Origin of the sequence: Lactobacillus kimbladii (genome assembly GCF_014323605.1) — a bacterium.
GTDB classification, from domain to species: Bacteria; Bacillota; Bacilli; order Lactobacillales; family Lactobacillaceae; genus Lactobacillus; species Lactobacillus kimbladii_B.
Genome location: NZ_SCMB01000001.1, coordinates 458,484 through 573,826, shown reverse-complemented (window position 1 = coordinate 573,826; position 115,343 = coordinate 458,484). Strand labels below are relative to the sequence as shown.

Below are 115,343 nucleotides of genomic sequence, written 5' to 3'. Positions count from 1 at the left end.
TTCCATTTGTGGTCGCGAATTTTCTGATATTGACTCGTTTTTTGGCTTAGGTGTTACCAGTCGTTCACTGCTTTTTTCACCTTCAATTTGAAAAACAGGCATGACCTCAATATTAGCGTAGCCGTAGGCAGATTGAATTAATTGTGAAGCCAAGTTTTTTTCCCAATATCCTTTGGTTACAGGATTTTGCACGGCAATTTTCAGTTCGTGCGTATCTTTATTGTAGGAAATTGGTCTGGTATTTTTAAACCATGCATTATAAGCAACTTCATTAAAATGTTCACGCATCTCGCTATTGAAATGATGCCAAAATTTATTAATGTCAAACAAAATAATTCCCTCCGCGTACGTTAAGCAAAACTTATTTTACCATCTATTAAAAATGTTTTCCACAAGTGCACAAAAAGAATTCAGAATTAACAAGCTGTGGATATAATTTACAGGAAAATACACAAAAAAGTGAGTAATTTTGAACTATTTTTGCTTATTTACAATTTTAACTGTGGAAATCTTTTGCTTTAATAGCAGTAAATTTCACGGAGTGTGAAACATATTATCCACATAGTGTGCAAAACTTTTTTAACAAGCTGTAGATTGTGGATAAATTTGTGCAAAATGCTGTGAGTTAGGAACATGTGGATAAGTTATTTAGTAAAAACTTTAAACAAAAAAAGCAAGTCTTACGATAAGATTTTTGGTGTTCAGTTTTTCCAGTGCAAATTTGATTTTTCTTTGTTCTTCCTGAGATGAATACAAATTTATAACATTAAATCAGAGGGTGATATTCTTGGATCCAAAAAGACTCTTAAATAGTAAAGAACGTAAATTTTATATTTTAGCCCGAATGATCAATGGAGAACATGTTAGTTATCAAAAATTGTCTGATGATTATTTTGTTTCCCGCAGCAGTATTGCAAATGACATTATTAGTATCAAAAAGAGACTATCTAAGGATAATATCCCTCTGCTTTTTAATAATTCTGGATCATACATTGGCGGAGGTGAAATAGATAAACAAAAAATAATAAAACGAGTCGTAATTGATTTGTTAGGTAATAAGGAAGGAAAGCAATTAATTAGTTTATTTATTGATAGTAGATTGCTGAAAACCATTTTTAAATTATTTCATCAAAAATTACAAGCTTGGAAACTTGAAGTTCCAGAAAATAATATAGGCGATATTTCTATTTCTACAGCAATATTAGTTTTCAGAGGTATGAATGGATATCAAATTAGTTGGAAAAAGAAGGATCAGCTTGACAGCGTATTGATGCAATTTGATAAGTATCCTTTAGTTTACCAATTGTTGAAAACTGTGGAAGAAAGCGAAATATATCATTTTAATGATACGGAAATGCAGTACCTTTATTACATAATAATTGGCAATGGCTTTAACTTTTTCATGAACAATGGACAAATTCCTGCTGAATTTAAGTCAGAAGTGAAGCATTTAATAGCTAATGTTAGTGACAGCTTAAATATAGATTTAACAAGAGATTCATCATTATTAGAAAAATTATTAGTGCATCTTTATCAGATGAAACTGCGGCTTGAATCAAAAACTACGGTTATTAATCCTTTATTACAAGAAATTAAAAATAACTATCCTGATTTATATGGGGTAGTTTGGTATGCATTGAGTGAATTTAGTGAAAATAATCATTTAGCTGTTTCTGATGATGAAGTTGGTTTTGTGACATTGCATTTTCAGGCGGCCGTTGAACGTAATAAAGAAATAAACAGAATTCTTTTCGTTTGTCCAAATGGTATAGGAATGAGTTCCTTAATTTGTGCAAAAATGAAAAGAATATTACCAGCCGCAGCTTTGACTGAGGTTACTTCTAAGCATGATTTGGTAAAAAAAGATTTATCGAATGTTTCATTGATTATTTCAACTGTTAAATTAAGTGAACAACAAGTACCTGTAGTGAATATTTCGCCTATTATGACAATTTCAGATATGAAGAAAATTGCCAGCTCTTATATTGATGTGGTGACAAAACAAAGTGTTGAAAAAAAAGACGAGCATATAGTTATTAATGATGTCGGACCTTTCTTAAAAGGAAATATATTTTTTATGGATGAAAAAGTGACTGATAACATCATTGATGTCTTATTAAAAAGTGGTACTTGGAATGATGAAAAAAGTTTTGAAAGTTATAAAAAATCACTAAAAAAACGTGAAGAATTACAGTCTACCTATATCAGTAACGGTTTTGCCATACCTCATGGCGATCCTAAATTTATTACCAAGAGTTCTATTGCTGTCGCGATTTTAGATAAACCTGTCAACTGGGGAAATAATCGTGTTGATATTATAGCAATGTTAATGATTAAAAGAACTGATAAAAAAATAGTTGAACCATTTATGAATCTAATTATGCATGGAATAAAAAATAAAGAATGGTTTATTTCAAAAATGATGGAGGTCAAATAATAGTGACATGTTCTTTGTTTAATGAAGATAACGTTCAAATAATAGATAGTGCTATGAATTGGAAGATTGCATTACAAAAAGCTAGTGAGCCTCTATTAAAAGCAAATATTATTACGCCAAAATATGTTGCGAGCATGATTGAGAGCATTAAAAAAAATGGACCCTATATGGTCCTAACTGATTATTTTGCTCTGATGCATGCTAGACCAGGTGATGGTGTTAATAAAATGGGTATGAGTTTACTGGTTTCACGTAACCCAATTGATCTTGAAGGTAAACCAGTCAAAATCTTTTTGGTAATGGCTGCAATTGATAATACTAGTCATTTACAAAGTTTGCAGAAAGTTATTTCGATTTTTATGGATACAGAATCTTATAAAACTATTTTGAGTGCAAATAAGTCGGCAATTGTTTCAATGTTTAAGAAAGTAAAGTGTTAAGTATGAAAATTTTAGCAGTATGTGGTTTTGGTGTTGGCAGTTCAATGGTTTTGAAAATGACATTGGAAAAAGCAGTTAAAGAATTGGGACTAGATGCTGAAGTAAAGAATACAGATATTGCATCAGCTAAAGCAGAACAAGCAGATGTTTACTTTACCAGTGCTGAATTAAAGCCAGATCTTGAATCATCGACAGACAAACCAGTTTATGCAATTAAACGATACATGGATAAAGATGAAGTCCTTAAGGCAATGAATGCATTTTTAGCAAATAAGAAAGGTAACTAACTATGGACATTCTAAAATTTATTTCAAATAATATTCTGCAAGATCCACCTGTTTTGCTTGGGCTAATTGCAATGCTAGGGTTAATTGTTCAGAAAAAGCCCATTGCAGAAATAGTGAAAGGCAGTATGTCAGCTGCCTTTGGTATGATAATTCTTACTGAAGGTGTAAATATGTTAACTGGTGTGGTATCAGCAATTAATACTGCTATTCAAACCAAAATGGGTATTACAGTTGCAAAAGGCATGACAGATATTACCTTCACAGCTCAATATGGCGGAGATGTTGGTATGGCTATGTTTTTAGCACTTGTGATTCATATTTTGATTGCCAGATTCACTCCAATAAAAACCATTTTCTTAACTGGTCATATGCTTTGGTGGGTTCCTTTTGTTATTGTAGCCGGTGGCGTAGAAGGTGGATTAAGAGGCATTAATTTAATTGTTATGAGTGCTATCCTTTCTGCACTATACTTTTCGATCGCTCCGTGGATTATGCGGAAGTATGTTTGGGCGGCTACTGGTGATGACTCTTTCTTAATTGGTCATCCGACAACAATACTTTCATTAATTTCAGGTTTTGTAGCAAAACATGTTGGTAATAAGAAACATTCTACAGAAGACTTGAATGTTCCAAAGGGGTTATCTTTTTTCCGTGATATTTCAATTACGGGTGGCATAGTAATGTTTACGGTAGATATTATCGTGGGCATAATTGCCCCTACATTGGTTCCAAAAGGCAGCAATTTGTTTACTGTTGCATTAAATGCTGGTTTAACTTTCGGCGGCGGATTATTGATTCTGCTTTATGGAGTACGCTTGCTGGTCAACCAGATTATTCCAGCCTTTCAAGGAATTTCTGAAAAGCTGGTACCAGGAGCAAAGCCCGCTTTTGATGTGCCGATTTTGTTCAACTACAAGCCTAATGCTGTGATTATAGGATTTCTTTCTGCCTTTATTACTTCAACTATTCTGGTGCTGATTGCCAATGTAACTAATCTTTTTGGAATCTTGATTGTGCCGTTGATGATCACAAGCTTCTTCGAATGTGGGGGAGCAGCCGTAATAGGGGAAGGACAAGGTGGAGTTAAGGGGGCAATTATTGGTACTGCAGTTGCATCTGTTGCCATGGTAGCCCTGGTTGGAGTCTCAGCTATGATGATGGGAAGTACAATTAGAAACTGGATCCTTATTTTTGGAGGAAATGACCTTTCTTTATGGAGCATTATTAGTAAACTTATTGGAAGTTTGTTTGGAGGTATTTAATAATATGTATCGCTATATTGATAAAGTTGAAAGCATTCTTGACGCAGTAAAGAGAGACGAAAGGGATAGTATTGAAAAAGCGATAAAAATAATTACTGAAGCAAACATTAACAAGAACTCTATTTATATATTTGGTGCCAGCCATGCAGGCATATTGGCAGATGAAATGTACTATCGTGCCGGAGGGATGATAACAATTAATGCCATATTTGGCAGAGAGGTAATGCTTGACAGGAAACCTATTACTTTTACTAGTAAAATGGAAAGACTTGAAGGCTATGGCTCTGCACTGGCTAGTACAGTGAATTTTAAACAGAATGATGTTTTAATACTTCATTCTGTTTCTGGAAGAAATCCCGTTATTATTGACCTTGCACTTGCTGCCAAAAAACTGGGCGTAACAATTATTGGGCTGACTAATTTAAAATATTCAAAATCAGTAACAAGCCGGCATTCATCAGGAAAAAGATTATTTGAAATTGCAGATGTAGTAATTGATAATCATGGTGATATAGGGGATGCTGCATGTTCTATAAAAGGTACGGAGCAAAAAGCAGGGCCAACTTCTACTGTGGTAGGTGCAGCTATTTTAGATAATATTGTTGTAGAAGCAAGTCAAAGACTAATAGAACATGGAAATAAAGAGGCTCCAATTTTTTATTCAGCTAATATTGATGGGGGAGATCAAAAGAACAAAAAACTAATTAATGAATATCATGATATGATTCATTATCAATTTTAGGTGAAAAAAAGCATATATTTGAAATAAGTCCCAAAAGGCAGACAACTTTTGGGACTTATTTGTCTCTTTTATTGGTTTATTGGGTGCGCTTTTTATTTAACTATTGTTTTGATTAAAAACACTCAATATTAGAAAAAGTAATTTTAGTTTATTTTTATTATAGTTTGATATTGTTATGACATTGTTAAAGTTAAAAGTCATATGAACATGTTTTCATAACTTGTTTACATATTAATTAAGTTTACAGTCATCTTAAGTAAAATTTTGATTATGTAAAGAAGGTAAATTTAATGAATTTTGAAGAACGAGTTATTAGTCAATCAATAAATTTGACAGATTTAGAAGATAAAATTGTTAAGTATTTTTTTAAAAATAAGGAACATATTAGTGATTTAAAAATTACGTATTTGGCTCGCCAATTTTATACTTACCCTAATACAATTACTAGGCTTTGTCATAAGTTAGGGTATACGGGATTTTCAGACCTAAAGAGTTCAATTAAAAATGAAAATCTGGGAAACATAAAAACGGAAGATTACGAGCAGAAGGAATTACGAATAAACTTAGAATTAATCAATCAGATGAAAAGCGATAAAGTGTTAGATAAGTTGGTAAATGCTAAAAAAATCAATTTTTATTCAATGGGTCAGACCGCTTACGCAACAAGGCTTGTGGTAGGCAATTTCTATGCACTTGATTATAAGTCGTTTTTTTATGATTATCCGAATGACCTGACTCACATCATAGGACGTGAAAATGACGATGTTTTCTTTTTAATTAGTCTTTCCGGTAACAAAAAGCAATTGATTGAATTGGCCAAGGAAATTAAAAGTCATGGCAACTTCCTGATTACATTAACTCATCTTTCAATCAATCCTTTAGCAAAATTGGCTGATGAAAGGCTTTATTGCTATTCTCCCGATAAAAGGGTGGATGATTACAATGTTACTGATAAAACACCGATATTACTTGTGATGAATGATTTATTTAAAAAATACGCTGAAAAATTAAATAAGAAAATAACAAGTGTGTAATATTACACACTTGTTATTTTTTTAAGGGATTACGAGTGTACTTTTCCAAAAAATCGAGGGTAAAAAAATGTAAGCGCTTATAATTGCATTTGAAACAACAAAGGGAGGCGTAAAGATGAGTGATGAGCAAGTAATAATGCAATTAATTTCACAAGGAGGTAGTGCCAGATCTAATAGCATTGAGGCAATTAGAAAAGCCCGTGAGCGAGACTTGAAGGCTAGTGAACTATTAATGCAAAAAGCGCACGATGATCTAGTCAAAGCACATAACTTACAGACTAAGTTGTTACAAAAAGAAGTTAATGGTCAGGGTAAAGCGCCAACTTTATTAATGGTACATGCACAAGATCATTTAATGAATGCAATGACAGTAAATGATTTGGCAAAAGAAATAATTGCAATTTTAAGTTCAAAGGAGATAAAAGATGACTTATAAAATTATGTTAGCCTGTGCAGGTGGTTTTTCTACAAGTATGTTAGTAACACAAATGAAAAAGGCAGCTAAGAAGGAAAACATTGATGTAGAAATTAATGCTGTAGCTGAATCTGCTCTGAATAATTATGATGATTTGGACATCATTTTACTCGGACCGCAAGTTGGACATATCAAGCCTGAACTGGAAAAAGAATTTTCAATTCCAGTCAGAGTAATTGACCAAATGGATTACGGAATGATGAATGGCGAAAAAGTTTTAAATGATGCAATGAAAGTATTGAAAGGAGCGGGGAAAGCTAATGACAGCAGCAAGTAAAACTAATCTAAGTAAATTACGAAATAAGATACAAACAGGAATGGGCAAGTTCCAGCGTAACAAATACGTTTCTGCCATTGCTGGTGGTATGATGGCTATTCTGCCTGTTCTAATGGTAGGGTCATTTGCTTCAATATTTTTCAGTTTAAATATAGGTCCATATCAAGCTTTCATTACGCAAAGCGGTTTGAAAAATATTTTTAATATTATTACAGCAGTTACTACAGATATCTTATCAATATATGTTGTTATTTCATTGTCTAATAGTTTAGCAGCAGAACTGAAAGTCGATAAGTTTATGTCAATAATCTCTTCTCTTGTTGCTTTTTTATTGGTTACTCCAATGCTAGTTCAAAAAGGTAAATTTATTGGACTTGATATGAATTACATTGGCTCACAAGGGATGCTTGTTGCAATGGTAGTAGCACTAACTGCAACCAGATTATTTGCACTTTTTGCTAATAACAAACATTTGGTAATTAAAATGCCGGATAGTGTTCCAGAGTTTGTTTCAAAGACTTTTGCTTCCATGCTGCCGATTTTTTTGATTACAATAATTTATGCAATCGTTAATTTCTTGTTTGCTTTGACACCGTACCATAACATTGATGATATGATTATGAAATTGATCCAAATACCACTTCAGGGCTTAGGTTCAAGTCCGTTTGCAGCTTTGGTTTTAGTTTTCTTCGCTGAATTTTGCTGGTTTTTCGGAATACATGGTACGATGGCAACAACAGCCGTATTATATACATTGTTTTATCCGTTCGATGTGGCTAATTTAAATGCATTTAAGGCAGGAGTAGCCTTGCCTTATATTGTGACAATGACATTCATTACTAACCAAAAGGGTCCTCGTGCACTAGCATATGCGATTTTATGCTTGCGTTCTAAGAGTGAAAGATTACGTTCACTTGGTAAAGTAGGTTTCATTCCAGCCTTCTTTGGTATTAGTGAGCCGTTTAAGTTTGGTATTCCTATGGTTTTAAATCCATTGGCTTTTATTCCTCTGACTATGGGTGGAACTATTAGTGTGGCCGCTACATACTTAGCAACGTATATAGGTTTAATCCCAAGACCTAATGGTATCCCTGTACAAACTGCTGGGACACCAGAATTCTTTAGAGCCTTTCTATTAGGCGGCTGGCGTATGGTCATTTGGCATGTCGTCCAGTTGTTAATTCTACTTGCAGTGTGGTATCCGTTTATGAAGCTGATTGATAAACAATGTTGTAATGAAGAAGCAGCTAAGGCACAAACTGCCGAGTAAAGGGGGAAATAGATGATTTCACAAGTTGAAGTTAAATATCTGAATCAGAATAACTATTCATTAAAATGGAAGAGTGCTAAAAGTGTGGCAATCTATTTATTACCTCGACCTGATGAAGAAGTATCCGAATTTTTAACGGAAACAAAGGCAAATCATGCAGAATTTAAAATAACTAAATATTACCGGCCGTATTTTTTGCTAAAGGATGAGGATAACCAAATAATTTACACTAACAGAGTTTTACCACTTCAAGGAAGTAATAATTTTCGTGATTTAGGTGGTTATATTGGTGCAAATGGCAAACGTATTAAGTGGGGTAAACTTTTTCGTTCAGATCACTTGCATCGTTTAACTGAACACGATAAAAAAGTTTTAGATGATATCGGAATAAAAACAGTGATTGATTATCGCAGTGAAGATGAGTATCAGTCACAGCCGAATCAAACTTGGTCAACTTTGCAACAGACTGTGCATTTAGTACCTGAAGCACAAAGAGCAGTTTTAGCAGCTAAAGCTGGTAGTACTAAAGAAAAGGTACGCCAACTAGTACAACGTGAGGTTGATAAAAATGTTAAGTTTGATAATTCTGGTAAAACAATGATTGATCAGGGGAAAGACTTTGTTCGGTTAGATGAAAATAAAAAGATTTATCGTAAGATGTTGACTGTTGTTTTAGACCAAAAGAATATACCACTTGATCAGCACTGTCGTGGTGGCAAGGATCGGACTGGTTATGGTGTAGCCCTGATTTTGTATCTACTTGGTGTAAATATGGATACTATTCTAGAAGATTACATGTTAACTAAAACTTTGCGTATTCAAAGAAATAAAAGACGAATGGCGCAGTATGCAAACGAAACTAGTGATCAAAATGTGTTAGATTATCTGTTTTCAATGCTTGATACCCGGTCAGAATACTTAGAAGCATCGTTTGCTGAAATGGTTAATATTTCAGGTAGCATTGATTCATATTTAAAGAATGAATTGAAAATAAGTAAAAATGACATTGATAAACTAAGAAAAATGTATTTAGAATAAGTTTTATTATCATATAAAAAATTAAGTCCCGAAATTATCTGATTAATTGCGGGATTTTTTAAAAGTATCAATAAGCGTATAATTATAATAAATTAAAACATTTTTATTTTATTAAGTTTATCTGCTAAGAAGGCATTATATGAATTATCAAGATTATGTTGAGCTAGGCTTAAATGATGATGGCAATTTAAAGCTGATCCTTAAAGGAAATGTAGAAAATAACGGTCAGAATAAGATAGGGGTCGTCAGTGTTGTTTACATTACAAAGGATGTTGCAAAAGCTAAACAAAAGTTAAGTGAATTAAATGCCAGTAAAAAAGAAGGAGACTATTACATGGTTTATAGCTGCCCTTTAGATAAATATTTACCAGATCTCGGGCACTATCCGTCAATTGAAATTACGCAAGATGACTTGTCCTAGGAAATGTTCTAGATATTAAAGGTAAAAAAATAGAAATAAATTGCATCTTTGAAAGAGGAAAATAAAGATTAAAAGGTTGACCAAGCACTTTAATGAAAAAAATCAAAATCTAATAGAACGAGACCGTATATTTAGGTAATAAATTCGCATTTTTTTGTCTTTTTACTTGGTTTTTTACTTTAATCATGGTATTCTAGATATTAAATTGTGCAGTCTGCATACAAAAAATTGGAGGTGTAGTTTAATGACAACTAAAAGAACTTACCAACCTAAAAAGCGTCACCGTTCAAGAGTTCATGGCTTTATGAAACGGATGAGTACATCTAATGGCCGTAAGGTTTTGGCTAGACGCCGTGCAAAGGGTAGAAAAGTCTTATCTGCTTAAACCACTGAAATCCCAGTGGTTTTTTTAATTTATAAGAGTGGAATGAAACGTTTTGAGAAAGTCTTATCGTGTTAAAACAGAAAATGATTTTCAAACAGTTTTTAAATCAGGTAATTCAATAGCAAACCGGGCTTTTGTTATTTATCAACTGGAGAAACCGGAAAACGAACATTTTCGTGTTGGTATTTCTGTTGGTAAAAAGGTCGGACATACTGCTGTAGTTCGTAATCGCCTCAAACGTTATATTCGTGCAGTTCTTACTGAAAATAAACCTTTAATTAAGCCGCATATTGATTTTTTAGTGATTGCTAGGCCATATGCACGTAACTTTAGATGGGATGATGTTCGTAAGAACCTCTTGCATGCACTCTTTTTAGCCAATATAATTGAAGAGATACCGAATAAAGTTGAGGAAGATTAGAGTGAAAGACATTTTAACTAAAAAGAATGTCAAGCGTCTACTTGTGCTGCTTACAGTAGCTGCATTAGCAGTTGTATTAACAGGATGTGCGTCAAATGCTAAGCCGGCGCCTATTTCTCATACAAGTGGCAGCTGGTGGAATCGCTGGGTCATTTATTACATGTCCACGTTTTTGCTGTGGCTGTCTAAACTGGTAGGCAATAACTATGGCTGGGCAATTATTATCTTTACGATCATTGTACGGCTAATTTTGTATCCACTTAGTGCGATTCAGATTAAGAGCACTACTAAGATGCAAAAAATTCAGCCAGAAATAGATGCTTTGCGTAAGAAATATCCTGGCAGCGATACCGAATCTAGAACTTTGTTGTCGCAAGAAACAAACAAACTCTATAAGGAAGCTGGAATTAATCCTTATGCTGGCTGTTTGCCGTTAATTATTCAGTTACCGGTTATGTATGCATTGTATGGCGCAATTTGGCAAACGCCGCAGCTGCAAACTGGCCACTTTATGTGGATGGATTTAGGTAAGCCAGATCCATACTTTATTATGCCAATTTTGTCTATGATTTTGACTTTTATATCAACTTATATCAGTCAGTTATCCACGCCTAAAGAATCACAAACTTTGTCAACCAAGATTATGACTTATGGTATGGCAATTATGGTTGGTGTAATGGGTATATATTTCCAGTCAGCTATTGTAGTTTACTGGGTAATTTCCAACCTGTTCCAGGTAGTTCAGACTTTCATTCTGCAAAACCCAATTAAGTATCGGCGTGAACTGGAAGAAAAAGAACGCCAGGAGCGCGAACGAAAACGGCAGCTAAGAAGAACGTATAAACGATTAAAACGTAGAAAATAATGTTAATCTAAATTAATGATTTAGATAAAGTAGTCAAAGTGCTTTATCCATCGTGATTATTCATGGTGGAGTAATGCGCTTTTTTTATTGAAAAGGAGAAAATCATGGCACAAACTTTAACGGAGTTTGATACGATTGCAGCAATTTCAACGCCAATTGGTGAAGGTGGAATCTCTATTGTCCGCATGTCTGGTGAAGAAGCAGTTAAAATTGCCAATAAGGTTTTCAAGGGTGCTAATTTAATTAAAGTGCCAACACACACTATTCATTATGGTCATATAGTTGATCCAATAAGTGGGCAAGTCATTGATGAAGTTATGGTTTCTGTGATGCTTGCTCCTAAGACATTTACCCGTGAGGACATTGTTGAGATTAATTGTCATGGCGGCATTGTTGTCACTAACCATATTTTGCAGTTATTATTAAAAAATGGTGCGCGTATGGCTGATCCTGGTGAATTTACTAAAAGGGCGTTTGTTAATGGCCGAATTGATTTAACGCAAGCTGAAAGCGTAATGGATATTGTTCGTGCTAAAACTGATAAGGCCAGACAAGTGGCTGAAACTCAGCTGCAGGGTGGTCTGCTTGAGAAAATTAGGGCAATGCGGCAGGAAATTTTAGATACACTAGCCAATGTAGAAGTTAATATTGATTATCCTGAGTATGATGCAGATACTGTCACAGCCAAGCAGATGACCAGTGTTTCCCAGGCAGTTATTGCTAAAATAGATAAATTGCTCAAAACGGCAAGTGAAGGAACGGCGTTACGTAACGGCCTGGCTACTGCAATCATTGGGCAACCTAATGTCGGGAAATCATCTTTACTTAATTATCTGACTCAAAGTGATACGGCAATCGTGACAGATGTTGCCGGCACGACGCGTGACACATTAGAAGAATATGTCTCAGTTAAAGGCGTCCCCTTAAAATTAATTGATACTGCCGGCATCAGACATACTGATAATAAGGTAGAAAAAATTGGGGTTGAACGTTCCAAAAAAGCACTGGCAAAAGCTGATTTGGTTCTACTCTTGTTTGATTCAAGTAAGGAATTATCTCAAGAAGACTATGCCTTAATTGATGCTACTAGTGGGAAAAAGCGAATTGCCATTTTGAACAAAACGGATTTGGGGCAAAAAGTTTCTGCTGCTCAGGTTAAACAGCTGACTGAAAGTCCAGTAATCGCCATTTCAATTTTAAAGGAGCAAAATCTTGCTCAGTTAGAAGATGCAATTAAGGAACTGTTTTTCCAGGGTATTGAGAATTCTAACGATCAAGTAATGGTAACCAACCAGAGACAAGTAGGCCTGCTGGAAAAGGCCAAAAAGCAGCTGCAAGATGTCGTTCAGGCGTTAAAAGATGAAGTACCTTTAGATATTGCCCAAATTGATTTCAACGGTGCTTGGGATACATTAGGCCAGATTACAGGAGAAAGTAGTCCGGATGAGTTGGTTAATGAACTGTTCAGTCAATTTTGTTTAGGAAAATAGGTGGAAGTTAATGATTAAGAGTTATGACTCAAATGATTATGATGTCATTGTAGTTGGGGCTGGTCATGCTGGCAGTGAGGCTGCTTTGGCTAGCGCCAGAATGGGCCAAAAAACACTACTGTTAACGATTAGTCTTGATATGGTAGCATTTATGCCCTGCAATCCATCAGTAGGTGGCCCAGCAAAGGGTACGGTAGTGCGAGAAATTGATGCTTTAGGCGGCCAAATGGGTAAAAATATTGATGCAACCTATATTCAGATGCGCATGTTAAATACGGGTAAAGGACCAGCTGTACGGGCCTTGCGGGCACAAGCTGATAAATGGCAATACCATGAGCAGATGAAAAAAGTGATTGAAGAAACGCCTAATTTGACTTTAAGGCAGGCGACAGTTGATGAACTGATTGTCGAAGATGGGGTCTGCAAAGGCTTAATTACTAATACTGGGGCTAAATATCACGCTAAAAGTGTTGTTTTAACCACTGGTACGTCAGCTCGCGGGCGCATTTTTATTGGTGAATTGAATTATTCATCTGGTCCTAACAATACTGTTCCAGCAATTAAATTATCAGAAAATCTGGAGAAATTAGGATTCAAACTGCGCCGTTTTAAAACGGGTACGCCTCCTCGTGTTAACAGCAACACCATCGATTACTCTAAAACTGAGGAAGAACCTGGTGATAAAGTTCCGCGTCATTTTTCTTATGAAACTAAAGATGAAGACTACCTCAAAAATCAGGTTTCCTGCTGGATGACATATACTAATAAAACTACACATAAAATAATTAACCAAAACCTGACCCGGTCTCCAATGTTTTCAGGAGAAATTAAGGGAGTGGGACCACGTTATTGTCCCTCAATTGAAACCAAAGTAGTTCGTTTTGCGGACAAGCCGCGTCATCAGATTTTTCTAGAGCCAGAAGGTAAAAATACTAAAGAAGTTTATGTCGGCGATTTTTCAACCTCAATGCCGGAAGAAATTCAGTTAAAAATGCTGCATTCGGTTGCCGGCCTTGAAAACGCGGAATTGATGCGGCCAGGCTACGCCATTGAATACGATGTAATCGATCCCTGGCAGTTAAAACATACCTTGGAAACTAAAAATATCAAAAATTTATTCACTGCGGGCCAAATGAATGGCACATCAGGCTATGAAGAAGCGGCAGGACAAGGTTTGATTGCTGGTATTAATGCCGCTTTGCGAGCTGCCGGTCAACCAGGCTTTACCTTAGGCCGTGATGAAGCTTATATCGGTGTTTTAATCGATGATTTAGTAACTAAGGGGACAGAAGAGCCTTATCGTTTACTAACTTCACGTGCTGAGTACCGTTTGATTTTGCGTCATGACAATGCTGATTTGCGTTTAACGGATTACGGTTTTCAACTGGGCTTAATCTCTGAAGAGCGCTATTCCCAGTTTTTAGCAAAGAAAGAACAAATTGCGCAGGCTGCTAATGCTGTTAAAAAGATTACTGTTCACCCCACTAAAGAGGTACAAGACTACCTTGCAAGTATCGGAGAAGACAAGCTTAAAGCTGGTGTTAAAGCAGATGTTTTCTTAAGAAGGCCCAAAGTTAGGGTAGCGGATATTGAACGCTTGACGGGGGTGCCTATTTCGAATGAACGCTATGTCAGAGAGCAGATTGAAATCAACGTTAAGTATGCTGGCTATATCAAAAAGGAGCAGCAGCAAATTAATAAATTACACCGTCAGGAAGCAAAGAAAATTCCTGCAGACATCGACTATAATGCAATTGATGGTTTAGCAACGGAAGCGCGCGAAAAATTTGCCAAAATCAGGCCAGAAACAATTGCGCAGGCTGAACGGATTTCGGGAGTTAATCCGGCAGACATGGCAATTCTAAGCGTTTACGTGCAAAATGGTCGCTACGCTAAAATTCATAAATAAATTTAGTAAAAACTTAAAACTTATAAAAAATATTTTTCTTTAAATAATGCACACAAAAGAATACACAAATTTTGTGGTAATGATCAAGTAATCACAAATATGATTATTGCTATTATCTAAAAGTTATAAAGTAATTGCTTAACTTTGTGAAGATAATATTTTTACAAAGCGCTTACACCTTGTGCTAATCGTTAATTTTGGTCACTTGAAATTGTGAAATTATATGTTTTAATACAATATGTAAGTAAACATGTATTTAAGGAGATGCACTTTAAAATGGCAAAAATTAATGGCGCAAATGCCATGCTCCAAGTTTTATTGGACTGGCATATTGATCATATTTATGGTTTTCCAGGTGGTTCATTTGACTCAACAATGAATGCTATCCATGACTTTAAGGGTAAGATGAAGTATATTGAAGTTCGGCATGAAGAGGCCGGTGCTTTAGCAGCTTCAGCTGAATATAAATTAACTGGCAAGGTCGGTGTATGCTTTGGCTCAGCTGGTCCTGGTGCTGTTCACTTGATGAACGGTTTGTATGACGCAAAATACGACAAGGTTCCTATGGTTGCTATCGTAGCTAACGTTCCAACTGGTCGTCAGGATATGGATTTCTTCCAGGCTTTTGACGAAAAGCCTTGGTTTGATCCAGTCGCTGTTTGGGATCACCAAATCAAGCGCGCAGATCAAATTCCTTCAATGATGGATGAAGCAATCCGTCAAGCATATGCTAAGAAGGGTCCAGCTGTCTTAATTCTTCCTAAGGACTTTGGCTGGGACAAGATTGATGACAATTTCCGTGTAAATTATAATGCATTGCAAGCAATTCCTAATTATGCAGCTCCAAGAAAAGACGAAGTTGAAGCAGCTGTAAAGGTTCTTGAAGAAGCAAAGAACCCAGTTGTTTACTTCGGTTTAGGTATGAAGGGTCATGGCGATGTCTTAGAAAAATTCGCTGAAAAATTCAAGACTCCATTGATGTCTTCAGTTATGGCTAAGGGTGTTGTTGAAGATAAATGCCCAGCTTACATGGGTTCAATTGGTCGTGTTGCTCCTAAGCCAAGTGACGATATTCAAACTCATGCAGATGCTGTTATATGGGTAGGTAATGACTCACCATTCTCATTGTTCTTCTTTGACCCTAAGGCTAAAGTTGTACAAATTGATGTTGACTCAGAAAAATTAGGTAAGCGTCACGCAGTTGATGTTCCAATTTTGGCTGACGGTGCTAAGACTTTACAAGCTATTATTGATGCTGGTCAAGCTCGTGAAGAATCACCACTTTATAAGGCTGCTATTGCAGATCGTCAAAACTGGGAAGAATGGGAGCACAGCTTTGATGATTCAGACGAAATGCCAATTCGCCGTGAGCCAATCTTTGACATCATCAACAAATATGCTGATGATGATGCACAATTTGCTATTGATGTTGGTAACATCAACATTGACTTCCAACGTTTAGTAAACTTGCATGATGACCAAACTTGGGCAACTTCAGGTTTGTACGCAACTATGGGCTTTGGTTCACCAGCTGCACTTGCTGCTGCAACTGCTCACCCAGAACGCGAAGTTTGGAACTTGAGTGGTGATGGTGGTTTTGCCATGATGAGCCAAGAATTGTTGACTGAAGCTCGCTACAACATGCATATCTTAAACGTTGTCTTTACAAATGAAACTTTAGGTTACATTGAAGCTGAGCAAGTTGATGAATCACACCAACCATTATCAGGTGTTATTATGCCTAATAACGACTGGGCTAAGGTTGCTGAAGGTATGAACGTGAAGGGTGTAACTGTACGCACTAAGAAGGAATTCGAAGACGCAGTTAAAGAATTCAAACAAATGGATGGACCAATGTTAGTTGACATTAAGTTCACTCATGACATGCCTTACTCAACTGAATTGAATACTCTTGATGATCCAGAATTCGTTAAGAAGTATCAAGCAGAAGCATTGAAACCATTTAGCTACTTTGCTGACAAGTACGGCGTGGTAGCAGATGTTGCTTCAGGTGCTTCAGAAGCTGAAGAAGAGGAGCCGGAGCCAGAACCAGAGCCTGACACAACTTCAGGTGCTTCAGCTCACTAATAGCCCTATATATTGGTTTGAAAAAAGCGAAACTTTTTGAAAGTTTCGCTTTTTTGCGGTCTTACAAGTATAATGATAGAGTATGAAACTTAAATGATGGAGGACTATAAATGCAACAGTTCGGAATTATAGGCTTATCAGTAATGGGTAAGAACCTTGCTTTGAATGTAAGAAATAATGGCTTTTCCGTTTCTGGTTTTTCTATTGATAAACCAGAAGTAGATGCTTTTGCTAAATATGAAGATGATAAGTTGAAACCAACATATTCATGGGAAGAATTTGTTGATTCTTTGGAAAAACCACGTAAGATTTTAATCCAAATTGCGGCTGGTAAACCAGTTGATGAAACTTTACAAAAATTATTACCACTTTTGGATAAAGGCGATATTTTACTTGACGGTGGAAATTCAAACTTTCATGACACTAACCGGCGCTATCATGAAATGGAACAACATGGTATTCACTTTATTGGCATGGGTGTTTCAGGCGGTGAAGAGGGTGCTTTAAATGGTCCAGCTCTGATGCCAGGTGGAGATGAAGATGCTTATAAGAAAGTCGCTCCGATTTTAGAAGCAATTGCAGCTAAAAACTCTGAAGGTCATCCATGCGTCAGCTTTATTGGGCCTGAAGGCAGCGGTCATTATGTTAAGATGGTACATAATGGGATCGAATATGGCATTATGCAGGAATTTTCTGAAGTTTATGATATCCTACGTAAAGTTGCAGGCAAAACAAATGATGAAATGTCAGCTATTTTTGCTCACTGGAACGAGGGGCTGGTTAAAGCCTACCTAAGTGAGATTACGGCTGAGGTTTTAAAGCAAAAAGATAACCTAACCCCTGACCATGTAATTGATCATATCTTAAACGTGGCTTCTTATAAGGGTACTGGGAACTGGATGTTGGAAGACGGTGTTCATCTGGGAGCTCCAATCAGCGTTATTGCAGAAGCAGTTATTAGTCGCTTCATGTCTAAGGCCACTACTCGTGAAGGTAAAGAAATAAAGTGGAATGGTGAAGTCCCTCAAGATTTGATTGATAATTTGGGTAAAGCACTACAATTATGCCAAGCTGTTGCTTACGCCCAAGGCTTCCAACAACTAAAAATGGCTGCTGATGCATATAACTGGGATTTACGCTATCCTGCAATTGCTCAATCTTGGGAAGCAGGCTGCATTATTCGCTCATCAATGCTAAAAGATATTGAAAAGGCATTTGCTGAAGGTAAAAAACTCGACAACATGTTCCAGGACCCTTATTTCAAGGATTTGATGAATAAAAACATTCCTGCACTCCGCGCTGTGATTGAACTTGCTACTGAAGCTGGTATTCCTACTCCAACATTGAGTGCCTCACTAAATTACTTGGAATCAATATTTAACCCAAGTCTACCAGCAAACTTGATTCAGGGTCAACGTGATTACTTTGGAGCTCATACTTACTTTAGAAATGATCGTGAAGGCGTTTATCATACTGAGTGGTATGAAGAAAAATAAATTGTTACACGTGTAACTACTAAAACCAGTTAAAGCTAAGACTTAACTGGTTTTTTGCTAATGTTAAATCATATTAAAAAGCGGAGGTAAAATGAGAGATAAAAAAGTACAGATAAAACTCTTAGTAGAAGCGATACTAGTAGGGCTTGCTAGTGGCTTTGTCGTGGGAATTTTTCGCTTTGGCATTGCCAAGATGACAAAATTGTGGCTTACTCTGTTTCACGTGGCACATCAAAGTGCATTGTGGTTCATCCCAATTATATTTGGCCTTATTTTAGTTGGATTAATCGCAGGTTATTTTGTTAAGCAATATCCCCATGTTGGCGGCTCTGGTATCCCGGAAGTTAAATTGCAACTTGAAGGAAATTTAACCTTACAATGGTGGCCCACGTTATGGCGTAAAGTTATTGGGGGCATTTTAGTGATCAGTACAGGCCTGTTTTTAGGTCCTGAGGGACCTTCTTTACAAATAGGCTCAACTATCGGTCAAGGTGTTGGCGAAGGCACTAAGGAGTCGAAAACTAATGCTCGAGTACTATTAGCTACCGGAGCGGCCAGTGGATTAGCTGCAGCTTTTGGAGCACCATTAAGTGGTGCGTTGTTTGTACTTGAAGAAGTTTTTCATAATTTCTCTCCCCGCGTTTGGCTGAATGCACTGGCGGGAGCATTAGTATCAGATTTTGTTGTATCAAATATTTTTGGTCAAAAGCCATCTTTGTCTCTCATTTATCGTCATACTTTTCCTGTAAAGCTCTATGGTTACTTGTTACTTTTAGGCTTAATTTTAGGTTTACTAGGTCACCTTTATAAAGTTGGTTTATTAAAGGGAAAAAAGTTATATGCTAAAATTACTTTCTTACCTAGTTGGCTATATGGATTAATACCTCTTATTTTATTGATACCAATTGCCTATTTTTGGCCCTTAATTACTGGTCCGGGAAATAGATTGATTTTAGCCTTACCACAAATTATTAAACAAAGTAGCTGGAAAATAGTTGGTATGTTACTGTTTTTCTTTATTGTGAGAATTATTTTTTCTATTATTTCTTATGATTCAGGCTTGCCTAGTGGTATTTTCTTACCCATATTGACAATGGGAGCTGTGATTGGTGCCAGCTACGGCCTTATTTTGGTTCAATTACATTTATTGCCTGCAAAATTGGTAATTAACTTGATTATTTTTGCAATGGCCGGGTTCTTTGCTGCTGTAATTCGAGCTCCATTTACAGCTATTATCTTAATTACGGAAATGGTGGGGTCGCTTCTGCATTTAATGCCTTTGGCTGTGGTAGCTTTTGTTGCCCTGCTGGTTGATGAATTGCTTAATGGAGACCCAATTTATGGCACACTGGCGCGAGCAATGGTTGCAAACAATAAGAAACATACCCCCGCGATATCAGGCAAAACTGACCAACTAACGGTACCAATTTATGAGGATAGTCAGCTCGCAGGCAAAAAGATCATGCAGATTAAGTGGCCTAAACATACATTGGTTAAGGCGGTGTATCATGATGGCCAGTATCTAATTCCCAACGGACAAACATTAATTAAAGCCGGTGATTCATTAGTTTTAACACTAGATGCTGGACGACGCGGAGAAGTATTTTGCCAGATAAAACAAATGCAAAGAATAAAATATGATGGCTAAAAAGAAGCCTTAGTTACAATAATACCCCCGAATTTGCTCTAAATTTGGGGGGTATTTCATAATGTTTTTTGACTGGCTTTAAATTTTATTTTTTTAGATATTTAGGTGAAGTTTCTGGTGCCCAGATTAAACAAATGACAAAAGCAACCAAGAGAACGCAGGCGCAAACAAGCATTGCCAAGTTTGGCCCGCCTATTTCTGTTAGAATTGGCAATAAAATGTCCCCGCAGCCGCACCAATACGACTGATTGTAATATAGGTTCCCACACCACCGGCTCCAATTAATCCAGTCCACATGTTACTAATTTGAATGTATTTAGCAGTACTGTTCATAGCTACGCCAGAAATTCCTAGTGAAAACCACTAGCAAGCCCTAACGCAATGGCAGTCATTACGCGTAAATGAACTTTTGCAAGAGGTGCCTTTTTATAATCTTTTTTAATTGTTTTTGTCTTTTCTTCTTTCATAATAATAGACTAAATACGAGCTACTTAATCTACTTTACAACTTCCCTTTCATTGAATGAATTAAAAGCAAAAGTTCATTTTTTTAAAATTAAAATGAATATAACTAAAATTAAGGCTGCAAGGAGCCAAATACTAAAATTTACCACTGCTTTTGCAGTATTTTTATTATCAAGGTTAGTGTGATTAATCAAATATTCACAAGCAAATATCAAAAAGCTGAATGTGGCCAGCCACAAAATGGCGCAGAGTCTTCCAGCAGTTGAATAAGGGAAAAAGCCAGAATTAAGACTGGCTAGTAAAGCGACAACAAAAAACGTAACAGTGCTAATATAGCGGCTGAACCATTTCTCTTTAGTGTTGGACATGATAATTTACCTTCTTTCATGAATAAAATGTAAATATTTTTATGAATTATAATAGCAAATAAATAAAAATAAAGTGTAATTTATCAATTAAGCATAAACAAAAAGGCCACTTCTAAAAGTGGCCTTTGTAATTAGACAGATATTCTTACATATTTGTGATCAAGAAAAAGATAACAAATACAACTAATAAAATATACATCATTGGTGAAACTTTTTTGGCCTGTTTTGATGCAATCATGGTAATTGGATAGGCAATCATGCCAAGAGCCAAGCCATCAGAAATGCTATACGTTAAAGGCATACCAACTACTGTTAAAAATGCTGGAAAAGCAATCTCAAATTTATCCCAATTGATTTTTTTCAGGTTTCCTGCCATAAGCACCCCAACAATAATCAATGCTGGAGCAGTAACAGTAGTGGGGATAACCGCCAAAAGCGGGCTGAAAATCATTGAAATCAAGAAAAAGATTCCTACAAAGATTGCAGTTAAACCTGTGCGACCACCCATAGCGATGCCGGCACTAGATTCAACAGATGTACCAAGTGGTGCAGTTCCTAAGACTGCTCCTTCAACCATGGCTAACGAATCCGATAGGAACGCTCTACCAATTCGTGGTATTTTACCATTTTGATCAACCATTCCTGCTTGTTCAGTCATGCCAATCAGCGTTCCTGCAGTGTCGAAGAAAGTAACCAGCAAAAAGGTTAAAACTACCATGAATAGTTGGGGAGTATTAATATCTTTTAAATGAAATACGGCTTGACCAAAGGTAGGAGCAATGCTTGGTGCGCTGGCGATAATACCTTTAGGAACAGCTACTTGGCCAATAATAACCCCAAAGACAGCTGTTACTACCATACCGATAAAAATGGAACCTGGCACATTCATTGCCATTAAAATCACAGTTAAAACTAAACCGAAGAGGGTAATCCAAACGGCTGGTGAATTAAATTTGCCCAAAGTAACTAAATTTGAATCACTATTGACAATTAATTTGCCGTTTTGCAGGCCAATAAAGGCAATAAATAAGCCAATACCAGCCGAAATAGCATATTTCAAATCCTGTGGAATGGCATCGACTACTATTTCACGAAGTTTCAAAACTGTTATTAAAATAAACAAAACAGATGCAACTAAAACAGCAGCTAAGGCAGTTTGCCAGTTAATGTGCATTCCGCCACAAACGTTGTAAGCAAAAAATGCAGCACTGCCAAGTGTGGGAGCTAAGGCTACAGGATAGTTAGCAACCAGACCCATAATAAAACAGCCTATTGCAATTGAAACTGCGGTTACTGTAAAAGCCGCTCCCTTGTTAATACCTGCTGCGTGTAAAATGTTAGGGTTAACAAAAAGGATGTAGGAGAGACTGACAAACGTGGTTAATGCAGCTATTAACTCGCGCTTAACAGTGGTATGAGCATCGTTTAAATGAAAGACTTTATCTAATGTCGTCATTTTTCCTCCAAAAAATATTAAAATTATAAAGAACTAATATAACTAGTATATAACTTATTTAGTATAAAAATCCATTTTATTCAAAATTATTTCCCAGGTAATAAAAAAAGCAAATCTGTATAGATTTGCTTTAACAGCTTACCACATACCAATTAGTTTCATCCAGGCTAATCCGATTATGCCATAAACTAAGATATAGAAGATACCGAATATAAAACTAAGTTTCCACCATTCATTTTGCTTAACATATCCTGAAGAAGCTAAAACAGAAGCGGCAGGACTGGAATAGTGAGTTGTGGAGCCCATAATTGCTGAAAATAGCGCTAAAAACTGTGCTGCCAGTAATTTTGGTGCTCCTGCTGAGATTGCTACGGTTAAAAGAGGCAGATACATTGCTGAATTATGAGCCGTAGCACTGGCAAATAGATAATGAGTATAGAATAGAACTAGTGCTAATACTACTAAAACTACTAGCCAGTTGAGACCCTTCATTGCACTAGAAATACTTGTTGATATCCACCCAATTAAACCAAACTGAGTTAGTTTTTCAGCCATAAATACTAAAATAGACAACCAAATCAGAATGTTCCAAGCTCCGGTTTCGCTTAACAGGTCTTTAGGTGTTAATACACCTGTAAGCAGTAAAAGTGAAACAGAAATGAATGCAATCAATGTAGCATCTATTCCTAAAGTACTGGAAAGCATCCATAAAACTAAAGTAATTGCAAAAATAACTGCCATTAATTTTTCAGGCAAAGTAAGTTTACCCATTTTTGCCAGTTCACCGTCAGCCCATTCTTTAGCGTTAGGAGTTTCCTTGATTTCTGGTGGGTAAAGCTTATAAACAAAATATGGTACAACAAGTAAGCAAATTGCTGCAGGCACAATGCTGGCCGTTAACCATGGCATCCAGCTGAGAGTCACACCTGCTTTACCAGCAAGTGCAACAGCGATTAAGTTAGGTGCGCAAGCAGTCATAAATAATGATGAAGTAATAATGTTAACTTGAAATTCTGTAAAAGTTAGATATGCTCCCATCTTTTTACGAGATGGGTCATTGGGCTTAGAGTCAAATGTATTTGCTAATGATTGAATTAATGGATATACCACGCCACCTGCTCTCGCACCATTTGAAGGAGTTGCAGGAGAAACTATTAAATCAATGGCACCAATAGCATAGCCTAAGCCTAAGGATTTATGACCAAACCATTTAACAAAATATAAAGCAATTCTCTGGCCTAAGCCCGTTTTTACAATACCACGTGAAATCATAAAAGCCATAACGATTAGCCAAGCAGATGAATTGGCGAACGCGTCAATTGCTCCTTTTGCGACGACCTTCCCGTTAACAATTTTGTCAGCAAGGGGTGCAAGCCCGAGGCAAATAGTAAGAGTAAAGCCTATTAAAGTAACACCGCTAATAGCTATAGGTAACGTAATACAACCAATGATTGTTCCAATAAATATTGCCAGCATATGCCAGGCTTGGACTGATACTCCGGCAGGACGAATTGGGGTCGTAAACCAGAATATCAAGCCAAACAATAGTGGCAATATAAATTTTTTATAATCTATCGTCTTCATAAAAGACTCCCTTCTAAATAAAAAAGCAAATATATTAGGCGAATAAACACCCTTATATTTGCTTAGTTTAACATATTATTCTTTTAAAACAATTAGTAAGTTTAAAAATTCAATACCCATAAGAACACGATGAATACGAAGAAAAGTATCCACATCATTGGTGTAACTTCTTTTATTCGCTTAGCAGCAACCATACATATAGGATATGTTATTAGTCCTAGGGCTAAACCGTCTGAAATTGAATAAGTTAAAGGCATACCAATTAAAATTAAGAAGGCAGGAACGGCAATTTCCATTTTATCCCACTGAATATGAGCGGTGTTTTGAGCCATCAAGACACCAACAATAATTAGTGCTGGAGCCGTTACGTGAGTTGTAAATAAGCCTAAGAGGGGACTAAAGATCATTGATATTAAAAAGAAAATTGCTACAAAGACGGCTGTTAAACCTGTTCTGCCGCCAACAGCAATACCAGCACTAGATTCGACAAATGCACCAACTGGTGAAGTTCCTAAGACTGAGCCAACCATCATGGCCGTGGAGTCTGAAGCCAGCGCTTTACCTACCCGGGGCATCTTATTGTCTTTCATAAAACCGGCTTGCTGGGCTAAGCCAATTAAAGTACCTGCAGTATCAAAGAAGGTTACTAAAAGAAAAGTAAGAACAACAACCCACATTTGTAAAGTATTGATGTCTTTAACATGAAAAATTGCTTGACCAAATGATGGAGCGATGCTTGGTGCAACAGAAATTATTTTAGTTGGTAAAGAAATTTGCCCTGTGACTACACCGAAGATGGCTGCTAAAACCATTCCAATAAAGATAGCACCTGGCACGTTTAAGATCATTAAAATAACAGTAACAATTAAGCCAAAAATGGTAATCCAAACAGCTGGATCATGAAGTGATCCCAAACCAACTAAAGTTGATTTGTTTGCTACGATTAAGCCACCGTCTTGCATTCCTAAGAAAGCGATGAACAAACCAATTCCAGAAGAAATGGCAAATTTTAGATCGGAAGGAATAGCGTTAATTATCATCTCTCGCAACTTAAACATAGTAATTAAAATAAAGATGATAGATGCTACGAAAACAGCAGCTAAAGCTGTTTCCCATGAAACATGCATGCCTATGCAAACTGTATAAGCAAAAAAAGCATTGATGCCCAACGCAGGAGCTTCCCCAATCGGGTAATTAGCAACAATTCCCATAATTGCAGTACCCAGAGCACTAGCTAAAGCAGTTGCTGTAAAAACCGCACCTTTATTCATGCCACTGGCTCCCAGAACGCTAGGATTAACGAATAAAATGTATGACATACTGATAAAAGTGGTTAATCCAGCTAGAAATTCGATTTTAACACTGGTTTTATATTTATCGAGTTGAAAATAACTCTTTATGAAGTTCATCTAACCTCTCCCAAAATTATTGTTCGCGTTTTATATCAAAATCAACGCCTACAATAGTTTATCATTCATTTAAAACAATGTAAACCCGAATTATATTAGCAAAAAAGCCATAGAACAACTATAATCTTTAACTAAGTGCTTTCGGCTAAGAATTGACCAACTAACAGTTTGATCGGTAAAATGAACATAGGTAAGTAGTAGATTATGCATACTGTTAGGAGAAAAAATGGGAATACTAATTTTTTCGGATATAGATGGCACATTAATTAATTCAAAGCAAGAAGTTACACCGAAGACTAAACTTGCCATTCGTAAACAAATTATTAAAGGCAATGTATTTGTACCAGTTTCTGCACGTATGCCTAAGGCAATTATGTCTGTTGTGGGAGAAATTACCAAATCATGTCCAATGGTAGCCTATAATGGTGCTTTGGTTTTAGATGAAATGGGTCATATCCTTGATTCTCTTTTTATGTCTTCTTCAAAAGCTGTCAAAATATGTTCTTATATTGAAGGTAAAAATAATGGCGTTGTGTGGAATGTCTATAGTGACGACAACTGGTATTATTTCCCAAGTAATAATAATGGTTTGGTTGAAAATGAGGAGAAAATTGTTAAATTTAAAGCTCAACCTAGTTCGATTACTGAAATAGCGCAACTCAAAAATGTACATAAAATTTTGCTCATGGGGACGCCAGACTTATTAGATACTACTCAAAAAGAATTAAGGCGGCTCTATCCAGAACTCTATATAGTGAAATCTGCCGCAAATTTATTGGAGGTCGTTGTTAAACGAGTTTCTAAAGGTCAAGGGGTAAAAGTAATAGCCCAGGCTTTCGGTATAGAACTAAAAAGTTGTTGGGCTTTTGGGGATAATTATAATGATGAGAAAATGCTTCAATCAGTAGGTCATCCTGTAATAATGGGAAATGCACCGCAAGATTTAAAAAAGAAATTTAAAACTACTTTAGATAACAATCACGATGGAATAGCTGCAATACTTGACAATTTAAATTAATCCTTTTTTGTTTGAAGCAAAGGAGATTCGGCTTTGTTGCCAAACCATTTGTGGTTAATCTTTGTTAAGGTACCATTTTTTGCCAGCTTTTCTAAGGCGTAATTAATTTTCTTGTGCAAGGTTAAGTCGCTTTTTCTCATACCTACGCCAAATTCTTCTTTAGGGAATGGACTGTCAATTTCGGTAAAGTTTTCCGGGTGTTTTTGCCGAGAAATATAATAATTCGCATATGTGCTGTCTATCAGCAAACCTTGGATGCGGCCTGCATTTAGATCTATAAAAGCATTAGTAAAGGAATCATAGAGAATCGGGTCCTGATTTTTAATATGATTTTTAAAGACTTTCGGATATTTCATTACGTCATTATAGCCGGAAGAGCCGGTTTGAACGCCCAAAGTCTTATTTTTCATTGCTGCAATGGTATTAATTTTATTCTTTTTAAGACTTACTAATACCTGAGAAGTATATAGGTAAGTTTCACTAAAACTGACCTTGGCTTCACGCTCAGGGTTTTTGCTAAAACCATTCCATATGAGATCAATTGTGCCGTTTTTTAATTCAGTAGTATTCATGGACCAGTCAATTGTTTGAAAACTAACGTTAATACCGTATTGTTTAAATACAGCATTTGCAAGGTCAACGTCGTAACCAATTAACTGACCATTTTTTTGCCTAAAGTCCATGGGCACGAAAGTATCATCTACACCAACTGTAACATAGCCACGTTGCTTTATATGAGACCAGTTGTCAACTGCGTTAGCTTTTCTATTAACTGATATGCCACTGCAGGCAGAGATAAATAAAGTACAGATGAGCGTTATTATGAGGGCTAAGAGGCGCTTGGTTTTCACTTATATTACCTTCTTATCATCTAATGCTTTTACTTTGAATACCTGATCAGCCACTTGACTGGCAAATTCCATGTCATGAGTGACAATAATTTGCGTCATGTTGTTATTATTTTTAAGTTTTAAAATTATTTCTCCGACTTTTGTTCTTAAAGCAGGATCTAAAGCAGAAGTGGGTTCGTCATAACATAGTATATGAGGTTCCATTGCTAGAGCACGTACAATAGCTACTCTTTGTTGCTGACCTCCAGAAAGTTGATAGGGATAGAGCTGCTCTTTACCCGTTAAATCTAGTTGTTCAAGCAATTTTCGCGCACGGGCTTGTGCTTGATCTGCACTTTCTTTTAAAACTAGTGTTGGTGCCAGGGTAATATTTTCGATTACAGTTAAATTGGGAAAAAGCTCATAGCTTTGAAAAACTACTCCGATAATATGACTTTTACTATCAGGAGCGACCGGATCAAACTTTTGCCCATCCCACAAAAAGTCACCGGAATCAATTTTTTCTAAACCGCTTAAACAGCGCAACAAAGTAGTTTTTCCCGCTCCAGATGGTCCTACAATGGCTAAAATTTGCCTGTCAGGAATAGTCAAGTTTAACTTGTTTAAAATCGTACGTGAACCAAATTTTTTGGTAATGTTTTTAAGTTCTAGCATAGTATTTCCCCTAATTTACTTCCACTTTGCAAAATTGTGTTCAATTTTTTTCAGCAAAAATGATGCGATACCTGTCATTAATAGATAAATTATACCAACTATCACTAAAGGAATTAGTGTTACATCCCTTGCTGTAGCAACATTGCCGGCACGTAAGAGCTCACCCAAACCAATGACATAGACTAAAGACGTGTCTTTAACTAAGTTGATCACTTCATTGCCAATTGAGGGTATAACTATTTTGCTAACCTGAGGAATAATAATATGGCTCAATGTTTGCCAGTAATTTAGTCTTAAAACGCGAGCACTTTCGTATTGACCTACAGGGATTGACTGAAAGCCACCGCGGAATATCTCGGCAAAATAGGCTGTATAGTTTAAAATAAAGGCAAAAAGTGCTGCATCGTAGCGCTCAAAAATGATGCCGACTATCGGTAAACCATAGAAAATAAAAATTAATTGTAGCAGAAGAGGAGTACCCCGCATAATCCAAATGTAAAATTTTAAGATTAATCTTAAGGGCTTAAAATGAGAAAGCAAGCCTAGGCTGACTATAATTCCCAAGGGAATAGAAACAATCAAAGTCCAAAAGAATAAAATTAATGTCATCTTTGCACCTGAAATTAAAGAGGGCATAATTGAAAGGATATAGTTCATTTTTTCTCCTTTTTACTGAAATTAATTTGATTAGAGAGGCTAATAGGGCAACTCTTTTGATACTAGCTCAATTATATAAATTGATTAAAAAAATATGTGAAAAAATATATGTTTTAATCATAACATAGTTTTCGAAATTTTATTTAATCAATATGAAAATTTGTAACTTGCTGCTAGTTAGTTTAAAAGGCATAACATGAAAAGAGCCACTAGCTGTAGCTAATGGCTCTTTAAAATAATTGATTTATTGCTCTTCTATTTGAATAGCTGTAGACTTGTCCCAAGATTCAGGTAATTTGCCCATTTCTTTTAGTTTGGCAACGATCTGATCCAATACAACTTCTCTAGCATGGTCATCAGTCATGAAGTCTAGTTTGTCACCATCTATTTCCATTTTAGGAGAGTAATCGTATTTTTCATACCAGGGTTTGTAGTAACGCAGAAGTCTCTTATAGTAATCTTCTAGCGTTGCGTCGTAACTCAGCTGTTCATAAGGACGACCTCTTTTTTGAATTCTTTTAATCATGGTGTCGTATGAAACTTTAATATGAACCAGCAAGTCAGGATTTTTCTTGGGCATATGCTTAAGCTCACTCATCATATTATTAAGCAGTTCGTAATATGTATCAACTTCTTCTTTGGTGGCCCGACCAATGTCGGCGTTCATTTGGAAGAAAAGGGCATCTTCATAAATTGAACGATCAAGAACGTTATTATCATCAGTTAATGCATCCTTGATACTACGAAAACGAGTGTTTAGGAAAAATACCTGAAGTAAGAATGCGTATTTTTTAGGATCAGCATAAAAAAGTGGCAATACAGGATTGTTATCGACACTTTCATAAAAAGGTTTAGTTCCTAAATATTTAGCTAAAATACTGGTTAAACTGGATTTACCGGCTCCAATTGGCCCGCTTAAAACAATAACTGTCATCACGTTCCTTCTCTATTCTAAATTGTCTATTGCGTGCAATTTGTCATCAATCTGATTTAAAACTTCTTTTTTGGCATCTTCATCGCAGATAAAATCGTACTTATCTCCATCAATTTTAATTTTAGGAGAGGCATCGTATTTCTCATACCATGGTTCATAGTACTTAATTAACCGTGCGTAGTAGTCTTTTAAACTGGGATCTGTGCTAATTTGTTCAAATGAACGTCCACGTTTTTTTATGCGCTTAAGCATAGTATCTAGAGAAACGTGAATGTAAATTAGTAAATCTGGCTTTTTGCTGGGATTACCTGGGGTATCTTCCATCATATTTTCGAGTAGACTATCATATATCTTAAACTCAGTTGGATCAGCTACTTTACTATCGGCGTTCATTTTGAAAAAGAGTGCGTCTTCATAAATCGAACGGTCTGAAACACTGTTTTTCTCTCGGATTGCCTGGTTGATTTGTGCTAAACGATGGTTAAGCAGATAGATATTAAGCAAAAAAGTATAGCGTTTCATGTCTTGGTAATATAAAGGAAGAACAGGATTATTATCTACTCCCTCGTAAAAAGCTTGTGTACCTAAGTGCTCAGCTAAAATACTAGTTAAACTGGATTTACCGGCTCCAATTGGCCCACTTAAAACAATAACTTGGATCACGTTCTTTCATAAATACAATATATAGATTCTTATTTAGTTTAATACGAGATATAGTGGTATACAAGCAAAAAGTAAATTAAAATTTTAATCAAAAAGTCAAGTAATTTTGTATAATACAGAATAAAAAATTAAGTATTCAAGTAAATAATTTAATGCCAAAATTAGATGTTACACGTGAAACCAAAAAATCTGACTGATAAATCTTAATTAATTATTTGGCAGAGGATTGATGCCGATATTATTCGGTGTTAAGCCCTTTATGCTGTACTTTGATTCTTTCGATTCTGTGATAAATAAAGTAGTCAATAATTGCTCGTTTTGATTGCATTAAGTATGATAAGCGATTTTGCAATTATAGAACGAATTATTTTGTTTTTTAATGGCTCGAAAAAGTTGCAGTTGATATTTATATACTGTTGCGATGGGAAAATTCTAAGAATAAAAATTAAAAACAAATTGTATTAATGTTAAAAAAGATATAAGATAGCAAGTAAATTATAAAATTATTAGCAAATGATGGAAATAAGAGCGCATAACTGATATCTTGAAAAGATTTTTATCTTTAGATAGTACGACTCATACTGTGAGTAGCAGTGACGAACTTTTTGAAGAAGTAATGCAAATATATATTTATTATTAAGCCAAATTCATTTTAGTATTAGCTTTTAAAACAGGCATTCAATTAGGAGATAGATAATGGAAAATTCTCTAACAAAATTTTCGCTTTGGACCTACATTAAACGTAATTCAGGCATGTATGTGATTCTGGCTATTTTCTATTTTGGCCGGAATTTGGCACAAACTGCTGCCAGCATTTTTAAAGGTAATGCACTTACTGCTTTGACTCAGCATAACCTAAACGGCTTTATTGTTGATACAGGTTTAAACTTGCTTAGCTGGGGCTTTTTTCTGATTTTCTTTTTTTGTAGTTCACGATATTCTGCTGTAATCATCAAGGCTGTCGATAATTCCATTAGGAACGCATTGGCCCATATAATTGGTCGCCAAGAGTATGAAGACTTCAACAAGCACACGGAAGCTGACTATGTTTCCTGGTTTACTAACGATATTAACCAAATTAATCAAGATGGCTTTTTCAGTTTAGAGCAAACATTTAGCAGTGCACTCTTGGGCATTATTGCCAGTGTCATTCTGTTTTCTTACCATCCACTCTTATTTGTAACCACTTTGGTTTTTGCTGTTGTTATGATTTTATTTCCCCGTCTTTTTAAGAAAAAGTTGGAACAACTGTCGCAAAAACAAAGCAGGCAAAATGAAGTATTAACGTCAAAAATAACTGATGTTCTTGAGGGTTTTGTCAATCTGCTCACACTTGGTCAGCAAAAATTGCTCAATAAAATAGTTCTTGCGGCATCAGATAAGACTGGACAGGCTCGGGTTAATTACATTACGGAAATGTCCTTTTCTAATGCACTGATTAACCTGATTAGTGTATCTGCTCAAACTATTTTAACTGTTGAATCCGGATACCTGGCCTTTCACAACCAGATTCCAATTGGAGCTATTTTAATTGTTGGTTCAATGTCCGGGAATGTTTTTGGCAGCTTGACAGAAATCAGTATTGATCTAACTTCAATTCGGGCAGTTCAACCTATTTTTGACAAATATAATAAATTAGCTAATACGCAGGAAAAAACAGGGGATAAGAATGTTGCTCCTTTGACTCAGCAAATTGCATTTAGTGACCTTACGTTCAGCTATCCTAATAGTGACAGACCTATTTTAATGAATGTTGCCGGCAGCATTAAGCGAGGAGAACGGGTAGCTATTGTTGGTCCGTCTGGTTGTGGCAAGTCAACCCTGGTAAAATTAATCGGTGGTTTGTTAACAGGTTACCAAGGTTCACTTACTTGGGATAATGATGAATACAACGAACTCAGTTTAAGCTCACTGCACAAGCAGATTGCTTACATTGACCAGTCTGCCTATATTTTTGACGGCAGTCTACGCTATAACATCACTTTAGATCGTGAGACAACTGAAGAAGAGCTGAAGACTGCGATTAAACGTGCAGGTTTGGAAAAATTTATCACTGACAGCGCTAGCGGGCTTGACACTGTTTTAAAACACGCCGGTAACAATATTTCAGGTGGGCAAAAGCAGCGAATTGCACTGGCAAGGCAGCTGCTGGGTAACCCGCAGGTTATTCTGGCCGATGAAATTACTTCCGCAATTGATGAAAAAGATGGCCAGAAAATTGAACAAAGTCTGCTTGATTTGGACAACGTCACTTTAGTCTATATTTCCCATCACTTGCGACCTGAAATTAAAAAGCAGTTTGATCAAGTAATCGAATTGGGATGATATAATAATACTTCTTTTATCAATCAATTAAATAAGCTGGTGAAGCCTATTTTCGAGATTGGTAAAAGCACCTACTAATAAGTATGGTTAATGAAAACAAATCAAACAGATAATTAGGTTTACCTAAAATTCAGGATAAATAAAAAAAGGGAAACCGTCAAAATTGAGGTTTGCCTTTTTTGTGTAAGTATTATGATCTTTTTCTAGAATCTGCCACATAAATTTGTCGATTGAGATTGAAAATACTATTTAACTCTAGATTCTTTAGATTCCTTTTTCTTTTCTTCGGCTTTATCTTGAACCTTGTCTTTTTGATCGCTAATTTTATCCTTAGTGTCATTAGCAGCACCGGTGATACGGTCCTGTAAGCTGACAGAATCTTTTTCGTGTTGCTCTTTAGTTTTAATGTCAACTACTGTAACATTGACTTCAACTGTATCAAGACCGGTCATTTCTTTAACTTTTTCTTGGATCTTTTCTTTAATTTGATCATATAGCTTGGTAATGTCTACGCCATATTCTGCAACGATCTCAATATCAACGGCTACTTGCTTTTTACCTACTTCAACATTTACGCCTGAAGTGACGTCATCGCTATTAACAATTTTATCGGCAATATTTGAGAAAAAGCCACCGTTAACTGTTAAAAGACCTTTAATATCTGATAAAGCAATACCAACAATTTTTTGAATTACTTTTGAATCGTATTTTAAGTCACCTTTAACTTCTGGTTTTGAACTACTTTGATTTGAACTTGATTGTACCATATTGCATATACTCCTTATATAAATTATTTATTCTGCAGCATTTTTTTGAACACTGGCCAGTAATGTCCAACCAAAAAACCGCAGACTAACATCACGATGACAAAAATAGTTTTGAAAAATCCCAGTACCAAAAAGCATAATGCTAGTAAAACACCAATTACAGCACCGCTTATTTCTGGGAGGTATTTTTTGTATTCTTCTTTCATTTTGACCTCCTTTATTGAACGCGCTTTTCAGGTTTATCACCTTTGTGATAATTGATAAACTTGATTTTGATTTTTGGTTTTTGTTCAATTCCTAGCAATTGCTTTAAATTCTTTTTTAATTCTTCAAGATAATCGTCGAGTAGGGCGGCAATGTTTTCACCAGGACCAAGATCACCACCAATTTTAATTTTAATTCGGCGTCCTGTTAACTTGGAACTAATCTTTGCATTATTTAAATAAGGCAAATCGGCAAGTGAATTCATTACATAGCCATTAATAGCTTTTGAAGTGACCTTAACCTGACCATCACGTTTATGAATTAAATTAAAGTTTCTCTGGACTGGCCAAAATAGGATGACAATTAAACTAACAATTAGTATTATAAAAACAATTATACTGATCCCAATTAAATACCAGGCAAATATTGGATTAAGGGAGCCTAAATGCGGTAGTTTAATCTTTAAATATTTTTGCCAGAAACTACTGGTTTCCCATATTAAGTAACAAGGCACAGGTAATAGTAATAACATGCCTAATACCAATAGCCATTTTTTACTCCTCTTCAACTTATCACCATCCTCTCAGGGTTCATCTTAATAATAATACTGATTATTTTAACAGACTACTAATATGCACCGTATGTATACAATAATAGTTTGTAAAACAGCACACAAAAAAGGCAATGCATTTACGCATCGCCTTTTTGTATATCATTTAAATTAATTAGTTAGAATATTTTGCACTTAATTTATTTGCTGCAGCCTGATCAACAATCAGAGTAACATTATTATGCTTTTGCAAGATTGAAGCTGGGACTTCTTCAGTTACTGGACCTTCAACCATCTTTTGAACAGCTTCAGCTTTATTATCACCAAAAGCCATAATGACGATTTCTTTGGCAGACATAATATTTGCAATACCCATGCAAATTGCTGATTTAGGTACTTCGTCAATATTATTGAAGAAACGAGAATTGGCTTTAATAGTATTCTCTGTTAATTGTACTTCATGAGTAACAGAATCAAATGGTGTACCTGGTTCATTAAAAGCAATGTGACCATTTTGACCCAATCCTAGTAATTGAATATCAATTGGATTTTCAGCGATAATTTTATTATAGTCAGCAGAAGTTCCTTCTGGATCTTTGATGGCTCTAATACCATCAGGAACATATGAATGTTTGAATGGCTTTTTATCAAATAGATTCTTTTGCATAAAATAGTGATAACTTTGATCATTATCAGGAGTTAAACCTACATATTCATCAAGGTTAATACTAATTAAATCGCTGTTATCTAGATTACTCTCGGTCCATTCCTGGTAGAGAGTTACAGGAGTCGATCCAGTTGCTAAACCAATTACTTTGCTGCCGTTTACGATACTATTCTTAAATATTGCAAAACCTTTTTTACTACCGCTAGTCTTGTCACTTGAGATAATAACTTTCATTTTATTTGCCCCTCCATAGTTGTTATCTCAATTATAAATTGGTATATGCCAATTTGTCAATAAACTTAGTAGTAATAGCAGGCACTGATTTTAGTAAATAAAAAGTTCAACTAATGTTTGTTTCACATGTAACATTAATTGGACTTTTTAAAATTGTTTTATTCGCTTCTTAAAGCAATAGCAGCATCCTTTTTAGCAGCCATACGAGCAGGTAAGTGACCACCAACCATTGTCAAAACAGTTGAAATAAGGATTAGTATTAAAGCATGTATTGGATTAAGTTGAGCAACATTAGCTAAATCTGTGATGGAGTACAAAATACTGTTAATAGGGAAGACTAGCAGCCAGGCAACTACTACTCCCAAAATTCCGGAAAAGACACCTAGAATGAATGTTTCAGCATCAAACACTCTGGTGATATCTTTCTTACGAGCACCCAAAGCCTTTAAAATACCAATTTCTTTTGTTCTTTCAAGAACGGAAGTGTAAGTTAAAATACCGATCATGATCATTGAAGTTACTAACGAAATGGCAGCAAATGCAACCAACACAGTAGTAACACCGTTAAGTAAGCCACCAGTCATTGAAGTAACAGCTCTTGACATGTCAGTGTAGATAATCTTATCTTTCTTCTTTTTGCCTTGATTCCATCTATCTAAATAATCAAGGACTTTATCTTTAGCATCAAAATCGTTAGGATAAATCATTATACTCGTTGGAATGGTTGAACCACCAATTGACTGCAGCATCTGTTTCTTTTCTCGGGCATTCATATCCTGTCCGGTCATTACATTTTGCTCTGCCTTCTTCTGGGCGCGCACTATTTCTGATTTTTTATTCTTCTTGATGATTTTTTGAGATAGCTGATCGCTGTACGCAATTCCAGAAGACAGGAGAGCCATAGAATTCTCATCTTTTGGCCTAATGACACCTACAATTTGCATTTGGGTTTTACTGTTGTCATACATAGAATTACTGATTTTTTGCGGAATAAACATTCCTGTTGGCAATTTTTGGTAATAGTCATCGTTGTCAACAACTTTAAATTTTTTCCCAACAAATTTTTGATAATTTAACTTCTCACCGGCCTTAACTTTCAAGCCCAAGTTTTTAATAATATTAATGTTTAATTTGTTTTCATTATCTGTTACTAAGACCAAGTCTGTAGCCTTATGTGGCCATGCACCAGACAAAAGTTGATAATTTTCTTTAAGGAAATTGCTTTTACTGGAATTAAGTGTAGTAGGAAACACTGATGAGCCTAATCCGGTGGCACTAATTGCTTGCATTCGCATTTGTGCAGCTGCTTGAGAGCTATCTGAACTAGTTGAAATAGGAGAGAATTGGACACGCTTAATTTTATTTTTGCTGCGAGTGAGCAAATTCATGTTAATCCCGCGCTGATAGGAAATATTGTTAGCATAATTGGGATTTATTTTTTTGATGTAATTAACGTATTCTGGATTAATCTTATTTTGATGAGTTGATTCCTGCATCTTATCTTTTTCAACGGTTAAATAACCCCGGTTTTTAACATTCTTTTCAGATTCATCTCGGTCTGCAACACTACTGGCATCAGTAGCAGTTTGGTTGATTGTCACAGGATATTTAGCCAAGGCTTTACTCATGGTAGTATCAATTTGCTTTTGAAAACCATTGGATAATGCTAAGACGACAGCAATAGAAATAATACCGATACTTGAAGCAAAGGCAGTTAAAGTTGTTCTGCCTTTTTTAGTCATAATATTGGTAAAGCTTAATTTGATAGCATTCCAATATGACATTTTTGTACGCTTTAATTTAAAAGTATCTTTTTCTTCTTTAGGAATAAAAGGGTTGGAATCATTTAAAATTTTTCCATCCTGAAAGTTAACTATTCTAGTAGCATATTCCTGAGCTAGTTTCGGATTGTGCGTAACCATAACTACCAAGCGGTCTTTTGACAGCTCTTTAATTAACTTCATAATCTGCTCAGAGGTTTCAGTATCAAGGGCGCCAGTGGGCTCGTCGCATAGCAAAATATCGGGATCATTAGCTAAAGCCCGAGCAATAGCTACACGTTGCATTTGACCACCAGATAATTGGTTAGGATTTTTAGAAATATGTTCTTTCAAACCGACTTGAGTTAAAGCATCCATTGCTCTTTTGTGTCGTTCTGTGGCAGAAACTCCTGATAAATTCATTCCTAATTCAACATTGGCAATAATCGACAAGTGTGAGATTAAGTTATAATTTTGAAAAACAAAGCCGACAGAATTATTTCGATATGCATCCCAGTCAGTTTCCTTGAAATTCTTAGTAGATTTGCCATTAATAATGAGATCGCCACTATCATAGCGATCAAGTCCACCGACAACATTTAATAACGTGGTTTTACCGGAACCACTGGGGCCTAAAATTGCAACAAATTCTTGGTTACGAAATGATATAGAAACATCGTCAAGTGCATGAGTAACCGTATCACCAACATGGTATGATTTGCGTAAATCTTTTAATTGCAGCATATCTTTTTCTCTTTCTTTTAATAATTAATTAATAACAGATAGTTTAACATTTATGAAAGAGCAACGCCAAAATATGTTAATCAAAAAATTTAAATTATTTAGTGGATAATGCCAGTAAAATCAAATAGAGCATAAATAGCAAAGAAAAGAATGATTAAAAATATGGCAATTAGATGTCGTTTCTTTTTTAACAGTAAAACTGCAGCAAATTCACGCACAATTGCATTAGGCAGAAAGTAAAGACGAGTATAGCATCCTACACCATTTGCATTTAGACCAGCTGCTTTTGCATAGAGAGAAGCTCTAAAAATATGGTAATTATTGCTAAAAAATTTTGCCTTGTAATTTTTACTGCCGAAATCTTTTGCAGCTACTTCGGCTGAAAATTTCATATTTTGGTAGGTATTTTTGGAATTATCCTCTAATAAAATGTCTTTTGGTTCTATACCACGTGCTATTGCATATTCAGTCATTGCTTGAGCTTCAGAAACTTTCTCATCTCCGCCTTTACCGCCAGACATAATTAATGTGGGCATTTTCCGTCCTTTAGTAACTTGCTTTTGAGCATATTGAATAGCACGATTAATACGACTGGCTAATAGTGGGGTGACTTGTTCACCGTGAGCCAGTCCAGCTCCTAAAACAATTAAATAGTCTTGGTTATATTGCCTAGGAACAATTTGATAAAAAGTTAAATTTACTAAAAAGTTATAGGCTACAAAGAGAAGGTAATCCAAAATAGCTGTCGGTGCATATAATAAAATTCTAACCCAAGAGGGTAAATTTCTAAAAGGTCCAACTAGAGCAACTAGCCAAACAACAATTATGCCAATACCAATAAATAGAGTTAATAAATTTGATAGGGTATGACTTTCACGTTTCCAAACGATATAGGCATTCCATAAGAAAAATAGCCACGAAAAAGCTGCTAACAAAGTAATTGTTGCTATGAATAGCACTATCAGAATTTCATATGTCAGTATGAGTGGTCTTAAACTGGTAGAGAGAATCATCACAGTCAGCCAAACACCAAATGCCAGTAAAAAAATAGTGAAAAGAATGCCATTAAGCAATCTTCTAGGTTCTTTTAGCCAAGAAATTAAAAAAACTGCAAAAGTTGCAAGCATAATAAGTGAAAGAATTATAAACGAACGGTTTTGGTTTAATACTTCAAAAAATCTAATCATAATATCCTACCTTAGGTATAAAACTAAGTCTATTATAATAAAGATGAATAAAAAGTCATAGTAAATTAAAATATGATAGAATAATAAAGTTATTTCCCGGGAAATAGCTGAACAGCATAAGTGAAATATTTGAACTTTAATAGCGAAATCAGATCTGTTCCAGGTTAAGACGATATTTTGTACAAAAAACTAATCAAAGTTGCTTTTACTTACAGTTTGAAAAGGGTGGCATGAATGAAGAAATTTTTCTATTTTTTGGGGAATGTAATTACAATAGTAGTCTCTTTTATAATTTATAGCTTAGTGCAACAGTTTTATTTTTATCCTTACAGGTTAAGTAAAGAACTGCATTTAGAAAATGTTTCCTTTACACTTCTAACTGCGCTAATTACGATAATAGCCTTATCAATAGTGCTTTATTTATATAATCTGCAGTTGCGACATAATAACGAGCGCAATTATAATAGTAGACCGCATTGGCAGCTTAAGAAAATATTGTTTTCCCTTTTAGGCGTAATAGTGTTGATTATAGTCAGTGCAACCATACAACTGGCACTGGGCTTTAATTCGGAGCAGACTTCAACTAATCAGAATCTTTTAGATCAATTTTCTCACCAAGCAGGAAACTTTTTTCCAGTAATGGTGATATTTATAGGTCCAATATTTGAAGAATTTATTTTTCGCGGATTATTCCTTAACACTTTCTTTTATAAAAATACTAATTTAAATAAATGGTTAGGTATTCTTTTTAGTGGACTTATGTTTGGATATGTTCATGATCCTGGATTTACGAAATATATATTGGTTTATTGGGCATTAGGTTGTGTATTAGCCTGGGTCTACACAAGTACCAGAGATTTGCGCTATTCAATTTTATCTCATATGATTTTTAATGCATTAGGATTCGTATAAAAAGCCTGATAAACTGATGCTTAATAGGCAACGCAGTTTATCAGGCTTTTTTAATGTAAGAATATTTTTGAAAGTTAATTTGTAGTGCTAATTCCTGTTTGTTCTGGATTTTTAGGAGTAGTTTTTGCTAAAAGGGCTAGGCTAATCGAAATCATATCAACAACTTCTTGCAAAATGGCACCCCAAAAAGCAGGGATAATACCAGTAAATGCAATCAGTTCAATAATAACTACAATTGTAATAGCGGTTAGCACATCAATATTAGCAACTTTCATGGTATGTTTAGAAATTGCCACGGCATCATTAATTTTAGATAAATCATTAACCATGATAATCGCATCTGCACTTTCACTGGCAGCAGAGGCACCTTTGGCTCCCATAGCAATACCAACATCAGCAGCTGATAAACTAGGAGCGTCATTAATGCCGTCACCAGTCATGACTACGGGTCGCTTTTCTTGAGGTACATTTTTAATAGCGGCTATCTTCTCAGCCGGTAATAAACCGTAACGAATATCGTTGACACCAACAGATTCTCCAATTTTATCAGCTACATCTTTGTGGTCACCAGTCAACATCATAATATGTGCGCCACTTTGACGTTTCAAACGTGCTATTGTCTCAGCACTTTCAGGACGAACTTGATCTTTAAATGTAATGTAACCGGCATACTCATCGTCAATTGAAATATAAACTGCAGTAGCATTGACTGTCGCAGCTTTTTCGTGTGGGTTAACATAGTCTAACTTACCGACTTTCACTAAATGTCCCTCGACAATGCCGCTAATGCCTTGACCAGTTGATTCTTTGATATTTGTAGCCGGTTTTAAAAGGTTCTTATCAGCTACATTGACCAGTGAATTAGCGATAATATGACTAGATTGTTGTTCAACGCTGGTAGCGTAACTTTGCAGGGTTTCTGGACTATAACTACTATTATTGGCAGGTATTATTTCATCGATTACCAACTGATTTTCAGTTAAAGTACCTGTTTTATCAAAAGCAAAAGTTTTTGCTGTAGCCAGTTTTTCTAAAGTGGGACCGGACTTAACTATAATATGATGCTTGGACATGGAACTCATGCCGGATACCAGTGCAACTGGTGCGGCAATTAGTAATGGACAAGGTGAAGCCACAACCATGACTTCTGCAAAGTTCACAGGATTGCCCGAATGGATCCAGGCAGCGATTCCTATTACCAGGGAAATAATGGTAAATGGAACAGCGTAGCGGTCAGCCATTTTTACAAACTTGGCCGGTTTTGCCTGCGATGATTCGACAAGTGAAACAATTGTCTGATATTCAGAATCGCTCGCTTTTTTAGTGACAGCCATTTCTACCGCCACGCTGCCATTAATCGAGCCAGACATTAATTCATCGCCGGTTTTTTTAGCAACCGGCACAGATTCTCCTGTTAATGATGACTGGTCAAAACTTGATTCACCACTAACTACTTTACCATCAACTGGAACTTGTTCACCTGGTTTGATTAAAACGTGATCTCCAATTTTTAGTTGTTCAACGTCAACAGAAACGAGTTCATTGTTCACAATTTTGTTGGCAATAGTAGGTGAATTGCTTAAAAGAGAGCGTAATTCTTTATCTGCTTGTCCAGTAGCATAGTCTTCTAATGTTTGGCCACCAGTCATCATGACTAAAATCATCCATTCAGCCCAAATGTCACCAATCAATATAGTGGAAACAACTGCGATAACAGCTAAAATATCAACACCATAGCGTCCTGATTTAAAATCACTGGCAATTTCGGCAAGTAAGGAAATTGCCATCATTATACCCACAATATCGATTAATACTGCTTGAATAGGGAACTGCAAGTTTCCTATTTGAAAAAGACTTTTGGTCTTTAAGCCGAATTGGCAAAAAAGACCTAATATCCCAATTGCTAATACAAGAATAAATTTCCATTGGCGTTTAAAACTCATTAATAGTAGCCTCCCGTAAGTTAAACTAATTATTATGTTTTCTATTTTAACACTAAATACTCAATTTTATTTAGAATAAGTCTAAATTAGATGCAAATTAATATAAAAAAAGAAGGTAATTTTACCTTCTTTAACTTAGTGATCTTTTAGTTTAATAATCTTGTTGAACTGAGTTTCGGTTTTTACTGGCTTAGCTTTAGACGTAAATTTAGAATTTTTAATTTCAGGGAAATCATTTTCATCCTTAGAGGGTTGAATATGAAAAATTTTAGTCCGTCCTAAAGAATCAATTATATCTGTAGATGACATTGTAATAAAGTTGTCATTGTCACCATGGTCATCAGTTTCTGCAAAATAATGGTTAATTTTTGCAATTCCTTTTTCTGAAAAATGTTCTTCGTGAGCCAAATCTAGAAGAAGGGCATGCAAACGAGTAGCTGATACCAATTCATGCTGCAATATTATAAAGATCCAGGAAAAATTGGAATCCATTGATTTAAAACGTTTTGTAACTTTGTCTTTATAGAACGCATCAGTGATTTTAGCCGCTTCTTCCATATTATTTGCGTTTTGTGCCAGCTCCTTTAGTTGGGACACCAAATCAGATTTCTCTTCAAGTGAAAGCTCTTGATCATTTGGGTAAGTCCAATTTTTTATAATTGCGCGTATCAAAAATGTCAAATGCGCAGAAATTGTTTTACTTGCCATAATAGTGTTCTTCTTTTCTGATTATTTAAGGAGTATCTATTGATTCTTGTTAACTAATTCAGCAAAGCGCTATTTAATTTTAAAAGCAAAATGATTATAATTAATAAATATGTATATATAATAAATATAAAATTGAAATCAATTTTTAACATTGTATTAACCAAATAGCTGGATTACCAAATAAAAGTACCGGTATCTCCCTATTAATTATTATTATAACTTAATTTGTAATAAAGTACACTAAAAAGGAATAAACAAAAATAAATTTTAAGTATATTTTATAACAGCTTATCTTTGGTAATTGGGATCACCTTATATTCTTTCTCAAAATTATGAGAAATGTAATTAAAAGCTTTAATCCATTCACGTCTGGTTAATAGTCCTTGGAAAACACCATCGTCATCAACCACAGGCAAAAAAGCATTGTCAACTAACAAATGAAGTTGAGTTTCCAAGGTAGTCTGAACAAAGTTGATTTTATCAAATTTGGTTTGCATAACATCACGAACTAATAATTTATTTAAAGGTTCAAGTGAAATCCTATCAGTTTCCATCATTTTATCTGTGATCATTGCTAAGCTCAGTAAGCCAACAACACGGCTTTGGCGGTCAAGTACTGGTATTTTTGAGTATTTTACACGAGTTAGAATCATAAAAGCATGGTACAAAGGGTTGTCATCTTCGACAAATGCAATGCGGGAAGCAGGAATAATGAATGAGCCTGACTTTTCTTCCAGTAAATGTTTTATTGTGGGTGAGAACATTAAATATAACCTTTCATAGAGTAATAAGTAGCTAAATTTATACTATAACAAAGAAAAAAGGCCCGCAAGATCTGCGAGCCTGTTAGTTTTCATCTACTTTGAAGGAGTAAGAATGAATGAAATAAAAAAGTGGGAGTATGTAGTAAGTATTGCTTTCGCTTACTACATAAAAAATAATAACTCTAAAATATGAAGTTAAGTTAGAAAATCTCTTATAAAAGGGTAAAGAATTTCTTTAGAACAGTTTAAGACCATAGAAAAACTCACGTAACGCACGTGAGTCGAAAGGGATAGATATGAAAATGACCTGTAAAGTCATTTCGGTTTTTTCATTATTATACTTGGAGGAGTATGAATGAAAAACAAAAAGTTGAGTGTGATATAAGAAAAATGAATATCTTTCCTATATCACAATTATAGTATAACTATAAAATGTGAAAAAAGTATGACGAAAATCTCAAAATGCAAATTTTAAGTAACTACAAAATTGTTTGTTGCAAAACTCCTTGTTATAATTAGTTTTACTTTATTTAAAAAAAGAATTGAAATTTTAAGGAGAAAAATGGGAAAACAAGATTATCGTAAAAAGATCATTTTTTGGCTACGTTTTTCTGGCTGGCTTTGTTTGTTGCCGGCATCTGCTTGGCTTTGGCTGTATCAGATGTTTAGTCAAGGTGCTTCAGGATACACGCTTTTAGGGGAACTCGTTTTTACAGTCTTATTTGCTGTTTATATTTTGACAACCGCACAAAGCGAACGCTGGTTAAAACCAACAAACATTTTTGTCTTATTAATACTTACAGTGCTTTTTGGCTCATTTATAATTCTAATTCCGCTTTGTTTTGCTTATAATGATTGCCGAAAGCTGAATAACGGATAATAAGGAAAATATTTAAATTTGGTAAAAGTTTAAAAGGTTTTTTTTAGTTGCAAATCTTTAGTAGTACTATATTCGATAGTACATTTTATTAATATTGAGAAAGATATGAAATTATGACTAAAAAAGAAAAAACGGATTCACACGCTAAACGTATTGGTAAGTTTATTTTGACGACAATTATCTATTGCGTCATTTTAATGGTACTAATTTATTTGTACCAATATAGTGGCTTAACATCTGTTCACTTTATCTACAATGAATTTTAAAGCTGGTACAATAATATGATTGAAAATGTAATTAAAAAAATTGATGCAGTTGCTCAAGCAGAACCTGAACGCATAGCATATGACTATTTAGGTAAAACTAATACTTATGGTGATTTAAAAAAGCGCTCAGATGAATGGGCTCATAAAATTGTAAGTTTAAATCTTTCTCCTCAGAGTCCAGTAATGATCTGGGGCGGGCAGGATTTTGAAATGATCGCCAGTTTTTTGGGTTGTGTCAAGTCTGGACATGCTTATATTCCCATTGCCAGTTACTCTAATGCTGAAAGAATTGTTATGATCCAGGAAGTTTCTCATGCTGAAGCAATTTTAGCAATTGATGAACTGCCTGAAATTGATTTGCCACCAATTAAAGTAGTGCATCCTGCCGATGTCGAAAAGGGAGATTTTGAACCTGATCCTGCCAGCTTTGTTAAAGGTGATGATAATTTTTACGTCATTTTTACTTCAGGCACCAGTGGCAAACCTAAAGGCGTGCAAATTAGTCATAATAACCTGCTCAGTTTTATTAACTGGGAAATGACGGACTTTGATCTGCCCCAACATCCAGCATTTTTGTCTCAAGCACCGTATTCATTTGACCTCTCAGTCATGAGTCTTTATCCTGCTTTAGTCGGGGCAGGAAAGTTGGTGGCTTTACCGCATGAAGTTACGCAAAACTTTGCTCAATTGTTCCAGACTTTGCCTAAACTACAATTTAATGTCTGGGTCTCAACGCCGTCATTTGCCCAAATGTGTTTTTTAGATAAAACCTTTGACGAAAAGCACCATCCAAACTTGACTCATTTCATGTTTTGCGGTGAAGAACTGCCACATAACGAAGTGGTAATGTTAAAAAAGAAATTCCCCAAGGCGCGAATTTTTAATACTTATGGCCCGACTGAAACCACAGTCGCAGTTACTCAGGTAGAAATTACTGACGCTGTCTTAAAGAAATATGATCGTTTGCCAATCGGCAAGGTTAAAGCAGATACCAAAATTATTATTGATAAAGCTAAAGGTGACCAGCCTGATGAAGGTGAAATTATTATTACTGGGCCAAGTACTTCTAAAGGCTATATGAATAATCCGGAAAAAACGGCCAAGGCTTTCTTTAAAAATCCGGGTGACCAATATCCAAGCCACCGTTCAGGAGATGAGGGATTCTTCGACCAGGATATGCTTTTTTACCGGGGCAGAATCGATTTTCAAATCAAGTTCAACGGTTATCGCATAGAATTAGAAGAAATTAACCATTATATTGGTATGAACAAGTTAGTTGATCACGGCGTAGCCGCACCTAAATACAACCAAGATCATACAGTCAAGCAAATAGTTGCCGAAATTAAACTCAAAGATGGCGTGACAGAAAAGTATTCTGAAGCAGAAATTACTAAGATGATCAGAGCAGATTTAGCTAAAGAATTGATGCCATATATGATTCCACAGCGCTATGTTTACCGTGAAACATTGCCGGTCTCGCAAAATGGTAAAGTTGATATTAAGGCCGTCATTAAGGAGGTCAACGAGTAGTGAACACTAATTTCATTAACTTGCAGCCTTATTCCAATCCGCATTATTTCGTATATTTGATGATTGGCTTAATACCTATTATCATCGGACTGTATTGGGGTCACCGCTTAAAAATATATGAGGTTGTATTCTCACTAGTTTTCTTATTCCTCATTTTTGATGGTGAAAAATGGCAACAGGGCGTTAGTTTAATCATCTATATTTTGTTTCAGCTGCTAGTCACTTATGGCTATCTTTATTATCGTCGCCGCAAGAACAGTCAAAATAGAACATGGGTCTTTTACCTAGCTGTAATTTTGGCAATTGTACCCCTGGTTTTAGTCAAACTGCAGACTGCTTTTCCGCAAGCTAAAATTCCAGGAGTGTTGGCTTTTTTGGGTATTTCTTATCTGACCTTTAAGACAGTTCAGGTCGTGATGGAAGTGCGCGATGGCGCTATTAAAGAACTTAATTTGGGAACATATTTACGCTTTCTCTTATTCTTTCCGACCATTTCTTCGGGACCAATTGATCGTTACCGCAGATTTGCCAAAGAATGCGACATAGTGCCAAAGCGTAAGCAGTACCTAAATGATTTAGAGCTGGCAACCCGCTATTTATTTCAAGGATTCTTATATAAATTTGTTCTTGGCTGGTTCTTTGGTACTTATTGGCTACCTCGAATTACCCGGGCTGCTTTAATTACAGGTACAGCTGTGGGCGGGTTGAAACTTTCCTGGTGGGTAGTAGCCTATATGTACTGCTACAGTATGTATTTATTCTTTGACTTTGCGGGCTATTCCTTGTTTGCAGTGTCGATTTCCTACTTTATGGGTATTCACACCCCAATGAACTTTAACAAGCCGTTTATTTCGCAAAACATCAAAGAATTCTGGAATCGCTGGCACATGACCCTGTCCTTCTGGTTCCGGGACTACATCTACATGCGCTTTACCTTCTTTGCGATGAAGAAAAAGCTGTTCAAGAATCCGGTCAGGCTGTCGCAGGCTGCTTACCTGCTCTTATTCCTAGTGATGGGCTTTTGGCATGGACTAACTTGGTATTATATTGTTTATGGCTTGTTCCATGCTTTTGCCATCATCATCAATGATTGTTGGTTGCGGTTTAAAAAGAAGCACAAAGATAAGCTGCCATCAAATAAATATACGAAATGGCTGGCAATTTTTGTCACTTTTAATGTAGTTTGTTTTAGTTTCCTGATTTTTTCAGGTTTTCTCAGTCAGTTATGGTTTGGCTGGCAATAGGCAATGATTTTATTTAAGGAGTTTTAACATGGATACCAAAAAAGAAGTTTTAGCAATTTTACAAGATTTAACTGGTGAAGATTTAACAGACAGAATGGATGAGAATATTTTTGCCAACGGTCTAATGGATTCAATGGCCAGTGTCCAAATGCTGTTAAATTTGCAGGAAAAATTCCAAATTGATGTACCAGTTTCTGAATTTGACAGAAATGAATGGGATACGCCCAATAAAATTGTGGCAAAGGTGGAAAATTTAGAAAATGAGTAACAAACGCCGACTGTGGCAAATTTTCGGCCCGGTTCTTTGCGCTTTTATCTTGCTGCTGGTCATCTTTCTAATGCCATGGGAGCAGACTTTTTCTAAGGATGCCATTTATCAGGCGGCTAATTCGCAAACTAATACTATTTTTAAGGGCTCTTTAATGAAACAAGATGCTTATAAAGATGGTTATGTGCCTTTTTATGGTTCAAGTGAATTGTCACGGCTTGATCCATTGCATCCCAGTGTAATTGCGCAAAAGTATCATCGCAGTTACCGGCCATTTTTGTTAGGCGGACCGGGCAGTCAATCCTTAGCACATTTTTTGGAAATGCAGGGGACTGCTAAACAGCTCAAAGGCAAAAAAGCCGTAGTCATTGTTTCACCACAGTGGTTTACTAAAAAGGGGCAAAAACCTGATGCCTTCGCGCTGTATTATTCACCGCTGCAAGCCTGTAATTTTCTCTTAGGAATTAAAAAAGACACGGTGACTAACCGCTATGCGGCCAAACGCTTTCAGCAGATGCCGGAAGTGAAGGGCGTTATCAAGCTCGGTATGAGAAGGATTGCCCGAGGGCAAAAATTAACGGGATTTCAGCGCTTTTACCTAGAAAATCAACGGCGCATGTTTACCAATGAGGATAAATTCTTCAGCACTTTCCAATTGCGCGATCGCATTAAAAAGATTAACAAGCAGGCCAAGCTATTGCCGAATACGTATTCAATCAAGGCTTTAGATAAAGTAGCAAGTCAGCAGGCTGCACTTAACACCAATTCTAATAATTTTGGTATTAACAATCGTTTCTTCAAAAAACGCTTGAATAAACGCTTATTAGCCAAATTAAAAGATAGTCAACGTCATTTTAATTACACTAAATCGGTAGAATACAGCGATTTTGAATTGATGTTGAACCAATTTGCCAAGCAGCATACCAATGTGCTGTTCATTATCCCGCCGATTAATGAAAAATGGTCTAATTACACGGGCTTATCACAAACAATGTACCAGAAGGCTGTTTCTAAGATTAAGTATCAACTGGCTAGTCAAGGTTTTGATAACGTTACCGATTTATCCAAGCGCGGTGGTGAAAAGTATTTCATGGAAGATACTATTCACCTGGGCTGGCGCGGCTGGGTAGCTGTTGACAAGGCAGTAAAGCCATTCATGGCGCAAAGTGATCTGCCACGTAATTATAATATTCATAACTATTTTTACAGCAGAAAGTGGCAAAAAAAGCCATATCAGATTAGTTTGACAGATGAAAATCCGCTAAATGGCAATTCAAAAGAATCTTTAAAAGGAAAATAGTGCGCCAGCAAATTGATGCCTTAGGAATCAAGGGTTCAATTTTAGTCATTAAAAATGGCAAAATAATGCTTAACTATGCTTTAGGCAATAATACTGACACTAGTTATTTAATCAATTCTGTACAGAAATCTATGACGGCTGCAATCATTATGCGGCTCGTGCAGGAAGGCAAGTTAAGCCTGCAGGATAAATTGAGTAAATTTTATCCGCAAATTTCTGGGGCACAAAAAGTCAAAATTAAAAATCTGTTAGCTATGACAGCAGGCCTTGATCTTAAGCCAGGAGCAAAATTGGGCAGAAAGCATTTTGTTTCTGACTCTGATAATATTCAGCATGATGCAGCTAAAACTATTTTTGAACCTGATTTATTAAATAAGTGGCACTATAGTTCACTGAATTATGTGTACTTATGCGGCATTATGAGTAAAGTAACTGGACAAAGCTACGAGCAGTTATTCCGTGATACATATATCAAGCCCTTAAAGCTGAGACAAACAGAATTCTTATGGTCAAAACCAGGTAAAATTATTTCCAGTCATTTAGTACCTGGAATGATTTACCGCAAAGGTCGCTATGACGTGGTTAAGCATAAGGTTGCATTAAGGGGGGCTCGTAATGAATTAGGAGCTGGCTCAATAGTGATGTCCAATCATGACCTAGCAAAAGTAATACGATACCTGCTTTCTGGCAGTTTGTTAACCCAAAAGAGCCGTAAATTACTATACCAGTCTGGGCCACCGGCTTATTATAATGGCGGTTTTTATAATAATATAAAATTAAAAACTAAAACGGCTAATGGTGCAGGAGAGGGTTATTATACTTTCATGCGCAGTACTAATGATGCCAAAACGATAGTAATAATACAATCTAATAAAACACGTGAAGGTGAATTTAACCAGTTGAAAAGTCAAATTAATCAAATCATGCTCGAACTGCTTGGCCGTAAGGCTGACAGTGCAAATATAGTTGGTTGAAACTTGTTTTTTGGTTAATTGCATGCTAAAATTCTGTTGTGTCACCATAGGGAAGTAGTCATTTTCTCCGGTAGCGAAAATGTAAAATTTCTATAATGTGGTCAGTAATGGTGGCACAAACACTGTGTGAGCTTAGTTCCGATGTTGGTGGAACTAGGCTTTTTGTATACATGAAAATAATGATAAATACATTTATTAAGTACATTAACATACCCACATTATAGCTGGCATGAATTTGCCTATTATAATGAGCGTAGCTTTAAATAATTCACAGGAATATTTTAGTGAAGAAATAATCAAGAAGTTAGTTAATCAAGCAAAAGATTCTTGGGTTTATGTTAATCTTAGTAATAAAAATCTGGATAAAGAAGACGAATAAATGTAAGTTTCTATAATGTGGTCAGTAGTGGTAGCACAAACACTGTCTCAGCTTAGTTCCGATGTTGATGGAACTATGCTTTTTAGTGTTTTCTTTGCTATCTGCCATTGCTAGGGGGTAAAATATATTTAATATATACTAGATAAGGAGATAAGTTATGAACAGAGCGGAACTAAAACTAGAAGCCAAAAATCAACTGCGTCATAACTGGGGCTGGGCAGTTATTATTGGTATAGTAATGACCTTGTTTGTCGGTTTCTTTTTTGCCAGGCCAGCAATAAACAATTCACTTAAGATTGCAAATAATGTAAATGATGTCATGGGAACCGGCTCAATTGATTCACTGTTTAAACCTGTATTTTGGGCAGGTCAGTTAGGTCCTGATATGGGTTTAACTTTTATTGGCAGCTTTTTTATGTTGAGTATGGTGGTTACTTTCTTACATTTTGCTCGTGGAGAAAGGCTAGGCTTTTTTAAAGGTATTTTTTCTGTTTTTACTGATGGTCGGTTTGTACCGGAATTTCTGAATTATCTTTGTGAGTATATTTTTCAATTTCTGTGGTCTTTATTGTTAGTTATTCCTGGCTTAATTAAGTCTTATTCTTATGCCATGACGCCCTATATTGTTAATGACTTGGTAGCAAGTGGGCAAGAAGTTCACGCAACAACAGCAATTACGCTAAGCCGTCAGTTAATGAATGGGCATAAATGGGAATTATTTGTATTAAATTTAAGTTTTATTGGCTGGTATCTTTTGAGTGTACTAACTTTTGGCATTGGTTATATTTGGCTAGTTCCATACGAACAGACCACCAAAGCTAATTTTTACCGCAGATTAGCTGGCGATCGATATTTAAGAAATTAAATTGATAATAAACTAAAAGAGCAAGATGTTCATTATCCTGCTCTTTTTAAGTGTCTATTTAAAAATTAGTATTTGTTTAAGTCTTCAATACTTTCTTGAAACCATTTGCCAGCATATTTAGAGTTGAAATCATCGGTCTTTTTAAGGGCTTCTTTGATTTGACTGGAATTCAAATGATCCATCAGGTATAGCTTTAGTGCCTTGTTAATTAAGTCATTAAAATCAGTATCGTTAACTTCCAAATATTTTTCTGTTAGCTTTGCTACTTTTTCAGTTAATTCGATTTTCTTTCTGCTCATTTTTAAACCCCTTAAAATATACATTCATTATACCATTTTATTCATAACTAATAAGAAAAAATAATTAAGGGTATAAAAAATAGCTAGCAATAAAAAAATAGAGTATTATTTTATTTTAAATACAATATTCAATGTTAGGGTCTGAATTAATGCAAGAATTTACTATCAATTTGCTAGCTCGTTTGCAGAACTTTTCTTTTTTTCGTGCGACAAGGCGCACCATGGCAGTATTAATGCCAGTTGCTGTCGTCGGCTCATATTTTAAGTTGTTTAATGATCTGATTTTTACGCACAATGGAATGATTTATAATATTTTTAATTTAGATACAGTTTTATCTGATCATATTTGGTATGGTGGATCTTTTGTTTGCCGTGGAATGGTAGAAATTACTTTTGGTGTATTTGGTGTCTATGCCAGTTATTTTATGGCCCGTTATACTGCACGGCTTTACCATAAAGATTCAACTATGGCAGGTTTAACTGCTGTTCTAATTATGCTTTTTTGTTCGTATGCATCTAGTAGTGGCCGTAATGCGCGCATGCCTTTTACTGCCAGTTTGTTACAAATTAATGCGGTTTTTATTGCTTTGATTGTTGGCTACTGTGTAGGTCAAATTTTTCATTGGTTAGGGAAAGATTTTTCTTATGTAAAAGATGAAGGCACAAAAGTAATTCAAAAAAGGACAGGGGATGCTGTTTTACCTAGTGGTATTTCATTAATGCTGGGCATCCTTTTGGGTATTTTGATATATGAACTACAACTTAAGTTGCTTAACTCTGCCAGTTTTAATGAAATTGTCAGCCGGGTTCAGACTACTAATAATTTCGGTGAAGTATTAATACTCTCTGCCGTAATTACTTTTTTAGATTGGCTTGGAATTGGTTATCCGCTGCAGTCTTTATCGGGAACGGTTAACAATGCTTTTACCGCTGAAAACTTAACTTATACATTAAAACACGGTAATTCCTGGAATGTGCCATACAAATACTTGGGTAGTTCACTCATTAACAGTTATGGCATAATGGGTGGTGCTAGCCTTGTTTTAGCTGTGATTGTATTGCTTTTAATAAGACGAGACAATAGGGAAAATGAAATAAATGCTAGACTTAATTTATTGCCGGCTGCTTTTGGTTCTACCTTAGGGTTTATAGTTGGTTTACCTTTAATCCTAAATCCAGTATTTGTTTTACCGAGTGTCTTAATTCCGCTCATTAACATGACGTTAGCAGTATTTGCTGTCAACCTACATATTATTCCTGTTAGTGTTTATCAAATATTAAAAGGAACTCCGGGAATTTTAGTCTCATTTTTCGGTACCAATGGTAACTGGCCAACTTTGATTTTTACACTACTGCTGTTTCTGTTAGATATAGTTTTGCTTTTACCAGTAATTAAAATCAATGAAAAAATCGGAATAAAAATTGCTTACCAGAAGAAGGAATGATCAGATGCGTAAAAATCCTAATTATAAATGGTTAGTTTTAGTCATAATTATTTTAATTATGCTGGCTGTTCCCAGTTTCTTTTGGATGAAAAAGGATAATAAATCAAGAGCTGAGCTTAGCAAATCGCTGCTTTCGCCTGTAATAATGGTACCTGGATCTAGTGCTACAACAGAGCGTTTTAACGATTTAATCGATGAACTGAATAAAACTACTCTCAACAGACACAGCGTAATAAAAATCAAAGTTTCACGTGAAGCAAAATTAACTTACAGTGGTTCTATTGGTAAGAATGACCTCGAGCCCTTTATTATTATTGGCTTTGATAACAATAAAGACGGTTACACTAATATCAAAAAGCAAGCAAAATGGCTAAATGTTGCGTTTGAATCACTAATTCAAAATTATAAGTTTAATAATTTTAAAGCCTTTGGTCATTCTAACGGTGGTTTAATTTGGACCTACTGGCTGGAGCATTATTATTCTGAATATTCTGATAATATTAAGATAAAGAAATTAATGACTTTAGGCACTCCTTATAATTTTACGGAAAGTAATATTAATAACCGGACGCAAATGCTGGCTGATTTTATTAAAAATCGTGCAACACTGCCACCATTTTTAAAAGTTTATTCTCTTTCTGGTGGCAAAAATTATGAATCAGATGGGATCGTACCTGAAACAAGTGTCGCGGCTGGCAAATTTATTTTTCAAAATCAGGTCAAGAACTATACTGCAATAACAGTCACGGGTGAAAAAGCTGATCATTCAGACTTGCCGCAAAATAAGCAGGTAATTCAAGCAATTAGGCAATACTTGTTGAAGAAACCCAATAAGCCATTAAAGCCAATTAAAGGAAAGGATAATCATTAATGAAGTACCAAAAACAACCTAATAAAATTGAAGTTATTGGTGGTAGAGTTAATAATCTCAAAAATATTAACGTTAATATTCCCTTACATAAATTTGTAGCCATCTCTGGCTTAAGCGGTTCTGGAAAATCCAGCTTAGCAATGGGTATTCTGTATTCAGAAGGTGCTAGACGTTATCTTGATTCTCTAGCAGCCTATACTAGGCGGCGCATTAGTCAAGTTGGTCGTGCACAAGTTGATGAGGTCAAACATATTCCTTCAGCTTTGGCATTAAGACAGCGACCGGCTGTTCCGGGAGTGCGCTCGACTGTTGGCACAGTAACGGAAATTTTTAATATCATACGATTAATTTTTTCCCGGTTAGGTTCACCTGTATGTCCCAATGGTCATAGGGTTCCACCAACTATTAAAATTGCGGAAGCAATGGATTTAACTGGGGAAGCAATGGGACGATTGACGTGTCCTACATGTGGAGTACAATTTTATGCTTTCAGTGCTGAAGACTTTGCGTTTAATTCAGATGGTGCGTGTCAAAAATGCCAAGGTCTAGGAACTGTCGAGCAGATTGATGATAGTAAGATTATTGCTGATGAAAATTTATCTCTTGAAAAAGGTGCGGTAGCCACTTGGCAAATTCCTGGTCGAAATTGGATGTGGCGCATTGCCCGTGAATTAGGTGTACGTACTGATATCCCATATAAAAAGTTGAATGCTAAAGAAAAAGATATTGTCCTTCATGGTAAAGAGCGAAAAGTCCCTATTGACTTGCCAACTTCAACTGGTCGGGTTTATCATCTTGATGCGTTATATGAGAATGCCTATAATGCAGTGGCTAACTCCCGTAAAACTACAAAGTCGGAGCGAGGGTTGCAAAGAATTAATTCTTTTTATAAATTTAGTACCTGTCCTCGCTGCCATGGCTATCGGATTGATCCTAGTCGCTGGCAGCAACTAGTTGCCGGCAAAAATATTGTTGAAGCTGAGAAACTGACTTTAGGTGAATTAACTCAATATATGGACGAGATTTTAGCAAGTTTGCCACAAGACATGCAAGACTTAGCAGAAAATTTAACGAGTGAGTTGTTGCATCAAGTCAAACCTCTGTTAAAATTAGGACTAGATTATTTGAGCATAGACAGACAGGCAAGTAGTCTGTCTACAGGTGAACTTCAACGTATCCAGCTTGGCAGAACGTTGCGCACCGAAACCACAGGGGTACTCTATGTATTAGATGAACCATCAGTGGGCTTGCACCCTGATAATGTAGCTGGGTTGATTGATGTATTTCATGAATTGGTCAATCAAGGCAATTCTTTAGTTGTTGTTGATCATGAAACTGCCATTATTAACGCAGCTGATTGGGTGATTGAAATTGGTCCCGGTTCAGGTAGCCAGGGTGGTGAAATTATTTCCCAGGGAATACCCAAAGAGATAGAACATAATGAAAAATCCTTAATTGGACCATATTTAACAGGTAAAGCACCATTATTTGTCAGACCCAGGGCCAATAAAGACCAAATCTTTAAACATGGCAAAATAAAGCTTGATGTTACTAAGCGCTTTAACTTAAAAAACTTGCATGTGCAAATACCTGTCAATCGCTTAACTTCTGTTACCGGATTTTCAGGTGCTGGTAAAACTACTCTCATTCTAGATTCTTTGATTCCGGCATGGAAGGCACAAAAAAATAATAGTGAAAGACCTAAGTGGGTAAAGAACTTAGATAATGACTATATTAAAAACGTGGTTAGTGTTGATTCTACTCCAGTTGGTAAAAATCAGCGCTCAACTGTTGCAACTTATACAGATATTATGGACAACTTGCGTAAACTTTTTGCCAAACAGCCTTTAGCTAAAAAGTTGAAATTCCGTGCGTCTCATTTTTCATATAATAATAAAGAAGGCGCATGCCCTGCATGCGGTGGCACTGGTGTGATTGCACTTGATATCCAATATTTGCCTGACATGGTTGAAACATGTTCAGTATGTGGAGGTCATCGTTTCAATCAAAATGTCTTGCAGGTAAAATGGAACAACCTAAGTATTGCTGACGTTTTGGATTACTCGGTAGATGATGCCTTAAAAGAAGAAATTTTTCAAAAAGAGCCAAAAATTAATAAAACAATTACAACATTACATGAGATGGGGTTAGGTTATCTTCATCTAGAGGAGTCTACTCCGGCTTTGTCAGGAGGGGAAGCACAGAGGTTAAAGTTAACTAGTCATATTCATCAAAGGCAAAAAGGCACTTTATTTGTTTTTGATGAACCGACAGTGGGATTGCATCCACAAGATGTTAGAACCCTCTTACGAGTGTTTCAAAGGCTGCTTGAACAAGAAGGAACTATTATTACTATTACGCATGACGTGGATATTATGGCTAACAGTGATTATATGATTGATATGGGACCTAGAGGAGGGGAACAAGGAGGAAAAATCATTGCAAGCGGAACCCCTGTGGATATTTCTCAAAATTCTGGTAGTTTAACTGGTAAATATTTGGCAAAACAATTTAAATTATATCAAAAATAGAAAATAAAAGCCTTAAAAGTAGCGATTAATGTCACTTTTAGGGCTTTTTAACTTCTTGTGGAAAAATATCAAAATCTGTGGAAAAAGTTAGACAAAACTATTGCTTTCTGTGGATAACCTGCTATAATATTATATGTAAGTAATTAGCAGTCGAACACATCGAGTGCTAATTACAAATTTATAACCTATCAAAGGGGTGTTTACATATGGCATATTTTGATAATGATTTTGACGATTTATTTAACGAATTAAACAATTCTTTCTTTAATAATACTAATGATAATGGTGGTGTTATTCCTATTCACTACTCTAGTAGCATGAATATCTCACCGCAAGACTTAAATCAAAACGGACAAATGGGACAAAAGCAAGGACAAAAGCCAATTGGCGTTGACCTGGTTGAACAAGCTAAAAAGAATAAATACGATCCTGTAATTGGGCGTGACGAGCAAATTCAGGAAGTAATAGAAATTTTAAGCCGGCGTAAAAAGAATAACCCAGTATTAGTTGGACCGGCTGGTGTTGGTAAAACTGCTATAGTTGAAGGATTAGCACAAAAGATCGCTGCAGGAGACGTTCCTGACAAAATGAAAGACAAACATATTATTGCAATCAACATTAATGATATGGTTGCTGGATCAAGTTTGCGTGGTAGCTTTGAAGAGCGCCTGAAAAAAGTGATTGATGAAGCTAAGAAGAACTCAAATATTATTTTGTTTATTGATGAATTGCATAATATTGTCGGAGCAGGGTCAACTGACTCTGAAAATAACAATGGTGACGCTGCTAATATTTTGAAACCGGCTTTGGCTAGTGGCGACTTGAATCTGATTGGTGCAACGACTACGAGTGAGTACCGCAGGATTGAAAATGATGCGGCCCTAGCACGTAGGTTCCAGCCTGTACAAGTTCCTGAGCCATCTGCTGCAGTGACTGTCAAAATTTTGGAAGGTCTAAAAGATAAATATGAAGCTTTCCATCATGTAAAATACAATGACAGTGCTTTAAAGCTGGCTGTTGAATTATCACAGCGTTACATTCAGGGACGGTACTTACCTGACAAAGCCATTGATTTAATGGATGAAGCAGGTGCCAAAAAGGGTCTCGACACTATTCCTGATGATGAAGCAACTTTAAAGAAGCGGATTAAAAAGCTGGAAAGTGAAAAAGAAGCTGCTGCCAAAAAGGAAGATTACAGTAAAGCAAGTGAGCTGAAAAAGAAGATTGAAGAGTTGCACGACAAGGCTGATCATGTAGATAATGAAGCGACTCCACATGTTACTGATGAAGATATCTATGCTTTGATTGAAGCCAAGACAAAGATTCCAATGAGTGAATTGCATGCAAGTGAGGGACAAAAAAATCTTGATTTAGCTGAAAAATTAAAGAAAGTGGTTATTGATCAGGATAATGCAGTTGATGTTATTACTGATGCAATTGCTCGTAAACAAGTTTTTAAAGACAATGATCGTCCTACTGGTACATTCTTATTAACCGGACCTACTGGTGTAGGTAAGACAGAATTAGCTAAACAATTGGCTATTCAATTGTTTGGTGGTGAAAATCATCTGATTAGACTTGATATGTCAGAATATCAAGATCAAATGGCAGTTAACAAGCTAATTGGTTCTGCTCCAGGTTATGTTGGCTACGGTGAAGGCGGTCAGTTGACTGAAAAAGTTCGTCACCAGCCATACAGCTTGATTTTGTTCGATGAAATTGAAAAAGCTAATCCGCAAGTGTTTAATGCTTTACTTCAAATCATGGATGATGGCCGTTTAACTGATGCACAAGGCAGAACAGTCTCCTTCAAGGATACAATTTTAATCATGACTTCTAATGCGGGTTATTCCGACCAATTGCTAAAAGACGGTAAAGTAGATCATGATAAATTAATCAAGGCTTTGGAAGCATACTTCAGACCAGAATTTTTGAACAGACTTGATGCGATTGTGCCATTTAATTCATTAACTAAAGATGATATGAATAAGATCATTGATATTTACTTAAAGAAAATGGCACATGCTTTGGCCAAAAAAAAGGTTAAGGTTGCCGTATCTGATGAAGCTAAAGCTTATTTAGCTGAAAAAGGCTATGATAAGAAATTTGGTGCTAGACCTTTACGTAGGGTTGTTGAGCAGGACTTGGAAACACCGATTGCTAAATTATTGATGAAAGAGCCTGACACCAAAGAAGTCAAATTTACTGCAGATGACAAGCATGTTTACTTAAATGATGCAGCAGTATTAGATATTAAACCAAAAGAAAAAACTGAAAATAACGATAAAACAAAACAAGATTAGTGTTAAAAAGGGATCATTCAATAGAGGATGATTCCTTTTTTGCTTCTAGTTGTTTCATGTGAAACCTTCCATACAGTAACAAAATTGAATTTTTGTTTAATTATCAGAAATTCATATTATTTTATTAAAATTAATGTAAATTCACTATTGACATCAACAAAAATATAGTTTAAATTAGGTAGCAATTAAATTATTATTAAAAAGCTAAAAACTATTTTTTAGCTTTTGTAGTTTTGTTATAGGGGACAATCAAATGAAACAACAAGTAGAAGACCTGGATTGGAAAAATCTGGGATTTAAGTATCGTGATCTGCCTTATCGATATGAGGCGAAATATAAAGATGGAGAATGGCAGGAAGGAAAACTGACCGAAGATTCATCCATGACCTTTTCTGAAGGTGCGGAAGTACTGCACTATGGACAAGAGGTTTTCGAAGGGCTGAAAGCTTATCGTAGAAAAGATGGTAAGATCAATCTCTTTAGACCTGATCAAAATGCACACCGCTTTACTCTTTCAGCAAAGCGATTAGCTATGCCACCATTTCCTGAAGATAGATTTGTTGATGCCGTAAAACAGGTTGTTAAGGCTAACGAGGAATTTGTACCACCATATGATAGTGGCGCAACACTTTACTTACGACCACTTATGGTGGGAACAAGTAAAGTTTTAGGTGTTGAAGCAGCCACTGAATATACTTTCCGCGTTTTTGCGGTTCCAGTTGGCGCATACATTAAAGGATTGAACCCTGCAGATTACGTTGTTAGTGAATACGACCGTGCCGCATATGCTGGTACGGGTCAAGCAAAGACAGCCGGTAACTATGCCAGCAGTTTGCTTCCGACAGTTGAAGCACACAAAAACGGTTTTGCCGATAGTCTTTACTTGGATCCACGTGAACATAAATATATTGACGAATTTGGTGGTGCTAACTTCTACGGCATTACCCAAGAAGGACAGTTTGTCACACCAAAATCAAAATCGATTTTGGTTTCTATTACTAAGCGCTCACTTTTGGAAGTCGCTAAGTGGCAAGGTCTAAACCCAGTTGAACGTCAGATTACCTTGGAAGAAGCGTTCAACATGAAAGAAGCTGGTGCAATGGGTACAGCTGCTGTAATTTCTCCTGTAGGTTCAATTACCTACAAGGGTAAAAAGCATGTCATCTATAGTGAAACAGAAACTGGTCCAGTTACTAAGAAACTTTATAACGAACTGGTTGACATTCAGTATGGTAACAAGAAAGGCCCAGAAGGCTGGGTCCAAACATTGGATTAAGTTACAAATTGGGAACAAAAAAGGCGAGTCTTAGGACTCGCTTTTTCTTGTTAGTTTCAAAACAAAATCAAAGATTTCGATACAATTTAGGCTCAATACTTAAAACCTTTTATTTTGCAATATCACTAAGGTTTCGTTTCAGCAATTTACGAAAACTTTTATCAGCTGGTAACGATTTATCCGCAAACCAACCTGTTCCAACGTTGACAATATCTCCTATTGCTAAATCTCTAATGCATCTGCTTGCCAGTAATTGTTTTTTAGAGTCAGTGAACTCTGTTGCTATCATTTGATTAAAGATAGATTTTAGTTCATTAAAAGCTGCGGTAGTTTCAGGATAGTTATTAGTGCGTGGCATTTTTAAAACAAATTGAGTTAAGAGAAAATGATTCAGTGCTATTTCGCGAAATGTCATTGCAAAATCAATAATCGCTGTCAGGCCAGCTTTGCCAAACAAGTCTTTGCGTAATTGATCTGTTAGCAGGCTAACAGTCCACGCAACTATGGCGTAATTTAGTGCTAATTGATTAGAAAAATAATTATATAGAGCTTGCGATTGAGTGCCAATTTTTTTAGCAATAGACGCAAAATTATTTTCTTTGTTGTCTTCAATTAACTCAATGCTTGTTTTAATAATTATTTCTTTAGACAAAATTTGTCGTGGCATTTTGAACTCCTTACTTAATTTGACTTTTACAATATGTAAACTATAATTACAAATTGTAACTATAACATATAATATTAAAAAAATTAAGAAGGTCAAATAATATGAAAATTTTTTTGCTAGGACTAATAGGGTTGATAATAGGAACCTTCGTTATTCTTTTTGGCGGTGGTGGAGCAGCCATTTACCTGGCAATATTGACCGGCTTATTTGGATTAAATGCGGCAACAGCATCTTCTACTTCCTTAGTGACAGCTTTGCCTTCATTAATTATTGGTGCAATTAGCTATTATCATCAAAGACAAATAAATACTAAAATAGGTAATCAAATGTTAATGACGGCAATTCCTGCTGTGATAATAGGCGCATTACTCTCAAAATATATTCCTGCCAAAATTTATAAATGGCTGATAGGAATCGTTTTGGTAGTTCTTGGCATTAATATGCTACTCAAGAAGAAAACGCAAACTGCCGAAACTGTTAAAAAAACGCAATATGCCAGGCTAGAAGCGGGTATGTATGGTATCTTAGGTGGCTTAATGGTTGGCGTTGCTGGTATGAGTGGTGGCGCTGTTATTATTGGCGGTTTATTTTTGCTGGGATTACAAGATTTTCAGGCTACTGCAACTTCAACTTATGTTCTGGTTTTTATGACTATCACGGGTGCGATCTTTCACATTGCAGACGGGCGAGTAGATTGGACTGCTGGGTTGCCCTTGATGATCGGTGCTATCATTGGCGCTGTTATTGCACCTAGACTTGCCCAAATTCTAGCTAAAACCAAAATCACACGCTACATGAAACCAACAATTGGTGTCTTGCTGATATTATTAGGAGTTAAGTCATTGCTTTGAGTCCTAAAAAAATATGGTTTATTAGAATAAAAACGTGATCCTGTTATAAAAACAGAATCACGTTTTTGATGTATATTAAATTCTTAATTCTATAATTGCACAGACATTATCTCGTCGAAATCTGCGGCAGGTTTATTTGTCAGTGTGTATTTAATATTCTTAACCTTGTCTTTTGAATTTGTGATTACCACGATGACAGTTGGATCTTTGCCACTGTCTTTAACTTGCTTAATATCCATGAATGCAATTTTTTGACCGGAAGCTACTTCATCACCTTTTTTAATAAAAAGCTTAAAAGGATTGCCTTTTAGTTCAACTGTATCAATTCCTAAATGTATTAAAACTTCTAGTCCATTATTTGTGGTGATACCGATACCATGCTTTATTTCTGCCAACATAGTGACTTTACCTGAAACTGGAGCATAAATGCTGCCTTCAGAAGGCTTAATTGCAAAACCTTCACCCATACTTTTGCTAGCAAAAACCGAATCAGCTACATCTCCCAATGGAATTACAACTCCGGCAGCAGGAGTACTAAAAGTCATGCTTTCTGGTGAGCTGGATTTTGTTTCACCTTTTTGAGCAACTTTTCCACCTAAAATAACTGTAACTAGAGCACTAGTTAAGAAAGCTGCTATTACCACTTCTGCCAGCATTTTTATATCTTCTTTATAATGATGATAGAAATCAATACCTCTTCTGAGGGTATAATATTTTGTTCCCTGATCTTTTAATGCTTGATCAAATTCTTCTTGTGAAAAAGGATTATTTTGATGCTTATCTTCAATTTGCTCAGGCGTTCAGCTAGGATCTAGGTAGCGTAAATCTTGCGTAGAAATTCTTTTGCCGCCTTCTTGAAAGCCTCCATCTGCTTGAGAACACGCAATTGCTCCTCCAAGTAAGTAATTTTTACTATAGTTAATGTCTTCCATATTAGATGGCCTTTCTACATAGATAGCAATAAAATTTGATTTGAATTTGATAATAAATGTAATAATTATTTAATAGCCTTATCATGTAGCTTGCAAATATACAATGAGTTTTTAACTAAATGATAAAATACATACGGAGCCAATGATATGCTTGTCATAACTATTTGTAATAAAGGAACCTAATCAAATAGCATTTTAAGTTAAAAGCTTTTTAGAGGATAATAAAGAATTAGGGTTTTTCCCTAGTAATAATACAAAAAATTAAAAATTTCAAAAATACAAAAGAGAAAAGAGATCGGAATGAATATTATCAAAAATCATTTTTTTGAAGGTGAAAGAATTCTTTTTGGACTAAAAGATTCACAGCTGGAAGGAATAACTTTTGGTGAAGGTGAGTCGCCGCTTAAGGAAGCCAGCAAAATTGATATCAAGGATTCTATCTTTAAATGGAAGTATCCATTATGGTACGACAAGGACATTAATGTGGATAATACTGTATTTGAAACTATGGCTCGCAGTGGTATTTGGTATACCAAAAATATTGCTGTTAAAAATTCGGCTTTGCAGGCTCCAAAAATATTTAGAAGAGCAGAAAAAATAGTCCTAGATCATGTTCATTTTGCTAATGCTGCAGAAACAATGTGGACCTGTAAAGATATTAGGATTACCAATAGCCAAGTTAACGGTGACTATTTTGGTAAAGACAGTCAAAACATCTATCTTGATCACGTTAGTATTATTGGTAATTATGCTTTTGATGGTGCCCAAAATGTTGAAGTACATCATTCCACTTTTATTTCTAAAGATGCCTTTTGGAACTGTGAAAATGTTACTGTGTACGATTCAATAATAGATGGTGAATATTTGGCGTGGAACGGACAAAATATCAAATTTATCAATTGTAAAATTGAAAGCGACCAGGGACTTAATTATACCGACCATCTGGAATTGAAAAATACCAGTTTAATTCATACTGACTTAGCCTTTGAATACGTTTCTAATATTAATGCTACGGTTTCCAGCAAAATTGACAGTGTGAAAAATCCCATTTCTGGTAAAATTTCTGCTCCTGCAATTGGTAAATTAATTTTAGATCCTCAAAAAATAACTCCTAGTGAAACTGAAATTGATTGTGCTAAAATTGATGCGAAAGTTAATCATTCAGATGAAAATCAGAAACCGAAGGACTAAATATCATGGATAAGTTTGATTTTGTTAATGCACCAGATAGAAGCAATACAGATTCAGTCAAATGGCATGTCAAAAAGGGCGATTTACCGATGTCAATCGCTGATATGGATTTTAAAACAGCACCGGAAATAATTGCCGCAATGAAAAGGAAAGTTGATCTCGGTGTTTTTGGCTACGAGTGGCCTGAAGATGACTATTTTAAAGCAGTGGCGGACTGGTACGAAAAAGAACATGGTCATCGGCCTCAGCAGGAATGGCTGATTTTTACTACTGGGGTAGTACCCGCAATTTCTGCAATTGTACGGCGGGTTTCCCACATTGGCGATAACGTTTTAGTCCAAGCTCCCGTATATAATGTTTTCTACAATTCAATTGAAAATAATGGTCGACATGTTTTATCCAATGACTTGCAATTTGATGGTGAAAATTATGCAATCAACTGGGATGATCTCGAACAGAAATTAGCTTTACCTTTGACAACACTAATGATTTTTTGTAATCCGCATAATCCTATTGGAAAGGTATGGACTCAAGAAGAGGTACAAAAAGTTGCAGAACTATGTTATCAGCATCATGTCATACTTTTGTCTGATGAAATTCATGGCGACTTGGTACGCAAAGGACCAGATTATACCCCAACTTTTTCAGTAAATGGTCCTGCACGCGAAAATGTCATTTCATTAGTTTCACCTAGTAAAACTTTTAACGTTGCTGCACTACACGCAGCAACAGCGATTGTACCAAATAGTAATTTGCGCGCTATGGTTAATCGCGGCCTTAATAGTGATGAGGTAGCTGAACCAAATTTGCTAGCTATACCTGGAACAATTGCTGCCTATGAACATGGTCATGACTGGCTAGAGGCATTAATTAAGCAGCTAAATGTAAATTTCACTTATGCTGAAGAGTTCATCAATAAGAATCTTCCGCAAGTCAAAGTAGTTACAGGCGCAGCAACATACTTAATTTGGCTTGAGAGCTTTAAAAAGACAACTATGGTAATTATCATAGTCGTTTTTTATTGCCTAAAAATTTTAAGCGTATCAAAAATATTTATAGTATTTTTTAATCCTTACTGATGTTGAAACTATATGTTTCTAAAAATCATATTGTTTCATGTGAAACTGAAAAAGTAACGAGCTAAATAGTTAAAGTAGGCAATTATGTTATATTTCCTGGGAAATATTGCCAAATTGGTTAATACCTGGATAAATCGGTTAAAAGGATTTACTGTTCAGGTATAAAATATATCCTCAAACTCAGTCTATGCAGATATGAATTAACCAGCTTATATTGAAGTAAATTACTGGTGTTTTTAAAATTGAATATAATGCCAACAAAACTAAAAAAGTAGTTAATCAGGCCTAGTTTCTAAGTTACTGCAGTTGTGCCTTTCAAATTGACTGTGTATAGCTAGTCTTTCAATTTTTATAAAAATATATATGTGCACAAAGAAAAAGCCGCTTAAACTAATTGCAGTTATGGCGACTTTTAGCTTTTCAAAAAATACTTTTAACTAAGATTAAGGGCAATTTGTGAGATTAAGGTGTCCATAAAGTACATACCAAAGAAAACAAAAATTGCGACGATTAAAATCTTCCAGGATATTTTAGTCAGTTCTTTCAAACGGTGGGTAACTGATATTCCAGCAAATGCTAGAACAGAGGTTGTTAGTGACAAAAAGTCTACAGCATTGATAACGCGAACGCAGTAGGGACTAAGCAAACAAAAAATTAAAGAAACAATTGAAACCCAACCTATAATAGGAAAGCCCTGAATGATTTTCCAAGGTACTTTTTTCATCAGCATACTAATAACTATGCCTAATAGCGAAAAAAGCCATAACATACCTAAACCAATGAATGTGTCAGTAGTAATTGGTGTGCTTTTGGGATTTCTAATTAATTTAACCCATTGAACAAATAATACTAAGCTAACACTAAGTAAAAGAATGACAGCATCTTTAAATAATTCATATAAATTGTTTTCTTTAGTCATGATCTGGATAAACTTCTTTCTTTTTGTCTAGTAGGCTGGTGATGTGTGTGTACATGAATCTTTGCAGAGGCACTGCCAGGAAGTACATGATATAAGTGCCAATAAAACTAGTTAGTAACTGACTGGCCGCGGCAAAGGACAAAATAGTGTCGCTGTGTTTTGGTACCAAAGCTGCTAAAGACGATGAAGCTGCAGTCATCATTGAACTAGAACCAACACCAGCACTCATTGCAACAGCTTTATAGTTAAAGCCCATTCCTAGAAGAAGTGGAGCAAGGATTGAAAAGATAATTGAACCAAAAATGGTACCAATTAAATAAATTCCGAGCACGCCACGACCCTCAGGGGAATTTAGCGTGTATTTTTCACTAATATATGCTAGTTCACCTTCACGGCCTAAACCTAAGGTTGAACCTATAGCTTCTTCTCTTAAGCCAAGTAATAGCGCTACAGGTAAACCGAAGATAATCGTGCCTAAATTACCTAATTCGTGGACTAGAAAAACCCAACCAACAGAAATAATTTCGTTGATTTTAGGAGCCACATTTGCCCCATACCGTGCCATTAAAGGCAACATGATAAGAATCATGTATTTACCGGCAAATTGTACCCTTTTATCGTTATAGAGTTTTTTGATAGATTTTGCTGGGATTAAATAAACTAAAATGGCAATAATTACCGCAAATACTAGAGGTAAGATAGAGATTTCAATTTTGCCGATTTTAAATACTTGGGTACTAATCATTTCAGAAACTGTATCTATTAACAACACTAAAATGATTAGCGGGCCATATGCTTTTAAATATTTCATTTTATTTTGCCATCTTTTCTAATTCAGTAAGATATTCTTCTTTTGTTTTCTTATAAGTTTTTACCTGATCTAAGTTATTTGAAATCTTAAGAATACTGCTAAAGACAAATTCAGGGAAAATTGCTAGTACAAATTCAGGATCAACTAGAGTAAAGTCATCACCATGAATGGTTCCGTTCCAACCACCATAACCGATTTGAATGGTTGGTATTAAAAAACTGACATCCCCAATATCACCTGCCGCCATTGTGTAGCCCCGATTTTCGATTAAACCGGTAATTTTTTCATCTGCAGAGAAGACATCTTTCACAATAGCGCTCATACTTTTACTTGAGATCAGAGGTAAGTAGCCAACTTGCCTTTCAGACTCAACTGAGCCGCCAAGTGCTGAAGCACAGCCTTCTGCTGCCTGTTTAAAACGATTCATTAGTTTTTGTGCGTTATCTATGTCAAAAAATCGTAAGTCTGTCCCCATTTTAATGTGATCAGGAATAACATTAATTGATTCATGATTTTCGCCAACAATTACTGGATTAAATCTTATGCGATTGGGATCTTTAACTTGCTGACGTTGCAGAGCTAAAGCGGTATTAAATAATGTTGCTATGCTTTGAGCATTAATACCTGCATCTGGGGCGAAAGCCGCATGACTTGCCTTGCCATAAAAATCGAAATATTCAAAATTAAAGCCTGCAAGATCACAATTAATTTCGATAGTTCGTTCATCAAAGTCTTCACCTATCGCATGAACTGAAACACAATAGTCAATATCGTCAAAAATGCCAAGTTTAATAGCTTCTTGTTTGCCACCGAAGTAATCTAGTTTACCTGCCTCCTTTTCTTGTTTTCTCCAGGCAAGATCAACAAATTCTTCTGAAGGGGTGAAGATAAATGCTAGATTAGCACCAAAATCTTCAAGTCGCTGATTGCTAATTACTTCATTCAAGATTGCAAGTGCAGTAGTGACTTGGGTGTAATGACCACAAGCTTGCGCAGCGCCGGTATTTGCATCTGCTAGTTTGTGATTAGGCTGATAGAGTGAGTCTATTTCAGCGATAATTCCAATAGTTTTCTGGCTACCATTAGTTAATGCTACTTTTAAACCAGTATCTAGATAATGTTCGACTTTTAACTCAGGACTAATTTTGTGAATTTCATCTTCGATCTTTTTAGATGTTTTAAATTCTTTGTAACCAAGCTCTGGATTATGAAGTAAAAAATCAGCAGTTTCAGCTAGTTCAGCATAGTATTTTTGAAAACTTGACATTGTATCCTCACTTTTTGTTTTATTATTATCATATGTGACAATAATAAGAATAAAATAAAATTAGCAACTATGCAAGAACAAAAATATTAGCTTGTGTTATTAAAGTTCGCATTTTATAATTTTTTCTATCAAAATATGTTACTAGAGGGTAGGTATTGATATTTGGACGAAAAGAAAAAATAAATTATTGAAATTACTAAAAAAGCAGATAAATCACATTTTGATGATTTATCTGCACCCGAAATTATAGTTTAAAAGTTGTTTTTAAAACAGAAATAGTTAAGAGCTTTATCTGTAAAAGTAAAAAATATAAAATATATTGCAATACAAATTAAGAATAGCAGAAGATTCCTACCACTAGCCCAAAATGGCCAACAATTCGGTAAAAATTTTTCAACCAAAATGCTGCTTATCATTATGGAGAAAAAGTATACCAAAAACTGATAAAGTTTAAAGTGTTTGGGCTTACTTCTTAATCTTTTTTGATTTGCTGTTAGTTTTTGTTTATTTGTTTCCATAATTACACTCTATTTTTAAAATATAAAAATTGCAACTGGACTTAAAGCTAAGGCAGTTACTTCTGAGATTGTCATTTTATTAATTTGAAATTAATCATTCCTTTGCTTTTTAATTTTTGTACCGGTACCTTTTAAATTATATAAAAAATTTAATCATAAGCAAGTGATTAATTTAATGTAAATATTATTTATCCTATGATAATTATATCAATATTTTATATACGTTTAAGATAATGTATATTATAAATATTGAAAAAGGTACTACCAGATCAAGCTAATATTTAAATTAAAGTAAATAATTGAAATGCTTTTATAATAAAAACAATTACTAAATTACATATTTATCATTTGACAGAATCAATTTTTCAGTAGATACTGGCAAAAGTTTGGTTTGTAAATGCAGTTAAACTCAGTAATAGTCAGCTACTTGTTTGCTGGAAAGGTAAAAAATATATCAGTTAAAGAATTACAGATTATACAGACTTTTATCGTTTGATTGATGCATGATAGTCAATTCTTGTTTCATGTGAAACATAATTATAATATGGACGCTTCCTCGATATTTTGAGTAATACCCAGTTAGCGTAATGAAAATTAAAATAGTCTGACTGATAATCGCTATTTCTAAATGACTTTTATTGAGACAATTACCATTGAATCCTGCTAAACAGTTTGAACATTGACCACGACCATGTGTAAATGATGTAATAATAAAGACTCCAGCTGAATATCAACAATATTTTTGCCCACTTTTTCAACAATGCTCAATGTTTCATGCTTCGTAGTTAAATTTGCAGAAATTTTGATATACCACAGAATCACCATAAATCAGATTCGCATACAGAGGAACGAACAACTTTTAAAATTGCATCATTTTCTGGTTGAAGTTTGGGCATAGGACATTCTTTTAATTCACTTTGATTAGTTTAATAAATGCTCCTGCTTTCATTTATACTAATTCTTTAGTAAACAGGCCGATCTTTTCCCTGTGTATCTGGATCGGCAATTCCAATGCTGTCATTATCATATAATGCAGGATTGCGCACAATTTTTAAAATTACGTCTGCAAATGCTTTTGCGTGAAACTGAAACACCAATATAAGGTTCATTATGAGTAGTAATAGAATATTTGATTTCATTACGATCGTTGAGCCAGGGTAAACGTAAAGTAGTATAATGCAAGCCAGATCTTGCTAAAAGTTTGTCCGAGTTAATGGCAGCCTGTAGTCCCGGCATAACAAATTGATGATTCCACCGGCCAAATTCACCTCCAACTTCGTTATATATACCCAGAATGTTAGCAAAAATTACACGTGAAACATGGTTAACTTTCATTGCTTCAATTACGTTTTTAGTAATGATATTGTCTTTAGTGTGATCTACAACGTCTACGAAAACTATATCTTGTTTATGCATAGCTTTATTAACGGCCTGATTGTCAGTTAAATCAACTTCCATTATTTGGGCTCTGGATCCCAATGAACATAAGCGATGTGGATTGCGCAAACCCAGAGTCAATTTGATATCTTTAAAAGTATCTTCAGATAATATTCTGCTTTCAACGATTCGAGCTATTTGACCATTAGCCGCTAAAATTAAGAAATTCATAATTACACCCCTTTTTGTAATTAATGTTCAGTATAGTGGGTTCGAGTAACTCTAAGTCAAATTTTTTAATAAATGTCGTTTAGTTTAGTTGAGAGTGAAATATAAAAAATAAGTGCTTTATCCTGTCTTGGTGAAGTTGCTAAAAAGGAGATACTAATGAAAAAATTTAGAATTAAAGATGTCAGCGAATTGCTGGGAATTAGTACATATACTTTACGCTACTATGAAAAAATTGGTTTATTAAAATTTGTTAAACGTGACGAAAATGGAATTCGTGAATTTGAACCAAATGATCTGATAGTGATTAGTACAATTATTTATCTAAGAAAAACGGGAATGCCGCTTAAGGAAATCAAAAAGTATCTTAAACTAGCTGAGAATGGTATTGATAGAAATTGAACAACGCAAAGAAATGTTTTTAAAACAGAAGCAAAAAGTGATTAGCGGAAATATTGGCTGGAAAAGAAAAAGTGCAATAACTGCACTAAAGGTACATTATTACACATAATTTATATTATTTAAGTTTAAACAGAGTAGTTTGGGCAGATTTGAAACAAAAGATTAACATTATTTTAATCATAATTATTTGCTTTTGACGGCAGCAACATTAGAATAATAAACCAAATATCTCCAATGATTGGTACTATCATAATTAGAACCCACCAGCCAGAGCGATTGGTATCATGCAAACGGCGAAAACGCAAAGATAGCATTGCAATCCAGACAACGAAGGAAATAATGAGAGAACTAGTCTTTATACTCCAATCGCCCCAATTATAAATATCATTAATTGAATGGCCTAATAGACCTTCAACTAAATGCATTAAAACAAAAGCTAATACCCAGTTAATAATTACTGGCCACCAATATTCAGACCGATTAGCAGTACCAGAAAAATTAAAGATATTCTGCCAGAATTTTTTATAAGATTTAAGCATTGAATTTTTCCTCCTGTTTATAGCTCATAAATTCATCATAGAACAAAGAAAGTAATAGAGCAAAGATAATGTTTTTTTGTGCATTAATAGGCAATATTTTTGTTTTATTATTATAAAAGCGGTATCTTGAAATTGAATTTATTGAAGGGAGAAAGTACAAATGGACAATAAATTATCAGACCCGTTAAAACGTTATCATCATGATGATTTTCCTAAGCAATCACAAGAATATCCTGGACTGCAAAGTAAAATGGATCCAGTACCTGCTGGAGACATGAATGACTATGAAGGCCACGGCTTATTAAAAGGTCGTCATGCCCTTATCACTGGAGGTGATTCTGGTATTGGTCGTTCTGTAGCAATTGGCTTTGCTAAAGAAGGAGCCGATGTCGCCATTCAGTATCTGCCAGAAGAAGAATCTGATGCTAAAGATACAGCTGAATTGATTAAAAAGGCTGGACGTAAAGCAGTTTTGCTGCCAGCTGATTTCCGTAAACGTGGCGAAGCAACAAAAGTTGTTGAAAAAGCTGTCAAAGAATTGGGCAGCTTAGAATTATTGGTAATGAACGCAGCTATCCAACAAAATGTTGATGGCATAGAGAATTTATCAATGGATCAAGTTCACGATACCTTTGAAGTTAATATCATCTCAATGTTTGAAATGGCTAAAGCGGCTGTACCGCATATGAAACCAGGCAGTATAATTTTGACCTCGACTTCTTTAGAAGGATTCAGTCCATCACCAATATTGCTTGATTATGCTGCTACAAAAGCAGCAATTGTCAGCTTTTCTATTAATTTGGCTCAAAGTCTTGCTCCTAAAGGAATTAGAGTTAATAGTGTTGCACCTGGTCCTGTTTGGACACCTCTGCAAGTTTGTGGTGGTCAGCCAACCGATGCTCTTGCTACATTTGGTCAGCAAGTACTGTTGAAACGCGCAGGACAACCTGATGAAATAGCTCATGTTTATATTTTCTTAGCTTCAAACTTGGCAAGTTATGTCACTGGTCAAGTCTATGGTGCTACAGGTGGACCAGCTATTAATTAAGGAATAATAAATAAAATTTAATTTCCGTTTTTGCTTCCGTGTAAGCAAAAGCGGATTTTTTATGCAAAATTTGCTTTTTTGATAGGGCTTCAGTATATTAAATAATTAATTAGTATTTAATATCCAAAGAATAGGGGTGAAGAAATGAATAAAAGTATTTTTCGAAAAATAGCACTACTGTCGCAAAAAAATGCCAGGATTATTGCGGATGAGTGGCATTACGACGGACAATACTCTTTTTACGATATGAAAAATGATCAAGAAGATTATGATGAAATAATTTCTCCCAAAATGCGTAAAAATAACTACTTTCAGGTTTTGGATAATGATGACAACTTAGTTGCTTTCTTTTGTCTTGATCAAAATGACCAAAGAGAAGAGCAAGTTGAAATAGGATTAGGATTGGCTCCCAAATTGACTGGTCATGGGCTAGGCAGTGAATTTATAACTGTCATTGAAAATTTTGTCAAAGATAACTATGACTATCAAGTAATTGTTTTATCCGTTGCTGACTTTAATTTGCGTGCAATTAAGGTCTACCAAAGAGCTGGTTATGTCAAAAGAAATACTGAAATGGTACATTCAAATGGTGGCAGCTATAAATTTGATATCATGTCAAAGAAAATTTGAGCTAAATTTTATAGCTGGTTTATGAAAGAAATGAAGGAAAAATATGGATGAAGAATGGCAAAAAATGTCTGAAGCAGCTAAGAAAGTACAAGGTTTCACCGCAATTGGATCTCATATGGAAGCCGGTGGTGTCGCTGCTGCTGTTTTAGCTGAATCGGGAAAAATTTATACAGGAGTTTGCGTTGACACAGCGTGTGGATTAGGCGTTTGTGCGGAACGCAATGCTCTTTTTAATATGATTACCAATGGTGAAACCAAAATTAGCCGGATTTTAGCTTTAATGGCAGATGGTAAAAATGGTGCTCCATGTGGAGCCTGTCGTGAGTTTATTGTTCAGCTCATGGAAAAAGATTATCAACATGTTGAAGTGATGCTGGATTATGAAAGTGGGAAGGTCGCTACGATGGGTGAACTGACTCCAGAATGGTGGTTATAATGGACGAAAAAGTAAAACTATTTTGGCAGGATTTTTGCCTTAAGCATAATTTGCCTGCAGGCACTAAAGTTGAAGCTTGGGCTTTTGGTTCTAATGAAAAAGATGCAGATGAATTGGCTGAGTTAGTTAGGAGAGGCATAAAAACTGCTACAACTTCAGAATATATACCAGGCGATGAAGATATGACTAAAGTTGGCGATTGGAACATAATTCTCGATGGTCAAGGCAAACCTGTCTGTGTTGTCCAAGATAAAGTGGTAGAAATTATTCCTTATAATCAAATTTCCGCAGAACATGCTTATCATGAAGGTGAGGGAGACCGCAGTTATCAGTACTGGCGCAAAGTTCATGATCAATTCTTTGAAGAAGAATTTAAAGCCAATGGTCAAAAATTTTATCCGCAGGCACCAATGGTATGTGAAATTTTTGAAAAAGTTGAATAATTGGGATGTTGCAAAATGAAAAAAATATGATATAGTTAAAATAATTTAGAGAAAGAGGTCATTGCCAAAATGGAGAATTAATTTCTGGTTTTATTAGTAAGCAAAAAAGTTTGATAACCAATGCTTTTATCATGCATTTTTGCCGATAATCAGAAATTAGTATTGTTCTCTATTAAGGTGGCGCTTTAATTTCACCGCTTTTTGTGCACTGCTAATCAAATTATGGGCAATTTGGTTATCAGTGCTTTTTCTTTAGCAAAAAGCAGGTGCTAGTATGGAATATATTAGAATAACTAACCTCAACGTTGAAAATCGTGACGAATCTTTATTTTATGCTCCACATTTGAATATTCAGGACAATCAAATAATTGGTTTAATCGGGGATAATGGTGTAGGTAAAACCACATTGATTAATACTATTGCCCAAATGCCCACAACTTTCAGAGTAACAGGACAAATACTGCGCCATTGTCGTATTGTTTTGGTACCACAGCTTTTAAATAACGATGAGCAAAGTGGTGGGGAAAAAGAAAAAGAAGCCATTACTCAGGCAATAATCAGATTGGGTCAAGCCAAAGATTCTTTGCTAATTCTGGATGAACCAACTTCTAATTTAGATATTGAGCAACAAAGATGGCTAATTAAAGCCTTAAGTAGTTTAAAACAACCAATTTTGATAATTAGTCATGATCAGTCTTTTTTACAGAAACTTGTTAATGTTATTTGGCACATTAAAGATCATCAAGTTCATGAATTTAATGGTTCATATAGTGAATATTGTCAATTTCTCATAGCTGAAGAAAAAAGAAAAAAGATAGAATACCATGAAAAACTAACTAAAATTAAAAAACTAAAGAAAGATCAAAGGCAGGCTGAAATAAAGTCTCAAAATGCTACCAAGAAAAAGAAAGATATGTCTTGGTCGGATTGGAAAATAAAAGACAGCGGCAAGATTGAGAAAAGGCTTAGCCGAATTAGTACTCAATTAAAAAAACGTATAACAAGCGAGGAAGTTGCGCTGGAAAAACCACAAGTCCATCATCCAATTACATTTAGTAACGTTAAAACAACAAACTTAGATCTATCACAAAAAAGTAGTTTGGTCAGATTAGGCATTCAAGATGTTGTCTTACACGGAAACAAATTGTTTAGTATAACAAAAGAATTGCAAATAAAAGGAAGAGAAAAAATTGCATTAACTGGCAAAAATGGTGTCGGAAAATCAGTTTTTTTAGCAAAATTATTTCATCAAAAACTTAACGCTTGGTTTAATCCGCAATTAAAAATCGGTTATGTTAAACAGAATATTGCTCAAGAAGCTGCGGTAAGGGAGACATTGATAGAAACAATTTCTAAGATCAGTGTTTTTGATAAAACAACTACCATGCAACTTCTAGGTGATTTACGTTTAAGAAGATTTTTGAATAACCAAGTCTGTGATTTAAGTGGAGGCCAGCTAGTTTGTTATAAATTGGCAAAGGTGTTATTAGGTGAACACAACTTACTGATACTTGATGAGCCAGATAATTTTTTAGATATTTCAGCTATTAATGCTCTTGAAGAGTTCTTAAAAAATTATCCATTTGCTATTATCCTGGTATCTCATGATCAGAACTTGCTGAAAAATTTGAATTTTGCAACCTGGGAAATAAAAAATCATAAATTAATTAAAACCACTGATTTTTCGAGTCATAAGAATACCAATATTGATAATCGGATTAATTTGCTTCAATTTAAATTAGATAAACTAATTGCCGACCCCAATGCTTCATTTAAAGAGATAGAAAATATTTCCCGGGAAATAAATAATCTCAAAAATAAATAAAGTCTCTAAAGAGAACCAAGTTTTATTAATTAAGGAAGCAGAAGCATTACTATTCTGGCCAGTATGATTAAAAAATAAAGTTGATTACCAAAAAGTCAATTAAAACTCGACTGTTACAGATATGTGTCTGTTTTAGAACAGGAAGTGGAGGTGCTGGAATTACAAATCTTGTTAACAAAATTAATTAAAAATAATGGAAATGAAACTTTGAAAAATTTAAAGTAGAAAGCTGATAATGATTATAGAGATAGAGGTTCAGTGGGATTAGCGAAAGGAGTAATGTACTTCTTAGATTGGCTGCAATTGAGGTTAGTGCCAAAGGAAAAGAAAATAAATTTAGTTTTTTACACTCAAGACTGCGAACTATTGCTATATTTTTTGATAAAAACAAATGGCACACGTAAATTGCTAATAACTATTATAATGTTAATAACTAGTAGTATAAGTTTAATTAAGGAGAAAAAATGACAAAACCAATTATTGGCATAGCAGGATCTGAAATGATTGATTCTGCTGGAATGTTTCCAGGATACAGACGTAGTTATGTTAATGAGGACTATGTGGATTCTGTTGTTAAAAATGGCGGAATTCCCTTTATAATTCCTTTTACTGAAGATAATGAAGTTATTAAAAGCCAGATGGCTCATGTTCAAGGATTGATTTTATCCGGTGGACATGATGTTGATCCTCACTTATATGGTGAAGAATTGATGCCTAAGATTGGTCCTATTTGGCCCCAGAGAGATCACTTTGATATGCTTTTATTAAAAATTGCTGAAGAAGCTAATAAACCTGTTCTGGGAGTTTGCCGCGGAGCACAAATCATTAATGTAGCACATGGTGGCAGTCTTTACCAAGATATTAGTTATCGCTCAGAGCAAACTCTAAAACACGAACAAGGTCATACACCTGATTTGCCTACTCACAAAGTAACAATTAAGAAAAACAGCTTATTAGCTAAGACTTTAGGCAAAACTGAATGCATGGTTAATTCTTTTCACCACCAATTAATTAAAAAGGTCGCCCCGGATTTGCTTGAAGTTGCGGATGCAAGCGATGGTGTCCCGGAAGGACTTGAAAATAAACAGGGTACTGTTTTGGCGATTCAATGGCACCCCGAAATGCTACATAACAATCCTAATACTAAGTATATGAATAATTTATTTAAATTTGTGGTTAAAAAAGCCAAGTAAGGAGTAATAATGACTCAAAATAAAAATGCTGGGGATAAACTAGGTTTCTGGTCAATTGTCTTTTTAGCAATTAATTCGATTATTGGCTCGGGTATTTTTTTAACTCCCGGGAGCGTGGTTAGCCAGGCAGGGAGCAAAGCATTAATTGTCTATTTCATCGCTGCAATTTTTGCTGCAATTTTAGCAATTTCATTTTCAGCAGCAGCCAAATACGTAACTAAGTCTGGCGCTTCTTATGCTTATTCTAAGGCAGCCTTTGGTGACAATGTTGGCTTTTACGTCGGTATCTTGCGCTATTTTTCAGCCAGTGTTGCTTGGGGAGTAATGGCTGTCGGTGTAATCAAATCGACTATTTCTATTTTTGGTGGCAATCCTGACAAATTTTTAAATGTCACCATTGGTTTTATTATATTAATGGTTGCAGTAACTGTAATTAACTTATTTGGGCAAAAGTTTGTGAAGCTTGTAATGAACATGGCTACAGCTGGTAAATTAGCTGCATTAATTTTGATTATTGTAGCTGGAGTTGTTTTACTTATTACCACTGGAGCCAGCCATAGCCTGTCATCCGTTGACCAAATAACGCAAAATGGGCATAAAATAGTACCGGCTTTAACTACTACCGGTCTTGTTATGGCTGTTGTTTCTGCATTTTATGCTTTTACCGGCTTTGAATCTGTTGCATCTGGCTCCGAAGATATGCAGGAACCAGAAAAGAATTTACCTAAGGCTATTCCACTGGCAATTTTGGTTATTGCCGCTATTTATATTGGGGTAGTGGCAGTAGCGATGGTTTTGGATCCTAAGGCATTGATGACGACTAAACAAGTGGTGGCAATCAGTGCGATTTTTAAAAATGATATATTGCGGGATGTAATTTTAGTTGGAGCGCTTATTTCGATGCTGGGAATAAATGTTGCCTCTAGTTTTAATGCACCGCGCATTTTGGAGGCAATGGCCCGTGAACATCAACTGCCGGCTACTTTAACAGAAAGGACTAAAAATAACTTTCCCATTAAAACTTTCTTTATTTCTGAAGCACTAGCAATTTTAGTACCCTTAGCTTTTCAATATAACATGACTAACTTAATTACGTTGAGTGCTATGGTCAGATTTTTAGGATTCATCATTGTTCCTCTGGCAGTAATCTGCTTTTATTATGGTAAAAATAAGCAGCCAATATTGCCGGCTCCTAAAAGTGCATTAACTGATATATTTGTACCAATATTGTCAATTGTTTTGGTAATCTTTTTGCTAGTCAAATATAATTGGCAAGCGCAATTTGGTATTATTGAAAATGGCAAAGTCGTAGGCGTTAACTGGTATGCAATTTTCATGATGATCTTTGGCTTCATAATTTTGCCGCTGTTTATGTTTTGGTTTTCCAGAAAAGAAAGAAGCAGCCAGCAGTAGCTCTAAAAATTTACAAAAAACCGGACTAGACAATACTAGTTCGGCTTTTTTTCACTGTTAATTAATGTATTTACGGAAGAAGTTTAGCTCATCTTCATTACATTTCTTGGCCAATTCATCTTTTTGATTAACATGAAAAACATGACCTCGTGGATGCTTCTTATCACCATAGAAATGAAGTTCATGGTAAATATTTTTGGCTTTCAGATAGCCTGAAAGCATATAGGCGTTATCACGTAAGAAATCATCAGTGCATGTCATTAAGAAAAGCGGTGGCAGTGCTTGGGTCAAAAATTGTTCGGCGTTTAATTCTTCATGCTTATTTGAACGAATATCAGGTCTGAAATAGGCTTCGGGTGCCCCAGTATATGAGGGGATTTCGGTTAGGAAGTAGGCACCACAATTTAAAGCGGCAGCTTTAATTGTTAAACGGGGTACTGAATAACCAAAATACTTGCGGTATTCATTGTTAGTGTAAGCTGCTAAAATTTGTTCTCCCATTTGGCCGCCGGCACTGTCTCCAACAATAAAGACGTTATTTAGATCGAATTGATATTTTGTCGCATTTTCCTCTTGGGCTACCCAGTGAAACACGCGGTTGATATCATCCAGTTCTCCGGGATAGACCACATCTGGTGCTAAACGATAATTGGCGTTAACTACGGCAAATCCTTCTTTAGCCAGAGCCAAGCAATAAAACTGATAGGTTTCTTTGGTGCCATATATCCAGCCGCCACCGTGAATATTTACGATTACCGGTAATTTAGCATGGGTTCTATTCTTTGGTAAATAAACATCGAGTATCTGATACTTGGGATCCTTACCATAGGAAATATTGTCAAACCTTTCTACTTCCGGAATTTGTGTTGGCAACCCAGCATCGCGCTGATCATCACCTTTTTTAATTACTTTTCGTGTTTCTTCAACTAATTTTCGATAGTCAGGTTCTGACATTTTACAGCTCTCCTTTTTTGTAATCGCTTTAGTATTATATTCTACTTCATTACGAGTAAAAAAGAACGGTATTAAGTCTTTTTAAAGTGATAATAAAGAAACTTTGTAATAGCTAATTCTTATAAAAGTAAGTACTAATTTTTAAACATCAATTAGCATAACTTGAACAGCTTTAATAAAACAACTAACATAATTGGTAAATAAATATGGGGTATTTAAATGAATGTAAAGCAAAAAGTGTTAACTTTGATTAAAAAAAGCCAACTGGAAAACAATCAATATTTATCAACAACTGATTTGGCAGAAAAACTCGGCCTTAAACGTAATACAGTTAGTCATTATCTAAATCAGTTAGTTAAAGAGAATGAATTAATAAAAATTAATACACGCCCAGCAGTATTTATTTTTAAAAAAATTGCTGAGAAAAAATCAGGATGTGTGTTAGACAATGAGTATGGCAGTGTAAAAGAGTTACAGAAAAAGTATCGAGATGAAGATGTTTTTAATAATGTAATTGGACATGATAAATCACTTTATAGCCAAATAAAAAAAATCAAAGCGGCTGCATCATACCCGGGAAGTTTACCAATTCTTATTACTGGACAAACAGGAACAGGTAAAAGTTATATCGCACGAAAGTATTTCGAATATTGTGTAGCAGAAAATTACATTTCTAAAGAAGGTAAATTTGTCAGCTTTAATTGTGCAGAATATGCAGATAATCCAGAACTACTGACGGGAACCCTATTTGGCTATGTAAAGGGAGCTTTTACTGGTGCAGATAGCAATCATCTTGGGCTTTTTGATGAGGCTGATGGAGGTATGCTTTTTCTAGATGAAGTTCATAGATTAGACGCCAAAGGACAAGAAAAACTTTTTTCATATTTAGATAATGGCAGTATTTCTGCTTTAGGAGATGCAGGAAATAAGAAAAAAGTAAATGTGAGGTTAATTTGTGCAACTACAGAGGATATTCAGAGTAGCTTCTTAGAGACATTTATTAGAAGAATCCCAGTTCAAATTTCAATGCCTCCTTTGAAAGAGCGTACTCAAAATGAGATTCGTGCTTTGATTATTTATTTTTATATTCAACATGCTCAAAAGATTAATAAAAGTTTTAAAATTAATAGTCAAGTTTTCTTGACGCTGAGCAATGTTAACTATCAAAATAATATTGGGCAATTAAAAAATGATATTTTATTGTCTGTTGCCAGTGCTTTGGAAAAAGATATCAATTCTAAAATTATAAGTATTAAACTTGCAGATTTACCACAAGATATTTTACCTTCAACTTTAGCTGAAAATAATAATTCAGTCAAAGGTAGTGCAGACTTAAATATTAAACCTACTAGTAAAACCACAGACTTTATTGAAAATAAAAATAGCACTAATTATATTAATAAAGCGATCCAAAAAATATATTTGTTATATCAAAAAGAGGACTTTTTACAGTTTAGATCAAAAGCTTTTGATGTTGTTAACTCTCTATGTGATTATTTAATTTTTAAAAAAGATGACTTAAACATAGGTGAATTACCCTTAAATTTGATAAAAAACACACTTAACCAAGAAGTAGGTTATTTGAAAAATGATTTTTATAATGACTTTAATGGCAACATTATTGTAGCTATTTCTTATTACTTTTATTTTCGACAGGAAAATCATTGGGCAATTTCTTCTAAAGAGAGCCAATTGATTAGAGAAATCATTGCAAAATTAAATGAAGTAACCTACGTCAAACAAATTGTGCAAGTAATCTTGGATACTATAAACAAAACCCTGAACTTGTATACTGATGAAGTCGACAGAATGTTTCTGACTATTTATCTTGAAAGTATAAAAAGAAGTACTAATTCTGACCTAATTCACTGCATATTGTTAGCACATGGTTATTCCACTGCAAGCAGTATTGCTGACACGGTTAACAAAATAATAGGTGAACCATTGCTGGATTCATTTGATATGCCAATTGATATTAAACCTGAAGATATAGCTCAGAAAGTAGCAAACTATATTCGTGTAAGACATGTCACTAAAGGAATAATTTTAATGGCAGATATGGGTTCTTTAGAAAAGATACCTGAATTAATAAAAACGGAAATAAACTTTCCTATAGTTATTTTTAATAACGTATCAACCCAATTAGCATTGTTTGCTGCTGAGTATATTAAAAAGAAAAAACCTTTATCAGCTATGGCTAAAGATTTAAATCAAGTTATTCATAATGATTATCGTATTATATATCCTAAGATGATCAAGCAGAATGTTATCATTGTTTGCTGTACAACTGGAATAGGGACTGCTGAAAAGATAAAAACAATGATTAAAGATAGCTTACCAAATAAAACCAAAATAATGGTGAAGGCATATTCTTACGACTCATTAAAGATAGAAGACCAGGAAAATACTCTTAAAAGAAAATATAATATTCTAACAATTATAGGGACTGTAAACCCTGGATATGAAAAAATCCCATATATTTCAATCGATCAACTTGTAAATGGATCTAAATTAACTACATTAAAAGATTCTTTGCAAGGTATCCTAAGTAAACAAGATTTATATAAATTTAATGATTCTATTCTTAAGAACTTCAGTATAGAAAGAGTAATTAATTCCTTAACAATTTTGGATACTAAAGCAGTTATAAGAAACATTAGTTTTTGTCTTGAAAAAATGAATAATTATCTCAATAAAAGATTATCAAACCAAACAACAATGGCACTTTATGTGCATATTAGTTGCATGATTGAAAGAATTATTCGCAACCAGTCCTTAGAGAACAGTCCAAGAAATTTTACAGACAGTAAGGAAAAAGAAAAAGGGATTGAGACAATAAAATTAGCTTTACACCCACTTGAAGAAATCTATAATATTAGAATTCCTAAGACGGAGCTAAAATATATATATGAGTTAGTTTTTAATTATGATAGATAATAATCAGACACTATTTATAATTCCTGGTTATAGTGTCCAAATCATAGTATTAAGCTGGAATAAATAATATAAAAAGCAGATTGTGGAAAAGTGATATGATCCCTCAAGTTTGTTCTAATTTTAGGGTTCACATCAAACCAAACTGTTTTTTTTTGACACTGGGTTGGCACACTTTTTGCTGTTAAATTAGTGAAAGCGATTGAAATATAGAAGTTACTAGTATCATTTGAAAGGAAAATAAAATGAGTATTGTTTTAGCAAGAATAGATAATAGACTACTTCATGGAATAATTGTTACTCAATGGGCTCCACAATCCGGATCCAACAGGGTAATGGTAATAGATGATGAAACAGCAAATAATTCAATAAGTAAAGCTACTATGAAAATGGCACGACCAGCTGGAAATGCAATTTCCATTATTACAGAAGAAAAGGCCTTAACTAATTTTAAAAATGGTAAGTATGATGCGGAAAAGTTACTTGTTCTGGCTAAAGAACCACAAACTTTTTTGGATTTGGTAAAAATCGGTGTTCCAATTAAAAAATTGAATATTGGCGGTACTACAGCTCGTGATAATGGTATAGAAATTTCTAAGCGAGCTTTTGCTGATAGTCATGAAATAACAGTATATGAGTCATTAATTGATAAAGGTGTCAAGTTATTTTCTCAATATGTCCCGGCTGATAAAGAAATAGAAGTTACTAAGGAATTTTTAGAAAGTAAGGCTAATAGTTAAAATGCATTTTTCAATATTACAAATTATTCTGTTAACGCTTTTAGCTTTTATAAAGCACGTTGATTACTATGGTATTCCGATGCTATTCGTTAATTATCCCGTTTTTTGGGGGCTTTTTACCGGAATAATAATGGGAGATATACAAACCGGATTATTAGTAGGTGGTACAGTTCAGCTAATGTCATTAGGTGTCGCTGGCTTTGGTGGTTCGTCAGTACCAGACTATGGTACAACAGCGATCATTGCTACTGCTTTTGGAGTTTCAATGGGTAAGAGCGCAGGTTTAGCAATAGGCTTACCTGTTGGAATGCTGGGAGTTCAATTAGATGTTATTGTTAAAATTTTAAACGGATTTGTAGCTAAAAAAGCAAAAAGTTATGCTGATTCTCGTCAATTTAAAAAAATGAGTGCAGTTACCTGGTTAGGTCCATTATTCTTTGGCCTTTCAGCAGCAATTCCAGTTTTTATTGCCGTCACTTTAGGTCAGTCAGCTGTGAACTTTATTTTACAAGTTATGCCAAAATGGTTCATGACAGGACTAACTATAGCAGGTGAAATGTTACCTGCCGTAGGTATTGCAATGCTATTAAATTATATGCCTACAGGTAAACTAGTTAATTACTTATTGATTGGTTTCTTTCTAGCTGCTTTCCTAAAAGTGCCAATTATCGGTGCGGCAATAATTGGTTTTGCAGCTGCATTTACAACCTATAAGCAAGCTGAAAAAGAAGGCCAAGCTAAAGCCATGGCTGCAAATACAAATTCAGGTATAGGAGAGGACGAATAAAATGGCTAAAGAAAAAGACGAAAAAATTTATGGCCCAATAGTAACAAAAAAAGATTTGCGTAAAGCTAATTATCGTTGGTTAATGAGTGTTGAGACATTTAACTACGAAACTCAACAAGGAGCGTCTGTTGCATATGCTCTATCCCCAATTTTGCGTAAAATATATCAAAAAGATGATGATTATGTCGAAGCTTTAGACAATCATTTTCAATATTATAATACTCAACCATGGTTAGCTGCTATTGTTCTAGGGGCTTGTGTTGCTATGGAAGAAAAACAAGGTTTAGCTGCTAAAAGTGCTATTAATGATTTTAAAGTTGGTACTATGGGACCACTAGCTGGAATAGGTGATTCTCTTCTAATGACAATGATTCCAACTATCATGGGGTCAATAGCAGCTTATATGGCTTTAGAAAATAATCCATTCGGTATTATTCTGTGGGGTATCTTAATAGCAATTATCTTTTTCCTACGTATGCATTGTTTTGAGTTTGGATATAGACAAGGCTCTAAAGTTATTACAGAATATGGTGATAAGATAAATTACTTAACTGAAGCTGCTTCTGTTTTAGGGATCACAGTTGTAGGCTCTTTGATTGGATCCGTTATATCTGTTACATCGCCACTAAAATTCCAATTTGGAAAAGTTACAATGCAAATTCAACCAATGTTGGATAAAATATTACCACAATTAATTCCAGCATTATTAGTTTGGCTAGCTTATAAGCTTTTAAAATCTAAAAAGTGGAATATGACCTGGGTGATTTTATTATTTATTGTAATAGCAATGTTTGGGGCAGCATTTGGTTTCTTAAAATAATAGGTAAGGAAAAAATAATGAAAAAGATTATTATTGTAACTCACTATACGCTTGCACAGGGCTATCAAGAAACTCTTGCTGGCCTAACAGGAGATAAAAAGATTGTCGCAGCCATTTGCGCCTATATGAACAATGAAGGAACAAATGAATTAAAGGAAAAAGTTGGCAAGATGTTAAATAATTCGGACGAATTTTATATACTTACCGACTTAAGTTTTGGAAGTGTAAATCAAGTGATGAGTCAATTTGCATCTGCTAAGATTCATATAATCACTGGGGTTAATTTACCATTTGCATTAGCGTTAGCTCTTGCAGTTAAAAATGATCAGCCAATTAATATCACTAATTTAATTAATCAAGCAAGACAGCAATTATTACAAGTATCAGTAAATGATATAACTGATTCAAATGATGATGAGTAGGTGGTAAAGAATGAGCTCTTTAGATGATGTATTACATTTTAAAAACGAACAAAGCAGGACTATTTCTGCCGAAAATAAGACAGGGGCTCCTGGGAAGGCAGCAATGGCAACCGGCAAGCTGGGACCACAAAGAAAAGGAAGTGCTGATATTTCGCTTGAACAGGGAGAAACAGTAACATTAGCTGACATTATTGGGCCAGGAGAAATTCGCCATATGTGGTTTACAGTTACAGACAAGACAACTAAGGGAAGCTTTGTTTTGAGGGATTTAGTGCTGAGAATGTACTGGGACAATGAGCAAAATCCTTCTGTGGAAGTCCCATTGGGTGACTTCTTCTGTAATGGTTTTGGAACTCGATGTATAGTTAATTCTATACCAATTGTTGTAAATCCCTTTGGTGGCATGAATTCTTACTTTAAAATGCCCTTTAACAAACATGCAAAAATAACTATTACAAACGAACACCCTGGATTTATTAAACACTTTTTTTATACTATAAATTATGTTAAAAAAACCAAAACTGAAGATTTATTGTATTTTCATGCGCTTTGGAACCGCGAAAATCCAGTAAAAATGGGACAGGATTATACTTTACTTGATGGAGTAAAGGGCAAAGGCTATTATGTGGGCACATATATGGCTCTTTGCGCTTTACAAAGATATTGGTGGGGTGAAGGTGAATTTAAATTTTATATTGATGAAGATAATCAATATCCTACTGTAACTTCAACTGGGGCAGAAGATTATTTTGGTGGAGCTTGGGCTTTTCAAAAACAGGAATATGGACATTTGCCAGAAACTTATACTTTTTCAACTGCCTATCAAGGTTATCCGTTTCACGAAACTCAAGACCATTCGCGGGATATGTTTAGCGCAGGAAAATCAGACCCTAATTCTGTTCATGCTTGTGGGAATGATGGCTTACCAGAACATGGGTTGTACCGATGGCATTTACCGGATCCAATAGCTTTTACTAAAAATCTAAAAGTTACTTTTCAAGATATAGGTAATGATGATATTGGCCTGTTCGAACGTTCAGATGATATTGCAACAGTAGCTTATTGGTATCAAACTGAGCCCCATCAACCATTTAAAAGCTTTTTATCGAGAAATGAACGTTTGCCAAGATAGATAAAAAGGATATTTTAATTGAGTTCAAAATTTGGTTATCTTTTTTAAAATATCAGCTGCTTTAGTTATTATTCTCACCAATAAAATTCTGATATGCTTCATTCTCTGAAGTAGTGGTAATCTTAAAATTATTAAAATCAGGCTGCTTCTGGTGCAAGGTACTTTCTGCAACGTCAATGTAATGTGTAACTGTCGCATTTCCAATTAATTCGATCCAATAGCTATTGGCGGTGCGATGTACCTTTGTTTGGACAAATCCTCCGGGATTTGAAACAGTCAGCAATTTATCAAACAGATCCTGTGACTTGTTAGTCAAAGCGTAAATTAAGCTTGCTGCAGACATGCCAGTACCACAAGCGTTGGTAAAACCTACACCGCGCTCAAAAGTGCGGACGAAAAGGTGGTCAGAACTCAGAACCTGAGCAAAACTGACGTTTACTCCGTCTGGAAAATAAGGATTTTTCTGATTTAATTTTGTTCCTAAATTTGCTAACAAGTCACTTTTTAAAACTTCATCTGAAACTAAACTAATCAAATGAGGGTTGGGAACAGCAACTGCTGAAAAGGTTAACTTGGGTGCAAATTCAGGTACTGCTTGGTTTAGTAGTTCAGAGCAACCTAAGTTAGTAAAAGGAAGATCTCCAGCTGCAAAACTAACCGGACTAATTTCTACACTGACTGCTTTAACGTTTTGCGCCCAGTCCGGCTGACAACTAACACGTAAATCACTTTGCATTGTTTCAACCTTGAAAGATTTTTTGTGAAATTTTTCTGCTAGATAACGGCCTACAGTACGTAAACCATTGCCACACATGGAAGCAAAAGAACCGTCAGCATTAATGACCTGCATTTTGCCTAAAGCTTGTAGATGATGCGAATTGCTGACTACTAACAGACCATCAGCTCCGTTTAATAATCCAGTGGCAGAGTTAGTTATTTGCCGAGCCAAATTTACTAATTCATTTTTAGTTAAAGGGGTTTGCAATTGAGTTTGATCTAGTAGAAAAAATTTATTCTGTGAACCGTGAACTTTTTGTAGTTGTACCATAAAAATTGCTCCTTAAATTAATTAAAAAACTTATGATAGATTTCTTTAACGGCAGCTGCTGCGTCCGCTTTTTTGGTACCCAGCATAATTGAGATTCGTGAAGCACCTTGGTTAATCATATGAATTGCAATATGCTTTTGTGCCAGAGGCAGCGTGATATTCTTCATTACGCCAATTTTGTTTTTCATTCCTTCTCCTACAACCATGATAATGGCATAGTCATCGATCCACTCTAATTGATCAGGATTAAGTGCCTGTTGAATTTCAAAACACATTTGCTGGCGAATTTGCTCATTAAATTGGCGTTTGTCAAAAATCACAGTTAAATCATCAATTCCTGAAGGCATGTGCTCATAAGATATATTAAATTTATAAAAAATTTGTAGTAATTTAAGAGTAAAACCAACCTGTTTATTTAGCAAGTATTTATGTAAATATAATGCTGCAAAATGACCAGAACTAGCTACTCCTGTAATTGTACTTTGAGGCTGGAAGTTATTTTCAGGTACGATCATTGTTCCAGGTAAATCTGGGTGATTGGTATTTTTGACATTAATTGGTATTTGTCCTTCAATTGCAGGAATAATAGCTTCATCGTGAAAAACTGAAAAGCCCGCATATGACAGTTCTCGCAACTCACGGTATGTCATAACATTAACAGCGTGGGGATGCGTAACTATTCTAGGATCAGCAGCGTAAATAGCATCGACATCAGTGAAATTTTCATAAAGGTCAGCGTCAAGTCCCCGTGCCCAAATTGATCCGGTAATATCAGAACCACCACGAGAAAAAGTAGCAATTAAACCGTCTTGAGTAACACCATAAAAGCCAGGAACAATTAATAAGTCTGAAGTTTGAGCCCACTTCTGCAAATTGCTGTAAGTTTCCGACAAAACCTGGGTGTCATTAGGGTTGTCAGTCACAATAAAACCAGATTCTTTAGGGTCTAAGAAACGAGCTGGTATATGACGACTTTGTAAAATTAAAGTCAAAAGCTGAGCATTTAGTTTTTCTCCATGCGCTTTAAAGCCTGCCATTAAAAAATCTTTACTTGGATAAGAAACTTGAGGTAGATTATGTAATTCTTGCAATAAAGGCTTTAATAATTGTTCGGGTATTTTAAAATAAGCGGCAATGTCATGATACCTTGACCAAATTTTTGTAACAGTTGCACTATAATTTTGTTTATTAATTGTTTCCTGGGCATATTTTATTAATAAATCTGTTACTTTAGTGTCATTTTTATATCTTTTTCCTGGCGCTGACGTAACTACGATTTTACGAGCCGGATCAGCATTAATAATTTTTAAAACTTTTTGAAATTGTTCTCCGTCAGCTAGAGAACTACCACCAAATTTTACAACTTTCATGTTAATACCTTTCACAATTAAATTTAATTTAAGTAATTAGTATTGGATTTTAACATTAAAATTTTAATCTTCAACCGAAAAAGAAAGTTGCTAATTAATAACGCTATTATTTCTCTTAAGAAAACTTTGGTAAAAAAGCTGTCGATAAATGCCGGTTTTAACAGTCTTTGCTGCAGCTTTGAAACAATTAATTGCAAAAAATAATTTTAGGGATTTGAAAATCAAAAAATATTTACCAGCAAAAATGGTTGACAATCATATTAATTAATAATAATATTTTAATAAATCGAAGAGGTTGCAACCAACAAAAGTAGCTGGTGGAGTTTCTGCAAAAACTAAGAAGCCAGTCAAAGGGGCGGTTGCCGAAGCGTTAGTTATTGCGGTAATTAATTAGCTGGGACGTAATCTAACAGGTTACGGACTGTCGCAATTTTATATTCGCGGAGCGCTATCGACAAAATTGATACCAGATAATAACTTGAAGGACTCTTTTGTTAAGCACAACAAAAGAGCCTTTTTTATTTAAAAAAAAGGAGAGACTTAAATGGCTGCTAATGATTATTACCAGACTAACGCTCAAGGTCACTTAGCAATTGGTGGGGTAGATGCATTGAAACTGGCAAAGGAGTTTGGTACCCCATTAGTTGTTTATGACGTACAAAAAATCAAACAGCAATTTCAGGCTTTCCAAAATGCATTTGCAGAGGAAAATGTGAATTATGCAATAAGTTATGCCAGTAAGGCTTTTGCTACAATTGCGATTTATCAGGTAATTAATGAACTTGGCGGACATGTTGATGTTGTTTCTGGCGGAGAATTGTACACGGCTCTAGAAGCAGGATTTCCAGCAGAGAAAATCAGTTTTCATGGCAATAATAAGACAGCTGATGAGTTATTATTGGCCGTGCAAAACCATGTCGGTGTGATTGTTCTGGATAATTTTTATGAAATTAAGTTGCTAACGCAGATTTTGCAAAAAACATGTGCTCAAGTGCAAGTAATGCTGCGGCTAACTCCAGGGGTCTCAGCTCATACTCACGAATACGACCAAACTGGTCAAGAAGATAGCAAGTTTGGTTTTGATATTAGATCAGGACAAGCCGAGCAGGCATTTTTAGAGGTAAAAGCTAATAAACAGATGGACTTGATTGGCCTCCATGCTCATATCGGTTCACAAATTTTGGCAACAGCTGGTTTTAAGCTAGAAGTTGAAAAACTTATGCAGTTGGTCAATAACTGGCAGCAAAAATATGATTACCAGCCGCGCATTTTAAATTTAGGTGGCGGCTTTGGCATTAGATATACCAAACAGGACAAAGTTTTGACTGCGCATACTTTCATCAGTCAAATAGTGCTGACAGTCAAAAAATGCACACAAGAAAATCACTTAAAAATGCCGGCCATCTGGATTGAGCCGGGTCGTTCAATTGTAGGAGAGGCTGGCTGTAGCTTATATACAATCGGTGCACGCAAAGAAGTGCCGGGACTATTGCCTTACGTTGCCGTGGATGGTGGTATGGGTGATAATATCAGACCGGCCCTTTATCAAGCACAATATGAGGCAGTATTAGCAGAAAAGCCACATGCCAAGCCAGTAGAAACTGTCAGGCTGGCAGGACGCTATTGTGAATCAGGCGATATTCTTATTAACAAATTGGCACTGCCTCAAAGTAAACCGGGTGACGTAATTGCAGTTTTGGCTACTGGAGCTTATGGTTATAGTATGGCTTCGAATTATAACCGTGTTCCTAGGCCAGCCGTTGTGTTTGCTGAAAATGGTCAGGCACAAGTAGTAGTTACACGTGAAACTTATGCGGATATAGTTAGTCATGATCACTTTTATCAAATGGAAGGATAAATTATAAATATGAAAAAAATGACGGCAACCGAAATCATTGACTTTATTGCTAATTCAACCAAAAAAACACCAGTTAAAGTTTATGTCAAAGGTGAAATGGCTAAATTGGACTGGCCTGAAGACTGCAAAGTTTTTAGTGAAACTCATACTGGAGTCGTTTTTGGAGATTGGCAAATTTTAAGTCCTTTTTTAGAAAAAAACGCCGAGAAGATAACATATTATCAAGTGGAAAATGTCAGTCGGAATTCTGCTATCTCTTTATTGGACCTGAAGAACATCTCTGCCAGAATTGAACCGGGTGCCCTTATTCGTGAAAACGTTGAGATAGGCAAAAATGCTGTAATCATGATGGGGGCTGTCATTAATATTGGTGCGGAAATTGGCGAAAATGCCATGATTGATATGAATGCTGTTTTGGGTGGCCGAGCAATTGTTGGTGAGAATAGCCATGTTGGAGCAGGTGCGGTAATTGCCGGAGTTGTCGAACCGGCTTCAGCACAACCTGTGAAAATTGGCAAAAACGTTTTGATTGGTGCTAACGCCGTGGTTTTAGAAGGAGTCCAAGTTGGCGACCATGCAGTGGTAGCAGCTGGTGCTGTAGTAACTAAAGATGTCCCAGCAAATAGTGTCGTCGCCGGAGTGCCGGCAAAAGTTGTTAAAATGCGTGATCAAAAAACTGCCTCTAAGACAGGAATTGAACAGGGATTAAGAAAGCTGTGAATTAATTAATGTTAACTTCTGAGCAACTTGTTAAAATTCGTCGCGATTTACACCAAATCCCTGAATTAGCTCTGCATGAACGCCAAACACAAAAATATTTATTACAGGTCATTGACAATTTTACTCAAAAACATATTGAGGTTCGCACATGTTCGGAGCTGCCCACAGCAATATTGGTCAGGGTTCAGGGAAGTGAACCCCAGAAAACAATTGGTTATCGTGCAGATATTGATGGCTTACCGATCGAAGAAAAAACGGCTTTGCCATTTGCTTCTCGAACTCAAGGTCAAATGCATGCCTGTGGTCACGATATCCACATGACGGTGGCTCTAGGAATTTTGGCTTATTTTTGTGATCACCAACCCCTGGATAATTTACTTTTCTTTTTCCAGCCGGCTGAAGAAAGTGAAAGTGGCGGCAAAAAAGCCTATGAAGCTGGAATTTTCTCTGGTAAATGGCGCCCCGACGAATTCTTTGCCTTGCACGTTACTCCTGATTTGCCTACTGGCACAATTGGCTGCCGTTTAGGAACATTATTTGCGGGAACAACTGAAATCAATATTGATTTATATGGTAAGGATGGGCATGCCGCATATCCGCAACAAGCTAATGATATGGTAGTAGCTGCAGCTGCTTTAATAGAACAAATTCAGACAATTGTCTCACGCAGTATTGATCCCATTGCAAGCGGAGTTATTACAATAGGAAAGATTAGGGCTGGAACAGTTAGAAATGCGATTGCCGGCCATGCTCATCTTGAAGGAACTATTCGCGGACTAACCCAAAAAATGATTGAAAGAATCGATCAACGCTTGCGGGATGTGACTCAGGGAATAGCGCAGAGTTTTAATGCTAAGGTTGATTTGCAGCTTAATCAGGGTGGTTATTGGCCAGTTGAAAATGATCCGCAAATCACAAGCGAGTTTATTAATTATATGAAGGAAAATCCTCAAATTGATTACCAAGAGATGCAGCCGGCTATGACAGGAGAAGACTTTGGCTACTTGCTGGCACAAATTCCCGGTACCATGTTCTGGCTGGGCGTGAACGATAATTCTCAACTCCATTCTGCAACATTTAACCCACACGAAGATGCAATAGTAATAGGAATTAAAGCAATGGTAGGTTTTTTATTGAGTCATATGTAACTCAAAAGGAGAGAAAGCATGACTAATTTTGACAAGGCAGATTTAATGACTGCGATAATTACGCCCTTTAATAAAGAAGGAAAAGTTGACTATCCTGGTCTGAAAGAATTAACAGAACATTTAATTAATACAGGCAGCAATGGTTTTGTCATTGGCGGTACGACTGGGGAAACGGCAACCATGACTCATGATGAAAAAATAGAACTATATACTAAGTTTGCTCAAATAATTGCAGGACGAGTACCTGTAATTGCGGGCACAGGCAGTAATAATACTGCACAAACTGTTGCGTTTACCCAGGAAGTAGGACAAATTCCCGGCATTGATATGGCTTTGGTAGTAGCGCCATATTATAACAAGCCGAATCAAAGAGGAATTACAGCTCACTTTGAAACAGTGGCAGCAAATTCTCCCGTACCAATTATCATTTATAATATTCCAGGACGAACAGGAATTAAGATTAGTAAAGAAACCTTGGTTGACCTCTCACATAATCCTAAAATTGCTGGCGTTAAGCAATGTACTGATTTAGAAGACTTAGAATATATTATTGAACACGCAGCAAATGACTTTTTAGTGTATACAGGCGAAGACTTGCAGTCTTTAACAGCTAAAGTTTTAGGGGCAAAAGGAGTGATTTCGGTAGCTTCTCATGTTTATGGCTCGGCCATGCGTGAAATGTATGATGATTTAGATCAGGGTAAAGTAGCTGCAGCGGGGAAATTGCAAAGACGGCTAATGCCGAAGATGCAAGCCTTATTCATGTATCCTTCACCATCTCCAGTTAAAGCCGTCTTAAATGCACAAGGGCTGCCAGCTGGTGGCTGTCGTCTGCCTATTATGGACTTAAATGAAGCAGAAAAGGGGCAATTAGCTGTTCATTTAGGTTTAGCTGAATCGGCTTTATTACATAAACTGCCGTTAGAACTAGGAGTATAATATGAAAAAAATTTTGGTAGCTGGGGCCACAGGATCTATGGGAAAACAAACAGTGCAATTAGTTAATAAATTAACGGATTGTCAATTAGTAGCTGTTTTAGCTCCAACGGCATCTAAAAGTTCAGAATTTGGAGCTTCAGTTAAATGCTTTGAAAATTTGACTGCTGTCGATATTGATGCCGATATTTGGATTGATTTTACCACCCCACAAGCCGTTTATGAAAATACTAAATTTGCTTTAAAGCACCATATGCACCCTATTGTTGGAACAAGTGGTTTAACCCCAGATCAAACCAAAAAGCTCCAAGCAATTGCACAAAAAGAAAAAATTGGTGGCATTATTGCTCCAAATTTTGGTTTGTCGGCTGTCTTACTAATGAAATTTGCGCAAGAAGCTGCCCGTTATTTTCCTAATGCAGAGGTCATTGAAATGCATCATGCTGATAAAAGGGATGCACCTAGTGCAACGGCAATAGCAACTGCAAAATTAATTGCAGAAAACCGCAATCCAGAAAATTGCTATCAAACTACGAACGATTCTGCAGCTCGCGGTGCTGATTATGATGGCGTTCCTGTTCATTCCGTTCGCTTACCAGGATACGTAGCTCACGAACAGGTGCTTTTTGGTGGGCCCGGAGAAGCTTTAACTATCAGACAAGATTCGTTTTCTCGTTCTTCATTTATGCAGGGCGTGAAAGTGGCCTTGAGTCGGGTAATGGACTTACCAGATTTAGTGGTCGGTTTAGACCAAATTTTATAATTTATAAGGAGAACAAAAATGCCACAATTAGCTACTGATTTAACTTCAATTATTCATACACCATTAGAAAAAATTCCTCCCTCTGGTATCCGTGCTTTTGCTCAAAAGGTTGACGATATTCCTGATTTAATTAAATTAACCTTGGGAGAACCTGATTTAAATACACCTGAACATGTTAAAAAAGCAGCTGCTCAGAGCATTTTAGATAATGATTCACATTACTCAGCCCAAAAAGGAACACCCAGATTACGCAAAGCCATTAGCAATTTTTTACAGCGCAAGCAAGGCTTAACTTATGATCCTGACAGCGAAATTGTAGTCACAGTGGGTGCAACTGAAGCTATAGCCGCAACAATGCTGGCTTTGTTTCAGCCAGGGGATGAAATTATTGTACCGACCCCCTCTTATGCCCTTTATTTCCCATTGATTCAATACACTAAAGCTAGGCTGGTTGCTATCAATACGTCAGGAACCAATTTTGTGTTGACTCCTGAAGATTTGGAAAAGACACTGAATGAGCACCCTCATGCTAAAGCAATTTTACTGAATTATCCTACTAATCCAACCGGCAGGGAATGTCCCAGTTCTGTTTTAGAGCAAATGGCACCAATCATTAAAGAGCATCACCTTTATGTGATTTCTGATGAAATATACAGTGAGCTGACTTATAACTTTAATCACGTATCGATTGCGCATTATTTACCCGATCGTACCCTACTAATTAATGGTTTATCCAAGTCGCATGCGATGACTGGTTATCGTTTGGGTTATGTGACTGGACCGGCTGCTTTAATTAGTTTAATTGCAAAAATGCACGCATTCTTGGTTACAGCTCCATCAAATCCAGCGCAAGCAGCAGCTACTGAAGCTTTGGAAAACGGTGATCAGGATCCGGCTGCAGCACGACCAATTTACCAAAAGCGGCGTGATTATATTGTTGGTGCATTAAACAATATGGGCTTAAAAACTCATGCCAGTGAAGGTGCATTTTATGTTTTTGCTAAAATACCGGAAAGTTATGGTAAGGACGATGAAGCTTTCGCACTGGATTTGGCCCATAAAGCTAAAGTTGGAGGCACTCCCGGAAATGCTTTTGGCCCTGGTGGTGAGGGCTATATCCGCTTTTCTTATGCTGCCAGTGACAAAAATCTTCATACTGCTATGAGTCGAATCCAAAAGTTTTTAGCAGAAAAGGGTGAAATTTGATGAGAAAATACGCAGTTGCAATTTTGGGTGCTACAGGCGCAGTAGGCCAACGTTTAATTAGTGAATTGGAAAAAGCAGCAATTCCAGTCAAGCAAGTTAAATTGCTAGCGTCTAAGCGTTCAGCAGGCAAGAAATTACAATTTAAAGGCCAAGAAATTACAGTTGAAGAGGCACATCCTGATTCATTCACTGGTGTTGACTTGGTTTTATCATCTGCTGGTGGCGCCGTTTCTAAAAAGTTATTGCCTGAAGCGGTCAAAAGGGGGGCAGTGTGTGTAGATAATACTAGTGCTTTCCGGATGGCTGATGATGTTCCACTAATTGTTCCCGGAGTTAACGATGACCAATTAGTTAATCATCATGGCATTATTGCTAATCCTAATTGCTCGACCATTCAGATGGTTGCCGCGCTTTATCCGCTTCACGTTAAGTGGGGTATTAAGCAAATCATCGTTTCAACTTACCAAGCGGTTTCTGGTGCTGGCAAAGCGGCTTGGGATGAACTGTTGCAACAAGCACAAGATAGGCTGAATAATCAAGAAACTGAAGCCAAAATTTTGCCAACTGCGTCTGCTAAAAAGCATTACCCTATGGCGTTTAACCTGTTACCGCAGATTGATGTTTTTGAAGATGATGGTTACACTCACGAAGAATGGAAAATGATTCATGAAACTAAAAAGATTTTGTTTAATGATCAGGACACAAAGCAAATAAAAGTTACTGCTACTTGTGTCCGGGTGCCAGTTGAAATTGGTCATGGCGAAACAGTTTATTTCACTTTAAAAGATCAGTCAGCAACTGCTGCTGCGATAAAGCAGGAAATTGAGCGGACTCCCGGGCTAGTTTTACAAGATGATCCGCAAAACCAAATTTATCCACAGCCGCTTTTAGCAGCAGGTAAAAAAGAGACTTTTGTTGGCCGTATTCGTCCAGACCAAGAAAATCCTGGCGCGTTTAATATGTGGGTAGTAGCTGATAATTTATTAAGAGGTGCTGCCAGCAACACCGTGGAAATTGCTGAGTGTATAGTCAGAGATAATTTGGTGCGTGTCCCTGATAAGTAATGTTTTTGTTAATAAATAAGCCAAACTTTGGGCTGTTCAATATTTAATATAAAAATTAACTCTTTTAAACTGATTTAATTCAGTTTAAAAGAGTTTTTTATTTAATGTTCGTAATTTTATTGATTATACGCGTATCGCAATATTAAGCACTTTCATTAGCTAAAAAATACAAACTATTTAATGAACAAGTATAAATTTTATTCGTATTTGATGTTGACAGTAGATTAAAAGTTCGATACTCTAATATACAAAGCGGAGGTAATATATGAATCGCAAAACAGCAGTATGGTTGTTAATTCCTGCATTCTTGGGAGTATTGGTATTCACTTTTTTCCCTCTAATTCAAATTGCAATACCAACATTCCAAAGTAAAAGTGGCTTCTTTTCACTTTACGCACAATTTTTAAAGAGTTCTTTCAACTGGGCAGTTCTTGGACGTAGTTTTTTGATAGCAATTATAACAGTGATTGTTGTTTTGATCCTTGGGATACCTATCTCTATCTGGGTAGGAAGACAAAAAACAGTAGTCAGACAGGTACTGAATTTGCTAATTCTTTTTCCCATGTTAACCAATGCGGTTGTAAGAAACTTTGCATGGATTATTATTTTGGGTCATGACGGAATCGTCAATAAGATTTTACTGGCGTTGCACCTAATTAGATCACCGCTAAATATTCTTTACACTAATGCTTCTATTATTATTGGTTCAGTTTACTTATTTTTACCAATTATGATTAATTCATTAATTGGCAGCGTGGCTGAATTAAATGTGGAAGTTGAAGAAGCTGCAGCCGTTCTTGGTTCCAGTCCTTGGCGCACATTGTTTAAGGTGATCATTCCTCAATTGACTACCGGCATTTTAACTGGTTGTATTTTAGTTTTTGCTGGAACGATGACAGCTTATACTACTCCAGAAATTCTTGGTGGCAACCGCCATTTAGTAATGGCAACTATGATTTATCAGCAAGCAATGACATTAGGTAATTGGCAAAATGCCAGCGTTATCTCAATAATTTTAATTGTTATTTCTGCTCTTTCGATGTGGCTCATGAGGAAGCTTAGCCAACATTTAGATCGGAGGCCAACCAATGCTTGATCGTAAAAATAAAACTTTGACTGTGATTTCGATTATTATTTTGGCTTTAATCATGTTGCCACTAATTTTAGTCGTAATTACATCCTTTAATACGCAAAGCTCGATTTCATTACCGATTACCGGCTTTACCCTTTCTTGGTACAGCAATATTTTCCAACAGCCTGATTTTATTGCAGGTTTTGAATCAAGTTTAATTGTAGCTTTAATTGCCAGCATTTCGGCTTTAGTTATTGGCATTCCTGCTGTCTACGCCTTAACGCGTTACAACATTCATCATGCCGCTTGGTTTCAATCATTTTTTCTCAGTCCAACTTTAATTCCCGAAATTGTTATTGGCTTTGCCCTCTATCAAGCCGCAGTTATTACTATGAGAATTCCGGTATTTATTGGCTTGATTGTCGGACATTTTCTTTTGTGTTTACCGTATGTCATTCGTTTAATTACAGCCAGTATGCTGTTAATGGACAGTCACATCGAAGAAGCGGGCTGGATTTGTGGCTGCTCTCGCAAAAAAGGATTTTTCCTAATTGTTTTGCCAAATATTAAGGCCAGTATCATTGCTGCGTTTATGATGTGTTTCATCAATTCCTTCAACAATATTCCAGTTTCTTTATTCATGAGCGGCCCTTCTTTAACCATGTTGCCACCGGCAATTTTGAATTATTTACAAAATAATTATGATCCCACTGTGTCAGCAATTTCTGTGCTTTTGATGATCTTTACAGCACTCATGATGTTCTTGGTTGAAAAAGCGATTGGTATTAAAAATATTACAAAGTAGAGGAGTAGGGCAGTGGCAAATTTAGAAGTACAAAATTTAGCAAAATCATACGATGGTAAAACTAAAGTTTTAAAAGATATATCTTTTGCTGTCAATAACGGTGAGCTGGTTTCCATTCTTGGACCTTCTGGCTGTGGCAAAACGACCACACTAAGAATTATTGCTGGTTTAATTCCAGAAACTGCCGGACAGGTTTTAGTTAACGGTAAAGATATTACTAAAGTACCTGTTTACAAGAGAAATTTCGGGATGGTTTTTCAAAGCTATGCACTTTTTCCCCATATGAATGTTTTTGATAACGTTGCTTTTGGACTAAAAATGCGCAAGTTTGACAAAAATACTATCAAGAAAAAAGTGACTGAAATGTTGGCAACTACGGGCTTAAGTCAACTGGCTAAACAATTTCCAGCGCAGCTTTCTGGGGGGCAGCAACAAAGAGTTTCGTTAGCAAGAGCTCTGGTTACCAATCCTGAATTGCTATTAATGGATGAACCTTTAAGCAATCTGGATGCTAAGTTGCGGCTGAAGATGCGGGAAGAAATCCGTGACTTGCAGCAGAAATTAAAAATGACCGTACTATTTGTCACACACGATCAGCAAGAATGTTTTGCAATTTCCGACAAAGTTTTAATTATGAAACAAGGACGCATTGATCAGTTTGATACGCCACAGAATATTTTTCATCATCCTCGAACAGAATATGTTGCTCGTTTTATTGGCTATGACAATTTTATTACTGTCACTGCTGCTAATCGTCAGGATGACCATCATATCAAAGTAGGCGATACGGTTTTGACCACGGCTGAACCAAATAAAAATGCAAAAGTGCTAACCATTCGTCCGGAAAACATCCACTTGAATTTAGCGGATGTTTCTGAAAATACATTTACCGGTAAAATTATGAGTCGTGAATATTTAGGACAAAGTTTTAAGTATGCCATTCATTCAGCCGTTGGGGACTTTCAAGTTGAGGAAGCACGGCAAAAGATGCGCAGTTCAGGAGAAGAAGTAACGCTGACCCTTCCTGCTAAGCATCTTCATCCGTTATCAGAATAGTCAGTGTTTTTAGAAAGGTATGGTTATGAAATTTAAAAAAGCTTGTTTGTTAGCAGCTAGTTTTATCATTGCCGGCACAACTTTGGCAACTTCCGCTTGTTCGTCTAATGCTGGTAGCGGTAAGCTGACAGTTTCCACTTTTGGCTTAGCAACTAAGCAGATGCGCTCGGACGTGCTTAACCCGTTTGCTAAGAAAAATAATGTTAAGGTGTCTACACAGTTTGGGGACAGCTCAACTCGCCTAACGCAGATTGAGCACAATTCTAATTCACCGGTAGATGTCATTGAATTGGCCCAAAATAATGCGATTACTGGAGCTAAAAAGAAACTCTTTAAAAAATTGGATTTTTCCAAACTCAAGAATTTCAAGTATTTATCCGCTGACCAGCAAAAGCTGGCAAAAGACACAAATACTGTTCCGTACACTGTTAATAGTTTTGGCATTATTTATAATCCGAAAAAGGCCCACATTAAAAGTTGGGATGACCTGTGGTCTAAGAAATTAAAGGGCAAGATTGCAATTCCGGATATTGTAACAACTTTTGGTCCCGCAATGCTTTATGTGGCAGGGGATCATGCTAAAGTCAGTGTAACCAAGGACAATGGCAAGGCTGCCTTCAAAGCGTTAAAGCAACTAAAGCCGAATGTGGTTAAAACATATTCTCAAAGTTCAGACTTAAGTAATATGTTTAAAACGGGAGAAATTACCGCGGCGGTTGTTGGTGATTTTTCAATCAGCATGTTGCAAGCTACTAATCCTAGTTTGAAGTATCTAGTGCCAGCTTCAGGAACATATGCTAACTATGATAATATTGCAATCTTGAAAAACAGTAAGAATACTCAAGCGGCATATAAGTATATTGACTTTCGTATAAGTGAAGCTAACCAAAAGAAAGTTGCCAGTGCAAAATCGCTTAATAATGCCCCGGTTAATTCACAAGTAAAATTGACTGCTGCTGAAGCTGCCAATAAAACATATGGTGCGATCGCCCAAAGAGCAAAAACTATTGACTTTTATTACGTGAACAAGCAAATGCCTTCATGGATCAGTCAATGGAATAAAATTATGAATCAATAATTGTCAAAAAAGAACCTGCCTTCATTAATAAGGCATTTTAGATTTACGGAAAGGTCTATCATGAAAATCAAAAAAGTATGTTTAATGGCAGCAAGTTTAATTGTTGCGGGAGCAGCTATTGCTACTTCAGCTTGTTCTTCTAATGCAAACGGTGGCAAGTTGGTTGTTTCTACATTCGGCATCTTAACTAAGCAAATGAGATCAGATGTACTCAATCCTTTTGCTAAGAAAAATAACGTTAAAGTTTCCGCACAATTTACTGCAGATACAACTACGAGCTTAACCCAAATTGAGCATAATCCTAATTCTTCAGTTGACGTGATTGAAGTGGCACAAAAGAATGCTTATGCTGGTGCGAAAAAGAAGTTGTATAAAAAAGTAGATTTTTCTAAAATCAAAGATTTTAAATATTTATCCAGTAGTGAACAAAAGCTGGCTAAAGATACTGGAACTGTTCCTTACACTGTTAACAGCGTAGGTATTATTTACAATCCTAAAAAAGTTCATATTACAGAGTGGGATCAACTGTGGTCTAAAAAGCTAAAAAGCAAGATTGCGATTCCTGACATTACTAACACTTTTGGTCCTGCAATACTGTATATTGCGGGTCGCCATGCTAAAGTCAGTGTCCCAAGTGATGGCGGTAAAGCAGCTTTCAAAGCCATGAAAGAATTGAAGCCTAATGTGGTTAAAACATATGACCAAAGTTCAGATTTATCCAATATGTTCAAAACAGGTGAAATCAGTGTGGCCGTTGTTGGTGACTACGCTATTAGCATGTTGCAGGCTACTAATCCTGAACTTAAATACATTGTTCCAGCATCAGGCACATATTCTAACAGCAACGTTGTTGCTATCTTGAAGAATAGCAAGAATACAGATGCTGCCTATAAGTATATTAATTTTAGACTAAGTCAAGCTATTCAAAAGAAATGTGCTAGTGCAAAATCACTTAATAATGCCCCAGTTAACACGCAAGTTAAGTTAACACATGTTGAAGCAGCTAATAAAACTTATGGGGATGTGGCTAAACGCGCAAAGAACATGAATTTCTTCTATGTTAATAGCCACTTGCCTTCTTGGGTTAATCAATGGAATAAAATTATGAATAAGTAGATATAAAATGAAGGGTTGGAATATTTCAACTCTTTCGTTATTTATGGAGGAGAAAAATGACACAAGTTGATCTTTTGATAAAAAATGGCCATGTTTTTAATGTCTTTTTACGTAAATTTGTTGACACTCAAGTTACAGTGAAAAACGGTAAATTTTATTGGATTAATCAAGACTTACCAGGAATTAGGGCTAAAAAGACAATTAATCTTAAGGGTAAATATCTAATTCCAGGATTTGTTGATGCCCACATGCATATCGATTCATCCATGACTACTCCTGCGATTATGGGACAAACGATTCTAAAATACGGTACGACAACGATTATTGCTGACGATCATGAAGTAACAAATGTTGCTGGCATCAAGGGACTAAAAAATTTCATTGCAGAGCCGTCACCGATTGATATTTTCTTTGGCATTCCATCTTCGGTTCCATCAACGAATCCAGATATGGAAACAACAGGTGGCAAAATTGGCATGAAAGAAGTACAAGAACTGCTTAAAGATCCGCGCTTTATTTGTTTAGGCGAAGTGATGAACTTTAAGGATATGACTTCTCCGCATAAAACCTTGATCAAAGATATTATCAAAGTTTGTCGTGAGGAAAAACCTACAATGCCTCTTGAAGGTCATGTGCCAGCATATGCTGGTGAAGATCTGGCTAAAGTTATTTATGCTGGAGTTACTACTGACCATACGGAACAGACAGCTGCCTTAGTTAATGAAAAAGTTCCTAATGGCATGTTTGTCGAGGTGCAACTGAAATCAATGTTGCAGGAAGTAATTGATACGATCATTAAGAACAATTACTTTGACCAGATTGCCCTGGTAACTGATGATTCTATGCCTGATACCTTGCTTCATGGCCACTTGAACTATTTGGTGAAAAAAGCAATCAAAATGGGGATGACACCTGAAGAAGCTATTTACATAGCTACTTATACACCAGCTCGCCATATGGGATTATGGGATAGAGGTGCAATTGCTCCCGGCAGAGTAGCTGATTTTGTTATTCTCGATGATCTGCATGATTTGTCAATAGCAGCTGTTTATAAAAATGGGATAAACGCGGCAGATATCAAGGAGCAGACAGGTTACCAGTTTTTGCCAGAGTTACGTCACTCAGTTAACGCGCCTAAGTTATTACCCGATGATTTTGTGGCAAAAACAGATTTAGTTGCAAACGGAGAAGTATTGGCAAATATTATTCAACTTAATCCAGCAGGTACTTTTACCAACCATATCCAAGAAAAACTGGAAGTAAAAGATCACATAGTTCAATGGCAGAAAGCCGGCTTAGCATTGATTATGGTGCAAGATCGTTATAGCGGCGATGGACATTATAGTCTGGGCTTTGTTGACCGCGGTATTGTAAAAGACGGTGCGGTAGGAGCAACTTGGGCGCATGATCACCACAACATAATGATCATGGGCACTAATACCGCCGCAATGCTCAAGATTCAGCATCAGCTGGTTGAACAGCAGGGCGGCTATATTGCAGCAAAAGGTGACAAAATAGTTGCCAATGCAAAATTACCGATTGGCGGCGTTGCCAGTGACCAACCAATGTCTGTTTTAGGTACAGAAATAGGCAAGGTGCGCAAAACATTGCAAGAACTAGGTTATAAAAATCCTAACGAGATTATGTCATTTTCTACTTTGTCTTTGCTGGTTTCACCAACCATTAAAATTTCAGATAAGGGTCTATTTGAAGTCAAAAGTCAGAAAAAGATTCCGCTTTTTGAAGAAATTAAGTAGAAAGTGCAGAAATTAATTAAATAGTGATCAAAAAAATCTGCTAGTAAGATATTGTGAAATTTCACAATATAAACTAACAGATTTTTAGTACCTAAAAGGTAAAGCTTTTTATTTCTTTAACCATTCTTTTACTATGGCCTTATATTGAGCCAAAGTAATTGCGCCATCTTCACCTTCACTAGTTGCGTTAAAAGCATCAGCAGCACCATAAGGAGTTTACGTCATATGAGCCATGCCCATTACGCGATGTCCCTTATTTAATAAATTGGTATAGTGTCCTGCCATTCTATAACCGTTTGTTCCTAAAACGGCCTGATTATATACAGGGTCTTCCCAATTAGGAGTGAACTCATAGGGCGCTAGGCTAGGGCTTTTCTTTACGTCCCATTCCCAGGCTACTTTTTCAGTCATCCAGTTGCTAATTGGCTCAGCACCGGCAGAAAGATTTTCCAGGTTGAAATGATAGCCGTAAAAGCCCGGATGATTTAAGGAACCCTGTTTTTGATAATCTGCATCAATCATGGAAATGGCTGTAGAAGTTGGAGAAATCTTTAGCTCACCAACTCCAGCTTTAGTTCTTTCCTTGTTTGCATTAGCAAGACTTTGAAGGGGAGCTTTAATATTAACGTTGCTAGTAGCATCATCTTTGCCACCTAACTTGACATAAGTATTAAACCACGATGGTGCGCCTTTTTGCGCTTGACTATCTATTTTGCCTGTTCTAAGTAAAGTCGCTGCTTTTTGTGCCTCCTGTCTTTGGGCAGTGGTTAGTGAAGTATCATTTGCCATAAAATCCATCAAACTTGCCCCGTTTTTAGCAGGCCTATTTTTTGGTGTTTTGACTATATTGAGCGGTAAACCATCGTAGTAGTGGATGTATTTATTTTTACCGATACGATAATATTTATTTATAACCTTTAATCTTTTTAACAGAAGTATAATAAAGAGTTTTGCTCTTTTTATATACTTTTTTGGTTTTCTTGCCCTTATGATCATAGACATATGTTTTGCTGTACACAAATATTTGATGTTTAGCAGCAGATACTGGTTGTGGACTACTAAATGAACCAGTACCTAGTAATACTAAAATACTGGCAATCATTGCAATAAGACTTTTTTCTTCATTGCTTCTCCCTTCATAAAATAATAAAACCTATTTGCCAAAAAATTATTAAATTAATATAATTTAATTTTCGAATTAACGATCTTTTTATTATTATGCATTACCTTTTTCAAAAAGGATTTCTTGGCGCCACAGTTGACATACAGGTCTACCTGAGGAAGGTGGGTACTATTGGAAAGATTGCCTTTGCGTGAAGCCTTTTGAGTAAACCACCGATATTTAGCATAATGTGGGTTATTGAAGTGCATGTCATTTTTAAAACGATATTTTCTCCCTGGCTTAAGGTGAGAAAGATTAAAGCGAAATCGCATTAAATAAACACGACCATGTACAAACTTTTTGTGGTCGATGTTATTTATGTAAATACCATCTTCTTTAGCAGAAAGTCCCGTCGCCTTTTTATTAACAACATATATGCTTGGAGTAAAGAGCGTTGGCTTCCCCGTGTTAACTTTTAGATGACGAGTGAAAAAAGTAACATTTCCTACCCAATTACCATAAGCCTTTTTAGTAGAATTAACGTTATAATATTTTTTATCAAAAGCTGCTTTAATTGTTATAGCAGATGCACTAACGCTTTTAGGTGAAAATAGAATAAGGCCAGCCAATAGCACAAAAATAGTAGCAATAAATTTAACAACTGATTTTTTCTTCATTATTTATTCCCTTTAAAAACAAAATAAAAATATCCGGATAAATTTATAAGTCATCGCCGCCAATAATAAAGTCGTAATTTGGATATTTGTGATCTTTTAACTTTTTTGCAAGTTTAGCTGTCTGATACCAGTGACTATCTACATACCAATAAACATTCTGATATTCTGCATAACCTAAAACTTTATTACCATCTAATTTAGCAACATTATACCAATCAAGCGTACCTTCGTCAGGGTAACCCCAAATGCCAACTCCAGTCCAAGTATAGCCTTTTTGAGTCATTTTATTTGATAAATAAACCCAAGATCTTGTTTTTTTACTTGGTTTAGGCATAACCTTAGGTTTAGCTTTTAACAATTTAGGATACTGGTGAGCATTTTCGTAATAAATTTGTTTTGTTTTAGTGAAAGTCATCTTATCGATTTTCTTTGTCTTGGAATTGTATGAGTACCATGTCCCACGCCAGCTTTTAGGAAAAACAGCCTGGGTTTGCATAGCTTGCACATTACTTGGCGTATTAATAAAATTGCCAATCGTGCCGACACCTATCAAGGCAGCTACCAACATAATCACTTTTTTAAATTTCATTTTTTATTACCTCTATACAAAATTCAACTTTACTACAAACAAATTATACGCTTTCTGTACTTCGTGTAACACTTTAAAGCGGATAAAAAAACATAAATAAAGAAATACAAGCCACATAATTGAAAATATATAAGCTCTGCTTTCAGATTTAGGCAAGTCAAAACAGCCTTTGATAAAGATACAAAACCTTTTATATTTTGAACACAAAAATTCCCAGCACTGACTACCTAACAGAACTGGGATAACATTATTTTAACGAAAAATACAAACTGCTACCCATACTTAAAAATTTAGGGAGAAGAAAACAACCTACTTATTTGTCACCATTCATGATTGTGTTTTTGACAATTACATAATCAACTAATTTAATTGAACTAAGATCCTTGCCACCGGCATAGGAAATTGAAGATTGCAGATCTTCCTGCATTTCTCTTAAAGTATCGGCAATGTGACCACGGTAGGGAACGAGCATTTGTTTACCTTCAACATTGCGATAAGCCCCTTTTTGCACTTCAGAAGCTGACCCCCAATATTGTTTGTAGTTTTTACCGTTAATTTTGATGACATTACCCGGGGACTCTTCATGTCCTGCAAGCATTGAGCCAATCATAACCATGGTAGCGCCAAACCGAATTGACTTCGCTATATCGCCGTTATAACGGATACCGCCATCAGCAATCAAGGGTTTACTGGCTACTTTACTGCACATTCTTAAAGCGGCTAGTTGCCAGCCACCAGTGCCAAAACCAGTTTTGAGTTTGGTAATGCAAGCGCGGCCAGGACCAACACCAACTTTTGTGGCGTCTGCTCCTGCACCTTCTAATTCACGTACGGCTTCAGGAGTTGCAATGTTACCAGCCGTTAAGAAAGTATCCGGCAATTTTTCTTTGATGTACTTAATCATGTCAATTACGTAAATTGAATGTCCATGTGCGACATCAATCGTAATATATTCAGGTTTGACGTTTTCAGCAACCAGCTGATCGATAAAATCATATTCGCCTTTTTTAATACCAACAGATATAGAAGCAAATAGACCTTTTTCATGCATCATCTTGATAAAAGCGAAACGCTTTTCAGGTTGAAAGCGGTGCATGACATAATAGTAGCCGTTTTGGGCCAGCCAAACCGCCAAGTCATCGTTAATTACGCTTTCCATGTTGGCAGGTACGACTGGTATTTTAAATGTTCGGTTTCCGAACTTAACACTGGTATCTGCATCATGACGGCTCTTAATGATCCCTTTATTCGGAACAAGCTGGATATCATCATAATCAAATGCTTCCATACTGAAATAATTGCTCATAAGTAAATCGGCTCCTTATTAACTATCTTTACAAACGAAATCACTATAATCAAAAAAGCTTTTTTTGTCAATATAAAAATCGAACTATTAAAAATAAACTTGCTATAATAATTCGCATTTAAATTTGACTAAAGAATGGTAAATTGCTAGACTATTTACGTGATATTTGTAGAAATTTAATGAGGTGAATAAAAATGACAGCAGTTGCAGTCGTTGGTAGCCAATGGGGCGACGAAGGAAAGGGCAAAATTACTGATTTTTTAAGTAATGACGCTGCCTATACTGTTCGTTCCAATGGTGGTAATAATGCTGGCCATACTATTGAAATAAATGGTCAAGATTTTAAGATGCGTTTAATTCCTTCAGGTATTTTTGCGTCAAAAGAAGGGGCTGTAATCGGTAATGGCGTAGTTATTAATCCCGAGGTTTTATTTAGCGAATTAGAGAATCTGGCTGAAAAGGGAATCGATACCAGTAAATTAAAGATCTCTAACCGGGCTCATATCATCATGCCTTACCATATCAAGCAAGATGAATACCAAGAAGAAGCAAAAGGCGATCAAAAAATCGGTACTACTAAAAATGGTATCGGACCGGCTTATATGGACAAAGCTTCCAGAATTGGTATTCGTGTTTGTGATCTTCTTGAAAAAGATACTTTTGCAGCTAAATTACGCGCTAATTTAGAGCAAAAAAACGAAGTATTTTCCAAAATTTACGGCAAACCAGCACTTGAATTTGATGACATATTTGACAAATATTATGAATATGGTCAAAAAATGAAGAAATATGTCACTGACACTTCAGTGCTAGTTAACGATGCTCTGGATAATGATAAAAAAGTACTGTTTGAAGGGGCGCAAGGAATTATGCTTGATATAGATGAAGGAACATATCCATTTGTTACTTCGTCAAATACAATTTCAGGTGGAATTGCCAGCGGTATCGGTGTTGGTGCTAATCGGGTAAAAAGTGTCATCGGTGTATGCAAAGCTTATACCACCCGTGTTGGTGCTGGTCCTTTTCCTACTGAATTACTAGATGAAACTGGTGACCGTATTCGCGAAACTGCTCATGAATATGGCACAGTTACCGGTCGTCCTCGGCGCGTGGGCTGGTTTGATTCAGTTGCTTTACGTCACGCCAAACGCGTTTCTGGCATCAATGGTTTAAGTCTTAACCTGCTTGATATTTTTAGCGGCTTTGACTCTATTAAAATTGCAACTGCTTATGAACTTGATGGTCAAAAAATTGATTACTATCCGGCAAGTCTAAAAGAATTGGACCGCTGTCAACCTGTTTATGAAGAATTACCTGCTTGGAAAGAGGACATTACAGGCGCTAAGACTTGGTCTGATTTGCCAGAAAATGCACAGAAGTTTTTAAACCGCGTTTCAGAACTTGTAGGCATACCTTTAGTTACTGTTTCGGTAGGTCCTGATCGTGAACAAACAATCGTGTTACAGAATCCGTGGGAAATGTAATTTATGCTAGAACGTTATACTCGCCCTGAAATGGGTAAAATATGGTCTGATGAAAATAAATATGAAGCATGGCTAAAAGTAGAAATTGCTGCTACCAATGCCTGGAGTGAATTAGGCGAAGTCCCAAAAGAAGATGCTGCTAAAATTGCTCAAAATGCCAGCTTCACGCCAGAGCGGGTGGCAGAATTAGAGCAGGTAACTCATCATGACGTGGTTGCTTTTACACGAACAGTTTCTGAAAGCCTTGGACCTGAGAAAAAGTGGGTACACTTTGGGCTGACTTCGACGGATGTTGTTGATACGGCACAAGGATATATCTTAAAACAGGCAGATGCGATTATTCTTCAAGATCTACATGAATTAAAAAAGACAATTGCTGAAAAAGCACGTAAATATAAAAATACGGTGGAAATGGGGCGCACGCATGGTGTGCAAGCTGAACCCACTACTTTTGGCTTGAAACTAGCTCGCTGGTATGCGGAAATTAAGCGTGATATTGAACGCTTTGAACATGCAGCAAAAGGAGTAGAATCAGGAAAAATTTCCGGTGCCGTTGGGACTTTTGCTAACGTACCGCCAGCTGTTGAAACCAGTGTCTTAAAGCAGCTAGGCTTAACTCAGCAGCCAATTACCAGTCAAGTATTGCCACGCGATTTGCATGCTGAATATATTGCTACTTTGGCGCTAATAGCCACAAGTATTGAAAATTGGGCAACCGAAATTAGAAGTTTGCAACGCTCTGAAATCCACGAAGTAGAAGAACACTTCCGTGCAGGGCAAAAAGGTTCTTCAGCAATGCCTCACAAACGTAATCCTATTGGCTCAGAAAATCTTTGTGGTATGGCACGGGTTATACGGGGCCATATTATAACTGCTTATGAAAATGTATCACTTTGGCATGAACGCGATATTTCCCATTCTAGTGCTGAACGTGTAATTTTACCTGATACTACAATTGGTATTGATTATATGCTCAATCGTTTTAATCGCATTTTGACCAATCTTGATGTTTTTCCAGAAACCATGCTTAAGAACATGGATAAAACTTATGGCTTGATTTATTCTCAGCGCTTGCTTTTAAAATTAATTGATGAGGCTGGTCTTTCTCGTGAAGATGCTTATGATATGGTTCAGAAGTTAACCACGAGATCTTGGAACGAAGGAATTTCCTTTAGAAAATTAGTTGAAAGCAGTCAAATTATGAATTATCTTTCTGAAGACGATGTCGCTGATGCTTTTGATTATCATTACCATTTGCGGCATGTAGATGAGATTTTTAAAAAAGTTGGTTTAGAATAAATAATTTAGTAAAGCAGTCTGGAAAAATTATTGTTCTTAGACTAACCAAAAATGCATTGGGCTTCATTACTCAATGCATTTTTGGTTTTCTGATATTGTTTACTGATTTTAATAGATTAGAGATCAATCATCAATAATTAGTCGCATACTAGTGATGAGGCAACCGTTGCTTAATTTGTAATTGGCTTTCTTTTTTAAATTAACGGCCACCTTTTGGTTATATCAAAAAAAGCAATTTTGCAAGCATGAAAACTTGTAAAATTGCTGGTTACCACATAAATTTCTTAAGATTATTCAAATCAGTTACCGTTAAGTTACCAATACCTTTTAGTCTTGTTTTATCAATTCTTAGCTGATAACGTTTATTACAGTCTATCCATGATTCCTTGTTAAGGCCAGACTTTTGCCAATCGGTAATTTTAGCATACTTTGCGCGAATGTGTTTTGATTTATTCTGATATTTACTGGTAATTTTAAATACATAATAAAATTCATTATCCTGCTCAATATATAAAACTGGCCGACTTTTTCCGTTTGGTACATCTTCGTATTCAAGGTATGTTATAAAAATATCGCCCAAATTCATTAACTGGTCTCCTTAATCTGCGAAAAAGTCAGCTATTTCTTCGGAGGTTTCGACCTTTTGTGCAGGAATTTTACGACTAGCTGCAATAATTTCATCTTTTAGATGGTCATAGTCGTCAACTGAAAATGCTACGGGTAGTTTACCTTTGTCAGCAATCTGTGTAAGCATCATTGAAATCACATCATTAGGTTTAAGACCAATTTTTCTGATAACTAGCTCTGCAGTATCCGCTATTTGCTTGTCTATATTAACAGAGTATCTTTTAGTAACAATCTTAGTTGCCATAATTTACCTCCCGAAATTATTTTATTACACAAATAATATCATAAAAGTACCAAAAATAGCATATTTTAGGTACTTTTTGTAAATTTTAGCCTAAAATTGTCTTAAATAAAACCATATTTTAGCAGTATTTCGTACTAAAGCGAATTACGGCTTTTTAAGTGCTCTTGAATTTTTTGTTTCTTCTGAATCAAAAAAATATGCCACTTGGTTTCTTATAATTGCCACTTAGTTAAAAGTGCTAGATTTTACATTAAAATAAGCGTTTAATTAAATCATCAAGTGATGAAGGGCAGGTGAGAAGCGTGAAAATAAAAATAGAACTGGATCCGGATCTGGATAATGATGAAACTAGTGTAACTATCCGTGCTAAAGCTGTGACACCAGAAGTTGAACAAATTTACCGTCAACTTCAAGGTATCAGTCAACATCCTGATCAAATAGAAGGTAAAAAAGATAATGTGTCCTATTACTTGAGCATGAATGAGATTTTATTTTTTGAAACAGAAGATAAACAGGTAATTGCACATACTGCTAGGGATGCCTTTACCGTGGACTATAAACTCTATGAACTAGAAAAATTGCTAAATAATCAGTTCATGCGGGTATCTAAGTCAACAATTTTAAATTTAAATCAAATTTATGCCTTAACACGTTCGATTTCTAACTGTAAGATTAATTTTCGCGATTCTTATAAAACTGTCTATGTTTCACGTCACTACTATCACAATTTGAATGATAGGTTAAACGAGAGAAGGTCATCATAATGAAAAAATTTAAACTTAGAGAAGTATTTTGGGGCATTGCTCTAGTAGCAGCTGCCGTATTCTTAGTCCTTAATCAGCTGCATCTGCTTTCATTTCATTTAAAAGTCAGCATGATTATTTGGACGATAATATTCGGAGCAGCACTGATCGAAAGCGTGGCTAATAAAAGTTTGTTTGGTACAACTTTTTCCATTGCCTTTTTATTAATTGTTTACGCTGAACCCTTGCATATTACCAAAATTGTACCGTGGACGGTCTTAGTGGCGGCGTTATTAATTTATTTAGGCTTAACGCTGATTTTTAAGAGAAGCTGGTTTCCCAGGATAGTCTATTTTAACCAGAAAAAAGACGGCAAATGGAAGAACTTTAGCAATAATCGCTCAAGAATTGATAATAACGTATTCAGTAGCGGTACTGGAAAAGTTGATGGAGAAGATATAGTAATCAATCAGCGCTTATCATCAGTTTCGCGCTACGTTCATTCACAAAATTTACGCAGTATAACAATTAATTCTTCTTTGGGTGAAGTTGAAGTCTACCTTGATCAGGCTAAAGCTGCAGGCGATGTAGTGACCGTTGACATTAGTGGCACTATGGGTGAGATTGAAATTTACGTTCCAACTTCATGGAAAGTCAACAGTGATAACTTAAACCTAGCTCTGGGAGAATTAGATATTAATGACGAATCTACCGGTGACGGTCCTACATTGATGCTAACTGGGCATTTCAGCATGGGTGATGTGGAAGTTAATTATATTTAACTTGGGGAAAATAAAATGGTTAATTTAAAACAATTACATGATTATGTCAAAGAAAATTATGAAGCCGGAAACTATAAAGATGCTGAAAAAGCATATAAAAAATGGCATGATACCAATGATTATACCTATCATGCAGCAAAAACTGCTGTGAAAAAGAGTTCTCTCAGTGATTATCAAATGGGTTATGAACAAGCCAAAAAGGACTATGCAGAGAGTCATTCTTTCAAGGCTTTTCCTAAAAAAGGTGTTAACTTAGTTAATCGTGTTACCCAGAATAAAGCAATTGAAATAGAACGCTACATTGACGGCTACAATGATGCCAAGGCCAAAATTTTACGGGCGAAAAAATAGTCCATAAAGGAGATTATTAATTATGTATGGCTCATTATTAGCCAATGTAAGTCCAGATAGAAAAATTAAGGAAGCTGTAGAACAATTTCCTCAACATACACAAGCCTATTATCTGGAAAATAAGCCAGTCGGATTAATGACATGTTGGCAAAATGCTTTTCACCCTTATTCCTTAAATTTTGCGGGCTATCTTGCACCTAGATTAACCAGCGGTGAACAAATGCAGGTTTATGAGCAAATATTGACAGATTTAACGGCAAAAGCCCAAAAGAATCACCAAAACGCATTAATTACTTATGATTATGCACCGCAATTACTCTTTAATGCCATTGGTCAAAAAAATGGTTTTAAGTTAATCAGAACTACTGTAGAACCCCAGATGCCCTTGAAAAGGGCACTGAAAAATATTCTAATTGCGACAGATTTACAGATGGTCACTCTACACGAAATAAAAAAAGATTCTGTAATGATGAATAGGCTAGCACAAGTGAGTTTCTCCGATTATCAGAAAAATCATTTAGCAAATCCGGTTGCAAAGATACCTCTTAGTGAGTGGAGCAAAACCATTTTCACTGATCAACTTGAACACGCCCCCTTAGCACTAATTGCTGCTGGACAAATTAAGGCTTATTGCTTTTCTTTTGAGGATACCCCTCAAGAATTGACTTTAGGATGGATGGGTGCTGTTAAGCCTAATTTATTAGACCAATTGCAACAGCAATTGCTAAATTGGGCACAAGCAAAATATCAAACTTTAAGTGGTGAATTTGACTCTACAGACCCATTAGCAACGCGGACTTACAGAAAGTATGCGTTTAATCTGTGTCCAGTTTATGAAACGTATTTAAAGGAATTAAATTAGAAATTTAAAAAGGCATCTTTATTCAAATAATGGCGTCTTTTTACTTGTCTATAATTGGTAGCGGTAAAAATAATAGGGGATATTCCAACTTTGCGAATCAGCTGCAACTAAATCATCATTCATTAAGTATTTAGGCAATAATGCAATTGCCTGGCCTTTTTTGACCAGCTCTAAAATCATTTCCAGTGAATCAATTTCAGTGACACTGTTTTTATTCTGCGTTAATTTGAGAGTCAAGTTACGAAACGGACAATTTATGTCTGCGTTTATGGCAACCGGTACATTTTTACTTTCCTGCTTTTTGCCTTTTAAAAAACAGGCTTGTAAATGACTTTTCTTGATTAACGAATATTGGGGTAAAGTGATCGGAGTAAAGGCCCAGACCATGTCATAGGGATGCTTAGTTAATAATTCTTGGATTTCATTAGTACTTTTAATGATGATTTCATATTGATCAAGTGCAAGTTGTGCCTTTCGGGTAATAATATAACCAAAAAGCAATTCGGAGATTAAAACTTTTGGTTTGTTACTAGTTAAATCGTCTTTTAAATTTTGATAATTTTGTAGCGCCTTAGTGGCAAAATAATACATTTTTTGCCCATTTTTAGTTGGTCTGACCCCTAAATTAGAACGCACAAAAAGTGGCGTTTTCAGTTCTCGCTCCATTGTTTTGAGCCTGGCCGTAATATTGGATTGAGTGTAGCCTAGTTTTAATGCCGCTTTATTCAGTGATCTAGTTTCATAAATTGTTTGGTAAATATATAAATCGTTAAAATTCATAATACTCCATATCATTAAAAGTGATAACCCTATTACAATCTCGGATTATGCAAGGTGATTTAGTTTTAATATACTAATTTTGTAATCTAAAGGGGGAACTTATTATGACTACAAAAATTGGTATTAATGGCTTTGGTCGCATCGGTCGACTCGCTTTACGGCGAATTTATGAAGTGGCCAGTGACGACATCGAAATTGTCGCAATCAACGACTTAACCTCACCAGGTATGTTAGCACATTTATTAAAATATGATACTGCGCATGGTCAATTTAATCATGAAGTAACTGCTACAACTAATAGTATTGTAATTGATGGTAAAAATATTCCGGTTTATGCGGAAAAAGATGCCAGTCAAATTCCGTGGGTTAAAAACGACGGGGTTAAAATAGTACTTGAATGCACTGGATTTTATACTTCAACTGCAAAATCCCAAGCTCACCTTGATGCCGGTGTTAAAAGAGTATTAATTTCTGCTCCTGCAGGCAATATGAAAACTATTGTCTATAGCGTAAATGATGATCAACTAACTGACTCTGATCAAATTATTTCCGCAGGCTCATGTACCACTAATTGTTTAGCACCATTAGCACAGGCAATGAACGATGAATTTGGCATTCAGGTGGGAATCATGTCTACCACGCATGCCTATACTGCTTCACAAATGTTGCAGGATGGCCCTGATCGTGGTGGCAACGTCCGTAATGCTCGTGCCGCTGTCGCTAATGTTATTCCGCATTCAACTGGAGCAGCTAAAGCTATTGGACTAGTTATACCTGAACTGGATGGCAAACTTACGGGTATTGCTCAACGAGTCCCTGTTATTTCTGGTTCTATTACTGAACTAGCTGCCGTTTTAAGAGAAAAAGTTACGGCTGAAGAATTTAACGCTAGAATTAAAAAGCATACCGAAGGCAATGCTTCTTTTGGCTATAATGACGACCAAATTGTCTCATCAGATATTATTGGCACTGAATTTGGTTCGGTCTTTGATCCAACTCTTACCCAAGTTGAAACTGGAGATAATGGGGTACAACTAGTCAAAGGTTACGCCTGGTATGATAATGAGTCCGGCTTTGTAGCCCAAATGATTAGAACACTGCAAAAGATTGCCCAGTTAGGTTAATTATCAATATAACTCATATTTTTACAATTAAAGACTGTTTATCATCAATAAAAAAATGGTTCTGCCAAGTGCAGAATCATTTTTTGTGCTTTTAAAATGTGCTAGTCATTTTTCATCCATGGTGCTGTAAGCATTTGACTAACGGTTTGCTTAATATCATTGCTTTGGGCAATCAAAGAAATTACTGCAGCCCCAGCTGCCTTACTTTTAGCAATTGCTTCTAAGTCGCTAGCAGTAATTCCACCAATAGCAACAATTGGCCGGGTTGTGCTTTTGACCAGTTGGCTTAAGCCAGCAATACCAATTTCGGGGTCGGCATCACTTTTAGATTGGGTGGCATAAATTGGACCGCTGCCATAATAATCAATTCCGCTAATTTTATTGGCTTGTTCAACTTGCGTTAAATTCGAGCAAGAATAGCCGATAATCATTTGAGTGCCAACTTCTTTAATGACCTGTCTGATTTCTTCATCGCTTTGCCCAACATGAACGCCTTCGGCATGAACTTGTTGTGCAAGCTGAACATCATCGTCAATGAAGAAGGGCACGTGATACGCATAACACAATTGGTGCAGCTTTTGCGCCATAGGGAGTCTTTCAGCTTCACTTAAAGTTGAATTAGGACCTTTGTCCCGAAATTGAAAAGCAGTAATACCTGCAGCAAGTGCTTCTTCGACTATGCCCGGTAATGTTTTACCTTCTGGAACGTCTTGACTGCCACAAATAAAGTAAGCATGTAAAAAATCAGTGTTAAAGTCTTTCATTATTTCTCCTAAATTACTGAGCCCAATGATTTAAGGGGCCGTGACCATGACCAACTTGAATAGTTTCTTTAATAGTTTTGGTAACGTACTTTTTAGCAATTTTAATTGCCACAGGTAAACTTTGACCTAAAGCCAGCTGAGCCGTAATTGCTGCAGCTAACGTGTCACCGGTGCCATGGGTGCGCTCGGTATGTATCCTGGAACTGCTGACCCAAAGATCAGAACCATCAGCAAATAAAGCATAATCTTTTACTTCTGCGCTACTTGCATGACCGCCTTTAATTAGCACATTTTTAACTCCCATATCTTGTAATTTATGAGCTAATTTTGGATATTGGCCTTGATCTTGTACCTTGATGCCAGTTAAAGTCTCCGCTTCTGGCAAGTTGGGTGTTATTAGATCGGCTAAAGGCAGCAATTCGTTTTTAACGGTGGCAACAGCATCTTGACTTAATAATGGTGCGCCCCCCTTAGCAATCATCACTGGATCTATGGTAATAGGACCAAAGTCATACTTTTGCAAATTAAGTGCAACTTGGTGAACGTGATCTGCATCGCCCAACATTCCTGTTTTACAAGCACGGATGTGGAAATCTTCTGCCAAAGAGGCGAATTGGGCATCGATCATTTCTAAAGGCAGTAAAAAAGATTTCTGGACCCCCAAAGTGTTTTGTGCTGTCACTGCTACTACAACAGCTGTACCAAATACTTTTTGCATTTGAAAAGTTTTTAAATCAGCCATGATTCCGGCACCTCCACCTGAATCTGTGCCGGCAATAGTTAAAACCTGGGGAAAAGAATTAATTTTTTCAGTC

General features: G+C 35.9%; 113 protein-coding genes, 2 pseudogenes and 1 riboswitch (2 of these 116 cut by a window edge). Of the genes and pseudogenes, 73 read left to right on the top strand and 42 right to left on the bottom strand.

Annotation, left to right across the window (positions count from 1 at the left end; genetic code table 11):
• Positions 1 to 330, bottom strand: the 5' end (the start) of a protein-coding gene (gene dnaA, locus ERK18_RS02820; protein WP_187154191.1) for a chromosomal replication initiator protein DnaA. Its footprint begins 1,038 nt before the window's first position; 330 of the gene's 1,368 nt are visible here — the first part of the coding sequence; its start codon is at positions 328 to 330; the stop codon falls past the left edge of the window.
• A 457-nt stretch (positions 331 to 787) separates the two neighbouring features.
• Between dnaA and ERK18_RS02815 the strand changes: the two genes are divergently transcribed.
• From ERK18_RS02815 to ERK18_RS02725, 19 genes are all read left to right on the top strand, one after another.
• Positions 788 to 2,437, top strand: coding sequence for a BglG family transcription antiterminator (locus tag ERK18_RS02815; RefSeq protein WP_187154190.1), 1,650 nt, complete (start codon positions 788 to 790; stop codon positions 2,435 to 2,437).
• On the top strand, positions 2,434 to 2,877 hold the full coding sequence (locus ERK18_RS02810) for a PTS sugar transporter subunit IIA (RefSeq protein ID WP_390885853.1): 444 nt from the start codon (positions 2,434 to 2,436) through the stop codon (positions 2,875 to 2,877). The genes ERK18_RS02815 and ERK18_RS02810 overlap by 4 nt, the downstream gene beginning before the upstream one ends.
• A gap of 2 nt (positions 2,878 to 2,879) precedes the next feature.
• The gene (locus tag ERK18_RS02805; protein ID WP_034978611.1) at positions 2,880 to 3,164 is read left to right on the top strand and encodes a PTS sugar transporter subunit IIB; all 285 of its coding nucleotides are present in this window, start codon (positions 2,880 to 2,882) and stop codon (positions 3,162 to 3,164) included.
• Positions 3,165 to 3,166: 2 nt separating this feature from the next.
• A complete protein-coding gene (locus ERK18_RS02800; protein ID WP_187154188.1) occupies positions 3,167 to 4,426 on the top strand; it encodes a PTS ascorbate transporter subunit IIC in 1,260 nt (419 codons plus the stop codon).
• Positions 4,427 to 4,430: 4 nt separating this feature from the next.
• Entirely contained in the window at positions 4,431 to 5,168 is a 738-nt protein-coding gene (locus ERK18_RS02795) for a sugar isomerase domain-containing protein (protein ID WP_109586969.1), read from the top strand.
• A gap of 290 nt (positions 5,169 to 5,458) precedes the next feature.
• Complete coding sequence (locus ERK18_RS02790) at positions 5,459 to 6,202, top strand: MurR/RpiR family transcriptional regulator (RefSeq protein ID WP_187154187.1); 744 nt, start codon at positions 5,459 to 5,461, stop codon at positions 6,200 to 6,202.
• Between the two features lie 115 nt (positions 6,203 to 6,317).
• Positions 6,318 to 6,638 carry a PTS lactose/cellobiose transporter subunit IIA gene (locus ERK18_RS02785; RefSeq protein ID WP_109586967.1) on the top strand — a complete coding sequence of 107 codons (321 nt, stop codon included), beginning with the start codon at positions 6,318 to 6,320 and terminating at the stop codon, positions 6,636 to 6,638.
• Positions 6,628 to 6,954, top strand: a complete 327-nt coding sequence (locus tag ERK18_RS02780) for a PTS sugar transporter subunit IIB (protein ID WP_109586966.1) — start codon at positions 6,628 to 6,630, stop codon at positions 6,952 to 6,954. Before ERK18_RS02785 ends, ERK18_RS02780 begins: the two co-directional genes overlap by 11 nt.
• On the top strand, positions 6,938 to 8,224 hold the full coding sequence (locus tag ERK18_RS02775; RefSeq protein WP_187154186.1) for a PTS sugar transporter subunit IIC: 1,287 nt from the start codon (positions 6,938 to 6,940) through the stop codon (positions 8,222 to 8,224). The genes ERK18_RS02780 and ERK18_RS02775 overlap by 17 nt, the downstream gene beginning before the upstream one ends.
• Positions 8,225 to 8,236: 12 nt before the next feature.
• Positions 8,237 to 9,262: a tyrosine-protein phosphatase gene (locus ERK18_RS02770; protein ID WP_187154185.1), complete on the top strand. Its 1,026-nt coding sequence runs from the start codon at positions 8,237 to 8,239 to the stop codon at positions 9,260 to 9,262.
• 139 nt (positions 9,263 to 9,401) lie between these two features.
• Positions 9,402 to 9,683, top strand: coding sequence for a hypothetical protein (locus ERK18_RS02765; RefSeq protein WP_045928868.1), 282 nt, complete (start codon positions 9,402 to 9,404; stop codon positions 9,681 to 9,683).
• 244 nt (positions 9,684 to 9,927) lie between these two features.
• Positions 9,928 to 10,068, top strand: coding sequence for a 50S ribosomal protein L34 (gene rpmH, locus ERK18_RS02760; protein ID WP_003549412.1), 141 nt, complete (start codon positions 9,928 to 9,930; stop codon positions 10,066 to 10,068).
• A gap of 52 nt (positions 10,069 to 10,120) precedes the next feature.
• Positions 10,121 to 10,489, top strand: a complete 369-nt coding sequence (gene rnpA, locus ERK18_RS02755) for a ribonuclease P protein component (protein WP_034978598.1) — start codon at positions 10,121 to 10,123, stop codon at positions 10,487 to 10,489.
• A 1-nt stretch (position 10,490) separates the two neighbouring features.
• A complete protein-coding gene (locus ERK18_RS02750) occupies positions 10,491 to 11,354 on the top strand; it encodes a membrane protein insertase YidC (protein WP_187154184.1) in 864 nt (287 codons plus the stop codon).
• A 104-nt stretch (positions 11,355 to 11,458) separates the two neighbouring features.
• A complete protein-coding gene (mnmE, locus tag ERK18_RS02745; RefSeq protein WP_187154183.1) occupies positions 11,459 to 12,844 on the top strand; it encodes a tRNA uridine-5-carboxymethylaminomethyl(34) synthesis GTPase MnmE in 1,386 nt (461 codons plus the stop codon).
• Positions 12,845 to 12,854: 10 nt separating this feature from the next.
• A complete protein-coding gene (mnmG, locus tag ERK18_RS02740; RefSeq protein ID WP_187154182.1) occupies positions 12,855 to 14,753 on the top strand; it encodes a tRNA uridine-5-carboxymethylaminomethyl(34) synthesis enzyme MnmG in 1,899 nt (632 codons plus the stop codon).
• 276 nt (positions 14,754 to 15,029) lie between these two features.
• Entirely contained in the window at positions 15,030 to 16,841 is a 1,812-nt protein-coding gene (gene spxB, locus ERK18_RS02735; RefSeq protein ID WP_187154181.1) for a pyruvate oxidase, read from the top strand.
• A 110-nt stretch (positions 16,842 to 16,951) separates the two neighbouring features.
• The gene (gene gndA, locus ERK18_RS02730; RefSeq protein WP_187154180.1) at positions 16,952 to 18,337 is read left to right on the top strand and encodes an NADP-dependent phosphogluconate dehydrogenase; all 1,386 of its coding nucleotides are present in this window, start codon (positions 16,952 to 16,954) and stop codon (positions 18,335 to 18,337) included.
• Positions 18,338 to 18,428: 91 nt separating this feature from the next.
• Positions 18,429 to 19,985 carry a ClC family H(+)/Cl(-) exchange transporter gene (locus ERK18_RS02725; RefSeq protein ID WP_187154179.1) on the top strand — a complete coding sequence of 519 codons (1,557 nt, stop codon included), beginning with the start codon at positions 18,429 to 18,431 and terminating at the stop codon, positions 19,983 to 19,985.
• 85 nt (positions 19,986 to 20,070) lie between these two features.
• On the opposite strand, the pseudogene ERK18_RS02720 reads toward ERK18_RS02725, so the two are convergent.
• The 4 genes and pseudogenes from ERK18_RS02720 to ERK18_RS02705 form a co-directional block, all read right to left on the bottom strand.
• Positions 20,071 to 20,261: pseudogene (locus tag ERK18_RS02720) on the bottom strand (MFS transporter); the annotation flags it as partial.
• A gap of 701 nt (positions 20,262 to 20,962) precedes the next feature.
• Positions 20,963 to 22,273: an NCS2 family permease gene (locus ERK18_RS02715; protein ID WP_187154178.1), complete on the bottom strand. Its 1,311-nt coding sequence runs from the start codon at positions 22,271 to 22,273 to the stop codon at positions 20,963 to 20,965.
• Between the two features lie 138 nt (positions 22,274 to 22,411).
• Complete coding sequence (locus tag ERK18_RS02710) at positions 22,412 to 23,857, bottom strand: DASS family sodium-coupled anion symporter (RefSeq protein ID WP_046332856.1); 1,446 nt, start codon at positions 23,855 to 23,857, stop codon at positions 22,412 to 22,414.
• A gap of 101 nt (positions 23,858 to 23,958) precedes the next feature.
• Complete coding sequence (locus ERK18_RS02705) at positions 23,959 to 25,266, bottom strand: NCS2 family permease (RefSeq protein ID WP_187154177.1); 1,308 nt, start codon at positions 25,264 to 25,266, stop codon at positions 23,959 to 23,961.
• Positions 25,267 to 25,492: 226 nt separating this feature from the next.
• Here ERK18_RS02705 and ERK18_RS02700 point away from each other — a divergent pair, with 226 nt between their 5' ends.
• Positions 25,493 to 26,284 carry a Cof-type HAD-IIB family hydrolase gene (locus ERK18_RS02700; RefSeq protein ID WP_187154176.1) on the top strand — a complete coding sequence of 264 codons (792 nt, stop codon included), beginning with the start codon at positions 25,493 to 25,495 and terminating at the stop codon, positions 26,282 to 26,284.
• On the opposite strand, the gene ERK18_RS02695 is transcribed toward ERK18_RS02700, so the two are convergent.
• From ERK18_RS02695 to ERK18_RS02675, 5 genes are all read right to left on the bottom strand, one after another.
• The gene (locus tag ERK18_RS02695) at positions 26,281 to 27,135 is read right to left on the bottom strand and encodes an amino acid ABC transporter substrate-binding protein (protein WP_187154175.1); all 855 of its coding nucleotides are present in this window, start codon (positions 27,133 to 27,135) and stop codon (positions 26,281 to 26,283) included. The genes ERK18_RS02700 and ERK18_RS02695 overlap by 4 nt on opposite strands.
• Complete coding sequence (locus tag ERK18_RS02690) at positions 27,136 to 27,789, bottom strand: amino acid ABC transporter ATP-binding protein (RefSeq protein WP_187154174.1); 654 nt, start codon at positions 27,787 to 27,789, stop codon at positions 27,136 to 27,138. It lies immediately after the preceding gene.
• A gap of 15 nt (positions 27,790 to 27,804) precedes the next feature.
• Complete coding sequence (locus ERK18_RS02685; protein ID WP_045928853.1) at positions 27,805 to 28,446, bottom strand: amino acid ABC transporter permease; 642 nt, start codon at positions 28,444 to 28,446, stop codon at positions 27,805 to 27,807.
• Between the two features lie 244 nt (positions 28,447 to 28,690).
• Entirely contained in the window at positions 28,691 to 29,380 is a 690-nt protein-coding gene (locus ERK18_RS02680; protein ID WP_187154173.1) for a deoxynucleoside kinase, read from the bottom strand.
• 12 nt (positions 29,381 to 29,392) lie between these two features.
• Positions 29,393 to 30,043 (bottom strand): deoxynucleoside kinase, encoded by a 651-nt coding sequence (locus ERK18_RS02675; protein ID WP_187154172.1) that lies wholly within the window; start codon positions 30,041 to 30,043, stop codon positions 29,393 to 29,395.
• A gap of 696 nt (positions 30,044 to 30,739) precedes the next feature.
• On the opposite strand from ERK18_RS02675, the gene ERK18_RS02670 reads away from it, so the two are divergent.
• Positions 30,740 to 32,368 (top strand): ABC transporter ATP-binding protein, encoded by a 1,629-nt coding sequence (locus tag ERK18_RS02670; RefSeq protein WP_187154171.1) that lies wholly within the window; start codon positions 30,740 to 30,742, stop codon positions 32,366 to 32,368.
• Between the two features lie 245 nt (positions 32,369 to 32,613).
• Here ERK18_RS02670 and ERK18_RS02665 read toward each other — a convergent pair whose 3' ends face one another.
• The 6 genes from ERK18_RS02665 to ERK18_RS02640 all read right to left on the bottom strand — a co-directional run bounded on the left by ERK18_RS02665 (position 32,614) and on the right by ERK18_RS02640 (position 38,484).
• The gene (locus ERK18_RS02665) at positions 32,614 to 33,144 is read right to left on the bottom strand and encodes an Asp23/Gls24 family envelope stress response protein (protein ID WP_390885852.1); all 531 of its coding nucleotides are present in this window, start codon (positions 33,142 to 33,144) and stop codon (positions 32,614 to 32,616) included.
• Between the two features lie 14 nt (positions 33,145 to 33,158).
• Entirely contained in the window at positions 33,159 to 33,341 is a 183-nt protein-coding gene (locus tag ERK18_RS02660; protein ID WP_045928847.1) for a DUF2273 domain-containing protein, read from the bottom strand.
• A gap of 11 nt (positions 33,342 to 33,352) precedes the next feature.
• Positions 33,353 to 33,907, bottom strand: coding sequence for an alkaline shock response membrane anchor protein AmaP (gene amaP, locus ERK18_RS02655; RefSeq protein ID WP_187154169.1), 555 nt, complete (start codon positions 33,905 to 33,907; stop codon positions 33,353 to 33,355).
• A gap of 157 nt (positions 33,908 to 34,064) precedes the next feature.
• Positions 34,065 to 34,790 carry a glucosamine-6-phosphate deaminase gene (locus tag ERK18_RS02650; RefSeq protein WP_187154168.1) on the bottom strand — a complete coding sequence of 242 codons (726 nt, stop codon included), beginning with the start codon at positions 34,788 to 34,790 and terminating at the stop codon, positions 34,065 to 34,067.
• Positions 34,791 to 34,948: 158 nt separating this feature from the next.
• Positions 34,949 to 37,294, bottom strand: a complete 2,346-nt coding sequence (locus ERK18_RS02645; RefSeq protein ID WP_187154167.1) for an ABC transporter ATP-binding protein/permease — start codon at positions 37,292 to 37,294, stop codon at positions 34,949 to 34,951.
• A gap of 98 nt (positions 37,295 to 37,392) precedes the next feature.
• Positions 37,393 to 38,484 carry a YdcF family protein gene (locus ERK18_RS02640; RefSeq protein WP_390885851.1) on the bottom strand — a complete coding sequence of 364 codons (1,092 nt, stop codon included), beginning with the start codon at positions 38,482 to 38,484 and terminating at the stop codon, positions 37,393 to 37,395.
• Positions 38,485 to 38,715: 231 nt separating this feature from the next.
• Here ERK18_RS02640 and ERK18_RS02635 point away from each other — a divergent pair, with 231 nt between their 5' ends.
• On the top strand, positions 38,716 to 39,393 hold the full coding sequence (locus ERK18_RS02635) for a CPBP family intramembrane glutamic endopeptidase (RefSeq protein WP_187154165.1): 678 nt from the start codon (positions 38,716 to 38,718) through the stop codon (positions 39,391 to 39,393).
• A gap of 74 nt (positions 39,394 to 39,467) precedes the next feature.
• Here ERK18_RS02635 and ERK18_RS02630 read toward each other — a convergent pair whose 3' ends face one another.
• The 3 genes from ERK18_RS02630 to cbpB all read right to left on the bottom strand — a co-directional run bounded on the left by ERK18_RS02630 (position 39,468) and on the right by cbpB (position 42,808).
• On the bottom strand, positions 39,468 to 41,336 hold the full coding sequence (locus ERK18_RS02630; protein WP_187154164.1) for a heavy metal translocating P-type ATPase: 1,869 nt from the start codon (positions 41,334 to 41,336) through the stop codon (positions 39,468 to 39,470).
• A 135-nt stretch (positions 41,337 to 41,471) separates the two neighbouring features.
• Positions 41,472 to 42,044: a hypothetical protein gene (locus tag ERK18_RS02625; protein ID WP_187154163.1), complete on the bottom strand. Its 573-nt coding sequence runs from the start codon at positions 42,042 to 42,044 to the stop codon at positions 41,472 to 41,474.
• 278 nt (positions 42,045 to 42,322) lie between these two features.
• Positions 42,323 to 42,808 carry a cyclic-di-AMP-binding protein CbpB gene (gene cbpB, locus ERK18_RS02620; RefSeq protein WP_187154162.1) on the bottom strand — a complete coding sequence of 162 codons (486 nt, stop codon included), beginning with the start codon at positions 42,806 to 42,808 and terminating at the stop codon, positions 42,323 to 42,325.
• Positions 42,809 to 43,370: 562 nt separating this feature from the next.
• Here cbpB and ERK18_RS02615 point away from each other — a divergent pair.
• From ERK18_RS02615 to ERK18_RS02575, 9 genes are all read left to right on the top strand, one after another.
• Complete coding sequence (locus ERK18_RS02615; RefSeq protein WP_187154161.1) at positions 43,371 to 43,688, top strand: hypothetical protein; 318 nt, start codon at positions 43,371 to 43,373, stop codon at positions 43,686 to 43,688.
• A gap of 113 nt (positions 43,689 to 43,801) precedes the next feature.
• Positions 43,802 to 43,954, top strand: a complete 153-nt coding sequence (locus ERK18_RS02610) for a teichoic acid D-Ala incorporation-associated protein DltX (RefSeq protein ID WP_084605792.1) — start codon at positions 43,802 to 43,804, stop codon at positions 43,952 to 43,954.
• 15 nt (positions 43,955 to 43,969) lie between these two features.
• A complete protein-coding gene (dltA, locus tag ERK18_RS02605; RefSeq protein ID WP_187154160.1) occupies positions 43,970 to 45,484 on the top strand; it encodes a D-alanine--poly(phosphoribitol) ligase subunit DltA in 1,515 nt (504 codons plus the stop codon).
• Complete coding sequence (gene dltB / locus ERK18_RS02600) at positions 45,484 to 46,728, top strand: D-alanyl-lipoteichoic acid biosynthesis protein DltB (protein ID WP_187154159.1); 1,245 nt, start codon at positions 45,484 to 45,486, stop codon at positions 46,726 to 46,728. The genes dltA and dltB overlap by 1 nt, the downstream gene beginning before the upstream one ends.
• Before the next feature lie 28 nt (positions 46,729 to 46,756).
• A complete protein-coding gene (gene dltC, locus ERK18_RS02595) occupies positions 46,757 to 46,996 on the top strand; it encodes a D-alanine--poly(phosphoribitol) ligase subunit DltC (protein WP_038524744.1) in 240 nt (79 codons plus the stop codon).
• Entirely contained in the window at positions 46,989 to 48,296 is a 1,308-nt protein-coding gene (gene dltD / locus ERK18_RS02590; RefSeq protein ID WP_187154158.1) for a D-alanyl-lipoteichoic acid biosynthesis protein DltD, read from the top strand. The genes dltC and dltD overlap by 8 nt, the downstream gene beginning before the upstream one ends.
• A complete protein-coding gene (locus ERK18_RS02585; RefSeq protein WP_187154157.1) occupies positions 48,296 to 49,270 on the top strand; it encodes a serine hydrolase domain-containing protein in 975 nt (324 codons plus the stop codon). Before dltD ends, ERK18_RS02585 begins: the two co-directional genes overlap by 1 nt.
• A 235-nt stretch (positions 49,271 to 49,505) precedes the next feature.
• Positions 49,506 to 49,649 (top strand): hypothetical protein, encoded by a 144-nt coding sequence (locus tag ERK18_RS02580; protein WP_187154156.1) that lies wholly within the window; start codon positions 49,506 to 49,508, stop codon positions 49,647 to 49,649.
• 157 nt (positions 49,650 to 49,806) lie between these two features.
• Positions 49,807 to 50,514 (top strand): DUF975 family protein, encoded by a 708-nt coding sequence (locus ERK18_RS02575; RefSeq protein WP_187154155.1) that lies wholly within the window; start codon positions 49,807 to 49,809, stop codon positions 50,512 to 50,514.
• A 65-nt stretch (positions 50,515 to 50,579) separates the two neighbouring features.
• Here ERK18_RS02575 and ERK18_RS02570 read toward each other — a convergent pair whose 3' ends face one another.
• Positions 50,580 to 50,813, bottom strand: a complete 234-nt coding sequence (locus ERK18_RS02570) for a hypothetical protein (RefSeq protein ID WP_046332832.1) — start codon at positions 50,811 to 50,813, stop codon at positions 50,580 to 50,582.
• Positions 50,814 to 50,962: 149 nt separating this feature from the next.
• Here ERK18_RS02570 and ERK18_RS02565 point away from each other — a divergent pair, with 149 nt between their 5' ends.
• The 5 genes from ERK18_RS02565 to ERK18_RS02545 all read left to right on the top strand — a co-directional run bounded on the left by ERK18_RS02565 (position 50,963) and on the right by ERK18_RS02545 (position 59,239).
• The gene (locus ERK18_RS02565; RefSeq protein WP_187154154.1) at positions 50,963 to 52,258 is read left to right on the top strand and encodes a PTS sugar transporter subunit IIC; all 1,296 of its coding nucleotides are present in this window, start codon (positions 50,963 to 50,965) and stop codon (positions 52,256 to 52,258) included.
• Between the two features lie 4 nt (positions 52,259 to 52,262).
• The gene (locus ERK18_RS02560; protein ID WP_187154153.1) at positions 52,263 to 53,129 is read left to right on the top strand and encodes an alpha/beta hydrolase; all 867 of its coding nucleotides are present in this window, start codon (positions 52,263 to 52,265) and stop codon (positions 53,127 to 53,129) included.
• Positions 53,129 to 55,660 carry an AAA family ATPase gene (locus ERK18_RS02555; protein WP_187154152.1) on the top strand — a complete coding sequence of 844 codons (2,532 nt, stop codon included), beginning with the start codon at positions 53,129 to 53,131 and terminating at the stop codon, positions 55,658 to 55,660. The genes ERK18_RS02560 and ERK18_RS02555 overlap by 1 nt, the downstream gene beginning before the upstream one ends.
• Positions 55,661 to 55,866: 206 nt before the next feature.
• Positions 55,867 to 57,963, top strand: a complete 2,097-nt coding sequence (locus tag ERK18_RS02550) for an ATP-dependent Clp protease ATP-binding subunit (RefSeq protein ID WP_187154151.1) — start codon at positions 55,867 to 55,869, stop codon at positions 57,961 to 57,963.
• A 253-nt stretch (positions 57,964 to 58,216) separates the two neighbouring features.
• Complete coding sequence (locus ERK18_RS02545) at positions 58,217 to 59,239, top strand: branched-chain amino acid aminotransferase (protein ID WP_187154150.1); 1,023 nt, start codon at positions 58,217 to 58,219, stop codon at positions 59,237 to 59,239.
• A gap of 109 nt (positions 59,240 to 59,348) precedes the next feature.
• Here ERK18_RS02545 and ERK18_RS02540 read toward each other — a convergent pair whose 3' ends face one another.
• Positions 59,349 to 59,906, bottom strand: a complete 558-nt coding sequence (locus ERK18_RS02540) for a TetR/AcrR family transcriptional regulator (protein ID WP_187154149.1) — start codon at positions 59,904 to 59,906, stop codon at positions 59,349 to 59,351.
• A gap of 101 nt (positions 59,907 to 60,007) precedes the next feature.
• Here ERK18_RS02540 and ERK18_RS02535 point away from each other — a divergent pair, with 101 nt between their 5' ends.
• The gene (locus ERK18_RS02535) at positions 60,008 to 60,757 is read left to right on the top strand and encodes a sulfite exporter TauE/SafE family protein (protein WP_187154148.1); all 750 of its coding nucleotides are present in this window, start codon (positions 60,008 to 60,010) and stop codon (positions 60,755 to 60,757) included.
• A gap of 89 nt (positions 60,758 to 60,846) precedes the next feature.
• Here the strand turns inward: ERK18_RS02535 and ERK18_RS02530 are convergent, their stop codons facing one another.
• Positions 60,847 to 61,413 (bottom strand): PTS sugar transporter subunit IIA, encoded by a 567-nt coding sequence (locus ERK18_RS02530; protein WP_261982409.1) that lies wholly within the window; start codon positions 61,411 to 61,413, stop codon positions 60,847 to 60,849.
• Positions 61,414 to 61,557: 144 nt separating this feature from the next.
• Entirely contained in the window at positions 61,558 to 61,689 is a 132-nt protein-coding gene (locus ERK18_RS09460) for a hypothetical protein (protein WP_261982408.1), read from the bottom strand.
• A 300-nt stretch (positions 61,690 to 61,989) separates the two neighbouring features.
• Here ERK18_RS09460 and ERK18_RS02525 point away from each other — a divergent pair, with 300 nt between their 5' ends.
• Positions 61,990 to 62,880, top strand: a complete 891-nt coding sequence (locus tag ERK18_RS02525) for a DUF3737 family protein (protein ID WP_187154147.1) — start codon at positions 61,990 to 61,992, stop codon at positions 62,878 to 62,880.
• 5 nt (positions 62,881 to 62,885) lie between these two features.
• Positions 62,886 to 63,959 carry a MalY/PatB family protein gene (locus ERK18_RS02520; protein ID WP_261982407.1) on the top strand — a complete coding sequence of 358 codons (1,074 nt, stop codon included), beginning with the start codon at positions 62,886 to 62,888 and terminating at the stop codon, positions 63,957 to 63,959.
• A gap of 433 nt (positions 63,960 to 64,392) precedes the next feature.
• On the opposite strand, the gene ERK18_RS02515 is transcribed toward ERK18_RS02520, so the two are convergent.
• The 5 genes and pseudogenes from ERK18_RS02515 to ERK18_RS02495 form a co-directional block, all read right to left on the bottom strand.
• The gene (locus tag ERK18_RS02515) at positions 64,393 to 64,878 is read right to left on the bottom strand and encodes a hypothetical protein (protein WP_187154146.1); all 486 of its coding nucleotides are present in this window, start codon (positions 64,876 to 64,878) and stop codon (positions 64,393 to 64,395) included.
• Positions 64,871 to 65,689 (bottom strand): DUF3100 domain-containing protein, encoded by an 819-nt coding sequence (locus ERK18_RS02510; RefSeq protein WP_045928806.1) that lies wholly within the window; start codon positions 65,687 to 65,689, stop codon positions 64,871 to 64,873. Before ERK18_RS02510 ends, ERK18_RS02515 begins: the two co-directional genes overlap by 8 nt.
• Before the next feature lies 1 nt (position 65,690).
• The gene (locus ERK18_RS02505; RefSeq protein ID WP_187154145.1) at positions 65,691 to 66,956 is read right to left on the bottom strand and encodes a M20/M25/M40 family metallo-hydrolase; all 1,266 of its coding nucleotides are present in this window, start codon (positions 66,954 to 66,956) and stop codon (positions 65,691 to 65,693) included.
• A 1,181-nt stretch (positions 66,957 to 68,137) separates the two neighbouring features.
• Positions 68,138 to 68,299: a hypothetical protein gene (locus tag ERK18_RS02500; protein ID WP_187154144.1), complete on the bottom strand. Its 162-nt coding sequence runs from the start codon at positions 68,297 to 68,299 to the stop codon at positions 68,138 to 68,140.
• Between the two features lie 137 nt (positions 68,300 to 68,436).
• Positions 68,437 to 69,082: pseudogene (locus tag ERK18_RS02495) on the bottom strand (NAD(P)H-binding protein).
• Between the two features lie 156 nt (positions 69,083 to 69,238).
• Between ERK18_RS02495 and ERK18_RS02490 the strand changes: the two are divergent.
• Positions 69,239 to 69,481: a MerR family transcriptional regulator gene (locus tag ERK18_RS02490; protein WP_187154143.1), complete on the top strand. Its 243-nt coding sequence runs from the start codon at positions 69,239 to 69,241 to the stop codon at positions 69,479 to 69,481.
• A gap of 173 nt (positions 69,482 to 69,654) precedes the next feature.
• Here ERK18_RS02490 and ERK18_RS02485 read toward each other — a convergent pair whose 3' ends face one another.
• Positions 69,655 to 70,020: a DUF805 domain-containing protein gene (locus ERK18_RS02485; protein ID WP_109586911.1), complete on the bottom strand. Its 366-nt coding sequence runs from the start codon at positions 70,018 to 70,020 to the stop codon at positions 69,655 to 69,657.
• Between the two features lie 160 nt (positions 70,021 to 70,180).
• Here ERK18_RS02485 and ERK18_RS02480 point away from each other — a divergent pair, with 160 nt between their 5' ends.
• The 7 genes from ERK18_RS02480 to ERK18_RS02450 all read left to right on the top strand — a co-directional run bounded on the left by ERK18_RS02480 (position 70,181) and on the right by ERK18_RS02450 (position 77,008).
• Positions 70,181 to 71,068: an SDR family oxidoreductase gene (locus ERK18_RS02480; protein ID WP_187154142.1), complete on the top strand. Its 888-nt coding sequence runs from the start codon at positions 70,181 to 70,183 to the stop codon at positions 71,066 to 71,068.
• Between the two features lie 144 nt (positions 71,069 to 71,212).
• Complete coding sequence (locus ERK18_RS02475) at positions 71,213 to 71,698, top strand: GNAT family N-acetyltransferase (RefSeq protein ID WP_187154141.1); 486 nt, start codon at positions 71,213 to 71,215, stop codon at positions 71,696 to 71,698.
• Between the two features lie 43 nt (positions 71,699 to 71,741).
• Entirely contained in the window at positions 71,742 to 72,134 is a 393-nt protein-coding gene (locus ERK18_RS02470) for a cytidine deaminase family protein (protein WP_187154140.1), read from the top strand.
• Positions 72,134 to 72,577: an ASCH domain-containing protein gene (locus tag ERK18_RS02465; RefSeq protein WP_187154139.1), complete on the top strand. Its 444-nt coding sequence runs from the start codon at positions 72,134 to 72,136 to the stop codon at positions 72,575 to 72,577. The genes ERK18_RS02470 and ERK18_RS02465 overlap by 1 nt, the downstream gene beginning before the upstream one ends.
• A 274-nt stretch (positions 72,578 to 72,851) precedes the next feature.
• Entirely contained in the window at positions 72,852 to 74,402 is a 1,551-nt protein-coding gene (locus tag ERK18_RS02460; protein WP_187154138.1) for an ATP-binding cassette domain-containing protein, read from the top strand.
• Positions 74,403 to 74,866: 464 nt separating this feature from the next.
• Positions 74,867 to 75,595: a gamma-glutamyl-gamma-aminobutyrate hydrolase family protein gene (locus tag ERK18_RS02455; protein ID WP_187154137.1), complete on the top strand. Its 729-nt coding sequence runs from the start codon at positions 74,867 to 74,869 to the stop codon at positions 75,593 to 75,595.
• 9 nt (positions 75,596 to 75,604) lie between these two features.
• Positions 75,605 to 77,008, top strand: a complete 1,404-nt coding sequence (locus ERK18_RS02450) for an APC family permease (RefSeq protein WP_187154136.1) — start codon at positions 75,605 to 75,607, stop codon at positions 77,006 to 77,008.
• A 57-nt stretch (positions 77,009 to 77,065) separates the two neighbouring features.
• Here the strand turns inward: ERK18_RS02450 and ERK18_RS02445 are convergent, their stop codons facing one another.
• Entirely contained in the window at positions 77,066 to 77,962 is an 897-nt protein-coding gene (locus ERK18_RS02445) for an alpha/beta hydrolase (RefSeq protein WP_187154135.1), read from the bottom strand.
• Between the two features lie 219 nt (positions 77,963 to 78,181).
• Between ERK18_RS02445 and ERK18_RS02440 the strand changes: the two genes are divergently transcribed.
• From ERK18_RS02440 to ERK18_RS02415, 6 genes are all read left to right on the top strand, one after another.
• The gene (locus ERK18_RS02440) at positions 78,182 to 80,899 is read left to right on the top strand and encodes a sigma 54-interacting transcriptional regulator (protein ID WP_187154134.1); all 2,718 of its coding nucleotides are present in this window, start codon (positions 78,182 to 78,184) and stop codon (positions 80,897 to 80,899) included.
• A gap of 242 nt (positions 80,900 to 81,141) precedes the next feature.
• On the top strand, positions 81,142 to 81,636 hold the full coding sequence (locus ERK18_RS02435) for a PTS sugar transporter subunit IIB (protein WP_187154133.1): 495 nt from the start codon (positions 81,142 to 81,144) through the stop codon (positions 81,634 to 81,636).
• Position 81,637: 1 nt separating this feature from the next.
• A complete protein-coding gene (locus ERK18_RS02430) occupies positions 81,638 to 82,423 on the top strand; it encodes a PTS mannose/fructose/sorbose/N-acetylgalactosamine transporter subunit IIC (RefSeq protein ID WP_187154132.1) in 786 nt (261 codons plus the stop codon).
• A 1-nt stretch (position 82,424) separates the two neighbouring features.
• Complete coding sequence (locus ERK18_RS02425) at positions 82,425 to 83,243, top strand: PTS system mannose/fructose/sorbose family transporter subunit IID (RefSeq protein ID WP_187154131.1); 819 nt, start codon at positions 82,425 to 82,427, stop codon at positions 83,241 to 83,243.
• Positions 83,244 to 83,260: 17 nt separating this feature from the next.
• Positions 83,261 to 83,665: a PTS sugar transporter subunit IIA gene (locus tag ERK18_RS02420; RefSeq protein WP_187154130.1), complete on the top strand. Its 405-nt coding sequence runs from the start codon at positions 83,261 to 83,263 to the stop codon at positions 83,663 to 83,665.
• 10 nt (positions 83,666 to 83,675) lie between these two features.
• A complete protein-coding gene (locus ERK18_RS02415) occupies positions 83,676 to 84,797 on the top strand; it encodes a glycoside hydrolase family 172 protein (RefSeq protein ID WP_187154129.1) in 1,122 nt (373 codons plus the stop codon).
• Between the two features lie 61 nt (positions 84,798 to 84,858).
• Here ERK18_RS02415 and dapF read toward each other — a convergent pair whose 3' ends face one another.
• Both dapF and ERK18_RS02405 read right to left on the bottom strand, forming a co-directional pair.
• The gene (gene dapF / locus ERK18_RS02410) at positions 84,859 to 85,845 is read right to left on the bottom strand and encodes a diaminopimelate epimerase (RefSeq protein WP_187154128.1); all 987 of its coding nucleotides are present in this window, start codon (positions 85,843 to 85,845) and stop codon (positions 84,859 to 84,861) included.
• A gap of 17 nt (positions 85,846 to 85,862) precedes the next feature.
• Entirely contained in the window at positions 85,863 to 87,215 is a 1,353-nt protein-coding gene (locus ERK18_RS02405) for an aspartate kinase (RefSeq protein WP_187154127.1), read from the bottom strand.
• A gap of 281 nt (positions 87,216 to 87,496) precedes the next feature.
• A riboswitch (Lysine riboswitch) is annotated at positions 87,497 to 87,675 on the top strand.
• An 84-nt stretch (positions 87,676 to 87,759) separates the two neighbouring features.
• Here ERK18_RS02405 and lysA point away from each other — a divergent pair.
• The 13 genes from lysA to ERK18_RS02340 all read left to right on the top strand — a co-directional run bounded on the left by lysA (position 87,760) and on the right by ERK18_RS02340 (position 101,794).
• Entirely contained in the window at positions 87,760 to 89,073 is a 1,314-nt protein-coding gene (lysA, locus tag ERK18_RS02400) for a diaminopimelate decarboxylase (protein WP_187154126.1), read from the top strand.
• Positions 89,074 to 89,082: 9 nt separating this feature from the next.
• A complete protein-coding gene (gene dapD, locus ERK18_RS02395; protein ID WP_187154125.1) occupies positions 89,083 to 89,793 on the top strand; it encodes a 2,3,4,5-tetrahydropyridine-2,6-dicarboxylate N-acetyltransferase in 711 nt (236 codons plus the stop codon).
• An 8-nt stretch (positions 89,794 to 89,801) separates the two neighbouring features.
• Positions 89,802 to 90,941 (top strand): N-acetyldiaminopimelate deacetylase, encoded by a 1,140-nt coding sequence (locus tag ERK18_RS02390; RefSeq protein WP_187154124.1) that lies wholly within the window; start codon positions 89,802 to 89,804, stop codon positions 90,939 to 90,941.
• A gap of 18 nt (positions 90,942 to 90,959) precedes the next feature.
• Complete coding sequence (gene dapA / locus ERK18_RS02385) at positions 90,960 to 91,880, top strand: 4-hydroxy-tetrahydrodipicolinate synthase (RefSeq protein WP_187154123.1); 921 nt, start codon at positions 90,960 to 90,962, stop codon at positions 91,878 to 91,880.
• Between the two features lies 1 nt (position 91,881).
• A complete protein-coding gene (gene dapB / locus ERK18_RS02380; protein WP_187154122.1) occupies positions 91,882 to 92,640 on the top strand; it encodes a 4-hydroxy-tetrahydrodipicolinate reductase in 759 nt (252 codons plus the stop codon).
• A gap of 18 nt (positions 92,641 to 92,658) precedes the next feature.
• On the top strand, positions 92,659 to 93,846 hold the full coding sequence (locus ERK18_RS02375) for an aminotransferase class I/II-fold pyridoxal phosphate-dependent enzyme (RefSeq protein WP_187154121.1): 1,188 nt from the start codon (positions 92,659 to 92,661) through the stop codon (positions 93,844 to 93,846).
• Entirely contained in the window at positions 93,843 to 94,910 is a 1,068-nt protein-coding gene (locus ERK18_RS02370) for an aspartate-semialdehyde dehydrogenase (protein ID WP_187154120.1), read from the top strand. Before ERK18_RS02375 ends, ERK18_RS02370 begins: the two co-directional genes overlap by 4 nt.
• 265 nt (positions 94,911 to 95,175) lie before the next feature.
• Positions 95,176 to 96,006, top strand: coding sequence for an ABC transporter permease (locus ERK18_RS02365; protein ID WP_046332790.1), 831 nt, complete (start codon positions 95,176 to 95,178; stop codon positions 96,004 to 96,006).
• Positions 95,999 to 96,787: an ABC transporter permease gene (locus ERK18_RS02360; RefSeq protein WP_045928780.1), complete on the top strand. Its 789-nt coding sequence runs from the start codon at positions 95,999 to 96,001 to the stop codon at positions 96,785 to 96,787. The genes ERK18_RS02365 and ERK18_RS02360 overlap by 8 nt, the downstream gene beginning before the upstream one ends.
• 12 nt (positions 96,788 to 96,799) lie before the next feature.
• A complete protein-coding gene (locus ERK18_RS02355; protein ID WP_187154119.1) occupies positions 96,800 to 97,843 on the top strand; it encodes an ABC transporter ATP-binding protein in 1,044 nt (347 codons plus the stop codon).
• Between the two features lie 25 nt (positions 97,844 to 97,868).
• The gene (locus tag ERK18_RS02350) at positions 97,869 to 98,921 is read left to right on the top strand and encodes an ABC transporter substrate-binding protein (RefSeq protein ID WP_187154118.1); all 1,053 of its coding nucleotides are present in this window, start codon (positions 97,869 to 97,871) and stop codon (positions 98,919 to 98,921) included.
• A gap of 60 nt (positions 98,922 to 98,981) precedes the next feature.
• Complete coding sequence (locus tag ERK18_RS02345; protein ID WP_187154117.1) at positions 98,982 to 100,037, top strand: ABC transporter substrate-binding protein; 1,056 nt, start codon at positions 98,982 to 98,984, stop codon at positions 100,035 to 100,037.
• A gap of 56 nt (positions 100,038 to 100,093) precedes the next feature.
• On the top strand, positions 100,094 to 101,794 hold the full coding sequence (locus ERK18_RS02340; protein ID WP_187154116.1) for an adenine deaminase C-terminal domain-containing protein: 1,701 nt from the start codon (positions 100,094 to 100,096) through the stop codon (positions 101,792 to 101,794).
• Positions 101,795 to 102,010: 216 nt separating this feature from the next.
• Here ERK18_RS02340 and ERK18_RS02335 read toward each other — a convergent pair whose 3' ends face one another.
• The 5 genes from ERK18_RS02335 to ERK18_RS02315 form a co-directional block, all read right to left on the bottom strand.
• Positions 102,011 to 102,592 (bottom strand): CAP domain-containing protein, encoded by a 582-nt coding sequence (locus tag ERK18_RS02335; protein WP_261982406.1) that lies wholly within the window; start codon positions 102,590 to 102,592, stop codon positions 102,011 to 102,013.
• A gap of 106 nt (positions 102,593 to 102,698) precedes the next feature.
• Entirely contained in the window at positions 102,699 to 102,896 is a 198-nt protein-coding gene (locus ERK18_RS02330; RefSeq protein WP_187154115.1) for a hypothetical protein, read from the bottom strand.
• 74 nt (positions 102,897 to 102,970) lie between these two features.
• The gene (locus ERK18_RS02325; RefSeq protein WP_187154114.1) at positions 102,971 to 103,573 is read right to left on the bottom strand and encodes a hypothetical protein; all 603 of its coding nucleotides are present in this window, start codon (positions 103,571 to 103,573) and stop codon (positions 102,971 to 102,973) included.
• 43 nt (positions 103,574 to 103,616) lie between these two features.
• On the bottom strand, positions 103,617 to 104,162 hold the full coding sequence (locus tag ERK18_RS02320; RefSeq protein ID WP_187154113.1) for a hypothetical protein: 546 nt from the start codon (positions 104,160 to 104,162) through the stop codon (positions 103,617 to 103,619).
• A 313-nt stretch (positions 104,163 to 104,475) separates the two neighbouring features.
• Complete coding sequence (locus tag ERK18_RS02315) at positions 104,476 to 105,468, bottom strand: GMP reductase (protein ID WP_187154112.1); 993 nt, start codon at positions 105,466 to 105,468, stop codon at positions 104,476 to 104,478.
• 194 nt (positions 105,469 to 105,662) lie between these two features.
• Between ERK18_RS02315 and ERK18_RS02310 the strand changes: the two genes are divergently transcribed.
• Both ERK18_RS02310 and purB read left to right on the top strand, forming a co-directional pair.
• On the top strand, positions 105,663 to 106,952 hold the full coding sequence (locus tag ERK18_RS02310; protein WP_187154111.1) for an adenylosuccinate synthase: 1,290 nt from the start codon (positions 105,663 to 105,665) through the stop codon (positions 106,950 to 106,952).
• Between the two features lie 3 nt (positions 106,953 to 106,955).
• Positions 106,956 to 108,251, top strand: a complete 1,296-nt coding sequence (purB, locus tag ERK18_RS02305) for an adenylosuccinate lyase (RefSeq protein ID WP_187154110.1) — start codon at positions 106,956 to 106,958, stop codon at positions 108,249 to 108,251.
• A 268-nt stretch (positions 108,252 to 108,519) separates the two neighbouring features.
• Here purB and ERK18_RS02300 read toward each other — a convergent pair whose 3' ends face one another.
• Together ERK18_RS02300 and ERK18_RS02295 are read right to left on the bottom strand one after the other, a co-directional pair.
• A complete protein-coding gene (locus ERK18_RS02300; protein ID WP_187154109.1) occupies positions 108,520 to 108,837 on the bottom strand; it encodes a type II toxin-antitoxin system PemK/MazF family toxin in 318 nt (105 codons plus the stop codon).
• A gap of 12 nt (positions 108,838 to 108,849) precedes the next feature.
• Positions 108,850 to 109,122, bottom strand: a complete 273-nt coding sequence (locus tag ERK18_RS02295; protein WP_038524621.1) for a type II toxin-antitoxin system RelB/DinJ family antitoxin — start codon at positions 109,120 to 109,122, stop codon at positions 108,850 to 108,852.
• Positions 109,123 to 109,424: 302 nt separating this feature from the next.
• On the opposite strand from ERK18_RS02295, the gene ERK18_RS02290 reads away from it, so the two are divergent.
• Genes ERK18_RS02290 through ERK18_RS02275 form a run of 4 tightly spaced genes read left to right on the top strand, consistent with a single transcriptional unit; the run spans position 109,425 to position 111,860 of the window.
• On the top strand, positions 109,425 to 109,886 hold the full coding sequence (locus ERK18_RS02290) for a LytTR family DNA-binding domain-containing protein (protein WP_122053069.1): 462 nt from the start codon (positions 109,425 to 109,427) through the stop codon (positions 109,884 to 109,886).
• A complete protein-coding gene (locus ERK18_RS02285; RefSeq protein ID WP_109586872.1) occupies positions 109,886 to 110,647 on the top strand; it encodes a LiaF transmembrane domain-containing protein in 762 nt (253 codons plus the stop codon). Before ERK18_RS02290 ends, ERK18_RS02285 begins: the two co-directional genes overlap by 1 nt.
• 15 nt (positions 110,648 to 110,662) lie before the next feature.
• Positions 110,663 to 110,998 carry a hypothetical protein gene (locus ERK18_RS02280; protein ID WP_187154108.1) on the top strand — a complete coding sequence of 112 codons (336 nt, stop codon included), beginning with the start codon at positions 110,663 to 110,665 and terminating at the stop codon, positions 110,996 to 110,998.
• Positions 110,999 to 111,020: 22 nt separating this feature from the next.
• Positions 111,021 to 111,860, top strand: a complete 840-nt coding sequence (locus ERK18_RS02275) for a hypothetical protein (protein ID WP_122053067.1) — start codon at positions 111,021 to 111,023, stop codon at positions 111,858 to 111,860.
• 48 nt (positions 111,861 to 111,908) lie between these two features.
• Here ERK18_RS02275 and ERK18_RS02270 read toward each other — a convergent pair whose 3' ends face one another.
• The gene (locus tag ERK18_RS02270) at positions 111,909 to 112,640 is read right to left on the bottom strand and encodes a LysR family transcriptional regulator (RefSeq protein WP_187154107.1); all 732 of its coding nucleotides are present in this window, start codon (positions 112,638 to 112,640) and stop codon (positions 111,909 to 111,911) included.
• Between the two features lie 104 nt (positions 112,641 to 112,744).
• On the opposite strand from ERK18_RS02270, the gene gap reads away from it, so the two are divergent.
• A complete protein-coding gene (gene gap / locus ERK18_RS02265; RefSeq protein WP_187154106.1) occupies positions 112,745 to 113,764 on the top strand; it encodes a type I glyceraldehyde-3-phosphate dehydrogenase in 1,020 nt (339 codons plus the stop codon).
• A gap of 101 nt (positions 113,765 to 113,865) precedes the next feature.
• Here gap and thiE read toward each other — a convergent pair whose 3' ends face one another.
• Positions 113,866 to 114,531 (bottom strand): thiamine phosphate synthase, encoded by a 666-nt coding sequence (gene thiE, locus ERK18_RS02260; protein ID WP_390885850.1) that lies wholly within the window; start codon positions 114,529 to 114,531, stop codon positions 113,866 to 113,868.
• A 10-nt stretch (positions 114,532 to 114,541) separates the two neighbouring features.
• Positions 114,542 to 115,343 carry the 3' portion of a bifunctional hydroxymethylpyrimidine kinase/phosphomethylpyrimidine kinase gene (thiD, locus tag ERK18_RS02255; RefSeq protein ID WP_187154104.1) on the bottom strand. It continues 2 nt past the right edge of the window, so only the last 802 of its 804 coding nucleotides appear in the window; its start codon straddles the right edge of the window (only 1 of its three bases is visible, at position 115,343); it ends in the stop codon at positions 114,542 to 114,544.

Bases quoted from the DNA above. Each gene is read 5' to 3' on its own strand.
- ERK18_RS02510 (WP_045928806.1), bottom strand. From the start codon at position 65,689: ATGAAATATTTAAAAGCATATGGCCCGCTAATCATTTTAGTGTTGTTA.
- ERK18_RS02415 (WP_187154129.1), top strand. From the start codon at position 83,676: ATGAGCTCTTTAGATGATGTATTACATTTTAAAAACGAACAAAGCAGG.
- spxB (WP_187154181.1), top strand. From the start codon at position 15,030: ATGGCAAAAATTAATGGCGCAAATGCCATGCTCCAAGTTTTATTGGAC.
- ERK18_RS02330 (WP_187154115.1), bottom strand. From the start codon at position 102,896: ATGATTGCCAGTATTTTAGTATTACTAGGTACTGGTTCATTTAGTAGT.
- ERK18_RS02360 (WP_045928780.1), top strand. From the start codon at position 95,999: ATGCTTGATCGTAAAAATAAAACTTTGACTGTGATTTCGATTATTATT.
- ERK18_RS02705 (WP_187154177.1), bottom strand. From the start codon at position 25,266: ATGAACTTCATAAAGAGTTATTTTCAACTCGATAAATATAAAACCAGT.
- ERK18_RS02295 (WP_038524621.1), bottom strand. From the start codon at position 109,122: ATGGCAACTAAGATTGTTACTAAAAGATACTCTGTTAATATAGACAAG.
- ERK18_RS02505 (WP_187154145.1), bottom strand. From the start codon at position 66,956: ATGTCAAGTTTTCAAAAATACTATGCTGAACTAGCTGAAACTGCTGAT.
- ERK18_RS02685 (WP_045928853.1), bottom strand. From the start codon at position 28,446: ATGAACTATATCCTTTCAATTATGCCCTCTTTAATTTCAGGTGCAAAG.
- ERK18_RS02485 (WP_109586911.1), bottom strand. From the start codon at position 70,020: ATGCTTAAATCTTATAAAAAATTCTGGCAGAATATCTTTAATTTTTCT.
- dltD (WP_187154158.1), top strand. From the start codon at position 46,989: ATGAGTAACAAACGCCGACTGTGGCAAATTTTCGGCCCGGTTCTTTGC.
- ERK18_RS02710 (WP_046332856.1), bottom strand. From the start codon at position 23,857: ATGAAGACGATAGATTATAAAAAATTTATATTGCCACTATTGTTTGGC.
- ERK18_RS02680 (WP_187154173.1), bottom strand. From the start codon at position 29,380: ATGACAGTTATTGTTTTAAGCGGGCCAATTGGAGCCGGTAAATCCAGT.
- ERK18_RS02285 (WP_109586872.1), top strand. From the start codon at position 109,886: ATGAAAAAATTTAAACTTAGAGAAGTATTTTGGGGCATTGCTCTAGTA.
- ERK18_RS02270 (WP_187154107.1), bottom strand. From the start codon at position 112,640: ATGAATTTTAACGATTTATATATTTACCAAACAATTTATGAAACTAGA.
- ERK18_RS02430 (WP_187154132.1), top strand. From the start codon at position 81,638: ATGCATTTTTCAATATTACAAATTATTCTGTTAACGCTTTTAGCTTTT.
- ERK18_RS02300 (WP_187154109.1), bottom strand. From the start codon at position 108,837: ATGAATTTGGGCGATATTTTTATAACATACCTTGAATACGAAGATGTA.
- ERK18_RS02625 (WP_187154163.1), bottom strand. From the start codon at position 42,044: ATGGCAAGTAAAACAATTTCTGCGCATTTGACATTTTTGATACGCGCA.
- ERK18_RS02475 (WP_187154141.1), top strand. From the start codon at position 71,213: ATGAATAAAAGTATTTTTCGAAAAATAGCACTACTGTCGCAAAAAAAT.
- ERK18_RS02345 (WP_187154117.1), top strand. From the start codon at position 98,982: ATGAAAATCAAAAAAGTATGTTTAATGGCAGCAAGTTTAATTGTTGCG.
- ERK18_RS09460 (WP_261982408.1), bottom strand. From the start codon at position 61,689: ATGGAAGACATTAACTATAGTAAAAATTACTTACTTGGAGGAGCAATT.
- ERK18_RS02525 (WP_187154147.1), top strand. From the start codon at position 61,990: ATGAATATTATCAAAAATCATTTTTTTGAAGGTGAAAGAATTCTTTTT.
- ERK18_RS02350 (WP_187154118.1), top strand. From the start codon at position 97,869: ATGAAATTTAAAAAAGCTTGTTTGTTAGCAGCTAGTTTTATCATTGCC.
- gndA (WP_187154180.1), top strand. From the start codon at position 16,952: ATGCAACAGTTCGGAATTATAGGCTTATCAGTAATGGGTAAGAACCTT.
- ERK18_RS02555 (WP_187154152.1), top strand. From the start codon at position 53,129: ATGAAGTACCAAAAACAACCTAATAAAATTGAAGTTATTGGTGGTAGA.
- ERK18_RS02275 (WP_122053067.1), top strand. From the start codon at position 111,021: ATGTATGGCTCATTATTAGCCAATGTAAGTCCAGATAGAAAAATTAAG.
- ERK18_RS02420 (WP_187154130.1), top strand. From the start codon at position 83,261: ATGAAAAAGATTATTATTGTAACTCACTATACGCTTGCACAGGGCTAT.
- ERK18_RS02390 (WP_187154124.1), top strand. From the start codon at position 89,802: ATGTTAACTTCTGAGCAACTTGTTAAAATTCGTCGCGATTTACACCAA.
- ERK18_RS02700 (WP_187154176.1), top strand. From the start codon at position 25,493: ATGGGAATACTAATTTTTTCGGATATAGATGGCACATTAATTAATTCA.
- ERK18_RS02660 (WP_045928847.1), bottom strand. From the start codon at position 33,341: ATGAAAGAAGAATACAAAAAATACCTCCCAGAAATAAGCGGTGCTGTA.
- ERK18_RS02425 (WP_187154131.1), top strand. From the start codon at position 82,425: ATGGCTAAAGAAAAAGACGAAAAAATTTATGGCCCAATAGTAACAAAA.
- ERK18_RS02785 (WP_109586967.1), top strand. From the start codon at position 6,318: ATGAGTGATGAGCAAGTAATAATGCAATTAATTTCACAAGGAGGTAGT.
- ERK18_RS02440 (WP_187154134.1), top strand. From the start codon at position 78,182: ATGAATGTAAAGCAAAAAGTGTTAACTTTGATTAAAAAAAGCCAACTG.
- ERK18_RS02630 (WP_187154164.1), bottom strand. From the start codon at position 41,336: ATGAGTTTTAAACGCCAATGGAAATTTATTCTTGTATTAGCAATTGGG.
- ERK18_RS02325 (WP_187154114.1), bottom strand. From the start codon at position 103,573: ATGAAGAAAAAATCAGTTGTTAAATTTATTGCTACTATTTTTGTGCTA.
- ERK18_RS02575 (WP_187154155.1), top strand. From the start codon at position 49,807: ATGAACAGAGCGGAACTAAAACTAGAAGCCAAAAATCAACTGCGTCAT.
- ERK18_RS02780 (WP_109586966.1), top strand. From the start codon at position 6,628: ATGACTTATAAAATTATGTTAGCCTGTGCAGGTGGTTTTTCTACAAGT.
- ERK18_RS02725 (WP_187154179.1), top strand. From the start codon at position 18,429: ATGAGAGATAAAAAAGTACAGATAAAACTCTTAGTAGAAGCGATACTA.
- ERK18_RS02375 (WP_187154121.1), top strand. From the start codon at position 92,659: ATGCCACAATTAGCTACTGATTTAACTTCAATTATTCATACACCATTA.
- ERK18_RS02570 (WP_046332832.1), bottom strand. From the start codon at position 50,813: ATGAGCAGAAAGAAAATCGAATTAACTGAAAAAGTAGCAAAGCTAACA.
- ERK18_RS02520 (WP_261982407.1), top strand. From the start codon at position 62,886: ATGGATAAGTTTGATTTTGTTAATGCACCAGATAGAAGCAATACAGAT.
- ERK18_RS02650 (WP_187154168.1), bottom strand. From the start codon at position 34,790: ATGAAAGTTATTATCTCAAGTGACAAGACTAGCGGTAGTAAAAAAGGT.
- ERK18_RS02560 (WP_187154153.1), top strand. From the start codon at position 52,263: ATGCGTAAAAATCCTAATTATAAATGGTTAGTTTTAGTCATAATTATT.
- ERK18_RS02775 (WP_187154186.1), top strand. From the start codon at position 6,938: ATGACAGCAGCAAGTAAAACTAATCTAAGTAAATTACGAAATAAGATA.
- ERK18_RS02615 (WP_187154161.1), top strand. From the start codon at position 43,371: ATGGGAAAACAAGATTATCGTAAAAAGATCATTTTTTGGCTACGTTTT.
- ERK18_RS02315 (WP_187154112.1), bottom strand. From the start codon at position 105,468: ATGAGCAATTATTTCAGTATGGAAGCATTTGATTATGATGATATCCAG.
- ERK18_RS02670 (WP_187154171.1), top strand. From the start codon at position 30,740: ATGGAAAATTCTCTAACAAAATTTTCGCTTTGGACCTACATTAAACGT.
- ERK18_RS02545 (WP_187154150.1), top strand. From the start codon at position 58,217: ATGAAACAACAAGTAGAAGACCTGGATTGGAAAAATCTGGGATTTAAG.
- dapB (WP_187154122.1), top strand. From the start codon at position 91,882: ATGAAAAAAATTTTGGTAGCTGGGGCCACAGGATCTATGGGAAAACAA.
- ERK18_RS02565 (WP_187154154.1), top strand. From the start codon at position 50,963: ATGCAAGAATTTACTATCAATTTGCTAGCTCGTTTGCAGAACTTTTCT.
- dapA (WP_187154123.1), top strand. From the start codon at position 90,960: ATGACTAATTTTGACAAGGCAGATTTAATGACTGCGATAATTACGCCC.
- ERK18_RS02715 (WP_187154178.1), bottom strand. From the start codon at position 22,273: ATGACGACATTAGATAAAGTCTTTCATTTAAACGATGCTCATACCACT.
- mnmE (WP_187154183.1), top strand. From the start codon at position 11,459: ATGGCACAAACTTTAACGGAGTTTGATACGATTGCAGCAATTTCAACG.
- ERK18_RS02770 (WP_187154185.1), top strand. From the start codon at position 8,237: ATGATTTCACAAGTTGAAGTTAAATATCTGAATCAGAATAACTATTCA.
- dltC (WP_038524744.1), top strand. From the start codon at position 46,757: ATGGATACCAAAAAAGAAGTTTTAGCAATTTTACAAGATTTAACTGGT.
- ERK18_RS02610 (WP_084605792.1), top strand. From the start codon at position 43,802: ATGACTAAAAAAGAAAAAACGGATTCACACGCTAAACGTATTGGTAAG.
- purB (WP_187154110.1), top strand. From the start codon at position 106,956: ATGCTAGAACGTTATACTCGCCCTGAAATGGGTAAAATATGGTCTGAT.
- ERK18_RS02405 (WP_187154127.1), bottom strand. From the start codon at position 87,215: ATGAAAGTTGTAAAATTTGGTGGTAGTTCTCTAGCTGACGGAGAACAA.
- rpmH (WP_003549412.1), top strand. From the start codon at position 9,928: ATGACAACTAAAAGAACTTACCAACCTAAAAAGCGTCACCGTTCAAGA.
- ERK18_RS02645 (WP_187154167.1), bottom strand. From the start codon at position 37,294: ATGCTGCAATTAAAAGATTTACGCAAATCATACCATGTTGGTGATACG.
- ERK18_RS02795 (WP_109586969.1), top strand. From the start codon at position 4,431: ATGTATCGCTATATTGATAAAGTTGAAAGCATTCTTGACGCAGTAAAG.
- ERK18_RS02465 (WP_187154139.1), top strand. From the start codon at position 72,134: ATGGACGAAAAAGTAAAACTATTTTGGCAGGATTTTTGCCTTAAGCAT.
- ERK18_RS02635 (WP_187154165.1), top strand. From the start codon at position 38,716: ATGAAGAAATTTTTCTATTTTTTGGGGAATGTAATTACAATAGTAGTC.
- ERK18_RS02450 (WP_187154136.1), top strand. From the start codon at position 75,605: ATGACTCAAAATAAAAATGCTGGGGATAAACTAGGTTTCTGGTCAATT.
- ERK18_RS02335 (WP_261982406.1), bottom strand. From the start codon at position 102,592: ATGGATTTTATGGCAAATGATACTTCACTAACCACTGCCCAAAGACAG.
- ERK18_RS02805 (WP_034978611.1), top strand. From the start codon at position 2,880: ATGAAAATTTTAGCAGTATGTGGTTTTGGTGTTGGCAGTTCAATGGTT.
- ERK18_RS02530 (WP_261982409.1), bottom strand. From the start codon at position 61,413: ATGCTGGCAGAAGTGGTAATAGCAGCTTTCTTAACTAGTGCTCTAGTT.
- gap (WP_187154106.1), top strand. From the start codon at position 112,745: ATGACTACAAAAATTGGTATTAATGGCTTTGGTCGCATCGGTCGACTC.
- ERK18_RS02455 (WP_187154137.1), top strand. From the start codon at position 74,867: ATGACAAAACCAATTATTGGCATAGCAGGATCTGAAATGATTGATTCT.
- ERK18_RS02535 (WP_187154148.1), top strand. From the start codon at position 60,008: ATGAAAATTTTTTTGCTAGGACTAATAGGGTTGATAATAGGAACCTTC.
- lysA (WP_187154126.1), top strand. From the start codon at position 87,760: ATGGCTGCTAATGATTATTACCAGACTAACGCTCAAGGTCACTTAGCA.
- ERK18_RS02540 (WP_187154149.1), bottom strand. From the start codon at position 59,906: ATGCCACGACAAATTTTGTCTAAAGAAATAATTATTAAAACAAGCATT.
- ERK18_RS02790 (WP_187154187.1), top strand. From the start codon at position 5,459: ATGAATTTTGAAGAACGAGTTATTAGTCAATCAATAAATTTGACAGAT.
- ERK18_RS02470 (WP_187154140.1), top strand. From the start codon at position 71,742: ATGGATGAAGAATGGCAAAAAATGTCTGAAGCAGCTAAGAAAGTACAA.
- ERK18_RS02500 (WP_187154144.1), bottom strand. From the start codon at position 68,299: ATGGTGATTCTGTGGTATATCAAAATTTCTGCAAATTTAACTACGAAG.
- dapF (WP_187154128.1), bottom strand. From the start codon at position 85,845: ATGGTACAACTACAAAAAGTTCACGGTTCACAGAATAAATTTTTTCTA.
- ERK18_RS02765 (WP_045928868.1), top strand. From the start codon at position 9,402: ATGAATTATCAAGATTATGTTGAGCTAGGCTTAAATGATGATGGCAAT.
- ERK18_RS02690 (WP_187154174.1), bottom strand. From the start codon at position 27,789: ATGCTAGAACTTAAAAACATTACCAAAAAATTTGGTTCACGTACGATT.
- ERK18_RS02280 (WP_187154108.1), top strand. From the start codon at position 110,663: ATGGTTAATTTAAAACAATTACATGATTATGTCAAAGAAAATTATGAA.
- ERK18_RS02550 (WP_187154151.1), top strand. From the start codon at position 55,867: ATGGCATATTTTGATAATGATTTTGACGATTTATTTAACGAATTAAAC.
- cbpB (WP_187154162.1), bottom strand. From the start codon at position 42,808: ATGTTCTCACCCACAATAAAACATTTACTGGAAGAAAAGTCAGGCTCA.
- ERK18_RS02445 (WP_187154135.1), bottom strand. From the start codon at position 77,962: ATGTCAGAACCTGACTATCGAAAATTAGTTGAAGAAACACGAAAAGTA.
- mnmG (WP_187154182.1), top strand. From the start codon at position 12,855: ATGATTAAGAGTTATGACTCAAATGATTATGATGTCATTGTAGTTGGG.
- dapD (WP_187154125.1), top strand. From the start codon at position 89,083: ATGAAAAAAATGACGGCAACCGAAATCATTGACTTTATTGCTAATTCA.
- dltA (WP_187154160.1), top strand. From the start codon at position 43,970: ATGATTGAAAATGTAATTAAAAAAATTGATGCAGTTGCTCAAGCAGAA.
- ERK18_RS02515 (WP_187154146.1), bottom strand. From the start codon at position 64,878: ATGACTAAAGAAAACAATTTATATGAATTATTTAAAGATGCTGTCATT.
- ERK18_RS02800 (WP_187154188.1), top strand. From the start codon at position 3,167: ATGGACATTCTAAAATTTATTTCAAATAATATTCTGCAAGATCCACCT.
- ERK18_RS02320 (WP_187154113.1), bottom strand. From the start codon at position 104,162: ATGAAATTTAAAAAAGTGATTATGTTGGTAGCTGCCTTGATAGGTGTC.
- ERK18_RS02435 (WP_187154133.1), top strand. From the start codon at position 81,142: ATGAGTATTGTTTTAGCAAGAATAGATAATAGACTACTTCATGGAATA.
- ERK18_RS02460 (WP_187154138.1), top strand. From the start codon at position 72,852: ATGGAATATATTAGAATAACTAACCTCAACGTTGAAAATCGTGACGAA.
- ERK18_RS02480 (WP_187154142.1), top strand. From the start codon at position 70,181: ATGGACAATAAATTATCAGACCCGTTAAAACGTTATCATCATGATGAT.
- ERK18_RS02340 (WP_187154116.1), top strand. From the start codon at position 100,094: ATGACACAAGTTGATCTTTTGATAAAAAATGGCCATGTTTTTAATGTC.
- ERK18_RS02490 (WP_187154143.1), top strand. From the start codon at position 69,239: ATGAAAAAATTTAGAATTAAAGATGTCAGCGAATTGCTGGGAATTAGT.
- ERK18_RS02310 (WP_187154111.1), top strand. From the start codon at position 105,663: ATGACAGCAGTTGCAGTCGTTGGTAGCCAATGGGGCGACGAAGGAAAG.
- ERK18_RS02365 (WP_046332790.1), top strand. From the start codon at position 95,176: ATGAATCGCAAAACAGCAGTATGGTTGTTAATTCCTGCATTCTTGGGA.